Below are 114,326 nucleotides of genomic sequence, written 5' to 3'. Positions count from 1 at the left end.
GACGCCCCGTTCGCGGACTTCCCGGGCCTGGGCGACTCGGAGGCGTGGCGCGCCGCCAAGGAGGAGATGCGCCGCGCCAAGCAGGAGTGGCGGGAGCAGGCCCGCCGGGCCAAGGACGAGAGCCGCCGCGCCCGGGAGGAGGCCCAGCGGGCCCGGCGCCAGGCGAAGGAGGCGCAGGACCGTGCCAGGGAGCAGGCCCAGGAAGAGGTGCAGCGCATCGCGCGCCGCGTCCAGGAGCAGGTGCAGGGTCACTTCTCCCGGGGCGACTGGCCGACGGGGCTGCGTGAGGGCCTGACCGAGCTGGCCAAGGAGATGGGCGACCTCGGCAAGGACCTCGGCAGGGATCTGGGCAAGGACTTCGGGTTCGGCAAGGAGAGCGACGTTCCGCCGGCGGACCGGCCGGCGTACTCCGACACCCCGGAGGACTTCCCCGCCACCTACACCCCGCCGTGGGTCCACGAGGGGGCGACGGAGACCACCGGTGATCCCGGCCGGGACCTGGACCGGCTGCTGGACCGCTTCCGGGACGACATCCGCGACGCGGCCCGCGACCACGGGATCACCGAGGACCAGCTCCGGGACACCCGCCGCCACCTCTCGACGGCAGCGGCCCACATCGGGGCCCTGCTGCGCAGCCCCCGGAGCTGACGGGACGGCAGCGGCCCGGCCCGCCGGGGCCGGGCGCCCGCCTCGGCCCGCCCCGGCCCGGATCAGCAGGTGTCAGTCCGTGTCCGTCAGCCCGTGTCCGTCGGTCCGCCTCAGCCCGCTTTGGCCTCGCCGCCCCCGTACAGCACCCGGGTCAGGGACGCGTAGGTCACCCCGTGGTCGGCGAGCACCTCGGCGGGCACGCCGGGGCGCGCGGTCAGCGCGAGGAGCAGGTGCTCGTCGCCGATGGCGCGGTCGCGGTGGGCGGTGGCGGCTCGCAGCGCACCCGTGAGGGCCTCCTTGGCGTCCCGGGCGAAGGGCCGGTGCCCCGACCGCCGCCCACGGCCCCGCCGGTCACCGGACATCGCCCCGACGCCGTGCGCGTCCTCCACCCGGGCCACGATCTCCGACACGTCGATCCCCAGCCCGGCGAGGGCTTCCGTCTCGGCCTGGGTGAGCCCCGCCCGGCGTCGCGCCTCCTCCAGCGCCGCCCGCACCGACTCCCTGCTCGCCGCCGGCGCGAGAGCGCTCAGCGCGAAGGAACCCCGGCTGCCCTCCCGCTCCAGCAGGGCGAGCAGGAGGTGCTCGGCGGTGACGGCCGACGCCCCCGCCTCCTCGCTCTGCCGGACCGCCTCCTTGACCACGGCGCGGGCATCCTTCGTGAACCGTTCGAACATCAATGCCTCCCGTATTTCTTGTGCACGGCCTGCCTGCTGACGCCGAGCTCGCCGGCGATCTCCTGCCACGACCAGCCCTGGTTGCGGGCGTTGCGCACCTGGACGGCCTCCAGTTGCTCCAGCAGGCGACGCAGCGCGGCGACGGCCCGCAGCCCCACCCTCGGATCGCGGTCACCGGCCCGCGCGGCCAGATCGGTTGCCTCACTCATACTGTCAACTTACGTTGACACCTCAGCCATGTCAACCGAAGTTGACAGCCGGGGAGGCATCCCACCACGCCGATGCGGAGAACGCCGACGGCCGGCCCGGAGGAGCCGGGCCGGCCGTGACGAGCGGTAGTGCGGCACCGGGGCGGCTCCGTGCGGGGATCAGGGGGCGGTGAGCACGATCTTCCCGAACTGGTCGCCGGACGCCATGCGTTCGAAGCCCTCCCGGGCCCGGTCCATGGGCAGGACCTCGTCGATCACCGGACGCACCCCCGTGGCGGCGCAGAACGCGAGCAGGTCCTCCAACTCGTCCTTGGTGCCCATGGTGGACCCGACGACCTTGAGCTCCAGGAAGAAGATCCGGGTCAGTTCGGCGTGGGAGGGCCGGTCACCACTGGTGGCACCGGAGATCACCAGGGTGCCGCCGGGCCGCAGCGACTTCACCGAGTGGGACCAGGTCGCGGCACCCACGGTCTCGATGACGGCGTCCACCCGCTGCGGGAGCCGCGCACCGGACTCCAGCGCCTCCACCGCACCCAGTTCCACCGCCCGCTTGCGCTTGGCCTCGTCCCGGCTGGTGGCGAAGACCCGCAGCCCGGCGGCCTTGCCGAGCACGATCGCGGCCGTGGCGACTCCCCCGCCCGCGCCCTGCACCAGCACCGAATCACCGGGCCGGACCCCGGCGTTGGTGAACAGCATCCGGTACGCGGTCAGCCAGGCGGTGGGCAGACAGGCGGCCTCCTCGAAGGAGAGCTCCTTGGGCTTGGGCAGCACGTTCCAGGTGGGCACGGCGACCTGCTCGGCAAAGGTTCCCTGGTAGCGCTCGGTCAGGATCGACCGGGGCTCCTTCGGGCCCACCCCGTGACCGGTCTGCCCGATCACCGAGTGCAGGACGACCTCGTTGCCGTCCTCGTCGATCCCGGCGGCGTCGCAGCCGAGGATCATCGGCAGCTTGTCGTCGGTGAGACCGACGCCGCGCAGGGACCACAGGTCGTGATGGTTGAGGGAGGCGGCCTTGACCGTGACGGTGCTCCAGCCTGGACGGGCCTCGGGAGCCGGGCGCTCTCCCGACTCCAGACCGGAGAGCGGCTGGTCGCGGTCGATTCGGGCGGCGTAGACAGCGAACATGACCTTGACCCTAGGGTCCGCGGGGCACTGAAGGAACAGCCCCGCGTTGTGAGACACGCCCTGTTGCGCCGACAGGGGCGGCCGGGTGTGCGGTGCGTGTGCCCTGCCGGGCGTGCGGTCCGTGTGCCCCGCCGGGCGGTGCGCCCGGCGCCCGCCCCGGCCGCCGTCCGGGCCGGCGCCCCGGCCGGCGCCCCGGTCGGCGCCACAGCCGCCCCCGGCCCGCCGCGCGCGACCCGGGACCACCCGGTCGGCCCAGCCGCCGACCGGAGAGACGGCACCCGCCCGGAGCACCCGTCCGGAGCACCCGCCGGAGACGGCGATCGGCCCCGTCCACCCGGGACGGGGCCGATCTCGCTCTCTCGACCGTGCACGCCGGGGCGCGTCAGCGGCGGGCCACTCCCTCGGCCCGCGCGGCCGCCGCCACCGCCGCCGTCACGGCGGGCGCGACCCGCTCGTCGAACGGCGACGGGATGACGTAGTCGGCGGCGAGGTCGTCACCGACCACCGACGCCAGCGCCTCGGCGGCCGCGAGCTTCATGCCCTCGGTGATGCGCGAGGCGCGCACCTGCAGGGCCCCGGCGAAGATGCCCGGGAACGCCAGCACGTTGTTGATCTGGTTCGGGAAGTCCGAGCGCCCGGTGGCCACCACGGCCGCGTACTTGTGCGCGACCTCCGGGTGGACCTCCGGGTTGGGGTTGGCCATGGCGAAGACGAACGCGCCCTGCGCCATCGACGCCACCGCGGGCTCCGCCACCGTGCCGCCGGACACGCCGATGAACACGTCGGCGCCCTCCAGGGCGTCCTCCAGCGTGCCGGAGATGCCGGCCTTGTTGGTGAACGAGGCCACCTCCGCCTTGATCGGCGTGAGGTCGTCCCGGTCCCGGGAGACGACGCCCTTGCGGTCGGCGACCGCGACGTCCCCGATGCCGGCCTCGATCAGCATCTTCGCGATCGCGACACCCGCCGCGCCGGCGCCCGAGATGACGGCCCGCAGGTCGCCGAGGGGGCGCCCGCTGAGCCGCGCGGCGTTGCGCAGGGCCGCCAGCGTCACGACGGCCGTGCCGTGCTGGTCGTCGTGGAAGATCGGGATGTCCAGGCGCTCCTGCAGCCGGCGCTCGATCTCGAAGCACCGGGGCGCCGAGATGTCCTCCAGGTTGACCCCGCCGAAGGAGGGGGCCATCCGGACCACGGTCTCGACGATCTCGTCGACGTCGGTGCAGTTCAGTGCGATGGGAACGGCGTCCACACCGCCGAACTGCTTGAACAGGATCGCCTTGCCCTCCATCACCGGGAGGGAGGCCTCGGGACCGATGTCGCCGAGCCCGAGCACGGCCGTCCCGTCGGTCACGACGGCGACGACGGACGACTTCCAGGTGTAGTCGTGGACGAGGTCCGGCTGCTCGGCGATCGCGCTGCACACCTTCGCGACGCCGGGCGTGTACGCCAGGGACAGATCGTCCTTGTCGCGGATCGGCACGGTGGCCTGCACAGCCATCTTGCCGCCGCGGTGCAGCGCGAACGCCGGGTCGAAGGACTCCAGGGGCTCCGCCCCTGAACCCTCCTCGTTCTGCCCGTCCCGGCTTTCGCTGTCGCTGCGAGGATTGACAATCTCCGCTGCCACTAGGTTTTACCCCTTAATTGTTCATGGTTTGAGGGTTTGCCACTCCTGGTGAGGGGTGGGCAGGGCCGCGCAAGGCCCGATGGTGGATACGTACGGGCCGGGCGCGACGGGCGCGCCGCACACGCGCCCTGAGCCCCGGATGAGGGGTGTAAAGAACCTTCTTACCGGACGGACGCCACCGAGGACGAGTCCATAACGCGAAGGTCACAGACCGGCGCCGGGATTCATCGACTGATTTCAGGACAAGACCTGGACAAACAAGCGGCAACCGGTCGCGGGGCGCCAAACGAGGCGGGGCCCGCCTCCCGATCTCCCGTTGCACCGAAGATCTTCCGGCCGGAATGAAAGATTCCCGCAGACTGTCCGGCCGTGTTGTACCGGAGTGGTGCGGTTCGAGTGTGACCCGTTATCCGATTTTGACATGGCTGGCCCCCTGAATGGCCCAGTCCGAATGGCAAGATGCCGTAATCACACGGGGTCGCGACACTCGAAGACGTGTGTTGTTCTCGACCTGCGGCGTCGTCGATGCCCATCGGCGACGGCCTCGACCCCATCGGCACTCCACCCATCCGCCGGAGGAACCACCATGACCGCAAGCACCACCCGTCGTACCACCGCCGCGCGCTCCCGGACTGCCGCGGTCGGCGCGATCGCGGTCGCAGGCGCACTGCTTCTCACCGGCTGCGGTGACCAGACCAAGGACAACGGCTCCAGCAGCGGCGACACCAAGACCAGCACCGCCCCGCTGGCCGACGAGCTGCCCCAGTCGATCCGCGACAAGGGCGTCATCAAGGTCGGGTCGGACATCGCCTACGCTCCGGTCGAGTTCAAGGACAGCTCCGGCAAGGTCGTCGGCATCGACCCCGACATCGCCGCGGCCATGGGCAAGCAGCTCGGTGTGACGTTCGAGTTCGAGAACGGCACCTTCGACACCCTGATCACGGGTCTGCGCTCCAAGCGCTACGACATCGCCATGTCCGCGATGACGGACAACGCGGACCGTCAGAACGGTGTCGACCCCGCGACCGGCAAGAAGGTCGGTGAGGGCGTCGACTTCGTCGACTACTTCACGGCCGGCGTGTCGATCTACACCAAGAAGGGCGACGACCAGGGCATCAAGGACTGGTCCGACCTGTGCGGCAAGAAGATCGTGCTGCAGCGCGGCACCGTCTCCGAGGACCTCGCCAAGGCCGAGGCGAAGAAGTGCCCCGCCGACAAGAAGCTCACCATCGAGCGCTTCGACAACGACCAGCAGGCCCAGACCCGCCTGCGCGCGGGCGGCGCGGACGCCGGTTCCTCCGACTTCCCGGTGGCGGCCTACGCCGTGAAGACCTCCGGCGGCGGCAACGACTTCCAGATCGTCGGCGAGCAGGTCGAGGCGGCGCCGTACGGCATCGCGGTCGCCAAGAACAACACCGAACTGCGGGACGCCCTCAAGGCCGCGCTGGACGCCATCATCGAGAACGGCGAGTACCAGAAGATCCTGGAGAAGTGGGGCGTCACGGACGGCGCGATCAAGGAAGCCACCATCAACGGTGGCAAGTGACCGCGAGCGAGCGGCACTGAAAGGCACTACCCGTGACTGTTGACATCGACAAGACGACGGGACCGGACGGGAAGCCCCCGGCCGGTCCGGAGGCCATCAAGGCCATTCCGGTCCGGCACTACGGGCGGTACGTCACCGCCGTCATCGCCCTGGTCCTGCTGGGCAGCATCGTCTACGCGTTCTCCCAGGGCAAGATCAACTGGGGCGCCATCCCGGACTACTTCTTCAACGACCGCATCATCGCCGGTGTCGGCAACACCCTGTTGCTGACCGTGCTGGCCATGGCGATCGGCATCGTCGGCGGCGTGATCCTGGCCGTCATGCGGCTGTCGAGGAACCCGGTGACGTCGGCGATCGCCTGGTTCTACATCTGGTTCTTCCGCGGTACGCCGGTCCTGGTGCAGCTGATCGTCTGGTTCAACCTGGGGCTGGTGTTCGAGTACATCAACCTCGGGCCGTTCTACCGGGACGAGTGGTCGGACTTCATGACCCCGCTCCTGACGGCGCTGCTGGGCCTCGGCCTCAACGAGGCCGCGTACATGGCGGAGATCTGCCGTGCGGGTCTGCTCTCGGTGGACGAGGGCCAGACCGAGGCGTCGCACGCGCTGGGCATGAGCCACGCGAAGACCCTGCGCCGGATCGTCATCCCGCAGGCCATGCGCGTGATCGTGCCGCCCACCGGCAACGAGGTCATCAACATGCTGAAGACGACCTCGCTGGTGTCCGTGGTGCAGTTCTCCGAACTGCTCCGCGTGGCGCAGGACATCGGCCAGACCTCCGGTTCCCCGGCCGAGATGCTGTTCCTAGCCGCTGCCTGGTACCTGCTGCTGACGTCGGTCTTCAGCGTCGGCCAGTACTACCTGGAGCGCCACTACGCCCGCGGTTCCACCCGGCAGCTGCCGCCCACGCCCCTGCAGAAGGTCAAGGCGAACCTGCTGTCCCTCGGCCGCCCGAACGGAGGCCAGGCATGATCCAGAAGAAGCAGTCGTCCGCGCCGACGCCCCAGCGGGACCCGAGTGTCCCGATGGTCAAGGCGGAGGGCGTCCACAAGTCCTTCGGCGCCGTCGAGGTCCTCAAGGGGATCGATCTGGAGGTCAAGTGCGGTGAGGTGTTCTGCCTCATCGGACCCTCCGGCTCCGGCAAGTCGACCTTCCTGCGGTGCATCAACCACCTGGAGAAGATCAACGCCGGCCGCCTCTACGTCGACGGCGAGCTGGTCGGCTACCGCCAGAAGGGCGACAAGCTCTACGAGCTCAAGGACAGCGAGGTCGCGCTCAACCGCCGGGACATCGGCATGGTGTTCCAGCGCTTCAACCTGTTCCCGCACATGACCGCGCTGGAGAACGTCATCGAGGCGCCGGTGCAGGTCAGGGGCGCCAACAAGGCGGAGGCCAAGGAGCGCGCGATGCAGCTCCTGGAGCGCGTGGGGCTCGGCGACAAGGCCAGGAACTACCCCTCGCAGCTCTCCGGCGGCCAGCAGCAGCGGGTGGCCATCGCCCGGGCGCTGGCCATGGAGCCCAAGCTGATGCTGTTCGACGAGCCGACGTCGGCGCTCGACCCGGAGCTGGTGGGTGACGTCCTCGACGTCATGCGCGACCTCGCCGAGTCGGGCATGACCATGGTCGTGGTCACCCACGAGATGGGCTTCGCCCGCGAGGTGGGCGACAGCCTGGTCTTCATGGACGGCGGCGTGGTCGTCGAGTCCGGCAACCCGCGGGACGTGCTGACCGACCCGCAGCACGAGCGCACGAAGTCGTTCCTGTCCAAGGTCTTCTAGGACCGACCGCGAACGGACGGACGCGCACGACCCGCGGCGCCGCACGGCAAGCGCGGACCCGCACGGCGAGCGCAGACCCGCACAGCAGATGCGGAGCCCGCGACGGCGAGGCCGGTCGCGCACGGCGCGAGGGGCGGTACGGATCTCCGTACCGCCCCTTCCGCGTTCACCGGCCGGCCCGGCCGCTCACTTCAGCGCGAGCAGCAGGGTGTCCGAGGGCGAGCACCACACCGGGCGGGTCTCGGTGAAGCCCTTGTCCCGCAGGGTGCGCGCGTGCCACTCGGCCGAGGGCGTGTCCCCCTCGGCGTGCTCCCCGTAGATCTCGAAGCGGCGGGCGGTGGGACCGGCGAGGACCGGGTCCTTCGCGGCGAGCTGCCACCATTCGGCCCAGTCCAGGGCGCCGTCCCGCCTGGCCTGATCCATGCGCGCGTGCCGCAGGGCACGTTCGGCCGCGTTGATCCGGGGCGTCGTCTCGTCGATCATGTGGTCGGCGTTCATGAAGACGCCGCCGTCGCGCACCAGGTCCGCGAGGTGTCCGTAGAGGTCGGCGAGGGGTTCCCGGTGGAGCCAGTGGAGGGCGGTCGCGGTGAGGACGGCGTCGTAGGTGTCGTGCGGCAGTCCGGCCGGCCAGTCGGGGTCCTTGAGGTCGGCCGTGACGAAGGTGACCCGGTCGTCGCCTGCGAAGGTGCCCTCGGCGATCGCCAGCAGCGCGGGGTCGAGGTCGACGCCGGTGCTGGTGGCTCCGGGGAACCGGTCGAGCAGCCGGGCGGTGATGCTGCCGGTGCCGCACGCCAGGTCCAGGACGCGCGGCGAGGTGCCGACGAGGGCCTCCACCATGTCGAGCATGACCCGGAACCGCTCCTCACGGTCGGGCATGTACCACTCCTGCTGCCGGTCCCAGCTCTCCTGCCAGGCCCGCCAGTCGGTGGCGGCGGTGGGTGTGTCCGTCATCGAGCCCCTCCTCGCATCCGTCACGTAATACCCTGAAGGCACGATCGTCCGTTACCTGACCGCAGGCACGACCCTAGAGCTCCGCCGTAAGGACTACAAGTGGAACTGGCCTATTACTCGGATTTCGCCGTCCGGCTCGTCAACACCGAGGAGCCGGCCCGGGGGAAGGACACGCTGACCTCCGTCGACGCGATCCGGGGCCTGTTCGGGACCAACCAGTCCGCGGCCCGCCGCGCGACCGAGGCCGACCTGACCCGCTTCCGCTCCGTCCGTGGGCGGCTCCGCTCGGTCTTCGAGGCGGCGGACGACGGCGACGAGACCCTCGCCGTGGACCTGCTGAACTCGCTGCTGCTGGAGTTCCCGGTCAGCCCGCAGATCTCCGGACACGACGTGCGGGACGACGACGGACGCCCGCTGTGGCACATGCACCTGGCCGACCACCCGTCCAACGCGACCGCCGGGTATGCCGCCATCGCCGCGATGGGCCTGGCCTTCCACCTCACGGAGTACGGAGTGGACCGGCTCGGCCTGTGCGAGGCTCCGCCGTGCCGCAACGCCTACCTGGACACCTCCACCAACCGCTCCCGCCGCTACTGCTCCGACCGCTGCGCGACGCGCGCCAACGTGGCCGCCTACCGCGCCCGCAAGCGCCTGGAGGGCACGCGGGCGGACAGCACGGGCCGGGCCGCCGAGAGCGCCCAGCCCGCGAGCGCCAGCGGCGAGCGCTGACCGGTCCCGCGCGGCCGGTACCGCAGGCGCACCCTGCCGAGCACCAGCTCGTCGGGCACCGTCCCGTAGTCGGTGCTGTCGCCGCCCGCGTAGGTGTTGTCCCCGCGCACCCACCAGCCGCCCTCGCGCCGTTCGACGGCCCGCTTGACGACCAGCAGGTCCTGCTGGAACGGGTGGCGCAGCACCACCACGTCACCCGGCCGGACCCGCGCCCCGTAGTGGACCAGGAGCCGGTCCCCGTGGTGCAGCGTGGGGACCATGGACGGCCCCGTCACCTCGGCCACCCCGAAGGGCAGCGGCGCCCCCGACCGCTCGGCGTCCCGCAACGGCTCCGGCATCCTCCGGCACCTCCCCGGTCTCTTCCTCCATCACTCCCAGTCTCACCCCGGACTTTTGTCCTAAGCCCGCGGGGGCACCCGCCAAAAGCCCTCGGCCACGGAGTAATGTCCAGTGTGAGAAGACGATCACGAGGAAGGAATGCTCCATGCTTTCCCGCCTGTTTGCCCCCAAGGTCAAGGTCAGCGCCCACTGCGACCTGCCCTGCGGCGTGTACGACCCTGCCCAGGCCCGCATCGAGGCGGAGTCCGTGAAGGCCGTCCAGGAGAAGATGGCCGGCAACGACGACCCGCACTTCCAGGCGCGCGCCACCGTCATCAAGGAGCAGCGTGCCGAGCTGGCCAAGCACCACGTCTCCGTGCTGTGGAGCGACTACTTCAAGCCCCCGCACTTCGAGAAGTACCCGGAGCTGCACCAGCTCGTCAACGACACCCTGAAGGCGCTGTCCGCCGCCAAGGCGTCCACCGACCCGGCGACCGGCCAGAAGGCCCTCGACTACATCGCCCAGATCGACAAGATCTTCTGGGAGACCAAGAAGGCCTGATCTCGGGTCATACCCCCTGACCTGCGCTTCCTTCGGTCGCCTGGTCACCCTGTCCGCACCCGGTCCGCGGGCCGCCCACCACGGCGTCCCTGACGGTCCGGGTGCGGTCTTCTTCGCCCTGCCACCGGTGGGCGCGGGTCCGCGGTGTGATGACGGCGTTCCCGTGGCCGAGGGCGACCCCGAGAGCGACGGTCGCGACCCCGAGACCGGCGGTCGCGGGCCTGAGAGCGACGGTCGCGGGCCTGAGAGCGACGGTCGCGGTCCTGAGAGCGGCGGTCGCGGGCTCGATCAGGTGGACACCCCGGGCCGCACGCCAGCCCGCGACGCCTTCTCCGTGAAGATCGCCAACCGGCAGAGGGGCAGCAGCCGTGGCGCTCCTGGCTGAACACGGAGCCGAGGAGGGCCTGATCCGGCCGTCGGTCGTGACCCCGTCCGGCCGGTGGGGCCTCGTGGGTCTCGGGTTCACGAAGGGGTCCGTCCGCCGATGCGGGCGGGCCCCTTCGCGCCGTCCGGAAGCAGTGCGCCGCGACGGACGGCGGTGCCCGCACCGCAGGCGGGACGGGCGGTGCCCGCACGGCAGGCGGGACGGCGGGCCGTACGGGAGGGCTCCGCGCCGTCAGCCGCTGCCGCTGCCACTGCCACTGCCACTGCCGCCCGGGCCTTCCCGGCTGCCGCCGTCCCGGACGTGACGGACGGCGGACGTCAGGAGGAGGGTGACGATCAGAGCCGGGACCGCGGTCGCCGTCACCGGCCACCACGTGCCGCCGTCCGGCCCCGTCGGCAGGGTGGCCGACAGGCCGACGGCCACCACCGTACCCGCGGTGAGCAGGGCCGTCGCGACGAGGGCGGCGACGACCGCGCGGGACGTCCGCCGGCGCGCGGGCGGAAGGGGGCCCTGGCCCAGCCGCGCCCACTGGCCCGCCGCCTCCCGCGCCTCACCCGCCCGGCGCACTGCCGCGCACAGCCGCAGCGCGCCGGTGGCCACGACCCCGGTGGCGGTCACCGTGGCCGCCGGCCACCATGCCGTGGCCGTCAGGAGCAGCAGGGCGGCGCCGCCGAGCGTGGCCCACCCGGTCAGGGTGGCGAGGGCGGCGGTCCGGCGGGAGGGCGGCCGGTCGGGGCCGGCGCGCAGGTCGACGAGGGCCGGCAGGTACCAGACGCAGCCGGATGCGGTCACCACGGCACAGCCCAGGGCGAGAACGGAGTGCGCCACGGCTCACCTCGCCGTCGCCGCCGCGGTGACCTCCGGGTGGTGGAGGTCGAACGCCGGGGATTCGCTGCGGATCTGCGGGAGCGAGGTGAAGTTGTGCCGCGGAGGCGGGCACGAGGTGGCCCACTCCAGCGACCGGCCCCAGCCCCACGGGTCGTCGACGCCGACCGGCTTGCCGTACTTGGCGGTCTTCCACACGTTGTAGAAGAACGGCAGCAGCGACAGGCCGAGCAGGAACGACCCGATGGTGGACAGGGTGTTCAGGGCGGTGAAGCCGTCGGCGGCGAGGTAGTCCGAGTAGCGGCGCGGCATCCCCTCCGCGCCCAGCCAGTGCTGGACCAGGAAGGTCAGGTGGAAGCCCACGGTCAGGGTCCAGAAGGAGATCTTGCCGAGCCGCTCGTCGAGCATCTTCCCGGTGAACTTGGGCCACCAGAAGTGGAATCCGGCGAACATCGCGAAGACCACCGTGCCGAACACCGTGTAGTGGAAGTGCGCGACGACGAAGTAGGAGTCGGTCAGGTGGAAGTCCATGGGCGGTGAGGCCAGGATGACGCCGGTCAGGCCGCCGAACACGAAGGTCGTCAGGAAGCCCAGGGTCCACAGCATCGGGGTCTCGAACGACAGGCTGCCCTTCCAGAGGGTGCCGATCCAGTTGAAGAACTTCACGCCGGTCGGCACCGCGATCAGGAACGTCATGAACGAGAAGAAGGGCAGCAACACCCCACCCGTGGTGTACATGTGGTGCGCCCACACGGTCACCGAGAGGCCGGCGATGGCGATCGTCGCCCCGATCAGGCCCATGTAGCCGAACATCGGCTTGCGGGCGAACACCGGGATCACCTCGGAGACGATGCCGAAGAACGGCAACGCGAGGATGTACACCTCGGGGTGGCCGAAGAACCAGAACAGGTGCTGCCACAGCAGGGCCCCGCCGTTCGCCGCGTCGAAGACGTGGCTGCCGAACCGGCGGTCGCACTCGAGCGCGAACAGGGCCGCCGCGAGGACCGGGAACACCATCAGCACCAGCAGGGCCGTCAGCAGCACGTTCCAGGTGAAGATCGGCATGCGGAACATCGTCAGGCCGGGGGCGCGCATGCAGATGATCGTGGTGATGAAGTTGACCGCGCCCAGGATCGAACCGAACCCGGACAGGGCCACCCCCATGATCCACAGGTCGGCGCCGATGCCGGGCGAGTAGACCTCGTTGGAGAGCGGCGCGTAGAGGAACCACCCGAAACTGGCGGCCCCGTCCGGCGTCAGGAACGCGGAGGCGGCGATCAGCGAGCCGAACAGGAACAGCCAGAAGGCGAGCATGTTCAGCCGGGGGAACGCCACGTCCGGGGCGCCGATCTGCAGCGGCATGATCCAGTTGGCGAAGCCGGTGAACAGCGGCATGGCGAACATCAGCAGCATGATCGAGCCGTGCATGGTGAACGCCTGGTTGAACTGCTCGTTGGAGAGGATCTGCAGGCCGGGCCGGGCCAGTTCGGCGCGCATGAACAGGGCCAGCACCCCGCCGAGGACGAAGAAGCCGAGCGCGCTGACCAGGTACAGCGTGCCGATCCTCTTGTGGTCGGTGGTCGTCAGCCAGTCCACCCACGAGGCCCTGCGCTCGGTCCCCGGAGCGCCGTCCACCCCCGGTGCCTCCCCCTGAGGCACCGGGCGGGGCCGCTCGTCCACCGCGCTCGTCGCCTGCGTCGTTCGTATCTCGTCCACCGGACGTCGTCCTCCCCATCGGATTCGGGCGGACTCATGATCGACGGGGCGCCGGAAGCAGCGGATGAGCCGAACAGTCCCTCCCTACGGCTCAGGCGGGGCCCAAAGGTCCCTGGGTGAGGTGACGGCAGGCGGGGGCGGCGGGCCGGAAGGACGGCGGGCGGGGCCGGGACCGCCGGGCCGGTGCCGGGCCGACCGGGGTCGCCGGGCCGGGCTCCCGGGCCGCGCCCCGGGGCCACACCACCTCGACGGGTACGCCCCGGCCACGGGCGTAGGCCACCAGATGGGCGGTCGCGTCCCGTCCGTCGGAGCAGGAGCCGTCCCACACCGCGAGGAGCAGGTGGCTGTCCGCCACCAGGCGTTCGTCGGCGCACACACAGGCGTCCCGGTCGGCCGGGTCGTAGTCCAGGAGCCGCACCCGGTCGGCCAGAGTGAGCAGTTCACCGGTGGCCGTCCGGTCGCGCGGGGGCGGCATGGCGGGGACACCGCCGCGGCTGGGGATCGCCACGACCAGGCGGCGCCCCGCGGCTCGCGCCGCCCGGCCGAACGCCAGGGCGGCCCCGGCACCGGACCGCACCACCGCCGGTCCCCGTACGAGGCGTTCGAGGCGGCTGCCCAGGGCGGACTCCACCAGGGTCAGGGTGCCCGGTGTCAGGTCGGCGTGCCCGACCGCCGTGATCCGCACGTCCGCCGCCGCGTCGTCCCGCACCGCGTCGCTCATCCCGCCCCTTGTCGTTTCCTCGCCGGTGTCCGCCGGGGCCTCGGGCCGCCGACGAACGGTGCTGCCGGGACCAGTGAAGCGGCGGCGCACGGTCGGCTGCCAGGGCCGAACGTCCCCGACCACGGGCGCCCTCGGGTGCGGAGGTCCCGAACCGCGAAGGGCACGGGAGGCCGTCGGACGGCGGGTGGTGGGTGGTGGATGGTGGATGCCGCATGGCGCGGGTAGTGGATGGTGAGTGACGCATGGCGGGTGACTCGCGGCACCGGGGAGCGGCCGGCCCACGCCCATGCGATCCACGGAAGCCGGTGCCGGCCGGAACGCCGAACGGCCTGACACGCCGGTGCCGCGCGGGGGGAGGACGGCCCACGCCGGCATGCCGGTACCGCGCGACGGAGGAACGGCCCGCGTGGATACGCCGGTACCGCAGGCGAAGCCGGACGCGCACGTGGATGCGCCGGAACCGCCGGTGAAGCCGGACGCGCACGTGGCTACGCAGGTACCGCCGAGGAAGGCCGGACCGCCTACGCGGGCAGGCCGGTTCGCGGTTCGCGCCACATGGGCCACATGTACGGGCCGTCGGGGAGGGAGAGGGGTTCCCCCAGCGGCTCGAAGCCCAGGCGCTCGTAGAGCCGGCGGCTGCGGGCGCTGCTCGCCTCCAGGTAGGCCGGCCGGCCGGTGCGGTCACAGTGGTCGAGGGCCGCCGCCATCAGCGCCGTGCCGAGGCCCTCGCCCTGCCGGTCAGGCGCCACACCGATCATCCACAGGTACGCGTGGTCCCGTCCGCCGGGGTGGATGCCCGCCGTCAGCCGCCCGATCAGCTCGACCCGCTCGTTGTCCGGGTCGACGGCCTCACGCACCGACGCCGGTCCGTCGTCCTCCTCGGCCGGGCCGTCCCCGGGGTCGTCCGCGGGGACGGGCAGCCACAGGGCGCACGCCGAGCCGTCCTCGGTGAGGTCTATCCGGCCGTCGGCCATCACGATGTCGGTGAAGGCGGCCATCAGACGGTGGTGCGTCGTCCGGCGGTACTCCTCATCGGGGAACACCCAACTGCTCACCGGGTCGTCCTGGAACGCCGCGTCCAGCAGCCGGACCACCCGTTGCCGGTCCTGCTCCCTCGCCGTCCGGATCGCCACGCCCATGCCCACCCCTTCGCGTCAACACTCGTGACCTGTAAGGGGGTTGAGCGTAACGCCCGGAGTGGCCCGTGGGGCCGAAGGTCATGCAGGGGGCCGGAAATCGGCGCGGGCCCCGCACATCGTGGGGAAGTGCGGGACCCGCCTGACCCGGGCCGCGGCGGCCGTGCGGGTCAGGGTCCGCACGCCCCCGGGCTCCGGGGCTCGGTACGACGGCCGCCCGGGACACCCGGGGCGCCGCACGCGCCCGGGGTGTCCCGGGGGATCCGTCAGGTGGTGCGCCGCGTCACGAACTCGGCCAGGGCCAGCAGTCCGCCCGCGGCCTCCGGATCCGGTACCGCCCGGGCCAGTTCCTGCATCGCCCGGGCCATCCGGTCGGCCGCCTGGGCCTGCGCCCAGTCCCGGCCGCCCGCCCGTTCCACGGTCAGGGTGATCCGTTCCAGGTCCTCCTCCGCGTGCGGGGCCGCGTACAGCGCGGCGAGTTCGCCGGCGGCGGAGCCGCCCGAGGTCAGCGCGGCGACCACGGGCAGCGACTTCTTGCGGGCCGCGAGATCCGCCCCGGCCGGCTTGCCGGTCCGCCGCGGATCGCCCCATATCCCGATCACGTCGTCGATGAGCTGGAAGGCGAGCCCGGCCTCCCGGCCGAACGCGTCCAGCGCACGGACGTCGGCGTCCGGCGCTCCGGCGTACAACGCGCCCACGGCACAGGCGCAGCCCAGCAGCGCCCCCGTCTTGGCCTCGGCCATGCGGAGCGTCTCGTCGAGCGTGACGTCCTCCGGGGCGCGCCCTTCCAGTGCCGTGTCCGCGTGCTGGCCGTCGCACAGTTCGATGACGCACTGGGCGAGCCGGGCCGCCGCCGCCGGAGCCGCCGGATGCGCGTCCTCGGCCAGCAGCCGGAGGGCGAGCGCCTGGAGGGCGTCCCCGGCGAGAATCGCGGCGGAGTCACCGAACACCGTCCAGGCGGTCGGCCGGTGGCGGCGGGTGGCGTCCCGGTCCATCACGTCGTCGTGGAGCAACGTGAAGTTGTGGACCAGTTCCACCGCCGCCGCGGCCCGGACCGCGGCCGCCCGCGCGCCGGGCCCGCCGAGGGCCGAGGCCCCGGCGAGCACCAGTGCGGGGCGGATCGCCTTGCCGGCCCCGCCGGCCGCCGGTGAACCGTCCGCGTGCTCCCAGCCGAAGTGGTAGCGCGCGATGCGGCGCATCGAGCCGGGGAGGCTGCCGACCGCGGCCCGCAGCACCGGGTCGACCTCCCCCCGTGCGCGGTCCAGCAGCATCATCGCCTCGTGCCCGTCGGCGGGACGGTACTCCGTCTCCGTCCTGAGCTCCGTCATGGACGCACCCCTGGTCTCGGCGGATCAGCGAAGGGTGGTGCAGGTACCGCGGTCGGGTTCCCGCTCCCACGGTGTACCCGTCCGGAGGGGCGGGAACACGGGTGGCGGGCCGGGCGTTGCGGTGCGGTCACCGCCAACGGCCGATCTCGACGTTCTCCAGGACCCCGAGCGCGTCCGGTACCAGCACCGCGGCCGAGTGGTAGGCCGTGACCAGGTACTTGATGATGGCTTGTTCGTTGATGCCCATGTAGCGCACGGACAGCCCCGGCTCGATCTCGTCGGGCAGTCCGGCGGCCCGCAGCCCGATGACGCCCTGGTCCTCCTCGCCCGTTCGCAGGGCGATGATCGAGGTGGTGCGGGCCTCCGTCACCGGGATCTTGTTGCACGGGTAGATGGGGACGCCGCGCCAGGTCGGGATGCGGTTGCCGCCGAGGTCGACGGTCTCGGGCACCAGGCCCCGCTTGTTCAGCTCGCGTCCGAACGCGGCGATCGCCCGCGGATGGGCGAGCAGCATCTTGGTACCGCGCCGGCGGCTGAGCAGTTCGTCCATGTCGTCCGGGCCGGGCACACCGTCGTGGGGCTGGATCCGCTGGTCGTACTCGCAGTTGTGGAGCAGACCGAAGTCGCGGTTGTTGATCAGTTCGTGTTCCTGACGCTCCTTCAGCGCCTCGACGGTCAGCCGGATCTGCTGTTCCGTCTGGTTCATCGGCTGGTTGTAGAGGTCGGCCACGCGGGTGTGGATGCGCAGCACCGTCTGGGCCACGCTGAGTTCGTACTCGCGGGGGCTGGCCTCGTAGTCGACGAAGGTGTGCGGGATGTCGGGCTCGCCGGTGTGGCCGGCGGCCAGTTCGATCGCCTTCTCGCCGTACTTGTTGGTGCGCTGGCCGGGGATGGAACGGAGCCCCTGGAGGTGCTCGCGCAGGGCCTCGGACCGCTCGGCGACCTGGTCGAACGCCTCGCGCGGCAGCACCAGGACCGTGCACGCGGTGAGGGTGCGGGCCGTGTACTCCCAGATGGCGTCGTCGTCGAGCAGGGCCTGCTCGCCGAAGTAGGCGCCGTCGGCGAGGATGCCGAGCGACTCGTCGCTTCCGTAGGGCCCGGTGCCGATCTTCTCGACCCGGCCGTGGGCCAGCAGGTAGACCTCGTCCGCCGGGCTGCCGAACGAGGCGACGACCTGGCCCGGCTCGATCTCCCGCTGCCGGCAGCGGGACGCCAGCTCGGACAGCACCTCCTGCTCCTCGAACGACCGCAGCGCGGGCAGCTCGCCCAGCTCCGCGGGGATGATCTCGACGCGGTCGCCGGTCTTGACGAACGTCAGCCGGCCGTCCCCCACGGCGTATGTCAGACGCCGGTTGACCCGGTACGTGCCGCCCTGTACGTCCACCCACGGCAGCATGCGGAGCAGCCAGCGCGAGCTGATCTCCTGCATCTGCGGCACGGACTTGGTCGTGGTGGCCAGGTTCCGCGCGGCCGCCGTACCGAGGCTCTGCTGCGGCCTGCTCTGCTCCGTGCGGACCTCTTCGCCTACCGACATAGAGAATTGCCCTCCCAGTTGTGATCCACGCCCATCGGTGCCGGGCGTCGATCTGCGCGTCCAAGATTTCCTCACGTAACGTGCCCGCGCCATTACCCGAATGAGCGGGAATGGATCACCGCGCGGCTGGGCATCCATGGGCATTCCGTTTGTGGGCGCCGTCGTGGCGATGCCCTGTCCGGATCGGCTCGCACACCGACCGAACAAACGGTTCCGCTTCCTCCGTACAGGTAAAGCACACGTACGAGGCGGTCGCGAAGGGCGGCCGTCGCGCAGCACTAAGGAGGGCGGTCATGGCCCCACCCATGTCCGCGAGCGCGTTCCTGCGCGCTCTCGAGGCGGAGGGTCTGACGGTCGTCGAGGTCGGCGACTGGCGCGATCACCACCGCAACCACAAGGGCCCCTGGGGGCCGGTGCACGGCGTGATGATCCATCACACGGTCACCAAGGGCAGTGCGAGAACGGTCGAGTTGTGCCGCAAGGGGTACGCGGGCCTGCCGGGGCCCCTGTGCCACGGGGTCATCACCAAGGACGGACGGGTGCACCTGGTCGGCTACGGCAGGGCCAACCACGCCGGTCTGGGCGACGACGACGTCCTGCGCGCGGTGATCGCGGAGAAGAAGACCCTGCCGCCCGACAACGAGCGGAACACCGACGGCAACCGGCACTTCTACGGCTTCGAGTGCGAGAACCTCGGCGACGGCGAGGACCCGTGGCCGGCGGCGCAGTTGGAGGCCATCGAGAGAGCCGCCGCGGCGGTGTGCCGGCACCACGGCTGGAACGAGCGGTCGGTGATCGGGCACCTGGAATGGCAGCCGGGGAAGGTGGATCCGCGCGGGTTCACCATGGCGTCGATGCGGAAACGGATCGGCGACCGCCTGAAGTGACGGGCGAGAAGGCCGGGAACCGGCCCCCCGGCCCGGCGGGCCCGGGCGGCCCGGTGCCCTCCGGGCGGGCCCGGGGGCCCGGTGCCTTCCGGGCGGGTCGGGGCGCCGGGCAGGTCCGGGCACCCGGTGCCTCCCGTGCGGGTCCGGGCGTCCGGTGCCTCCCGCGTGCGGGTTCGGGCGCGCGTCGCCTCCATGGGCGGCGGGTGCCCGCACCTCACCCTGCGCCCCCGGTGGTCCCGCGCCGGCCGGGGGCCCGCGGGGCCGGCGGGATCGGAAAGCCCGGCGTGGGGCTACTCCCGGCCGGCGCGGGCGGCGGCGGCTCACCGGGTCTCCCGGAACTCCTCGTCTCCCGGAACTCCTCCGCCCAGGGACCGTCCCGTGGGACCCCGGTCCTGGCACCCAGGCGCCCGCGTCGGCGGTGCCGAGCAGACGGCCGGTAGCGGCCTAGACGACCTGGACCGGCCGCCCGCCCGCTCCGCGGATGCCGGTCCCTGAAACCCGGTCCTCACACCCAGCCCTGGAATCCGGTCCTCGCACCCGGTCCTCGCATCCGGTCGGGAACCCCGGCCGTCGCCCGCTCGCAGGGTCCCCGGGCGGCGCCCCGTCCGCTCTTCCGCTCTTCGGCCGCTCCCCCACCGCCCCACCTGGCCACCCCCTCACCCACCGGGGGAGAATGCCGCCGTGACCAGCGCGGACCTGCCCGGAGCCGTCGGCCCCGCCGCCCCGGCCGGGCCGGACGGCCTGCGGCCGCGGCTGCCCTCGCCCGTGCAGGAGGTCGTGGACGAGCGGTTCGAGCGGCACGGCGTGCGGCTGCTGCTGAAGCGGGACGACCTGATCCACCCGGACCTGATCGGCAACAAGTGGCGCAAGCTGGCCCCCAACCTCGCGACGGCGGCCGGGCGGACCGTGGTCACCTTCGGCGGCGCGTACTCCAACCACCTGCGGGCCACCGCCGCCGCCGGGCGCCTGCTCGGACTGCGCACCGTCGGCGTGGTCCGCGGCCAGGAACTGGCCGACCGCCCGCTCAACCCCTCGCTGGCCCGGTGCGCGGCGGACGGCATGCGGCTGCACTTCGTCGACCGGTCTGCCTACCGCCGCAAGGCCGAGCCGGACACCCTGGCCGACGTGCTCCGGGCCGTGGGCGTCGAGGACGCCCTGGTGGTGCCGGAGGGCGGCAGCAACGCGGCGGCCGTGCGCGGCTGCGCGGTGCTCGGCGAGGAGCTCGCCGGCCGCGCGGACGTGGCCGCCGTGGCCTGCGGCACCGGCGGCACCCTGGCCGGGCTGGCCGCCGGACTGGGCCCGGGGCAACGCGCGCTGGGGGTCCCCGTCCTGCGGGGCGGCTTCCTGGCCGGGGAGGTGCGGGCGTTGCAGACCGCGGCGTTCGGGGGGCCGCGCGGGGTCTGGAGCCTCGACGAGCGCTTCCACTTCGGGGGCTACGCCCGGACCACACCGGCGCTCGACGCGTTCGCACAGGACTTCGAGCAGCGCCACGGACTGCCCGTGGAACGTCTCTATGTCGCCAAGTTGCTTCATGGACTGGCCGTCCTGGCGGCGGAGCGCGCCTTTCCGCGCGGGAGCACGGTCGCCGCCGTGATCACCGGCCGCCCCTTCCCCTGAACGGCCACACCGTCCCCGGCCCGGTCCCGGTTCCCGGGAGCCGGAAGTCCGGAAGCCCAGCCCAGGAGTCCGGAAGCCCGGGAACCCCGAAGCCGCCCGGAAGCGCGGGATCCCGGAAGCTACGGGGCACTCGACCCCCCGGGGCGCTGCGCGGCCCGCCCTACGCCATCTCCCGGTAGGCCGCCGCCTCCTCCAGATCCAGGCGGCGCAGCAGCGTACGGAGCATCTCGTCGTCGATGTACCGCGCGTCGCGGAGCCGGACGAACACCTCGCGTTCCGTCTCGATCACGTCGCGCGACAGCCGCCGGTAGGTGTCGTCCACGGACTCCCCGGTCACGGGATGGGTCTGCCCCAGGCGTTCCCAGACGGAGTCGCGCCGGCGCTCCAGCACCGCGCGCAGCCGCTCGGCCAGCGGGGCCGGCAGTGCGTTGCAATCGTCGGCGAGGAGCTCGTCGAGGCGCTGCTCGGCGGCCCGGGACGCCTGCGCCTGCGCGTTGGCCTCGGCCAGGGTCGCCGCCCGCTCGTCCCGCCGGGGGAAGCGCAGCAGCCGGATGACCAGGGGCAGGGTGACCCCCTGGACCACCAGGGTGCCGATGACGGTGCTGAAGGTCAGGAAGAGCAGCAGGTCGCGCTGGGGGAACTCGCCGCCGTCGACGGTGTGCGGGATGGAGAAGGCGATGGCGAGGGAGACGACGCCGCGCATCCCGGCCCAGGAGATGACGAAGGGCACGCGCCAGCCGGGACTCCCCTCCCGGGCCCTGATGCGCGCCGACACCAGCGGGGGAAGGCAGAGCGCGGGGTACACCCACACGAACCGGGCCGCCACGACGACGGCGAAGACCGCCAGCGCGTACCAGAGGGCGTCGCCGCCGTGGTAGGCGTGGATGCCCCGGAGCACGACCGGCAGTTGCAGGCCGATGAGGGCGAAGACCGCGGACTCCAGGACGAACGCGACCATCTTCCACACGGCCGCCTCCTGGAGGCGGGTCGCGAAGTCGACCTCCCACGACCGGTGTCCCAGGAAGAGGGCCACGACCACGACGGCGATCACCCCGGAGGCGTGGACCTGCTCGGCGGCGGCGTAGGCGAAGAACGGGATGAGCAGGGAGAACGTGTTCTGCAGCAGCGCCTCCCTGACCCGGACGCGCAGCCAGTGCAGCGGCACCATCAGCACCAGCCCGACGGTGAGGCCGCCGAGCGCCGCCAGCAGGAACTCGCCGACGCCGCCGGCCCAGGTGGCGCCCTCCCCGGCCGCCGCCGCCACGGCCACCCGGAACGCGGTGATGGCGGTGGCGTCGTTGAGCAGGGACTCGCCCTGGAGGATCGTGGTGACCCGGGACGGCAGCCCGACCCTGCGGGCCACCGCCGTGGCCGCGACCGCGTCCGGCGGGGCCACCACCGCGCCGAAGACCAGGGCCGCGGTCAGCGACAGGCCCGGTACCAGCTCGTACAGGGCCCAGCCGACGACGAGGGTCGCGAAGAGCACGTAGCCGACCGACAGCAGCGCCACCGGCCGCAGCTGCGCCCGCAGGTCCAGGTAGGAGCTCTCGGTGGCCGCCGTGTGCAGCAGCGGGGGCAGGACGAGCGGCAGCACGACGTGCGGGTCGAGCGTGTAGTCGGGCACGCCGGGCACGAAGCTCACCGCGAGGCCGGCCGCGACCAGCAGCAGCGGAGCCGGTACGGGCAGGCGCCGGGCGGCCGCGGCGATTGCGGCACTGCCGGCCACCAGCAACAGCAGCGGCATCACGTCCATGTCCGGCCACCCCCGGTGTCCCACGCGGCGTTCCGCGCACCCGTCGTAATCTGGCCATCATGAGACAGTGCACGCACGTCGACGCGCTGCCGCACCCGGAGCCGGTTCCGGTCAGCGGGACATGCCCCGACTGCCTGCGGGAGGGCACGGACCCGGTCCAGCTGCGCCTGTGCCTCAGCTGCGGTCACGTCGGCTGCTGCGACTCCTCACCGCACCGGCACGCGACCCGCCACCATCTGGAGACCGGTCACCCCGTGATGCGGTCGCACGAACCCGACGAGGACTGGCGGTGGTGCTTCGTGGATCACGTCCTGGTGTGACCGGCCGGGTCCCGTCGCCGGACGGTTCGACCGTCTGACGTCTGGGTACGTCAATGCGGCGCGCGCTCTTCCCATTTGGGGCCGCAGACCCCTAGCCACGGAGCGTATTCGTAGTTTTACTATGAGTGACAGCAAGGGTCGGGGTCCCGGGGACAGGACCGACGAGAGCGCGATAGCGTCACGCTGAACCACGTAGCGCGTTACCCGGGGGTGTCCCCTGGGCCCTGAAACGCTTGTACCACCTTGGAGGTGAGGGTGTCCCAGATCGCAGGCGAGCCCGCGACCCAGGACTTCGTGGAAGTCCGGCTGCCGGCCGCGGGGGCCTACCTGTCGGTGCTGCGTACGGCCACGGCCGGCCTCGCGGCCCGTTTGGACTTCACCCTCGACGAGATCGAGGACCTGCGGATCGCGGTCGACGAGGCCTGCGCGATCCTGCTGCAGCAGGCCGTGCCGGGCTCGGTGCTGAGTTGCGTCTTCCGGCTGGTCGACGACTCGCTCGAGGTGACCGTGTCGGCGCCGACCACGGACGGACACGCCCCCTCGCGGGACACCTTCGCCTGGACCGTGCTGTCCGCCCTGGCGGGCAAGGTCTCCTCGGCCGTCGACGAGGACAGAACCGTTTCGATCAGCCTCTACAAACAACGCGGCGCGGGACCCGGGCCGGCGTGAGGAACGAGGACGGGCCGGTGCGGGACGAAGAACGCGGCACACGGGAGCTGCCCGCCGAACGCATGCCCGCGGGCATCGACGGCATCCCCGAGCAGGCCCGGCCGCATCCGGAGGACGACGGCACGGACACCGGCACCCCGGACCAGGGGCGGCCGGACGGTGCCGCACGGGGAACGCCCGCGGCCGGGCGGACCGGGGACGCCCCCGCCCGCGCGAGGCCGGAGACGGGGGACGAGGCGAGCGCTCGGGGAAGGGCGACGGGCGGGACGATGAACGAGCACGAGCGACATGCCGAGGGCGAGACCCGGCAGACGCCGGCCGCACCGGCCGCGCACGGGGTGCCGCGCGCTCCGGGCGCACGGAGCGGGGCCCAGCACCATCCGCTGGACCGCAGCGGGGCGCGCGCGATGTTCCTCGAACTGCGCGGGCTGGAGGACGGCAGCCCCGAGTACGCGGAGCTGCGCAACCAGCTGGTGCGGATGCACCTGCCGCTCGTCGAGCACCTCGCACGCCGTTTCCGCAACCGCGGGGAGCCGCTGGACGACCTGACGCAGGTCGCCACCATCGGTCTGATCAAGTCGGTCGACCGGTTCGACCCGGACCGCGGGGTGGAGTTCTCCACGTATGCGACCCCGACGGTCGTCGGTGAGATCAAGCGGCACTTCCGGGACAAGGGCTGGGCGGTGCGCGTGCCGCGCCGGCTCCAGGAGCTGCGGCTGTCGCTCACCACGGCCACGGCCGAGCTGTCACAGCTGCACGGCCGCTCCCCCACGGTGCACGAACTGGCCGAGAAGCTGGCCATCTCGGAGGAGGAGGTCCTGGAGGGCCTGGAGTCGGCCAACGCCTACTCCACGCTGTCCCTGGACGTCCCCGACACCGACGACGAGTCCCCCGCGGTCGCCGACACCCTGGGCGCCGAGGACGAGGCGCTGGAGGGCGTCGAGTACCGGGAGTCACTGAAACCGCTGCTGGAGGACCTGCCGCCGCGGGAGAAGCGGATCCTGCTGCTGCGCTTCTTCGGGAACATGACCCAGTCGCAGATCGCGCAGGAGGTCGGCATCTCGCAGATGCACGTCTCCCGGCTGCTGGCGCGGACGCTGGCCCAACTGCGGGAGAAGCTGCTCGTCGAGGAGTGAGCGCCCCCGGGTCCCTGACCCCGGGCGGTCCTGGCGGTAGTGGGCGGCGACCGGGCCCCGGGCGACGGACGGCCACCGAGTGCTACGCGCCGCCGGGACCCCCGACGGCCACCGAGGGGTACGCGCCGCCGGGGCCCCCGCCGGCACCGGGGAGTACGCGCCGCCGGGACCCGGACCGGAACGGGCGGTGCTCCCTGACCTGCCGACCGGCCGGCCGGCCCGGGCGGCTATGTTCCGGCGTTCCCCGGCCCCCGGATGTCCAGCGCCCGGGTCGTCTCGGGGTGGATCAGCAGCACCAGGGCGGCGACGGCGACGACGGCCAGCGCGATGCCCGCCGGGATGGCCACGCTGTCGGCCTGGAGCAGGTTGTAGGCCACCGGCAGGGCCAGCAGCTGGGTGATGACGGCCGGGCCGCGGCTCCAGCTGCGGCGGGCGAAGAGCCCGCGGGCCGCGAGCAGCGGCACCAGCGCGAGCACGACGAGCGTCACGCCGCCGGTGACGGCCTGCTGCCGGTCGTCCGGTTCGCCGGTGACGGCGAGCACGGCCATCCAGATCCCGCCCGCCAGCAGTCCGAAGCCCTCCAGGGCGGCGAGCACGGCGGCGAGGGTCAGACGGCGCGGACGCGGTCCGGCGGCGTCCGGGACGGCGGGGGCGGCGGGGGTCTGGTCACTGCTCACCCCAGAAGGGTAGCCCGCACGCCCGGGCCCCCGTCCGGCCCCGCCCGGCCCGGTCGGCCCCCGTCCGGCTCCCTGCCCGCACCCGCTCCCGGGCCCGCCGTGAACACGGCTCCCCGGTTGTCCGGCTCCGGACTCCCGTCCGATTTCCGCCTCGGCCTGGGCCGAGTACCACCCAGTAGGTACGCTGCAACCCATGCGTGCACTTCTCGTGGTCAACCCGGCGGCAACCACCACGAGTGCGCGTACGCGCGATGTGCTGATCCACGCGCTCGCGAGCGAGATGAAGCTGGACGCCGTCACCACCGAGTACCGCGGCCACGCCCGCGACCTGGGCCGGCAGGCCGCCGAGAGCGGCGAGACCGACCTGGTGGTGGCCCTCGGCGGGGACGGCACGGTCAACGAGGTCGTCAACGGTCTGCTGCACGCGGGTCCCGATCCAGAGCACCTGCCGGGCCTGGCGGTCGTCCCCGGCGGCTCCACGAACGTCTTCGCCCGCGCCCTCGGACTGCCCAACCAGCCAGTCGAGGCGACCGGGGCCCTGCTGGACGCGCTGCGCGAGGGCCGGGAACGCACCGTGGGGCTGGGGCTGACCTCCGGGACGCCCGGCTCGGACGACGAGGGCGTGCCCTCCCGCTGGTTCACCTTCAACGCGGGACTCGGCTTCGACGCCGGGGTCGTGGGCCGGGTGGAACAGCACCGGGAACGCGGCCGCAAGTCCACCCACGCCCTCTACATGCGCCAGGTCGTGCGCGCGCTGTTCGGGGAACCGCACCGGCGGCACGGGGTGATCACCCTGGAGGAACCCGGTGAGGAGCCGGTGACCGACCTGGTGCTCTCCATAGTCTCGAACACCTCCCCGTGGACGTTTCTCGGCAATCGCCCGATCTACGCGTCGCCTAAGGCCTCGTTCGATACCGGCCTCGACCTCTTCGGCCTGCACCGCCTGTCATCGGCCGCGGTTGCCCGGTATGGCACCCAGTTGCTCACTTCGTCCCCGGAGCGCGGACCCCGGGGCCGGCACGCCGTCTCCCGGCACGACCTGACACGCTTCACCTTGCATTCGAAGGTGCCACTGCCCCTCCAGATGGATGGTGACCACCTCGGACTGCGAACCAGCGTGACGTTCACAGGCGTTCGCCGTGCACTGCGTGTGATTGTGTGAGCAGAAAAGGCTAAAGTCCTTTCACTCGAACGTTTAGGCCAGGGTCCACCCCATGGAAGTACGGCTGTGACCTAGTCGACACCGAAGAATCAAAAAAAACTTTCCGGAAGGGGTTGTATCCGCCGCCGAGGTTTGCGAGTCTCTACTTGGCGATCGGGACGGCCCGCAAGACCGGCCTCCACAGATCACCGGAACCCCTCTCCAAAACCAAGGACCTACGCCAGGGAACCTGGCGGTCGGCCCTTCCCTTGTTGAGGGATTCGTGAAAGCGTTCACATTCACAAGCAACCCGCAGTAATACCAAGGAGAGGTAGCAGCCATGGACTGGCGTCACAACGCCGTTTGCCGCGAAGAAGACCCCGAGCTCTTCTTCCCCATCGGCAACACCGGTCCTGCGCTGCTGCAGATCGAGGAAGCCAAGGCCGTCTGCCGCCGCTGCCCGGTGATCGAGCAGTGCCTGCAGTGGGCGCTCGAGTCCGGTCAGGACTCCGGCGTCTGGGGTGGACTCAGCGAGGACGAGCGCCGCGCAATGAAGCGCCGCGCCGCCCGCAACCGGGCCCGTCAGGCTTCCGCCTGACATCCCACCCCTGCTGACAGCCTGAGCTTGGCGGCGCGTACGGCGCGTACGCAACTCCCGCCCCCGAGCCGCAGCGCGCAGTTGAGCACTGGCCTCGGACCGTACCCCGGTCCGAGGCTTTTTGCTGTGCTCCCGGGGACGGATCCCGCCCTCTCCGTCGTGCCGACGCTCCTCATGCCATCGCCACGACACAACAGAGCGTGACGACCCGACCCCGGCCCACGACGAGAGGGCGAGGCCGACCCCGGCCCACGACGGGAGGGCGAGCCCGGCCCCGGTCGCGGGGCAGGCGGGGCAGGCGGGGCAGGCGGGGCGGACGCTCCCAGTGAAGAGGTGTGGGCGGCGGACGCCGGCGGGGCGGACAGGGCGAACGGCCGGGACGACCGGGCGGACACGGCGAACGGCCCAGGCTGCGAGGCAGCAGGCAGCAGGCAGCAGGCAGCAGGCAGCAGGCAGGGCGAACGGCCCCGCCCCCGGGGTCACTTGTCCGCGCGCACCGGGATGTCGAGGATCACCCGGGTCCCCCGCTCCGGCGCCGGGACCATGTCGAAGGTGCCGCCCAACTCGCCCTCCACCAGGGTCCGTACGATCTGCAGCCCCAGATTGCCGGCGGTGTGCGGATCGAAGTCCTCGGGCAGGCCGACCCCGTCGTCCTGGACCGTGACCAGCAGGCGCGACTCCTTGGTGGTGCCGCCGCGCACCGCGGACACCTCCACCGTCCCGGTCTCCCCCTCCCGGAAGCCGTGCTCGAGGGCGTTCTGCAGGACCTCGGTGAGCACCATCGACAGCGGGGTGGCGACCTCGGCGTCGAGTATCCCGAACCGGCCGGAGCGCCGGCCGGCCACCTTGCCCGGGGAGATCTCGGCGACCATCGCCAGCACCCGGTCGGCGATCTCGTCGAACTCCACCCGCTCGTCCAGGTTCTGGGACAGCGTCTCGTGCACGATGGCGATCGAACCGACCCGGCGGACCGCCTCCTCCAGGGCCGCCCGCCCGCGCTCGGAACCGATCCGGCGGGCCTGGAGCCGCAGCAGCGCGGCCACCGTCTGGAGGTTGTTCTTCACCCGGTGGTGGATCTCCCGGATGGTGGCGTCCTTGGTGATCAGTTCCCGTTCACGGCGGCGAAGTTCGGTGACGTCGCGGAGCAGCACCAGGGAACCGATGCGGGTGCCCTTGGGCTTGAGCGGGATGGCCCGGAACTGGATGACCCCGTTCGCCTCGATCTCGAACTCGCGGGGCGCCCAGCCGCTGGCCACCTTGGACAGCGCCTCGTCCACCGGTTCGCGGGAGGGGGCCAGCTCGGCGGTGGTGTGTCCGAGGTGGTGGCCGACGAGGTCGGCGGCCAGGCCCAGCCGGTGGTAGGCGGAGAGGGCGTTCGGGGAGGCGTACTGGACGATGCCGTCGGCGTCGAGCCGGATCAGCCCGTCGCCCACCCGGGGGGAGGCGTCCATGTCGACCTGCTGGTTCGCGAACGGGAAGGCACCGGCCGCGATCATCTGGGCGAGGTCGGAGGCGCTCTGGAGATAGGTGAGCTCCAGCCGGCTCGGGGTGCGCACGGTCAGCAGGTTGGTGTTGCGGGCGATGACCCCGAGCACCCGGCCCTCGCGCCGCACCGGGATCGACTCCACGCGCACCGGGACCTCCTCGCGCCACTCCGGGTCGCCCTCGCGCACGATCCGTCCCTCGTCGAGGGCCGCGTCGAGCATGGGGCGGCGCCCCCGGGGCACGAGGTGGCCGACCATGTCGTCCTGGTAGGAGGTGGGCCCGGTGTTGGGCCGCATCTGCGCCACCGAGACGTAGCGGGTGCCGTCGCGCGTGGGGACCCACAGGACCAGGTCCGCGAAGGAGAGGTCGGAGAGCAGCTGCCACTCCGACACCAGCAGGTGGAGCCACTCGAGGTCGGTGTCGTCGAGGTCGGTGTGCTGGCGTACGAGTTCGTTCATGGAGGGCACCCGGCGAGCGTACCCGGGGGCGCGGGAGGGCCCCGGAAACACCCGCGGGCCGCGGCGCCTGGGAGGGACCCTCAACCCTCCCGGCACCGCAGCCCGGAGCACTGCCGGCCGGCGGGGTGTGCGGTCCCGGTCGGCCGTGGGAGGAGCCGGGGCAGTCAGGGCAGAGAGCTCCGGATCCTCGATCCGCCCTCCTGTGCGGGGAGGGCGAGTCCGTGTGGTGTTCTGCATCGTCCCGGCGGTCGGGCGTTCTGACAAGAGATCGTCCGCCAGGCGATCGCTGTGATCGATCATCCCATTGTGGACTAGACCACTCGCCATGTCCATGCGCGGGAGACTGTTTGTTCGATCGCCGTGTCCGGTCGTCGCGACGGCCGCGCACCACCCGCGGGCGTCCACCGTGCAGCCTAACCCGTACCGCCCCGCCGCCGGACCGGCCGGCCGGTGGGAGTCCGTGGCATGGCGGGTCCGCGGGGACGCCGGGCGTGCAGTGCGCCTCGCACGCCCGGGGCGCGGGACGCGGGAAGAGCCGGGACGCGACGCGGGAGCGGCGGGTTTCCGGCCCCTGGACCGGTTCGCGCGGGAGGAGGTCACGTCGTACCCTGGTAAGTTCCAATTGGTCTAAACCACCAGGGATCCCCGGCGGTCCCGTCCCAGTCGAGTCCTTCTCTCAGATCGGCAGGCCCAGCGTGGAAGTTGTCATCGTTCCGGACGCCAAGGCCGGCGGCGAACTCATCGCCGACGCCATGGCACAGCTCCTTCGGCGCAAGCCGGACGCCCTGCTCGGCGTGGCCACCGGTTCGACGCCGTTGCCCGTCTACCAGGCGCTCGCGGCCCAGGTGCGCTCCGGCGCGGTGGACACCTCCCGGGCCCGCGTCGCCCAGCTGGACGAGTACGTGGGGCTGCCCGCCGACCACCCGGAGTCCTACCGCTCGGTGCTGCGGCGCGAGGTCCTGGAGCCGCTCGGCATCGACCCCGCCTCGTTCATGGGGCCCGACGGCACCGCCGAGGACGTGCAGGCCGCGTGCGACGCCTACGACCGGCAGCTGGGCGAGGCCGGCGGCGTCGACCTGCAGCTGCTCGGGATCGGGACGGACGGGCACATCGGCTTCAACGAGCCCTGCTCCTCGCTCGTCTCGCGCACCCGGATCAAGACGCTGACCGAGCAGACCCGCAAGGACAACGCGCGCTTCTTCGACGGGGACGTCGAGCAGGTGCCCCACCACGTCATCACCCAGGGCATCGGCACCATCCTGGAAGCCCGCCACCTGGTCCTGCTCGCCACCGGCGCGGGCAAGGCGGACGCGGTCGCGGCGACCGTGGAGGGCCCGGTCGCGGCGGTCTGCCCGGCCTCCGCGCTGCAGATGCACCCGCACGCCACGGTGGTCGTCGACGAGGCGGCGGCGGCCAGGCTGGAGCACGCCGACTACTTCCGGCACACCTTCGCCCACAAGCCGGACTGGCAGGGCATCTGATCCGGCCCCGAGCCACCGTCCCGGCCCGGGCGGGCGTCACCGCGCTCCCCGGGCCGGGCACCGGTTCCCCACCCCGGTGGCACCGGGCCACGCGCCGGTGGTTCCGAGCCACCGGCCGGTGGTACCGCTCCCCCGGCGCTGCCGTGGTGGCCTGGACCAGCATCCGGTCCCGGCGGTATACAGAGGGGATCACGGACCGTGCGGGCACATCCCCGCCCCGAGCCGTGCCACGATGTGAGCCGCGGCCGATGGGATGTCGGTCGCTTCGGCACCGGTAGCCGGGAAGGCAGAGCATGAGCACCGACGTCAGCAGTGCGGAGAACGAGGGTGGGACTGCGGTCCGTACGGCGCGGGTGCCCAAGTACTACCGGCTGAAGAAGCATCTGCTCGACATGACCGAGACGGCGCCGCCCGGCACCGCGGTCCCGCCCGAGCGCACCCTGGCCGCGGAGTTCGACACCTCGCGCACCACCGTGCGCCAGGCGCTCCAGGAGCTGGTGGTCGAGGGCCGTCTGGAGCGCATCCAGGGCAAGGGCACCTTCGTCGCCAAGCCCAAGGTCTCGCAGGCGCTGCAGCTCACCTCCTACACGGAGGACATGCGCGCGCAGGGCCTGGAGCCGACCTCGCAGCTGCTGGACATCGGCTACATCACGGCCGACGACCGGCTCGCGGGCCTGCTGGACATCGCGCCCGGCGGGCGGGTGCTGCGCATCGAGCGGCTGCGCATGGCCAACGGTGAGCCGATGGCCATCGAGACCACCCACCTGTCCGCCAAGCGCTTCCCCGCGCTGCGCCGCAGCCTGGCCAAGTACACGTCCCTCTACACCGCCCTGGCGGAGGTGTACGACGTCCACCTCGCGGAGGCCGAGGAGACCATCGAGACCTCGCTCGCCACGCCGCGCGAGGCCGGTCTGCTCGGCACCGACGTGGGCCTGCCGATGCTGATGCTCTCGCGGCACTCGCGGGACCGGGACGGGCAGCCGGTGGAGTGGGTGCGGTCGGTGTACCGGGGCGACCGGTACAAGTTCGTCGCCCGCCTCAAGCGCCCCCAGGAGTGAACCCCGCCGGGTCCGGCGGTCCCTCGTCGGGGTCACGGACAGACCCGTCAGAACCGGGTGGTTGACAGGATTTCCGTTGCTGTTGCCTTGCGGTTGGGCGGCGTTGGGATACCGCTGTCCGCGACGGGGGTTACGGCTCCGTTATCTCCGCCCCTAGATTCCTGCGCACCGACGCCGGAGATCAGTGAGGGGACGGAACAGCCCGATGTCGAAAGCCCCGGAAGAACCATCCGCAGTCCCGGAAGCACCCCCCGCGGAGCCCGTGGTGACGCCCGCACGCGTCGTCATCGCCCTCTGCCTCAGCGCACCGTTCGTGGCGATGCTGTGGGTCGGCTCGTACGCCAGGACCGAGCCCGTCCTCATCGGCATCCCGTTCTTCTACTGGTACCAGATGCTGTGGGTCCTGCTGTCCACGGCGCTGACGATGGTCGCGTACCAGCTGTGGAAGCGTGACCAGCGCGCCCGCCGCGCCCGGAAGGGCGGTGCCGGTCGGTGAACGACGGCGTGAACGGCGTGGCACTCGCCGTCTTCCTCTTCTTCTTCGTCCTGGTCACGGCCATGGGCTTCCTGGCCGCCCGCTGGCGCAAGGCCGAGAACGAACACAGCCTCGACGAATGGGGCCTGGGCGGCCGGTCGTTCGGGACCTGGGTGACCTGGTTCCTGCTCGGCGGGGACCTGTACACCGCGTACACCTTCGTGGCCGTACCGGCGGCGATCTACGCGGCGGGCGCGGCCGGCTTCTTCGCGGTGCCGTACACGATCCTGGTGTACCCGCTGATCTTCACCTTCCTGCCCCGCCTCTGGTCGGTGTCGCACAAGCACGGCTACGTGACGACCTCGGACTTCGTGCGCGGCCGGTTCGGCTCCAAGGGGCTGTCGCTGGCGGTCGCCCTGACCGGCATCCTGGCGACCATGCCGTACATCGCGCTCCAACTGGTCGGCATCCAGGCCGTGCTGGACGTGATGGGCATCGGCGGCGGCGAGCACACCAACTGGTTCGTCAAGGACCTGCCGCTGCTGATCGCGTTCGGCGTCCTGGCGGCGTACACGTACTCGTCCGGCCTGCGGGCGCCCGCGCTGATCGCGTTCGTGAAGGACACGCTGATCTACCTCGTCATCGCGGTGGCGATCATCTACATCCCGATCAAGCTGGGCGGCTTCGACGAGATCTTCGCCAAGGCGGGCGCGGCCTTCGACGAGACCAACCCGGCGACGGGGGCCCCGCGCGGGGCGCTGGTGCCCGGGGACGCGGGCCAGTGGACGTACGCGACGCTGGCGCTGGGGTCGGCGCTCGCGCTGTTCATGTACCCGCATTCGATCACCGCGACGCTGTCCTCGCGCAGCCGCGAGGTGATCCGCCGCAACACCACGATCCTGCCGCTGTACTCGCTCATGCTGGGCATGCTGGCGCTGCTGGGCTTCATGGCGATCGCGGCGGGCGTGTCCGTGCAGAACGGCCAGCTGGCGATCCCGCAGCTGTTCGAGGACATGTTCCCGGCCTGGTTCGCGGGCGTGGCCTTCGCGGCCATCGGCATCGGCGCGCTGGTACCGGCGGCGATCATGTCGATCGCGGCGGCGAACCTGTTCACCCGCAACATCTACAAGGACTTCATCCGGCCGGACGCGACCCCCGCGCAGGAGACCAAGGTCTCCAAGATCGTGTCGCTGCTGGTGAAGGTGGGTGCGCTGGCCTTCGTGCTGACCATGGACAAGACGGTGGCGATCAACTTCCAGCTGCTGGGCGGCATCTGGATCCTGCAGACCTTCCCGGCGCTGGTGGGCGGCCTGTTCACCCGCTGGTTCCACCGCTGGGCGCTGCTCGGCGGCTGGGCGGTCGGCATGGTCTACGGCACGGTGGCCGCGTACGGGGTGGCGTCGCCGACGCAGAAGCACTTCGGAGGTTCGGCGAAGGAGATCCCGGGCATCGGCGAGATCGGCTACATCGGCCTCACCGCGTTCGTGATCAACGTGGTGGTGACGGTGGTGCTGACGTTCGTCCTGCGGGCGTTCAAGGCGCCCGAGGGGATCGACGAGACGCGGCCGCAGGACTACACGGCGGACGCGGGCGACCCGGGCGTGCAGGTGGAGCTCCCGCCGGCGACGGCGGGCAGCGCGCACTGACGCCCCCGAGGGGCGAGGGGCGGCGGGCCGACGGCGGAAAACCGGCGGCCCGCCGCCCCGTGCCGGGGGCAGACTCGTCCCCATGGACATCACCATCCGCCCCGCCCTGCCCGCCGAGTACGCGACGCTCGGCGCGCTCACCGCCCGCGCCTATCTCGACGACGGGCTCCTCGACTTCGGGGAGAGCGACGCGTACCTGGGCGAACTGAGGGACGTCGCGAAGCGGGCCGCGGCGGCCGAGGTGCTGGTCGCCGTGGAGGGCGATCCGCCGTCCGGCGGCCGGCTGCTGGGCGGGGTGACGTTCGTGCCGTACGGCGGGCCGATGGCGGACCTGGCCGGGGCCGGCGAGGCGGAGATCAGGATGCTGGCGGTCGACCGGGCCGCCCGGGGGCGGGGCGCCGGGGAGGCCCTGGTGCGGGCGTGCGTGGACCGGGCGCGGGCCCTGGAGGGCTGCGTGCGGGTCGTGCTGTCGAGCCAGAGCAGCATGCGGGCGGCGCACCGGATCTACGAGCGACTGGGCTTCGTCCGCGCCCCGCACCGGGACTGGAACCCGCTCCCGCACGTGGACGACATCATGCTGCTGTCCTACGAGCTGACGCTCTGACACGGGCGCTCCGGCACCTGGCGCGCCACAAGATATGGGGCTGTCCGCAACGCCCGGCACAAGATGTATGCTCATGCTCGCTGTCGCCGCAGGGGAATCCGGTGCGAATCCGGAACTGTCCCGCAACGGTGTACTTGTGCGTGTTCGCGTCCCCACGCGTTCCCGCACGGGCTTCAGTCCGAGGACCTGCCGACAGTGCGCCCGGCCGTCCGGCCCGGGTGCTCCGACGTCCGGGCCTCGCGGAATGGGCCGGTGGACGCACGACGCCGTGCGCGTCCCGTGCTGCCCCCTGCCCTCGACGAGGCCCCGTGCCGAGCGAGGGAGAGCCCCACGTGACCATCGCGCCAGCGGATCCGGTCTCAGCCAGCGACGTACCCCCGGAGGGCGACGGCCCGGGTGCCGCGCTGCTGCGGACCCTGACCGGTCTGACCGCCGACCTCCCGGACGCCGACCCCGGCCGGGTGGCCGCCGCCGCCCTGCGCGGCCGGTCCGCCCGGGCGGACGAGGCGGAACTGCGGGAGCTGGCCACCGAGGCCGCCGCCGGGCTCATCTCCGAGGACCCCGCCTACTCCCGCCTCGCCGCCCGGCTGCTGACCCTCGCCATCCGCGAGGAGGCCGCCTCGCAGGGCGTCACCTCGTTCTCCTCCTCCGTCGCGACCGGGCACCGCGAGGGGCTGGTCGCCGACCGGACGGCCGGCTTCGTCCGGCGGCACGCCGAGCGGCTGGACGCGCTGGTCGACACCGGCGCGGACGACCGCTTCGGGTACTTCGGCCTGCGCACCCTGCACAGCCGCTACCTGCTGCGGCACCCGATCACCCGCAAGGTCGTCGAGACCCCGCAGCACTTCCTGCTGCGCGTCGCCTCCGGGCTCGCCGAGGACGACAGCGCCCGCTCGGTGGACGACGTGGGCGCGCTGTACGGGCTGATGAGCCGCCTGGACTACCTGCCCTCCTCCCCCACCCTGTTCAACTCCGGTACGCGGCACCCGCAGATGTCGTCCTGCTACCTGCTGGACTCCCCGCGGGACGAGCTGGACTCGATCTACGACCGCTACCACCAGGTGGCCCGCCTCTCCAAGCACGCGGGCGGCATCGGCCTGGCCTACTCCCGCATCCGCGCCCGGGGTTCGCTGATCCGCGGCACCAACGGGCACTCCAACGGCATCGTGCCGTTCCTGAAGACGCTGGACGCCTCGGTCGCCGCCGTCAACCAGGGCGGGCGGCGCAAGGGCGCGGCGGCGGTCTACCTGGAGACCTGGCACGCGGACATCGAGGAGTTCCTGGAGCTGCGCGACAACACCGGTGAGGACGCCCGCCGGACGCACAACCTGAACCTGGCGCACTGGGTGCCGGACGAGTTCATGCGCCGGGTGGACGCCGACGCCCCGTGGTCGCTGTTCTCCCCGGTGGACGTGCCGGAGCTGGTGGACCTGTGGGGCGAGGAGTTCGACGCCGCCTACCGCGCCGCCGAGGCGAAGGGCCTGGCCCGCCGGACGCTGCCCGCCCGGGAGCTGTACGGCCGGATGATGCGCACCCTGGCGCAGACCGGCAACGGCTGGATGACCTTCAAGGACGCCGCCAACCGCACCGCCAACCAGACGGTCACGCCCGGACACGTCGTCCACTCCTCCAACCTGTGCACGGAGATCCTGGAGGTCACCGACGACGGGGAGACGGCGGTCTGCAACCTGGGGTCGGTCAACCTGGGCGCGTTCGTCGACCCGGAGGCGGGCGACCTGGACTGGGAGCGGCTGGACGCGACCGTGCGCACGGCCGTCACGTTCCTGGACCGGGTGGTGGACATCAACTTCTACCCGACCGAGCAGGCGGAGCGCTCCAACGCCCGCTGGCGCCCGGTGGGACTGGGGGCCATGGGCCTCCAGGACGTGTTCTTCCGGCTCCGGCTGCCCTTCGACTCCCTCGAGGCGCGGGCGCTCTCCACGCGGATCGCCGAGCGGATCATGCTGGCCGCCTACGAGACGTCCGCGGACCTCGCGGAGCGCAACGGCCCGCTGCCGGCCTGGGAGCACACCCGGACCGCCCGCGGCGTGCTGCACCCCGACCACTACGCGACCGACCTGGCCTGGCCCGAGCGGTGGGCGGCGCTGCGCGAGCGGATCGCGCGGACCGGGATGCGCAACGCGCTGCTGCTGGCGATCGCGCCGACGGCCACCATCGCCTCGATCGCGGGCGTCTACGAGTGCATCGAGCCGCAGGTGTCCAACCTGTTCAAGCGCGAGACGCTGTCGGGCGAGTTCCTCCAGGTCAACTCCTACCTGGTGGACGACCTGAAGCGGCTCGGCGTGTGGGACGCGCGCACGCGGGAGGCGCTGCGCGAGGCGGGCGGCTCGGTGCAGGGCTTCGCCTGGATCCCGGAGGAGGTGCGCCGGCTCTACCGCACGGCGTGGGAGATCCCGCAGCGCGCGCTGATCGACATGGCCGCCGCCCGCACCCCGTTCCTGGACCAGTCGCAGTCGCTGAACCTGTTCCTGGAGACGCCGACCATCGGGAAGCTGTCCTCGATGTACGCGTACGCCTGGAAGCAGGGGCTGAAGACCACGTACTACCTGCGGTCGCGTCCGGCGACCCGCATCGCCCGCGCCGCCCGGGCCCAGACCCCGGCGGCCGTGCCCGTCCCGCAGGCGGCGCCCGACGACGCCGTCGCCTGCTCCCTGGAAAACCCCGAGTCCTGCGAGGCCTGCCAGTGATGACCAGCCCCACCCGTACCCAGAACCTGCTCGACCCGGGCTTCGAACTGACCCTGCGCCCCATGCGCTACCCCGACTTCTACGAGCGCTACCGGGACGCCATCAAGAACACCTGGCACGTGGAGGAGGTCGACCTCCACTCCGACGTGGCCGACCTGGCGAAGCTCAGCCCGTCCGAGCAGCACCTCATCGGACGGCTGGTGGCGTTCTTCGCCACCGGTGACTCGATCGTCGCGAACAACCTGGTGCTGACGCTCTACAAGCACATCAACTCCCCCGAGGCCCGGCTGTACCTGTCCCGGCAGCTGTTCGAGGAGGCGGTGCACGTCCAGTTCTATCTGACCCTCCTGGACACGTACCTGCCCGACCCGGACGACCGGGCGGCGGCCTTCGCCGCGGTGGAGAACATCCCGTCCATCCGGGAGAAGGCCGAGTTCTGCTTCCGGTGGATGGACTCGGTGGAGAAGCTGGAGCGGCTGGAGACCCGCGCGGACCGCCGGCGGTTCCTGCTGAACCTGATCTGCTTCGCAGCCTGCATCGAGGGCCTGTTCTTCTACGGCGCCTTCGCCTACGTGTACTGGTTCCGCAGCCGCGGCCTGCTGCACGGTCTGGCGACCGGGACCAACTGGGTGTTCCGCGACGAGACGATGCACATGTCCTTCGCCTTCGACGTGGTGGACACCGTCCGCAAGGAGGAGCCCGACCTGTTCGACGAGGAGCTGGGGCAGCAGGTCACCGACATGCTCCGCGAGGCGGTGGAGGCGGAGCTGCAGTTCGCGCGGGACCTGTGCGGGGACGGGCTGCCGGGGATGAACACCGAGTCGATGCGGCAGTACCTGGAGTGCGTCGCCGACCAGCGGCTGACCCGGCTGGGCTTCGCGCCGGTGTACGGCTCGGAGAACCCGTTCTCGTTCATGGAGCTGCAGGGCGTCCAGGAGCTGACCAACTTCTTCGAGCGGCGGCCGTCCGCCTACCAGGTCGCGGTGGAGGGCACGGTCGACCTGGACGAGGACTTCTAGTCCCCCGGCCGGCACCGGTGTCGTCCGGTCCGCGCCGGGCCGGGCGGCCGGGCCGGCAGGTCCGGCGAGTCCGGCGCGGACCGGACGACGGGTTCCCGGGGCCCGCCGGGCCGTACCCGGCGGGCCGTACGGCCCCGCTCAGGCGGGGTGCCGCCGCGGGTCACGCCGCTCGCGTGGTGTGGTGCGGGGAGGTGCTCCGCGCCGGGGCGGACCGGTCCGCCGGCACGGACCGCAGTGCGGGGGTGCGGCGGGGCAGGGGTGCGGTCTCGGCCTGCCGGATCTGGCGGTCGATCCGCCGGTCGCGCACGATGCCGAACACGGCGGGCAGGATCATCAGCGCGAACAGTCCGAGTACGAAGAGCATTCCGATCAGTGCTTGCGTCTGTGTCGTATCCATAGACATCAGTCTCGCCGGTTACGGTCCTTACCAACAGTGGCAGGGCTGCCGCACACCCTCGATTTACTGCCACTCGCGGGGCAGACTGGTGCCATGCTCCGGAATGTGGCCGTCGTCCTCCTCGACGGCGTGAACCCCTTCGAACTCGGCGTGGTCTGCGAGGTCTTCGGCACCGACCGCACCGACGAGGGCCTGCCCGCCTACGACTTCGCGGTCGCCTCCGCCGAAGGCCCGGTGCTGCGCACCGAAGCGGGCTTCGCGATCCGGGTCGACCACGGCCTGGAACGCCTGGAGAGCGCCGACCTCATCGCGGTCCCCGCGGGACGCGGTTTCGACGCCCGGTCCTTCCCGCCCGCACTGCTCGACGCGCTGCGCCGCGGGGTGGAACGCGGCGCCCGGGTGGCCAGCGTCTGCTCGGGGGTGTTCGTCCTCGCCGCGGCAGGACTGCTCGACGGACGCCGCGCCACGGTGCACTGGCGGCACGCCGACGAGCTGAAGCGGCAGTACCCGCACCTGACGGTGGAACCGGACGTGCTCTACGTCGACGAGGGTCCGGTGATCACCTCCGCCGGGACGGCCGCCGGGATCGACGCCTGCCTGCACCTGGTGCGCAAGGAGCACGGCTCGGAGGTCGCCAACCGGATCGCCCGGCGCATGGTGGTGCCGCCGCACCGCGACGGCGGCCAGGCCCAGTACATCGAGCGCCCCGTGCCGCCCGCCGGCGGTGACACCGTCTCGGACGTGCTGGTGTGGCTGCAGGAACACCTCGACGAGGAGGTCACCGTCGAGCAGCTGGCGGCCCGCGCGCTGATGTCGCCGCGGACCTTCGCCCGCCGGTTCCAGCAGGAGACCGGCACCACGCCCTACCGCTGGGTCCTGGGCCAGCGGGTGCTGCTCGCGCAGCGACTGCTGGAGAGGACCGACGACACGGTGGACGCGATCGCCGGGCGCACCGGCTTCGGCACCGCCGCCGCGCTGCGCCACCACTTCGTGCGGGCCGTGGGCACCACGCCGCACGCCTACCGGCGGACGTTCCGCGGCCCCGAGGCCGCCTGAACGCCCGCCGGACGGTGCCTCAGCGCTCGACCGGCCGCAGCAGCAGGCGGTTCGGGCGCAGCGTGATCCCGACCCGGGTGGCGGGGTCGGACGCCTCCGTCTGCTCGAAGCGGAACCGGGTGGCCACCGCCGCCGTGATCAGCGTCAGCATGGCCATGGAGAAGTGGTCGCTCGGGCATTTGCGGTTGCCCAGGCTGAAGGGTCGCATGGCGTATTTCGGAACGTCCTTCGAACGTTCGGGCAGCCAGCGGTCGGGGTCGAACTCCAGGTGACGCTCGTACGATTTCGGATCGCGCTGGATCGCGTACGGACTGTAGATGATGTCGGCCCCGGCCGGAATGTGATAGCCGCCGAGTTCGGTGTCGGTGACCGCGCGCCGGGTCAGAATCCAGACGGCCGGGCGCAAACGCATCGCCTCGACGACGACATTGGCCGTGTACGTGAGCCCGCGTACGTCCGCGAATGCGACCGGTCGCCCCTCGGTGACGGAGAGCACTTCGTCGCGCACCTTGTCCCCGTGCTCCGGGTGGTCGGCGAGCAACTCCAGCAGCCACATGATCGTCGAGGCGATCGTTTCACTGCCGGGGGTGAGTATCGCGACGACTTGGTCGTGGATCTCCTGTTCCCCGATGGGGTCGCCATTGTCGTCCTTCGCCTCCAGCAATGCCGTCAGCAAATCGTCCGGCTTTTGACCGGATGCACGGCGTTCGGCGACGATCTCGTCGACCAGGAGATGCAGATCGGCCAGCGCCCGGTTGAATTCGCGGTTGGCCGGCAGCGGCAGCCGGTAGAGCGGGCCGAGCGGGACGACCATCCGCCGGTACATGCCGCGGAAGACGGTCGCCAGGGCGATGCACAGCCGTTCCGCCCGCTCGTCCATGAACCGGCCGCGCAGCAGGCAGCGGGCCGCGACGCGCACGGCGACGCGGAAGGACTCGGAGGTGGCGTCGATCGTGGCGCCCGACGCCCACCGTTCGGCCAGCGCGTGCGCCTCCTCCTCCATGATCGGCCCGTAGGCGGGGATGGCGTCCAGCTTGAAGGCGGGCTGGATGGTGCGCCGCTGGCGGCGGTGGAGCGGACCGTTGGCGGTGGCCACGCCCTCCTTGCCGAGCAGGCCCTCCAGGGACTCCCAGAGCGGCCCGGAGATGATGTAGTCGGGGCTGAGGGCGAGCGCTCCGGTGAGCGCGGGCGTGGTGACGGCGTAGACGGTCTTGGGCCCCAGTTTGAGGCGCACGACGTCACCGTGGTCGCGCAGTTGGGCCATGAAGGCCAGGGGATCCCGGACCATTTTCCAGCCGTGGCCGAGTCCCGGGATGCCGCCGCCCGCCACGGGGGGCACCCGCAGACCGGCCGGGGTCGTTGTTTCGGGTTTCACCGACTCGACGGTCATTTCTCACCTGCCGCTTCGTTGTTGACGTACGGGGGCGTCGACCGGTCGTCCCAGCTGTCGACGCGGTACCGGCCGGACTCGTGGTGGAACCAGTAGACGGAACTGAACCAGTTCCGCATGTTTCCCAGGCAGGCGCGCACGGCGGCGCTCATTTCCTTTCCGCCCACGGTGCCGTCGTCGAGACCGTCGGCGAACCGTAATGCCGCTTCCTCCGCCCGCAGGAATCCGTCGATGCATTCCAGGATGCGGCGCCTGAGATCGGCTATCGCTTCTTCGAGCGTCATTCCCCGGTGCGTGACGAGGCTGATGCCGAGATTGTGCACCTCATTCCCTGCGAGTTCCTTGGGGAGGGAACAGAGGTCGTTGTACCAGGCGGCGAATTCCTGACTGAGCAGCGCCGCCTTCCGGTAGGCCGGGTTCTTCCGTACGGAATCCGGGAGTTCGAGGCCCGCACTGGGTTCCAGGAGATCGGTCCAGATCCAGTGCGCGAAGGTGAGGCGGCGCAGTTCCAGGTACTCCTCGACACCCGGGACGACGCCTTTCCTCCGGTTCTCGAATTCGCGGTCGTAGGCCTCGATGACGGTGTGGAAGTGCCGGGTGAACCGGGCGTTCCACGACGCGGGCAGGAAGGAGAACAGCCTCCCCACGCTGTCCGCGAGCCCCGCCACCAGGGGATCGTGGTGCCCCAGGTGGTCCCCGGGGCGGTCGAGGGCGGTGTGCAGCCGCTCCTTGAGCCGGCGCCAGGCGTCGGGGCGGTCGTGGACGATGTCGCGGTCGTGCCGGTCGTCCCAGACGAAGAACCACGCGCTGTAGTCCGCTATCGCCTGCATGACCTCGTCGGGGGCGCCGAGGTAGTAGCCGGCCATGAGGTCCGTGTAGCACAGACCGTCGGCATATTCCGCCACCTTGTCCGGGGGCATGAGCCGCTTTTCGAGCAGCCACGCCCGGGTGTTCTCCTGGAGCTTCGGCCAATACGGGTGGAGTTGCCGGGGAAACGACGCCTCGATCACCGGGAGGGAGAGCGCCGGTGGAACCGCTACGGTCGTCGGTGTCGATGTGGTGCCGTGTGACAAAGCATGCACGAACAATCCCCTCTCAGCCGCCGGTTGCGTACGCCCGTCCTCCGCCGGGTGTGCGCCGGTGCATATCCCCGTTCCTCTATTCAGCACCACAACTGACCGTTCTGGGAACGGATTTGCCTCATTCACCACCCCAGGGTGCCGAGAACCTCCTCTTGCGTGTCTTGATCTGGTTCAGGAGGGACCGCTGGGGAGCGAACGGGTGCCGGGGACGAGAACGGCGCCCGGTCCCGGAGTGAACCGGGTCCGGGCGCCGTGCGCGCGGGGCAGGAGGGGTCGCGGACCGGTCGGGCCCGCGCGGGTCAGTCGTTGGCGACCACGGGGTAACGGGGCTCGTTCTCGGCCATCTGCCGCAGCGCGTCCTTGCGTTCCCGCTTGGACAGCCGGTCGATGTAGAGGTAGCCGTAGAGGTGGTCGGTCTCGTGCTGCAGGCAGCGCGCGAAGTAGCCCGTGCCCCGCACCCTGATCGGGTTGCCGTACTCGTCCTGGCCGGTCACCTCGGCGTAGTCGGGGCGGGCCAGCGGCGCGTAGGCGGTGGGCACCGACAGGCAGCCCTCGTTGCTGTCGTCCAGCCGCCGCCGCTCGGCGGGGAGTTCGACCAGCTTCGGGTTGCAGACCACACCGACGTGGCGGGTGCCCTCGTCGTCCGGGCAGTCGTAGACGAAGACCTTCAGGTCGACGCCGATCTGGTTGGCGGCCAGGCCCACGCCCTCGGCGGTGCGCTGGCTGGCGAACATGTCGTCGACCAGCTGCCGCAGGGCGTCGTCGAACTCCGTGACGTCCCGGCACTCCTTGTGCAGCACCGGGTTGCCGACCACGGTGATCGGACGCGAGGTGCCGCGCTCGCGGTGGGCGGCCTCGCGCTCCTCGCAGTCCTCCGTGTCGATGACGAACCCCTCGTCGTCCACGGGGAGCACGCCCGCGTGCTGCTGATCGGTGTCCTGCTGAGCCATGACCGACGTGTGCCTTCCTGGAAAAACCGGGCTGGGATGCTGCTACAGGGTACGGGGAGCGCGCCTGCCGGGGGCGCGGGGAACCCCCGGGTCCGCCCCACCGGGGGCGGGCGTGCGCTCAGCAGACCTCTTCGAGGTCCCGCCAGTCACGGGAGTCCGGGCTGTCCGCGACCCACCCGTCCAGCAGCCCGCGCACCAGGGCCGCCGGCGCGGCCACGCCGCACTCCCGCTCGGGCACCCACAACTGCCCGTCGGTGCGGTGCCCCAGGGGGCCGGGGTGTCCCGGCTCGCTGTGGTCGTGCGGGTCCAGGTGCTCGCCCTCGCCCTCGTCGGAGGGCATCCGGGACTCGGAACACATCCGGCACAGCAGCCGCACCGACGAGGACCAGTCCTCGGCGGCGAACCCGGCGTCCGCGGCCAGCGCCTCCAGGGCGTCCCGGTCGGCCTCCGTCTCGGCCTCCAGCAGCACCACCCAGGTCGGCACCGGCGAGGGCGCCCACAACTCGATCTCGTCGAACACCGGGTAGGTGTGCCCGGCGGCCGTGCTGCGCTCGCCGTGCGGCACGCCGTCGTGCAGGACGACCTCGCCCCAGCGGCGGCCGGAGGACGGCAGCGGGATGGACAGCACCTCGATGCGGGCCGGGTCGAGCCTGCGCCCCCACACCACCTCGGCCTCCCCTTCCGGGGACAGCCGCACCGCGGCGCTGCCGAGGTCCATGCCGAGCGGCTCGCCGGAGTCGGTGGGCGAGCCGGGCATCCTCAGCCCGTAGGCCTGCCAGGCACGGCGGGCCAGCGGCCAGTCCTGCAGGGCGGTGGCGGCGATACCGACGTTCCACCAGTCGGGAGCCCCGGTGTCCCGGTCGAGCAGGGCCACGGCCCGCAGCCCGGCGGCCCGCGCCTGCTCCCAGTCGTGCCGGAACTTGTGCAGCAGCGCGAGGTTGAACCAGGACTCCGACAGCCAGGGTTCCAGGTCGGCGGCACGGGTCAGCAGTGCGCCGGCGTCCTCGTACCGGCCGTCGCCGATGAGGGTGAACGCCCGGTCCGTGGCCTGCCGCCAGGAGGCGGAGGGCCGGTTCCGTCCCTTGCCGAAGATCCTCACGATTCCCGCCTGCCAGTTCCGTGCGGTGGGCCGGCTGTGCCTTTCCGCGCCCCCTGACCCTCTCCTCTTCGCATCCAACCACGTACGGCCGGAAGGGCGCTCATTACCCATGGGTTACCCAGCCTCGTACCGGGTCAGACAGTCCCGTCCGTGGCCCTCACCACGCTCCGTCCCCGTGTTCACGCCCCACCTCCGTGTTCCGCGCCAGCACCCGGGCCAGGGCGGCGACGACCTCCGGTGCGTACTCTCCCGCGGCACCGAACCTCAGCTCCTCCAGTGCCGTCAGCGGCCCGCCGGGGCCTCCTGCCCGGGACTTCTCCTCGTACGCGTTCACCACCCGGACGATTCGCGCGGCGAGCGGCTGTTCCGGGTGCGGGTCGCACTGCTGTTCCACGATCCGGGCGACCTGGGGGTCCACCCCGGTCCGGCGCACGACGGCACCGCCGAGCAGGGCGATCCGGCGCTGCTCGGTGACCGGCAGCGCGGAGGTCGCGCCGGCCGGGACCGGGTCGACGAGGCTCAGCTGGCCGATGTCGTGCATCAGCGCCGCGTACTCCAGCAGGGTCAGTTCGGGTGCGGTCAGGCCGAGGTCCCGGCCCACCGCGCGGCTGAGCGCGGCCACCCGGCGGGCGTGCCCCGCCGGGGTGCAGCCCGCGATCTCGGTGGCCCGGGCCAGGGAGGCGATGGTCTGCCGGTAGGTGGCCCGGACGGCGGCGTAGCGCCGGTGCGACAGCTGGGCGAGCAGCAGGGGGACCGAGAAGACGGGCAGCGCCCACAGGCCCACCACGGCGACCGCGAGCGCCATCACCGCGCCCGTCGCGATCACGGCGGCCTCGATGCCGGGGACGGCCCGCAGCTCGTCCCGCAGCAGCGGCCAGAAGGGCCACCCGGTCCGGGACCGGGCCAGCGCCGCCGCCAGCACGGCGTCGCCGAGCGTGGCCAGACAGGGCAGCGCGAGCAGCACCAGCGCCTGGGCGGGCCCCTGCCAGTCGTCGAACGCGCCCCGGCCGTACAGGGGCTGGAAGCACACCGCGACGAAGCCGACCGCGAGCACCCGGCGAGCCAGCCGGTCGGCGCCGGGCCCGTGCCCCCGGGCGACGTTCGGCACGCTGCCCAGCAGGGAGGCGGCGAGCACCACGGTGACGACCTGGGCGGCGTCGTGCCCGCCGGGCCGCCCGCCGGCGTCGCCGAGCAGCGCGTAGGCCATGGACCCGGCGGCGGCGAGCGGCGCGGACTGCCGGATCCGGGGCGCGCCCCGGCGGGTGAGCTCGCCGACGGCGATGAGCACCGTGAAGGAGAGGAGGGCGTCCCGGTCCTCGACGCCGTGCCAGAGGACGGAGCCGAAGCAGCCCGCGGCCAGGAGTCCGGCGCACAGGTGCACGAAGGGGGGCAGGAGGGGACGGCGGGTGACGGGCGTGCCCGTGCGGGCCGCGGGCGGCGCCGTCACCGCGGCGCCCCGGTCCGGCCGGTGACCGGGGCGGCGGGCGCGGGCACGGTGGGGGCGCCGTGGTCGTCGGCGGTCACCGCGGGGTGCCAGCCGTCCCGGCCGATCACCCGGACGAGGGCGGCCACCATGCGCGGGTCGAAGTGGGAGCCCGCGCACCGCTCGAGTTCCGCCAGGGCCACGGGCACGGGCCGGGCCCTGCTGTAGGAGCGGGTGGAGGTCATCGCGTCGAAGGCGTCGGCGACCGCGACCACCCGGGCGGACTCCGGGATCTGAGTGGCCGTCAGGCCGTAGGGGTAGCCGGTGCCGTCCATCCGCTCGTGGTGGTGCAGCACCGCCTCCCGGGCCTCCCCGAGGAAGGAGATGCCGCGCACCATCTCGTGGCCGTACTCGGGGTGCAGCTCGATCACCCGGCGTTCCTCGGGGGTGAGCGGCCCGTCCTTGGTGAGCAGCCGGGTGGGGACACCCAGTTTGCCGACGTCGTGCAGGATGCCGGCGAAGCGCAGCACCTCGACCCGCTCGTCGTCCATGCCGAGTTCCCGCGCGATCATCATGGAGGCGTGGCCGACGCGTTCGCTGTGCCCGCGCGTGTAGCCGTCCTTGATGTCGACGGCCTGGACCAGGGCGCGGATGGTCGCCTGGTGGGCCGCGCGTTCCCGGTGGTACTGGGCGAACGCCCACCACGAGACACCCATCGGCAGGAGCACCAGGAGGGCGGCCACGGGCCCGTAGGGGCTGCGCCAGAGCAGGGCCATCATCAGTCCGGCCAGCCCGTGCACGGTGACGGGCACCAGCAGCGGCCAGCACAGCCGCCACCATGTGGCGGGCCCCCGGGGCCCTCCCGGGTGCCCGGGGGGACCGCCCGCCGTCAGCGCCCGCAGGCCGCCGTCCAGCAGGGTGAGCACGAGACAGAAGGCGAGGACGGCGGCGCCCGCCGCGCCCAGGGCCCGGGGGACGTCGCAGCCGGCGACCGCGGTCGGCCCGCCGGCTGCGTGGTGGCCCAGGCCCGCGGCCAGGACGGCGAGCACCAGTTGGGCGGCCCGCCAGATCCGCCGGAGCGGGTCCGGTGGCCGGGGTACGGGCATGAGCAGGGCGCCGGGCAGCGCGACCAGGGCCGCGGCGCTCGGCGTCAGGAGGAAGGCCCCGGCGAGCAGCACGGGGTAGCAGGTGCCGCCCGGGCTGGGGGCGCCGAGGCAGCGCGAGCGGGCGAGGTGTTCACAGCCGGCGTAGAGCGCGGCGAGCAGGGCGACCGCCGGCCAGGCGGCCCCGGGGCCCGGCAGGAGGCAGAGCACGGCGAGCAGGGCCACCGCCACGACGTACGCGCGGGCCCGTGCCGGTAACGCTTCCATGAGCCCCTCCCCCACCGTGCCGCCGCACCCGGCCCGCCGCCGTCGGCCTTCGGAGCCTAGGGCGGCGAGAGGTGCCCCCGCGGGCCGATAACCCGCGGATTAGCACGTACGGGTGACGACGCCACCCCTTACGGGGTGCGGTGCCGTCAGGAGGGGGACGACAGCGGACTGCGGCGGATCAGGACTCCTGGGGCCTGACCGGGGAGGAGGCGGTGACGTCCTGGTCGGGCACGGCCTGTCCGGAACGGATCAGCTCGATCCGCCCCATGACCTTGGACCGCAGGTCGCCCGGCACCTCGTCGTGCCCGCAGCACCGTTTGACCAGCTTCTTGACGGCCTGCTCCAGCCCGTACTTCTCCAGGCAGGGCGAGCACTCCTCGAAGTGGTGCTCGAACTTCACGCAGTCCGCGTCCGGCATCTCACGGTCGAGGAACTCGTAGAGATGATCGAGGATTTCGCTGCAATCCGTCTCGTGCGGCTCTCCGCAGCTCATGACCCCGAGCCTTTCGCTTCGTTCGACTTTCCGGCGCCGGCCGGGACCAACCCCCGCTCGCGGGCGTAGTCCTCGAGCATGCCGCGCAGCTGGCGGCGGCCACGGTGCAGGCGGGACATCACCGTACCGATGGGGGTGCCCATGATGTCGGCGATCTCCTTGTAGGCAAAGCCCTCGACGTCCGCGAGGTAGACCGCGATGCGGAACTCCTCGGGGATCGCCTGCAGCGCCTCCTTCACGTCCGAGTCCGGCAGGTGGTCCAGCGCCTGCGACTCGGCGGAGCGCAGCCCCGTGGACATGTGCGACTCGGCGCGCGCGAGCTGCCAGTCCTCGATCTCCTCGGCACCGCTGCGCTGCGGCTCGCGCTGCTTCTTGCGGTACGAGTTGATGAAGGTGTTGGTGAGGATCCGGTACAGCCACGCCTTGAGATTGGTGCCTTCGCGGAACTGGTGGAAGGACGCGTACGCCTTGGCGTACGTCTCCTGGACCAGGTCCTCCGCGTCCGCGGGGTTGCGCGTCATGCGCAGCGCGGCGGAGTACATCTGGTCGAGGAACTCGAGCGCGTCCCGCTCGAAGCGCGCGCTGCGCTCCGCGGTCGTCTCAACGCCCGTACCACCCCGGCCCTCGGGCTGCTCCTGGCCGTGTTCGGTCCCTGCGTCGGTACCGGGAACCGGACCCACCTCCTCGAGTGTCGTCGTGGGACCGGGACCGGTCCCACCCGAATCGGAGGATAGACGACGATCCGGTCCGCCCGCCGCCCGAATCGGGGCGGTCCGCGCCGCGGGCAGCACCGTCCAGTCCAGGTCGGCGCGTGCACTGCGGTTCGGGCAGAGCGTGGAACCCATGCGGCGGACTTCCTCTCCTACGACGGCGATGCCGATGACCGGCACGTATGTCCGTCCCAACAGCCGCGCGGGCCCGGACATTCCCGCGGCGGGGTCACAGACCCCCGGCCCACCGCGCGACGGCGTCCGTGACGACCGCCACCGCCTCGTCCTGGGTGAGGTCCGCCCGCTTGGGGACGGCGAAGCCGTGGTCGCCGTGCGGCACCTCCACCAGCTCGTGGGGTCCTTCGGGGAACTCGGCGGGCCGGCCGAAGGGGTCGTTGCCGCCCTGCACGACGAGCGTGGGCACCCCGGCGCCGAGCAGTTCGGCGGCGCGGGACTTCTCCGGCCGCCCCGGCGGGTGCAGGGGGAAGCTCAGGGCGAGGACGGCGCGCGCGCCCAGTTCGGCGGCGGTGCGGCAGGCCACCCGGGCGCCGGCGCTCCGCCCCCCGGAGACGACCGGCAGGCCCGGCTCCGTCAGCGCGGGCCAGACGCCGCGCCAGCCGGTGTCCAGGGTCCTCGGCGCGGGGGCCACCTTCTTCCCGGCCACCCGCCAGGGCTGCTCGACGAGGGCCACGGTGATGCCGTGCGCGGGCAGGGCGGCGGCCAGCGCCCGCAGGTCCCGGGCCTCGATGCCGCCGCCGGCGCCGTGGCCGAGGGCGAGGACGAGCCGGGCGGTGCCCCGGGCGGGGTGCCAGGTGATCCGGGCGTCCCCGGCGTCGGTGGGGACGGTCCGGGCGACGGTGGCCGCGGACGGCTCCGGGGTACGGGGGGCGGGCGGGTTCTGGGGGGTCACGTCAGAAGAGTGTGCCCTCTTCCGGTGCCTCCAGCTCCTTCAGCAGCTCCGGGCCGTTGTTGCGGACGTTGCTGACGGCCGTGGGCACCGGGTAGGCGCGCATCAGGCCGGGGGGCGGCGGGGCGAGCAGCGCGCGCAGGTCCTCGACGTCGGTGCGGGCCGGGTCCAGCCAGGCGTCCCAGCGGTCCGGGGTGAGCATCAGCGGCATCCTGGGGTGGATGTCGGCCAGGGAGCGCGGGCCGTCCGCGGGCGCCACGGCGAGCGGGGCGGTCTCCGCCTCGGTGGTGATCACGGAGCAGGTCACCCACCAGGCCCGCGGGTGGTCGTCCGGCAGCGTCCGGTCCCGCCAGAACTCGTAGAGGCCGGCCATCGCGAACACCGAACCGTCGGCCGGGGTGACGAAGTAGGGCTGCTTGCGGGGACGCTTCTTCTTCCCCTCGACCTCCAGCTCCCGCTCCTGCGTGCCGGTGACCCACTCGTAGTAGCCGTCGGCGGGCAGGATGCAGCGCCGGGTGCTGAACGCGCGGCGGTAGGACGGCTTCTCGTGGACGGTCTCCGCGCGGGCGTTGATCATCCGGGCGCCGCCCTCGGGCGTCTTGGACCAGGAGGGCACCAGGCCCCACTTCAGCGTGCGGAGCTGGCGAACCGGGCGGTCGTCGTCCGCGTCCTTCAGGGCACGGTCGAGAACGGCATGGACCTCCTTGGTGGGCGCCACGTTGTAATCGGGCTCCAGGGACTCCTGAGGTTCCCACTTCTCGATCTCGAAGATGCCCGCGAGGTCCTCGGGGCCGCGACTCGCCGCATACCGTCCGCACATACGTGCAACACTGCCAGACTCCGCACGCGCAGAGGGAGCCTTCACCGACACATGGACAGCACGGTCAGCACGCTCAGCACGGTCAGCACCGCGGCAGCCTCGTTCACCTCCCTCTGGGACGAGGTGTCCGGCACCCAGCCCGACCCCGACCTGTGGGTGGTGCTCGCCACCCTGGGCGCCGCACTGGTCGTGGTGGTGCCGCACGCCCTGTGGCGGCTGTCCCGCAACGCCATCACCATCGCCCACGAGGGCGGGCACGGCCTGGTCGCCCTGCTCACCGGCCGCACGCTCACCGGGATACGCCTGCACTCGGACACCAGCGGCCTGACCGTCAGCCGCGGCAAGCCGCACGGCATCGGCATGATCCTCACCGCCGCCGCCGGGTACACCGCTCCCCCGCTCCTGGGGCTCGGCGGCGCGGCCCTGCTCGGTGCCGGGCGCATCACCCTGCTGCTGTGGCTGGCCACCGCCCTGCTGCTGGCCATGCTGGTGATGATCCGCAACGCCTACGGCGCGCTGAGCCTGCTCGTCACGGGCGGCACCTTCGTCCTGGTGTCCTGGCTGGCGGGACCGCAGGTGCAGGCGGCCTTCGCCTACGCGGTGGTGTGGTTCCTGCTGCTGGGCGGGGTACGTCCGGCCTTCGAGCTCCAGGCCAAGCGGGCCCGGGGCGGCGCGGGCGACTCGGACGCCGACCAGCTGTCGCGGCTGACCCACGTGCCGGCCGGACTGTGGTTCTTCCTCTTCCACGCGGTGTCGCTGTGCTCGCTGCTCGGTGGGGGGCGCTGGCTGCTGGGGTGGTGAGCCGCTGCGCGCGCGACGCGTGGGCGTCGCCGGCACGCGCTCCGCCGGGCGGGGACCACCCCCCGGACAGCGGCGTACCGGGATCCGGGCCTCCTTATAGGGTGGGCGGCATGGTCCCCAATCCCGCCCACACCGCCCTCTGGCCCGCCCCGCACGCGAGCGGGGCCGTCGACGCGACGGTCCACGTGCCCGGGTCCAAGTCGGTCACCAACCGCGCCCTCGTCCTCGCCGCCCTCGCCTCCGAGCCGGGCTGGCTGCGCCGTCCCCTGCGCTCCCGCGACACGCTGCTGATGGCCGAGGCGCTGCGCGCGATGGGTGTGGAGATCGAGGAGGGCGTGGGCCCCGACGGCACCGGTGAGGCGTGGCGGGTGGTCCCCACCGGCCTGCGCGGCCCGGCCACCGTCGACGTCGGCAACGCGGGCACCGTGATGCGGTTCCTGCCGCCCGTGGCCACGCTCGCCGACGGTCCCGTCCGCTTCGACGGCGACCCCCGCTCCTACGAGCGGCCCCTGACCGGTGTCATCGACGCGCTGCGACACCTCGGGGCCCGGATCGACGACGACGGCCGCGGCGCGCTCCCGCTGACCGTGCACGGCGGCGGCGCCCTCGACGGCGGCACGGTGCCGGTGGACGCCTCGTCGTCCTCCCAGTTCGTCAGCGCGCTGCTGCTGTCCGCGCCGCGCTTCAACCAGGGCGTGGAGGTGCGCCACACCGGGGCCACGCTGCCGTCGCTGCCGCACATCCGGATGACGGTCGACATGCTGCGCGCGGTCGGCGCCCAGGTGGACACCCCGGAGGCGGGCGGCGAGCCCAACGTGTGGCGGGTCACCCCGGGTGCGCTGCTCGGCCGGGACCTGACCGTCGAGCCGGACCTGTCCAACGCCCAGCCGTTCCTGGCGGCGGCGCTGGTGACCGGCGGGCGGGTCGTCGTCCCGGACTGGCCGGCGCACACCACCCAGCCCGGCGACCGGCTGCGGGAGATCTTCACGGAGATGGGCGGCTCCTGCGAGCTGACCGGACAGGGGCTGGTGTTCACCGGGTCCGGCCGCGTCCACGGCATCGACGTGGACCTGAGCGAGGTGGGCGAGCTGACGCCGGGCATCGCCGCGGTGGCCGCCCTCGCGGACTCGCCGTCCACCCTGCGCGGCGTGGCCCACCTGCGGCTGCACGAGACGGACCGGCTGGCCGCCCTCACCAAGGAGATCAACGAGCTCGGCGGCGACGTCACGGAGACCGCCGACGGCCTGCACATCCGCCCCCGGCGACTGCACGGCGGTGTCTTCCACACCTACGAGGACCACCGCATGGCCACCGCCGGTTCGGTCATCGGCCTGGCGGTCGAGGGCGTGCAGATCGAGAACGTGGCGACCACCGCGAAGACCCTGCCGGACTTCCCGGAGCTGTGGACCGGGATGCTCGGGGCGTAGGGACTCCAGGACCATGCGGCGCTACGGCAAGCACACCGACGAGGACGACATCCGCTCCCGCCCGAACCGCAAGGGCAACCGGCCGCGCACCCACATCCGGCCCAAGCACGAGGATGCCGCCGAGGGGCTGGTCCTGACCGTCGACCGGGGCCGGCTGACCTGCCTGGTCGACGGCCGGGTCGTGATGGCGATGAAGGCCCGCGAGCTGGGGCGCAAAGCGGCCGTGGTCGGTGACCGGGTGGCGATCGTCGGTGACCTGTCGGGCCGCAAGGACACCCTGGCGCGGATCGTGCGCATCGAGAAGCGCACCTCGGTGCTGCGGCGCACCGCGGACGACGACGACCCCTACGAGCGGGTCGTCGTCGCCAACGCCGACCAGCTGGCCGTCGTCACCGCCCTCGCCGACCCCGAGCCCCGGCCGCGCCTGATCGACCGCTGTCTCGTCGCGGCGTACGACGGCGGCCTGTCGCCGCTGCTGGTGCTGACCAAGTCCGACCTGGCCCCGCCCGACCAGCTGCTGGAGCTGTACGGCGACCTGGACATCCCCTACGTGGTCACCAGCCGGGCGGAACTGGAGAGCGGGGCGGCCGTGGACCGGGTCCGGGAGCAGCTGGAGGGCCGGATCACGGCGTTCGTCGGGCACTCCGGGGTCGGCAAGACCACGCTGGTCAATGCCCTGGTGCCGGAGGAGCGGCGGCGGATCACGGGTCACGTCAACGCGGTGACCGGGCGCGGCCGGCACACCACGACGTCCGCGCTGGCGCTGCCGCTGGCGGGAGCGGAGGGGTGGGTGGTCGACACCCCCGGGGTCCGGTCCTTCGGGCTGGCGCACGTCGATCCGTCCCGCGTCATCCACGCCTTCCCGGATCTGGAGCCGGGCACCGAGGGCTGCCCCCGCGCGTGCAGTCACGACGAGCCGGACTGCGCGCTGGACGCCTGGGTCGCCGAGGGGCACGCGGACCCGGCCCGGCTGTACTCGCTGCGCCGGCTGCTGGCGTCCCGGGAACGCACGGACGGCGACTGATCTTCGCGTTGTGCGACCCGCCCGCCACCCGGCACGTGCATAATCACACCGAGTCGGGGCGAGCCGGACGAGCGGGATCGAACCCGCCCACCCGGTGCAGCGGTCCCTGGGCACGGACCAACGGGAGGACGACACATGGCGTGGCTGCTGGTCGTGGTGGCGGGGCTGCTGGAGACCGGTTTCGCCGTGTGCCTGAAGCTGTCCCACGGGTTCACCCGGCTGTGGCCGACGATCGCGTTCGCCGTGTTCGCACTGGGCAGTTTCGGACTGCTCACCCTCGCACTGAAGAAGCTCGACGTCGGCCCGGCGTACGCGGTGTGGACGGGCATCGGCGCGGCGGGCACGGCCATCTACGGCATGGTGTTCCTGGGTGATCTGGTCTCGACCCTGAAGATCGTGTCGATCAGCCTGGTGATCCTGGGTGTGATCGGACTGCAGCTGTCCGGTTCGGCGCACTGAGCGTTCCGCGTCGAATCGGAGTGCAGTCGTCCGGATCGGCGCACCGAGCGTCCCGCCCTGCCTTCCGGCCCGCGGCGCGACGGCCGGCCACCCGACCGGGCGACCGCCTCGACCGCCTCGACCGCCGTGCCGTCCTCGCCGGGTCAGGGCGGCGGCCGGCGGTGCAGGGCGCCGCGCACCAGGTCGGCGACGCCGCCGTTGCCCGGCGGGGCGGTGACACAGGACAGGGCGAGGCGGACGACCAGTTCGCAGGACCGCGCCAGGTCGGCCGTGTCGACGTGCCCGGCACCCGGTCCGGCCAGGGCGTGGACGGCCCGGTCGCGCACCAGGGCGACGACGTCACCGGGCGAGGGCAGCGGCCCGTCGGCACGGCGCTGGGCCGGGACGGACGAGGTGGACGGCCCGGAGGTCCTGGCGGGCGCGGGCAGTCGCTCTCCCCAGCAGCCGGTGAGCACGGCGCGGACCAGGGGGTTCTCCCGGGCCGCGGCGACCGTCCACTCGGCGGCGGCCGTCAGGCGTTCCCGGGGGTCACCGTGAGCGGTGAGGGCGCGGTCCACCCCGGCGAGATAGGCGTCGGCCTCCCGGCGGGCCAGGGCCCGCGCCAGGCCGTTCTTGCTGCCGAACTCGTTGTAGAGCGTCTGCCGGGAGACCCCGGCAGCGGCGGCCACGTCGACCATCCGCACCCCCGACCAGGGCCGATGCGCGAGCGCGGCGTACGCGGCATCCAGCAGAGACTCGCGCGCTGCGGGCATCAGCGCCTCCCTCGGTGCGAGCGGGCGACCCTGCGGTTCAGGTTTGACGCGGCCGACGGCACTGTCAAGGGTCCGCGCGCGGAGCCCGGCCGGGCGGTGCGCGCGCCGGGACCCGGGCGCCGCGCGGGCCGGGCGTGCGGCCCGCGCCCGGCCCGCGCGCCGCCTCCGTCCCCGCCCCGGCAGCACCTCGTCCCCTCCTCCCCCGGGGGCCGGTGGCCCCACCCGCTCCTCGGCCGATACCGTTCGTTGCATGCCCGACTACCTCGACGATCTGCGTCTCGCCCATGTCCTCGCGGATGCCGCCGACGCCGCGACGATGGACCGGTTCAAGGCCCTCGACCTCAAGGTCGAGACCAAACCGGACATGACGCCGGTGAGCGAGGCGGACAAGGCGGCGGAAGAACTCATCCGCGGCCACCTCGCCCGCGCGCGCCCGAGGGACGCGGTCCTCGGCGAGGAGTACGGCGTCGAGGGAACCGGCCCCCGGCGCTGGGTGATCGACCCGATCGACGGCACCAAGAACTACGTGCGCGGCGTCCCCGTCTGGGCCACGCTGATCGCCCTGATGGAAGCCGGGGAGGGCGGGTTCCAGCCGGTCGTCGGCCTGGTCTCGGCACCCGCGCTGGGGCGCCGCTGGTGGGCCGCCCGGGGCCACGGCGCCTTCACCGGTCGCAGCCTGACCTCGGCCTCCCGGCTCCGCGTCTCCCAGGTCGCCCGACTCACCGACGCCTCGTTCGCGTACTCCTCGCTCAGCGGCTGGGAGGAACAGGGGCGCCTGGACGGCTTCCTCGACCTCACCCGCGAGGTGTGGCGCACGCGGGCGTACGGCGACTTCTGGCCGTACATGATGGTCGCCGAGGGGGCGGTCGACCTGTGCGCGGAGCCCGAGCTGTCCCTCTGGGACATGGCCGCCACCTCGATCGTCGTGACGGAGGCGGGCGGCAGCTTCACCGGGCTCGACGGCCGGCCCGGCCCGCACAGCGGCAACGCGGCCGCGTCGAACGGCCTGCTGCACGACGAGCTGCTGGGGTATCTCAACCAGCGCTACTGAGCCGCCGGGGTCGGCGTGCGCGCCCCCGCCGGGCCGCACGCGCCCTCTTGTTGACCACCTCTTTGCCTGCCACTCTGAGAGTCCACCCACTTGTGAACTTGTGAAACCGTGCACGAGCGGACCCGACGTCCGTCCGGCACCGCGGTTTCCGGTAGGAGGTGGCTCCACCCCATGCTCGTCCGCGACGCCATGAGCACCGTGGTCCTCACCATCGGTCCCGCCCACACCCTCCGACAGGCCGCCGCCCTGATGGCCGCCCGCCGCATCGGAGCGGCCGTGGTGCTCGACCCCGACGGAACCGGCATCGGCATCCTCACCGAACGCGACATCCTCAACTCCGTGGGCCGCGGCGAGGACCCCGACGCCGAGCGCGCCCACGCCCACACCACCACCGACGTCGTCTTCGCGGCCACGACCTGGACCCTGGACGACGCCGCGCACGCCATGTCCGCCGGCGGCTTCCGCCACCTGATCGTCCTGGAACGGGACGAACCCGTCGGCATCGTCTCGGTGCGCGACATCATCCGCTGCTGGGCACCCCTGCGACAGCAGCGCACCGCCGGCACCCAGGTGCCCGCCTGATCAGCGCGACCGCCCGAGCGGCCGGCACCCCGGCGCGGCCACCCCCCGCCGGCCCACGAAAAACGGGCCGGACCCCCATACGGGGAGTCCGGCCCGCCCCGGCAAGCGGTCCAGCGCTGGAGATCGACCGCGAAGGGCCTGGGACCGCGGCCTCCAGCCACTCGCCGAAGCATGCGCCCGCCCGCCGACACCGCCGACGGGGAGACCGACCGCGCCCCGCCACCGGGAGAACGCTGCAGGGAAGTTTGCGGACCCCGAGGTGTGGAACGCGGATACGACTCGACCTTACAATAGACATTGTCTAGGTCAAGCTAGGTTCCAAAGTCACACCCGTTCGGGGTGTGATGTCCCCTGCTGTTAGGCTGGTGCGCATGAGCGACCTTCTGGAACGACTGCGCGGACGCGGCTGGCGGATGACCGCGCAGCGCCGCGTCGTGGCGGAGGTCCTCGACGGTGAGCACGTCCATCTGACGGCCGACGAGGTCCACGCCAGGGCTGTCGCCAAGCTGCCCGAGATCTCCCGGGCGACCGTCTACAACACCCTCGGCGAGCTGGTCTCGCTGGGCGAGGTGCTCGAGGTCGCCACGGACAAGCGCGCCAAGCGGTACGACCCGAACGCCCACCGGCCGCACCACCACCTGGTGTGCGCGCAGTGCGGCGCGATCCGTGACGTGCATCCGACCGGCAATCCGCTCTCGGACCTGCCCGACTCGGAGCGGTTCGGTTTCACCGTCTCCGACGTCGAGGTGACCTACCGGGGCGTCTGCCCCAACTGCGCGGCGGCCTGACCCCTGTCGCCGCCGCGCTCCGCGCGTGACGCAGTCAAAGCCCGGCACCGGGAACGGTGCCGGGCTTCGTCGTAGCAGCACACGGGAGAGAGCCGCACAGCGAGGCCACCTGCACAACGCGGAGAGACGGCGGAGAGACGGGGGTGTGGCGGGACCGGTGCGGCGGGATCAACGGGCCGCCGTCTCCGCGAACTGATCGAGGGCCGGAATCCTGTCAGATTCCGGCCCTCGATCATCAGTAGCGGGGACAGGATTTGAACCTGCGACCTCTGGGTTATGAGCCCAGCGAGCTACCGAGCTGCTCCACCCCGCGGCGATGAATGCAACGTTACGTCAAGGAAGCCGACGGAGGCAAATCCCTTCCGTCGGCCGCCCGGCCGGTGCGGTGGCGGCCCGACCAGCGCGGATCCGCCGGCACCCGTCCGGCCGCCCCGCGGCTCCGCACCGCGACTCCGCCCCGCGACTCCGCACCGCCGGAACCGCTCACGCCGACACCCATCCGCTGCGACACCGTCCGCACCGGTCCGTCCGGCCGCCCCACGGCTCCGCATCCTCGGCACCGCCCGGCCGGTCACACCGAACCGTCACGCCGACCCGTCACGCGGACAGTTCCTGTCCCAGGGCATCGCGCAGCCGGGTCGCGCGTTCCGTGACCGCCTCCGGGCCCAGTGCCGCCGCGCGGTCCGCCCACCGCTGGCCCTCGGCGAGCTCGCCGCGCCGGGCGTGGACCAGGGCGAGCCGCAGCGCCGCGCGCCCGTGGCCGGCGTCCGCCGCACGGGTCCACCAGACCACCGCCTCCGGCTCGCTGCCCTCCCGGGCCAGCAGCAGGCCCAGGTTGAAGGCCCCGTTGCGGGAACCGGCCTCGGCCGCCGCCCGGTACCAGCGAGCCGCCTCGACGACGTCGCCGCGGGCCGCGGCCAGCATGCCGACCCGGACCTGGGCCCGCCGGTGCCCCTGGGAGGCCGCGCGCTCGTACCACTCCTCGCACTCACTGCGCCGGTGCACCGGTTCCCCCAGCTCGTGCGCGGGCTCCGGCGGACGGCGCGCGTCCAGCAGGGTGGCGAGCCGGTAGGCGGCCTCCGCGCTGCCGCCCCCCGCGGCGCAGCGCAGGAACCGCTCGGCCTCGCCCTCGTCACCGTCCCGCAGCCGTGCCATGCCGACCTGGAGGGCCGCCTCGGTGTGCCCGGCCGCCGCCGCCCGCTCGTACCAGCGCAGCGCGGCGCGCTCCTCGCCGCGGCCCGCGTGCAGGATGCCGAGGTTGAAGGCGGCGTCGACGCTCCCGGCCTCCGCCGCCTTGGAGAACCACGGCTCCGCGCCGGCCTCGTCACCGGCGCGCAGCAGCAGGATGGCCAGCGCGTTCGCGGCCTCCCGGTGCCCGGCGTAGGCGGCCCGGCGGTACCACTGCTCGGCCTGCGGGGTGCGGCCCTGCTCGGCGCAGAGCAGCCCGAGGTTGTAGGCACCGTTGTCGTCACCGGCGTCCATGGCCGCCCGGTACCAGCGCTCGGCGGTCTGGGTCTCGCCCCGTTCGGCGTGCAGGGCGCCCAGGGCGTTGGCGGCGTTGCCGTCGCCCTCCTGGGCGGCCCGCAGCCACCACACGGCGGCGTTCTCGGTGTCTCCGGCGTCCCGCAGCAGGAAGCCGAGGGCGCAGGCGGCCCGGACCTCGCCGTCCTTGGCGGACGTGAGGTACCAGCGGCCGGCCTCCTTGAGGTCGCCGCGGCGTTCCAGGATCGTCCCGAGGTGCAGGGCGGCCCGGCGGTGACCGCGCGCCGCGGCCTGCCGGTACCACTGCTCGGCCTCACCGCCGTCCACGGCGCCGTGCTCCTCGTCGCCCTCCCGCGTGCCCGAGCGGTCCAGGGAACGCGCGAGCCGGTAGGCGGCCTCCCGGTGTCCCCGTTCGGCGGCGGCCCGCATCCACTCTTCGGCGCCGACCGCGTCACCGCGGTGCTCCAGGAGGTCGGCGAGGGCGTAGGCGCCCAGGGCGTGGCCCTGTTCGGCGGACTGGCGGAGCCAGTACTCGGCGGCGGGCTCGTCCCCGCGCTCCCGGTGGTGACGGCCGAGGGCGTGCGCGGCGGGGGCGGAGCCGGCGACGGCGGCGATCCGCCACCACCCGGCGGCCTCGTCGGGGTAGCCCCGCTGGTGGAGCAGGACTCCCAGGTTGTTGGCGGCGGCGCGGTCACCCGCGGCGGTGGCGGCCCGCAGGTGGGGTTCGGCGCCGTCGAGGTCGCCGCGGCGCAGCAGCACGGCGCCGAGCACGCTCATCGCCTCGACGTCGCCCGCCTCGGCGGCCAGTCTGTGGCGCAGCTCCTCGGCGGCATCGTCGGTGGCCTCCCCTGCGTCGCCGTGCGGCTCCTCGCGAGGGGAGGGCTGCGCAAATCGCCCTGTCTCGAACAGAGTTGCCTTGTCCCCCATAACGTTCATCGTCGCACCACCTGCAACCTGGGTACACCTGGTATACCGCAGCCAGTGAGGTCACTTCAGCGTTTTGTCGACATGCCCACAGAGAGACAAGTCAAACACAGACGGCCTCAACTCCCGCCGCAGACGCGGCTGTCGGGCGGGTCGGTACATGCGTTCGCACACCACGAAGGCCCGGATTCCCTGAGGAATCCGGGCCTTCGGTGTCGCCGACTTCGCGACGTCAGTAGCGGGGACAGGATTTGAACCTGCGACCTCTGGGTTATGAGCCCAGCGAGCTACCGAGCTGCTCCACCCCGCGCCGTTGTGAAAGAACCGTACCACGGCGCGGGGTAGGCCCTTGACCGGCGTGATCACCGGTCGAGGGGTGCCGCTAGCCGCTGGGGCTGGCGTCGGGGGCCGGAGTGCTGTCCCCGCCGCCGCCTCCCCCTTCGGCGGACTGGGCCTCCTCGGCCCGGCGCAGGGCGTCCTCGAGTTCCTTCTGCGCCTTGCCGTAGGCCTCCCAGTCGTTCTTCTTCAGGGCTTCCTGGCCGGCCTCGAACGCCTCCTGGGCGTCGTTGAGCGCCGCCTGGACCGTCGGGTCCTCGGACGCGGGCGGCGGCTTCGTGCCCTCGTCCTCACCAGTACCCTCGCCCTCACCGGCGCCCTCGTCCTCGCCCGGTGGCTGGCTGGCGTCGCCTTCGGTACCGAAGACCTTGTCGAGGGCCTGTTCCAGGGTGTCCTCGAAGGCGGTCTGGCCTCCGTAGGTCACCAGGACCTTGCGCAGCAGCGGGTACTTCAGTCCGCCACCGCGGACGTAGACCGGCTCCACGTAGAGCAGTCCGCCGTCGAGCGGCACGGCCAGCAGGTTGCCGTACTCCACCTCGGAGTCGCCGCCCCTGAGCAGCCTGATGGACTCGGCGATCTCCTGCTGCGAGTTGAACTGGCTCTGGACCTGCTTGGGTCCGGCGGCCGTCGTACTCGCCGGCAGCTTCAGGATTCTGATCTTGCCGTAGTCCTCGGTGCCCGCTTCCGCGTCGACCGCCATGAACCCGCTGAGGTTGTCACGGCCGTTCGGCGTGAACGTGGTGGTGAGCGAGAAGACCTGTTCCTTCTGGTCCGGCATCTTCATGCTCAGGTAGTACGGCGGAACCGTCTCGCCCGTCTTGTTGGTCGGGTCGTCCGGCACCTGCCACACCTCGCTGCCGGAGAGGAACGTCGTGGCGTCCTTCACGTGGTAGCGGGTGAGCAGTTCGCGCTGCACCTTGAACAGGTCCTGCGGGTACCGCAGGTGGGCCATCAGTGCCTCGGAGATCTCGCCCTTCGGCTCCACGGTGTCCGGGAACGCCTTCATCCACGTCTTCAGGACGGGATCCTCGGTGTCCCACTGGTAGAGCTTGACCTCGCCGCTGTAGGCGTCGACGGTCGCCTTCACCGAGTTCCGGATGTAGTTGACCTGGTTCTGCTGGGCCACCACCGCGCGGTTGTCGTTGGTGGCGGTCAGCGAGTCGGCCGTGGTGTCGCCGAGCGTCGTCCGCGACGAGTACGGGTAGCCGTTGCTCGTCGTGTAGGCGTCGACGATCCACTGGATCCGGCCGTCGACGACCGCCGGGTAGGCGTCGCCGTCGATGGTCAGCCACGGCGCGATCGCCTCGACGCGCTCCTTGGGCGTGCGGTTGTACAGGATCCGCGACCCGTCGCCGATGGCGCCGGAGTAGAGGATCTGCGGCTCGCTGAACGCGACCGCGTACGCCGCCCGGTTGACCGGGTTGGCGAGGTTGACGCCGCTGTCGCCCTGGTAGCTGTAGGTCTTCTCACCGGTGTCGTCGGAGTAGTCGATCTCCTTCTGGGGACCGCCGACGATGGAGTACGTCGTGGTGCGCTCGCCGTAGTAGACGCGCTGCTCGTACGTCCCCAGGTCGCCCTTGGACGGCAGGTCGGACTCGGTGAAGACCGGGCGGCCGCCGGCGTCCGCGCTGGTGCCCTCGGCGGCGACGACGCCGTAGCCGTGGGTGTAGCGGAAGTGGTCGTTGATCCAGTTCCGCTTCGGGATGCCGTTGTAGTTCAGCTCGCGCAGACCGATGACGGTGTCCTGGTCCTTGCCGTCCTTGGAGTACCGGTCGACGTCCAGGTTGGTCGGGAACGCGTAGTAGTTCCTGATCTGCTGGAGCTGCTGGAACGTCGGCGAGACGATGTTCGGGTCCATGATGCGGATGCTCGCCGTGTCGGTGACGGCGTCCCGCAGCTTGGTCTTGTCCTCCGTCTGGCTGGTGCCCGGGTAGTCGGTGACCTGGGTGCCGTCGATGCCGTAGGCCTCACGCGTGGCCTTGAGGTTCTTCTCGACGTACGGCGCTTCCTTGGCCTGCTCGTTCGGCTGGACCTGGAACTTCTGCACGATCGCCGGGTACAGGCCGCCGATCAGGATCGCCGACAGCACCATCAGGCCGAAGCCGATCACCGGCAGCTGCCAGGTGCGCCGCCACAGCGTGCCGAAGAACAGCAGCGCGCAGATGACGGCGATGCAGAACAGGATCGTCTTGGCCGGCAGGTACGCGTTGGCGTCCACGTACCGCAGGCCGGTCCAGCTGTCGGTGGCCTTGAAGTCGCTGGACTTCACCGCCAGCCCGTACCGGTCGAGCCAGTAGGCGACCGCCTTCAGGGCCACGAAGATGCCGATCAGCACGGACAGGTGGCCGGTGGCCGCGGCCGTGGCGCGGGCCCCGGGGCTGGTGAGGCGCAGCCCGCCGTAGAGGTAGTGGGTGAGCGCCGCCGCGATCACCGACAGGATGACCGTGGCGAAGCCGAAACCGAGCAGGAAGCGGTACCAGGGCAGGTCGAAGGCGTAGAACGACACGTCCAGCTTGAACTGGGGGTCCTTCTCACCGAACGGCACACCGTTGATCCACATCAGCCAGGTGCGCCACTGACCGGACGCCGAGGCACCGGCGATCAGACCGACCAGCGCGGTGATCCCCAGCAGCAGCCACTTCTTGTACGGGGCGATGCCCATCCGGTACCGGTCGAGGTTCTGCTGCTCCATCGACATGGCGCTGAGCGGCGGCCGCAGCCGGTGCGCCAGCCAGATGTTGAGCCCGACCGACACGGCCATCAGCAGGCCGAAGACGAAGAAGAGGCCGATCTTGGTCCACAGGGTGGTCGTGAAGACCGACGAGTAGTCGACCGAGCGGTACCACAGCCAGTCGGTCCAGAACCCCGCGAACATGGTGAACACCATGGCGAGGACGGCCAGGACGCCCAGTGTCATCAGCAGGGTCCGGACCCGCCGGGACGGACGGCCCACTCTCATCCGTGGCCCCGTCGGGCCTCCGCCGCGGTCCGGCATCTGGAAAGCCAAGGTAGGCACCTCAAGGTTCGCTGTCGATTGGTCTGGCCCGCGTGTCCGTGGACCCTGTATGGAACCCGCTGCACGTGGGCCCCACCTATGCAACTTACTAACCCTTTACTCGGTTCCCGATTCCGGCCCTGAACGAGAGAAGATTGTGACCATGTCCAACACACCCATGGCGGCGCACCCGCTCACCCGGGCCGTACTCGAGATCGACGAGTACGTGTCCGGCCTCGGCTGGGACCAGCCCGCCCGCCTGTTCGCCCTCGTCGACACCGCCCGGCTGCGGGCCGAACAGCCCTCGCTCGCGGACCGGCTCGGCCTGGACGACGAGCCGGAGCCGACCGCCCTCACCCCGATCGAGCAGGACGAGCTGCCCGCGGGCAAGCCCCTCGACGAGTTCCTCGGCACCATCGCCTGGCCGGACGCGGTGACCGGCTGCGCCCTGACCGTGGAGCGCCTGATCCTTCCGCCGTCCGCGGAGGCACAGGTCCCGCAGGACCTGGACGAGGCCGCGCTGACGGACTGGGTGGCGGGGCACCCGGAGCGCCAGGAGGTGCGGATGACGGTGGCGGTGCTGCGCGACGGCACGCGCGAGTCGGCGCTGCGGCTGCGCGAGAAGGACTCCCCCACGGAGGTCCTGACCGGCGCGGACCTGGTGCCCGGGCTGGCGCAGGCCCTGTCGGCGACCTTCGAGGAGTAACCGGCGCCACGGCCGCCACCCGCCCCGCCGGGTCCTCGGGCCCGGCGACCACGGTGGCCGGGGGCGGTCCTGGCCCGGGGCCGCGAGGCCGGGGTCACAGACCCGGGGTCAGGAGGCCGGGGTCAGGACTCAGCGTCCGGGAGTGCCGTCGTCAGGAGGCCTTGCAGGTCGGCAGGCCGGCGGTGTCGCCGGCGCGGATGTCCTCCAGGGCGCCGAGGGCGTCGTCGATCGTCTTCACCTCGACCAGGGTGAGGCCGCCCGGGACGTCCTTGACGGCCGTCGCGCAGTTGTCGGCGGGGGTGAGGAAGAACTCGGCGCCCTTCTCGCGCGCGCCGACGGTCTTCATCTGGATGCCGCCGATCGGGCCGACCCTGCCGTTGTCGTCGATCGTGCCCGTGCCGGCGACGAAGCGGCCCCCGGTGAGGCTGCCCGGGGTGAGCTTGTCGTAGATGCCGAGCGCGAACATGAGACCGGCGCTCGGTCCGCCCACGTCGGCCAGCTTGATGTCGATGGAGAACGGGAAGGTGTGGTCGGTCCCGGCGGAGATGCCGACGATGGCGCGCTTCTCGCCGCCGTCGTCCGAGGTCGCCGTGGTGATCGTGACCTTCTCGGTCTTCTTCGGCGTCCGCTTCTCCTTCTCGGCGGCGGCCTGTTCCGCGGCGGGCACGATCGTGAAGACGACCTTCTCCCCCGGCTTGTGCTCGGTCACCAGCTCCGCGACGTCGGCCGGCTCCCCGACCGGCTTGCCGTCGACCGCCTTGATCACGTCACCGGCGTGCAGCCGGCCCTCGGCGGGGGACCCCTTGACGACCGTGGACACGATCACCCAGGACTTCACCGGGATGTCCAGCGCCTTCAGGGCCGCGACCTTGGCGCTCTCCTGGGACTGGCTGAACTCCTCGGCGTTCTCCTGGGTGGACTCCTCCTCCGTCTTGCCGTCCGGGTAGAGGGTGTCGTGCGGCACGACCTTGTTGTCGTGCGCCAGCCATCCGTAAACGGCCTCGACCAGGTTCATCCGGTAGTCGGCGCTGGTGACCCGCACCGTGGTCATGTTGAGGTGACCGTCGGTCGGGTAGGTCTTCCGCCCGGCGATCTGCAGCACCGGTTCACCGTCGTGCTCGCCGAGGGTGTTCACCGTCGGCCCCGGCGACATCTCCGCGTACGGCACGGGGATGAAGACTCCCGCGCACAGGAGCGCGATCAGCATCAGGGTGGAGGCGAGCATCGTCGCGGTGCGGCGTGGCATGGGTCGACAGTACGGGACGTGCCTGTCGGCGCACCGTCAGGGCCGCCCGGACGGGCGGCCCTGTGGTGTCATCGCCGGGACCTGCGCCTTCCCGTGTCTCAGCCGCCCGTCCGGGACTTCTCCATCGCCTCGCGGAAGCGGGCGTACCCGATGAGTTCCGGCCCGTCGCTGCGCGCCTTGCGCGTCCGGCCGGCCCAGCTGCCCCACAATCCGGCACCGATCGCGGCCACCAGCGGAATCAGCAACCAGGCGAGCACCGCCATGCCGACCTCCCAACCCCATGAGCGTCCGCAACACCAACTGATCAGCAGATTAACCATCCGCAGTGACAACGCTCACGTCAGGGGTCCGGTTACGCAACCGGAGGTGCCTGCGGCAAACGGAGGCCCGCGCCAGGTCGACGAGCGGGCTCGGCCGACGGGGGAAGGGAGACGGGGGGACGACGGGGAGCGCCCGACGCGGAAGGGCCGGGAACGGTTGACGCGCAAGGGCCGGGGCCGGCCGACGGGGACCCGCTGTCCGATGTGCAAGGGCCGGGACCGGCTGACGCGGATGGGCGGTGGCGGGTCGGTTGCCCGGGGGACCCGGCGGCAGGAAGGGGACGTTCCGGCGACGGGACGCGCGGCGGCCGACGGAGACGCGACGGATGGGACCGCACGGGCCGGACGGACCGCACGGGCCGCGCGGGCCGCACCGGCCGGACGGGCGACCGGAAGCCGGGAAGGGGGCAGGGGGACCGGGGCGGGCGGTCAGCAGGCCCCGACCCACTCCTCCGTGCCGTCCGAGAACCGCTGGTGCTTCCAGATCGGCACCTCGTGCTTGAGGTCGTCGATGAGCCTTCGGCACGCCTCGAACGCCTCGCCCCGGTGCGGGCACGACACGCCGACGACGACGGCGAGGTCCCCGATCGCGAGATCACCCACCCGGTGGACGGCCGCCACCGCCCGAACGGGGTAATCGGCGGCGACCTTTTCCGCGATCCGCCGCATCTCCGCCTCGGCGCTCGGGTGGCACGAGTAGCTCAGCTCGGCGACGTCCGCTCCGCCGTCGTGGTTGCGCACCGTCCCGACGAACAGGGCCGTGCCGCCCGCGGCGTCGTCTCCGACGGCCCGCAGGACCTCGTCGACCGAGAGCGGAGTGTCCCGGATGCCGATCAGCTGGACCGGGTCCTGTGCAGCCCGTTCACCCGGATGGTCGTGCGTGGATGCCATGTGCCCCATCGTGCCGCACGCCCGCCGCGGCACGGAAGTGCGTTCTCCTCCGGCAGCCGCGCGCGTCGTTTGGAGCCTCCTACAGACGGGGTGTCCGTACGACCGGGCCCGCGCGGGGCGGCGCCACGGCATCGCACGCGGAACACGGGCGAGCGGACCGTCACGGCACCGCGGGCCGAGTCGATGTGCCCGAGAGGTGGGCGGCGGCTCCCCTCTGCCCGGCGGGCGACCCCCCGCAGGTCGCAGGCGGCGCCCGAGGCGCGGGGCGGGGCCGTCCGCCGCGCCCGGGACGCCGCGATCAGATGCGGCGCCGTGCCTTGCGGGCGCGGCGCACCACCGCGGCGGCGCCCAGCAGGGCCACCGTGGCGCCCGCGGCGCCTGCCGCCGTGGCGTCCTTGCGGCCCAGCCGCCGTCCGGCCACCGTGTGCCGGCCGGAGACCTCCCCGAGCAGTTCCTCCAGCACCTCCTCGTTGGTGTACGAGGGGCGCCAGCCCGCCGCGTGCAGGCGGCTGCCGCTCACCACCCACGGGTACATCGTGTAGGCCAGGTCCCCGGCCGGGGACGGGGTGAGGCCGATGCGGTGCAGCCGGGCCGCGGCGCCGAGCGCGACCGCGGACGGCAGTTCCATCCGGCGGATCCCGCTGAGCTCCTCGACCTCCTCCTGCTCCAGCCAGCCGTCGCACCCGACGGCGAGTTCCCCCTCGGCCTTCTCCACGACCGCGTACTCCAGCGCGCTGCACAGGTCCTCGACGTGGCAGAACTGCCACGCGGGCCGGGACCCGGCGACCACCAGCAGCCGGGGCGACTCGAAGTACCGGGTCAGCGCGGTGTCGGTGCCCCCGCCGACCAGCACGGCGGGGCGGACCACGGTGACGTTGAGCCCGGGGTGGGCGCGGGGGGCCCGGCGCGCCAGCCGCTCGATCTCCAGCAGGTCGCCCACGCCGGTGGCCTCGGCGGTGGCCTTCAGTTCGGCGTCCTCCGACAGGGGCAGCTCGTTGTCCGGCAGCGCGCCGTAGACCATCGCGGAGGTGCACAGCACCACGCGCCGCACCCCGCTGGCCGCGGCGGCGGTCAGGACCGTCTGGGTGCCCCGGACGTTGTAGGCCGTCCGGGCGGCCGCGTCGGTCTCCAGGTCCAGGTCGAGGGCCAGGTGGACCACCACGTCGGCGCCGCGCAGCTTCTCGGCGATGGCCGGGTCCCGCACGTCGAGGATGTGCCACTGCGCGTCCTCGCACGCGCCGCGCCGCTCGTCGATGGCGAGGACCTGCTTGATGTCCTCGGAGGCGGCCAGCCGCTCGGTGAGCAGCGCGCCGACCCCGGACGCGGCACCGGTGACGGCGACCACGGGCCCCCGGGCGGGACGGTCGGACCGGTTTCGCGCTGCGCGAACCTGCGGATCTGGGGAACTCACCAGGCGTCTCCAGCGGTTGTCTTCAGTACGGGCGCCAGTGATGCGTACGTACCAGGTGGCTCCATCCTGCCGCAGGCGGTCTGTCGGCGAAGCACCGAGGCCCGATCCGCCTCGGGTGTCTACGCTGGGTGGTGTTGTCGGGCAGCCGTGCCGCCGGAAAGAACCGGCGGCCCTACCAGCCGAGGAATCCCGTGAGTGACACCCCATTCGGATTCGGCCTTCCGCCGGAGGAGCCGGACGACGGCGACGAGGGCAAGAAGAAGGACCCGCAGAGCGGCGGTGGTCAGGGCCCGGCCAACCCGTTCGGCTTCGGCATGCCCGGAGCAGGCGGTTTTGGCGGCCCCGGGGCGGACAATCCGTTCGCCGCGATGTTCGGTTCGCTGAACCCCACCGACCTGGGCGCCGCCTTCCAGCAGCTCGGCCAGATGCTCTCCTACGAGGGCGGCCCGGTGAACTGGGACATGGCCAAGCAGATCGCCCGCCAGACCGTCGCGCAGGGCACGTCGGACGGCACGAAGGACGCCAGCGTCGGGCCGGCCGAGCGGAAGGCCGTCGACGACGCGCTGCGCCTGGCCGACCTCTGGCTCGACGACGCCACGTCGCTGCCGTCGGGCGCGGCCTCCGCGGTGGCGTGGAGCCGCGCAGAGTGGGTCGAGGCGACCCTGCCCGCGTGGCGCGAGCTGGTGGACCCGGTCGCCGAGCGCGTCGGGAACGCCATGGGCGACGTCCTGCCGGAGGAGATGCAGGCCATGGCTGGCCCGCTGATCGGCATGATGCGCTCGATGGGCGGCGCCATGTTCGGCACGCAGATCGGGCAGGCCGTCGGTGTGCTGGCCGGTGAGGTGGTCGGCTCGTCCGACATCGGGCTGCCGCTCGGCCCGGCCGGCAAGGCCGCGCTGCTGCCGCTGAACATCGCCGGCTTCGGCAAGGACCTCGGCGTGGCCGAGGACGAGGTGCGGCTGTACCTCGCGCTGCGCGAGGCCGCCCACCAGCGCCTGTTCGCGCACGTGCCGTGGCTGCGTTCGCACCTGTTCGGCGCGGTCGACGGCTACGCGCGCGGCATCAAGGTCGACACCGGCAAGCTGGAGGACGTGGTCGGCCAGTTCGACCCGGAGAACCCCGAGCAGCTGCAGGAGGCCCTCCAGCAGGGCATGTTCCAGCCCGAGGACACGCCCGAGCAGAAGGCCGCCCTGGCCCGGCTGGAGACGGCGCTGGCCCTCGTCGAGGGCTGGGTGGACGCGGTGGTGCACGCGGCGGCGAAGCCCCGGCTGTCGTCGGCCGACGCGCTGCGCGAGACGCTGCGCCGCCGGCGCGCCTCCGGTGGTCCCGCGGAACAGACCTTCGCCACGCTGATCGGTCTGGAGCTGCGTCCGCGCCGCCTGCGGGACGCCTCGCGCCTGTGGGCGTCGCTCACGGACGCGCGCGGGGTCGACGGCCGGGACGCACTGTGGGCCCACCCGGACATGCTGCCGACGGCGACGGACCTGGACGACCCGGACGGCTTCGTGCACCGCGAGCACATCGACTTCTCCGAGCTCGACAAGATGCTCGGCGAGGCGGCCGGCAAGCCCGACCTGCGCAAGAAGGACGGCGGCGCCGGGGAGGCCGAGGGCACGGACCGGACCGACGGCGAGGACGGGCGCAAGGGCGACGGCGGCGAGTGACCCTCCACGACGACGCGGTCCTCGTGCTCAAGGACTACGAGGACCAGACGGAACTGCGCGACGCCTACCTCGACCACCTCGCCGCCCACCCGGACGGCATGTGGAAGGCGTGCCGGGACGGCCATGTGACGGCGAGCGCCCTGGTGATCGACCCGGAGCGGGGGAGGGTGCTGCTGACTCTGCACCGGAAGCTGCGGATGTGGCTGCAGATGGGCGGCCACTGCGAGCCCGAGGACACCACGCTGGCCGCCGCCGCGCTGCGGGAGGGCACCGAGGAGTCCGGCATCACGGGGCTGACCCTGCTGCCCGGCGGTCCCGTGCGGCTGGACCGCCACGAGACGCCCTGCGCCTGGCACCTCGACGTCCAGTACGCGGCCCTGCCGCCGTCCGGCGCGGTCGAGGCGATCAGCGACGAGTCGCTGGACCTGCGCTGGTTCCCCTACGACGCGGTGGCGGAGGTGGCCGACGCCTCCGTCGTCCGTCTGGTCGGGGCGGCCCGTGCGCGGCTCGGCGTCTGAGCGCCGACCGCACGGATGAGGGGGCGACCGCCCGGGCGGTCGCCCCCTCTTCCGTGGTGCCGTTGCCGCGGCGCGGTGCCCGGTCCGTCAGCTCCAGACGTTGCCCTGGTTGTGCCCGCGGGCGCCCTGCTGGCCCATGCCGTACTGGGCGGCGAGGCCCGAGCCGATCCGGGCGTTCTGCGGCGGCAGCAGTTCGCTGGGCTGGACGAGGACGAAGCCGCTGCCCATGAAGCTGAGTTCCCAGCCCTCACCGGTGCTGCCCCGGCGCCGCCAGACCCCGGACGAGTGCGTCTGGGCCTGCATCTGCACGCGCAGGGCGGTGGACCAGGCCACGATCGCGTCGGCGTCGCAGTTGACGTACTTGTCGGGTGTCACCTGCATCACCAGCGGCATGCCGGAGGTCATCAGGGCGACCCGGCCCCGGCCGGTGATGTTGAGCTGGTACTTGCCGGAGCCGGAGATGCCGTACTGGCTGTCGACCGCGATCACCTCGTGGTGCAGCGCGGAGTCCATCGCCAGCACGTAGCTGCTGTCGACCGTCAGTCCCTCCTGGTCCACGTCCATGACATGGATGTGCTGGGCGAGGTTGGCGAGGTAGACGGTGCCCTGACCGTGACAGCGCATCAGGTCGAGGCCCTCACCGGTGTGGGCGCGGGACCGGGCCTGACCGCGGCTCTGGTACTCGGCGTCGAACTCGATCAGGCCCTGGTAGGCGACCATGGAGCCCTTGCGGGCGAGCACGTCGTCGTGGCCCTCCAGGGCGACCCGCAGCATGTGCTTGTTCTGCAGGCTCCAGCGGTCCTGGGTCGGTTGGTCGTTGTAGGCGAAAAGCGGGCTCTGCATGGTGTGGTTGCTCCCCCTCAGCCCCGGACCCGGAGACGGTCGGTGCTGTCCTCACTGGGCTGGACGACGACGATGCCCTGACCGGAGAAGGCCATCTGGTAGGCCTCGCCGCTGCCGCGGCCGATCAACGACTGGGCGCGGAAGCTGCGCTTGCCCTTCACCTTGAGGTTCGGGGACCAGGCGACCAGGGCGTCCGGGTCGACGTACGTCTCGTCCTCCCCGCCGCCGCAGTCGACGACGATCGGCTTGCCGCGGGAGGTCAGGGCGACCCAGCCCTGCCCGGAGATCTTGGTGTTCCACAGGCCCTGGCCGGCGAACTTCGCCAGGCCCTTGACCCGTTCCACGCCCCAGGCGAGGTGCGCGTCGAAGGCGAGCAGGTTGGTCGCGTTGACCGAGATGCCGTCTCCGTTGAGGTTGATCACGACGACGTCGGCGCCGTAGTCGGCCAGGTAGAGCAGTCCGTCACCGGAGCACTTCATCAGGGGGGCGCCCTCCCCGGTCAGCCAGTCCTTGGCGATCTGGCGGACGGCCGGCGGGTTGGGCTCGTACTGGACGAAACCCTCGTAGGCGACCATGGAGCCCACGCGGGCGAAGAGGTCGTGGCCGGACTGCATGGCGACCTTCAGCATGTGGTTGCCGTGGTTCTCCATGCGGGCGCCGACGGGCGCGGGGGCGAAGCCCGCGGGTGGCTGGTTCATGACGGGCTCCTTAGATCTCGTACGGCTGGACGACGATGAAGTTGCCGGGAGCGCCCCGGAACTGGAGGTTGACGCTCTCCCCCGTGTCCCCGGGGTAGGAGTTGCGGCGCATCCTCACCTGGCTGGAGACGACCACCTGGGAGGCGGCCGACCAGGCGACCACGGCGTTGCAGTCGGCGAACGTGGTGGGCGTGACCGGCAGGACCACGGGCACGCCGTGCGTCTTGACGACGAGGGTGCCGGTGCCCTGGAACTGCATGGTGAACAGGGCGCCGCCCGGGATGCCGTGCCCCTCGATGCGGCGGACCTCGTACTGGAGGCCCTCGTCGAAGGCGAGGACGTTCTCCGCGGAGACGCATACGGCATCGCCCTGGAGCTCGATCGGGTGCAGCATCGTGGCGTCCTCGGCGAAGAACACCTGGCCCTGGCCGGTGCAGCGCATCAGCTGCATCTCCTGGCCGGTGGCGTTGCCGACGACGCGTCCGGTGAAGCCGGCGCCCTTGTAGCTGAAGTCGACCTTGCCCTGGTACAGCACCATGCTGCCCTGGCGGGCCAGCACGGGCTGGCCGCCCATGCCGAGGTCGACGCGGATGAGCTTCTTGTTCTGCGGGGTCCACCGCTGTCCGGTGGGGGTCTCCTTGAACAGCTGCAGCGCGCCGAGCACACCCGGGGTCTGCGGGGCGCCCGCGGGAGCCTGCTGGGTACCGAAGGGGGGCTGCTGACCCGGCACCTGACCGGGCGGCGGTTGCTGGCCGTAGCCCGGCGGGGGCGTGGGCTGCCCGTAGCCGGGCGGCGGGGCGGGCGCCTGCGGGGCCTGCGGCGGGGCGGCGTACCCCGGGGGGAGCGGCGCGGCCTGGCCGGGACCGGGCTGACCGAACGGCTGCTGCGGTGCGGGCGCCGGGGGCGGGGGCGGCGGCACCTGCGACCCGCCGGGCGGGGTGTGCAGCGGGGCGACGATCGTCGGCGCGGCGTGCACCGAGGGCGGTGGCCCGGCGGGCGCGGGGGCCGGCGGCGGGGTGGCACCGGGCGGCGGCGCGAAGCCCTGCGCGGGCTGCGGGGCCGGGGCTGCCGGGGCCGGGCCGCCGGCGGGGACGCCGAAGGCGGGCGGGGCGGCGGCCTGCGCGGGCGGGGCGAAGCCGGGTGCGCCCCCGGCCTGCGGCTCGGGCTGCGGTGCGGCGGCGGGCTCCTCCTCGGCGACCTCGCCGCCGAAGTTCTTCAGCAGGGCGTCGAGACCGCCGTCGAAGCCCTGGCCGACGGCGGCGAACCGCCAGACGTCCTTGAAGTAGAAGTCACCGAGCATCACGGCCCGCTCGGTGGAGAACTCCGACCCGCTGAACGGATAGCGGGCCACTTCCTCGCCGCCCGCCACGATCCGGATGTATCCCGGGCCGACCTGCGACATCTGGCCGGCGCCGTCGAGGGTCGCCGTGAAGGACAGCTTCCTGATCTGCTGCGGGATCCGGTCGAGGGTGACCCGGAAGGACTCCGTGTCGCCCGCCTGCGCACCGAGCAGCTGGATGGACTCCTCGGGGGACTTCGGCTGGTTGTAGAAGATGAAGTACCGGTCGTCCGACAGCCGCTCCTCGGCGTCCAGACCGAAGCAGCTGATGTCGAAGGTCAGCCCGGGGCCGGAGATCTGCACGCCTACGTACAGATCCGTGCCCGCCGTGAGGTCACTGATCCTGGCCTTGTGGCCGCGTTGGAATTCCCTGGCCATGCGTACGACCGTCCCCCATCCCGAGTGTGAGTGCGTCGCGCCAGGCTAACGGCAATCGCCGACATCGGACGATGTCGGTACAGACCCGGTACACAACGCACGCGGACGCCCGCCGGGGGCGCTCACGCGGGGTGCGTCCTTACTCGCCCTGCGCGTCCGACACGTGGGGCAGGCGTTCGGCGGCGGCCACGCCCTCGAGGTAGCCCCGGGCCCGCTCGGTCCTCGGATACGCCTCCAGCAGCCGCCAGAACCTCGGGCCGTGCCCGGGCACGAGCAGGTGCGCCAGCTCGTGGCACAGCACGTAGTCGATGACGTACTCGGGCATGCCCTGCAGGCGGTGCGACAGCCGGATGCTGCCCTCGGCCGGGGTGCACGAACCCCAGCGGGTGTTCTGGTTGGTGACCCAGCGCACGCTCGCGGGCCGGGCCCGGCCGTCGAAGTACTGCGCCGACAGCCGCTCGGCGCGCTCGGCCAGCTCGGCGTCGCCGAGCGTGCGCCGGCTCTCCTGGGCGGCCAGCTTGTCGAGCATGACGTTCACCCAGCGCTTCTCCTCGGCCTCGGACATCCGGGCGGGGATGAGCACGACGGTGCGATCGCCCTCGCGGTACGCGGAGACGGTTCTGCGTCGGCGGGCGCTCCTGCGGACCTCGATCGCGCTCGCCCCTGAGCCGTTCGTCGGCTGGCTCTTCGTGCTGCGCTGTGGCGTTCCGGCGCGTTGCAGTGGGTCGGCGGGCACGCCCCGACGTTACCCGCTGCACCCGGGGAAGTCCCGGCTCCGGGAGGCGTCAATGTCGCTCACCCCGCCAAGCGCGCGATTAGTACGACGATTTCCGCAGCCTGTGGACAACTTTCGGCACCACCCGGCCCCCGCCGGGCATGCTGGCACCGCCTGCCGGACCACCCACGGATCCGGCGACACCCAGAACCGCTCACGGGGGGCCAGCGATGCATCCGATGGTGAAGCCCGCGCTCAGGCGCGGCTGGCGTGACCTCGACACCGTGCAGTTCGGCATGACGCCGACGCACGCGCTGACGCTCGGTCCGGTCGACACGGCGACGGGCGGCTTCCTGGAGCTGCTCAACGGCACCCGCGGCCTGGAGCTGCTGCGCGAGGAGGGGCGGCGCATGGATCTGCCCGACGGCCACGCGGACCGACTGGTGCGCAGACTCTCCCGGGCCGGCCTGCTCGACGACGCCACGGGCGGCGGTGCGGGCGCCGAGGCGCTGCGCGGCAAGCCGGAGGTCCTGGACCGGCTCCGCCCCGACCTGGCCGCCCTCACGGTCACCACCTCCGCCCCCGGGGACGCGCTGCGGGTCCTCGCCGCCCGCCGGGAGACGCGGGTGCAGGTGCGGGGCGCGGGCCGGGTGGGCGCCGTCCTGGCGTCGTTGCTGTCGGCGGCCGGTGTCGGCGAGGTGGACGTGCGCGACGCCGGACGCGTCGAACCGTGGGACGTCGCCCCCGGCGGGCTGCCCGCCGAGGCCGTCGGGGACCGCCGGGACGAGGCCGCCCGCCGTGCGGCCCGGCGGGCGGCACCCGAGCGCTCCCCGCGGCGCCCCGCCCGTGCCCGGACCGGGCCGGACGGTCCCGGCTTCGGCCTGGTCGTGCTCGCCCCGCGCGACGACGTCGCCGTGCACGCCCCGCACCCGTCGACCGCCGAACCCCTGCTGGCCTCCGGTACTCCCCATCTGTACGCCGGGGTGGTGGAGGGCACCGGGGTGGTCGGGCCCCTGGTGCTGCCCGGCGACACGGGCTGCGCGGGGTGCCTCCAGCAGGACCGCGTCGACCGCGACCCGGCCTGGCCGCGCCTGGCCGCCCAGTGGCGGTCGGGCGGCCGGCGCCGTGCCGGGGCCTGCGACCTGGCCCTGGCGGTCACGGTGGCCGGGCTGGCCGCGGCCCACGCGCTGGCCTTCCTCGACGGCCGGATCCCGACGAGTGCGGGCGCCCGGTGGGAGGTGACCGCACCGGCGCTGCACTGGCAGCACCGCCCGGTCCGGGCCCACGCCGCGTGTCCGTGCGGAGCCGCGGCGAAAGGTGAGCGGGAACACCCCTCCGGCAAGGGTCGGGCACGCGCAACAATGGGCAGGCAAGGACCGTCCGAGGAGCCACGCCGCCAGGTGGGCGCCCAGCGGTCGGCAGGGACTTGGAGGGCGCATGTCTGAACTTCCCCGGAAGGCGGTCACCCGGACCGCCAAGCTGGCCGCGCTCCCGCTCGGCATCGCCGGACGGGCGACCTGGGGGCTCGGCAAGCGGATCGTGGGCGAGTCCGCGGAGCTCGTCGGCCGGGAACTCCAGCAGCGCACCGCCGACCAGCTGTTCAAGGTCCTCGGCGAACTCAAGGGCGGGGCGATGAAGTTCGGCCAGGCCCTCTCGGTCTTCGAGTCCGCGCTGCCCGAGGAGGTGGCGGGACCCTACCGGGCCGCGCTCACCAAGCTGCAGGAAGCGGCGCCCCCGATGCCGACCCGTACCGTGCACGCGGTGCTGGAGGAGCGGCTCGGCGAGGGCTGGCGCGAGCTGTTCCTGGAGTTCGAGGACAAGCCGTCCGCCGCCGCGTCGATCGGCCAGGTCCACCGGGGCGTGTGGCACGACGGCCGCGAGGTCGCGGTCAAGGTGCAGTACCCGGGCGCCGGCGAGGCCCTGCTGTCCGACCTCAACCAGTTGAGCCGTTTCGCGCGGCTGCTGGGCCCCCTGGTCCCGGGCATGGACGTCAAGCCCCTGATCACGGAACTCAAGGACCGGGTCTCGGAGGAGCTGGACTACGGCCTGGAGGCCCAGGCGCAGCGGGCCCACGCCGAGGAGTTCACCGACGACCCCGACGTCGTCGTCCCGAACGTGGTGCACCAGGGCGAGCAGGTGCTGGTCACCGAGTGGATGGACGGCATCCCGCTGTCGGAGGTCATCTCGGACGGGACCGAGGAGCAGCGCGACCGCGCCGGCCAACTCCTGGCCCGCTTCCTGTTCTCCGGTCCGGCGCGCACCGGTCTGCTGCACGCCGATCCGCACCCGGGCAACTTCCGTCTGCTGCCCGGCGGCCCCGAGGGCGAGGACGACTGGCGGCTGGGGGTACTGGACTTCGGCACCGTCGACCGCCTGCCCGGCGGGCTGCCCCCCATCATCGGCGAGGCGCTGCGCATGACGCTGGACGGCGAGGCCGAGGCCGTCTACACGATGCTGTGCGCCGAGGGCTTCGTGAAGGAGTCCATCGAGCTGGACCCGGACGCGGTCCTGGACTACCTGCTCCCGATCATCGAACCGGCGCAGGCCGACGCGTTCGCCTTCACCCGCGGCTGGATGCGCACCCAGGCCGCCCGCATCGCCGACCCCCGCTCCCCCGCCCACCAGCTGGCCAGCAGGCTGAACCTGCCCCCGGCGTACCTGCTGATCCACCGGGTGACGCTGAGCACGATCGGGGTGCTGTGCCAGCTCGGCGCGACGGTGCGGCTGCGGGACGAACTGGAGGAGTGGCTGCCGGGGTTCCTCCCCGAGGACCCGGTGCCGGAGGCGCCGGCCGTCGAGGCGTGAGAGGCGGCCCGCGTCACGCCGAGGGTGGGGGCGGAACAACAGGCGCCCCACCCGAGGCACCCCGTCTCACCACCACTCCGCGTCCAGGCGCCCCTCGATCGCCCTGAGGTTCTCCCGTGCGCAGGCCTCGCAGTAGTGCCGCCGGGCGCCGGCCTCCACGGACAGCGTCCAGGTCGCCGACGGCGTCTCGGCGACGGTCCCACAGCGGGAGCACACCAGAGCCTTCGACGGGTCCGCCGCGGAGCCGTCGTCCGCGGTGCCCTCGGGACGACTCGTCATCCGTCGACCGTAACCCGCGCCTCACCGTCCGCCCGGCACACGGCGGGACGCGGCCACGCACCGGGCGGGCACGACGCGGCGCGGGGGCCGGTCCGTTCGGTACGGACCGGCCCCCGCGGAAGAGGGTGGGTCTCCCGGTGGCGGGAGACCCGGCTCACGAGGCGTCGGTCACTGCATGACCGCCATGGCGAGCGCCCGGCGGGCGCGCCGGGAGGCGCGCTCGGCACGGCGCTGCATGCGGCGCGCGGCCACCAGGCGTACGGCCTGGCGCTCGCGCTGCGCCTCGTCGAGCCGCTCGCGCATATGGGCACGAGCCATGGCTTCGGGGATGAGTTGCATCTCTCGGGTCCTGTTCTGGCGCGAGTCGTTCGCGCCCCTGGTGGTGAAGTCTTCGGTCGCGGAGCCGGAGGGCTCGTGAGCGGACGGGATCATCGGGGCCTGCTTCTGGGGGTCGTGCGTGAGGGGGCGGTCGATCGTTCCCGGGGTGTTCATGCCGTGACCGGGTTCTTGCGCGGACGGCCACGCGGCCGCTTCCGGGCGACGACGACGCCCTGGACGAACAGCTCGCCACCCCAGACGCCCCACGGCTCACGCCGCTCCTTGGCGCCGGCGAGGCACGCCTCGACCAGCGGGCAGGTACGGCAGAGGGACTTGGCGTACTCGACGTCCGCGGGGGACTCGGCGAAGAAGACCTCCGGGTCGTAGGAACGGCACGGGACGGGCACGCCGAGGTTCTCGATGGCGTCGTCGAGCGCGGTGAGCGCGGTGAGCGGAGTCAAGGTCGGGTCCTCCGTGGAGCCAGGCTTGGGGATCGTGTCGGACGGCGGTACGGACGGGGCGTGCGCTTCGAGTTGCACGGTTCGTTGTCCTCGTCTGGTCGTTTCCGGCCGGTCGGCCGGTAGGGCGGCTGGTACCGGGTGGTGCTCTCTGCCCCGAGGCGCCTTCAGCGGTGTCGTCCACGTTCGTGGACAAACAGAAGGGCCGCGGATCCCGGGTGGGGTTCCGCGGCCCTGAAGGCGCCGGCCTGATACATCAGGCTGGATCACTCCAGGGTTCTGGCCCACGGAAGGCCCACATCAGGTGGTGCTGCGTCGTCTGCTTCCGGAATCCGGCACCGGCTGCCGCAAAGGCATAGGCCTCGGCCTGTGCCACTACTGCTTCCAGTGCCTCGGTCGGTCGCACGTCGCGCTCACGGACGGCAAGGCCCGCGGGAGCGATGGAGGACGCCGGGCGTGCGGCGGCGAGGCCGGACACACCGGTGCCCTGGATCGAGGCGCCGAGCATGCACACGGAGACGGCCGGACGATCGGTCAGTTTGACGACGGAGCTGCTGTTGATGCTGATCACTGGGCTCGCCTCCTCTCGGCGCGTCGGGGACCGGGGTGAGCCGGTCCTTCAGATGGACAAGTAGAGCACGGGATGAGGGCCTCCGAGAAGGCCTCCGTTCCCGTGCCTAAGAACCTAGGGGGATTCCCGGGGCATGCGCAAACTATTTTTTCGACGAGTTGGGATCAGTCCTGATCTTTGCCCCCGGCGACCTCGCGGCCTGCGCAGATGGCCAGTACGTCGGCGCCGTAGCGGCCCAGCTTGCGCATGCCGACGCCCGGGATGCGGGCCAGCTCGTGCTCGTCCGCGGGATCGGACTCGGCGATCGCCATCAGCGTCTTGTCCGTGAAGACGCAGAAGGCGGGCTGCCCGCTGCGCCGCGCCTGCTCCGCGCGCCACTCCCGCAGGCGCTCGTAGAGTCCCTCGTCCATGTCCGAGGGGCACTCCTCGCACCGCAGCAGCTTCAGCTCGCCCCCGTCGGTGAGGGTGCGTCCGCAGACCCGGCAGCGCGCGGGGCTGCGCTGCCTGCGTCCCCGCGCCGGCTGTGCGGCACCCGCCGGCCCGGCACCCGGCCTCGAGCCCGGGAAGCCGCGCTCCACGCCGCCCGCGCCGGCCGTGCCCGCACGGCCGGGGCCGGTGCCCGATCCGGGACGCAGCCCGTCCAGGAAGCGGCTGGGCCGCCGGTTGGGGCGTCCGCCCGGGGAACGGGAGAGCGACCAGGACAGGTGGAGGCGCTCCCGGGCGCGGGTGACACCGACGTAGAGGAGCCGGCGTTCCTCCTCGACCTGCTCGTCCGTCCTCGCGTAGGTGATCGGCATCATGCCCTCGGCCACGCCGACGAGGAACACCGCGTCCCACTCCAGGCCCTTGGCCGCGTGCAGGGAGGCCAGGGTGACGCCCTGCACGGTCGGGGCGTGCTGCGCGCCGGCCCGTTCGTCCAGCTCGGTGATCAGGTCGGCGAGGGTGGCGCCGCTCCGCGCGGCCAGAAAGTCCTGGGCGAGGTGCACCAGCGCGGCCAGCGACTCCCAGCGCTCCCGCACCGCTCCCGAACCGGCCGGCGGCTGCGCCGTCCAGCCCTCCCCCGACAGCACGGCGCGCACCTGGGACGGCAGGTCGGGCGCGTCGTCGAGCAGGGCGTCGTTCCCCCCGAAGCGGGCGGCGGCGCGCAGGGCGGCGATCGCCCGGCGCACCTCGGGGCGGTCGAAGAACCGCTCGGCGCCGCGCAGCTGATACGGCACCCCGGCGTCGGCGAGGGCCTGCTCGTACGTCTCGGACTGGGCGTTGGTGCGGAAGAGTACGGCGATCTCGCTCGCCGGGACCCCCGCGTCGATCAGCTCGCGGACCCGGCGCGCGGTCCCCTCGGCCTCGGCGGGCTCGTCCCCGTACTCGGTGAAGACCGGCTCGGGTCCGCCCGCCCGCTGGGAGACGAGTTCCAGCCGGTGGTCGGCGGCTCGGCCGCTCGCCTGGGCGAGCAGACCGTTGGCGAGCCGGACGACCTGCGGGGTGGAGCGGTAGTCGCGGACCAGCTTGACCACGGTCGCGCCGGGGTGCCGGGTACGGAAGTCGAGGAGGTGGTCCGGCGTCGCACCCGTGAACGAGTAGATCGTCTGGCTGGCGTCGCCGACCACGCACAGGCTGTCCCGGTCGCCGAGCCACAGTTCCAGCAGCCGCTGCTGGAGCGGGCTGACGTCCTGGTACTCGTCGACGACGAAGTGCTGGTACTGGGCGCGCACCTGTTCGGCCACGTCCTGCCGGTCCTGGAGCACGGCGACGGTGAGCAGCAGCACGTCCTCGAAGTCGATGACGACGCGCTCCCGCTTGAGCTCCTCGTAGGCGGCGTACAGCTGGGCGATCTCCGCCGGGTCGCGCGGCGCGTCCCGCGAGACCTTCGCGACAGCGAGCGGATAGTCAGCGGGGACGGTCTGGGTGACCTTCGCCCACTCGATCTCGGCGGTGACGTCCCGCAGTTCCCCCCGGTCGAGCCGGATGCGGCAGGCGGCGGCCGCGTCGGCGACCAGTTGGACCTTGCGGTCGACGAGCCGGGGCAGCGAACCGCCGATCGCTTTCGGCCAGAAGTACTGGAGCTGCCTCAGTGCCGCCGAGTGGAAGGTGCGGGCCTGGACGCCGACCGCGCCGAGCTGCCGGAGCCGGCCGCGCATCTCCCCCGCGGCACGGTTGGTGAAGGTGACGGCCAGCACGCTGGACGGCTGGAGGATCCCGGCGCGCACCCCGTAGGCGATCCGGTGGGTGATCGCCCGGGTCTTGCCGGTGCCCGCGCCCGCCAGCACGCACACCGGGCCGTGCAGCGAGGTGGCCACCTCGCGCTGCTCGGGGTCGAGCCCTTCGAGCACCGCGTCGGCCGTGTCCGGTACCTGCGGGAAGAGGGGGGAGTGCGTTGCTGCTGTCACACAGCCATGCTGCCAGGTCACCGGAGACGGGTGAGCAGGTTGTCCACAGGCACCCCCTTGCAGTCGTACTAATGCGGCCGGTGCCACGGGGGCTCCCGCGGCCGGCGCCGCTGGGGACCCTGCGGTCGGCGCGACTCCGGATCATGCGACCGTCACTGCGGCTCGGGCGGCCGGTGCCGCCCCGGCTCGCGCGGTCGGCGTCCCTCGGGCTCGTGTGGTCGGGCCCCTCGGGCCTGTGTGGTCGAGGTCGCTCGAACTGTGTGGATCGGGGTCGCTCCGTGGACCGGCGGGCGTCTCCGGCCCCGTCTCGGGGTTGACCGGGGCCCCGCCCGCCGGGAATGGCCGCGCACCGGCGTACGTTCCCCGGTGGACAGGCACTTACCCGAGCCGCCGAAGGAGAACGAACGACATGCCGGGCACTGTGACGATGTACAGCACCACGTGGTGCGGCTACTGCCGCCGGCTGAAGGGCCAGATGGACCGCGAGGGCATCGCGTACACCGAGATCAACATCGAGCAGGACCCGGAGTCGGCCGCGTTCGTCGAGAAGGCGAACGGCGGCAACCAGACGGTTCCGACGGTGCGGGTGGTGCCGTCGGGCGGCGGCGAGGAGGTCGTGATGACGAACCCGAGCCTGGCCCAGGTCAAGCAGGCCCTCGCGGTCTGACACTCCTCAAGGACTGAGCTCCCTCCGGTCAGGGCGACCGGGGGGAGCTCAGTGCTGCCGGGACGGGCAGGGGGCGTGGAAGCCGCCCCGGGGCCAGGCCGGCCGGGCCACCGGTGCGTTGTCAGTGCCCGTGCGTAGGCTGCGGGGTGTCGGGTCGGTTGCTGCCACCGTACGGGGGCAGCGCGGCCAAGGGGGGTGGCTCCCAAGAGGTCCCCGAGCCACCTCGGTCCGGGACTTCGTGCAGCCTCGACGCCACCCCCCTCCCCCGGACCGCCTGCGCGCGTTCGGTGCCCGACGTCAGAAGAAGGTGCGGGTGGGGAGGGGCTTGCCGTACCAGCGTTCGATCAGGCGGGCCGCGATGGAGATGCCGTAGGGCGGCAGGACCTCTCCGGAGGTGAACGCGGCGTCGAGTTCGTCACGGGAGAACCAGCGGGCCTCGTGGATCTCGTCGCCGTCCACCTCGATGCGGGTGGTGGTGGCGCGGGCGACGAAGCCGAGCATCAGGCTGGACGGGAAGGGCCAAGGCTGGCTGGCGAGGTACTCGACCTCGCCGATGTCGATGCCGACCTCCTCGTGGACCTCGCGCCGCACCGACTGCTCGATGGACTCGCCCGGTTCCACGAACCCGGCCAGGGTCGAGAAGCGGCCTTCCGGCCAGTGGACCTGGCGGCCGAGGAGGATGCGGTCGTCCCGGTCGATCACGGCCATGATCACGGCCGGGTCGGTGCGCGGGTAGTGCTCGGCGCCGCAGGCGGGGCAGCGGCGGATGTGGCCGGCTGCGGCGATGACGGTGCGTTCGCCGCAGCGGGAGCAGAACCGGTGCAGGCGTTGCCAGTTCTCCAGTGCGACGGCGTGCACCATCAGTCCGGCGTCGCGCGGGGACAGCAGCAGCCCCGCCTCGCGCAGACCCGCCGGGCGGGCGGAGTCGTCCATGCGGCCGGGCAGGGAGTCCTTCTGCAGGGCGAAGTAGCTGACGCCGTCCTGGTCGATGCCCAGGAAGTAGCGGTGTGCCTCCGTGAGCGGTGCCTCGAAGGAGGGAGTCATGACGAGTTCGGTCCGCCCGTCGGGCGTCTCGTCGATGAGGACCTGGCCGCCGGAGACCACGAAGCAGCGCGTCGACGGGTGGCTCCACGCCGCCGCGAGCCACGCCTCGTCGAGGCGGTGGTGGGCGGCGCGGTCGATGCCGCTGGGGGCCGTGAGGGAGACGGGGCGGTCGGCGGTGTGGTCGGTCCAGGTGGTCACGGGTGCTTCCAACTCCCCCGGTGGAACGGATCGGGTCGCGGGCGGTCGTGCGGGCGTGCGGCGGGCGGGGGCCGGTCCGGCGGCACGCGGCAACGGGGTCCTTCCAGTGTGCCCCGCGCGGGCGGCCGGACCGGACGGCACGGTCGGGTCAGGGATCGTGCCGCCAGTGCTCGGCCAGGTCGCCCCACAGGTACGCGGTGGTCTCGACGCCCTTGAGGAGCAGATCGAGTTCGACCTTCTCGTTGGGTGCGTGCCAGCCGTCGGACGGCACGGAGATGCCGAGGAAGAGCACCGGCGCGCCGAGGACGTCCTGGAGGTCGGCGGCGGGGCCGGAACCGCCCTCGCGGGTGAAGCGCACCGGGCGGTCGAAGGCCCGCCCCATGGAACGGACGACGGACCGGAGGGCGGGGTGGTCGAGCGGGGTCAGACAGGGGCGGGTCGCGGGGCGGAACACCACGTCGCCGCGGATGCCGTCGGGCACCTGGCCGGCCACCCACGCGCGGACGGCCTTCTCGACGTGGTCGGGGTCCTGCCCGGCGACGAGGCGGAACGACAGCTTGACCATGGCCGACGACGGGATGATCGTCTTGCTGCCGTCGCCCTGGTAGCCGCCGCCGATGCCGTTGACCTCGGCGGTGGGGCGGGCCCAGACGCGTTCCAGGGTGGTGTAGCCGGCCTCGCCGTGGGTGGCGCGGGACCTGGCGGTGGCCAGCCACTGGCGTTCGTCGAAGGGCAGCTCGGCGAAGAGCTCCCGCTCGCGGTCGGTGAGGTCGACGATGCCGTCGTAGAAGCCGGGGACCGCGACGCGCCCCCGGTCGTCGTGCAGGGCGGCCACCAGCCGGGCCACGGCGGTGGCCGGGTTGGGGACGGCGCCGCCGAAGGAGCCGGAATGGATGTCCTGGTCGGGGCCGTGCAGACGGATCTCGCACTCGGCGAGGCCCCGCATCCCCGTGCACACGGTGGGGGTGTCCTCGGACCACATGCCGGTGTCGGAGACGACGACGGCGTCCGCGGCGAGGCGGTCGGCGTGCTCCTCGACGAGGGCCCGGAAGTGCGGGGAGCCGGACTCCTCCTCGCCCTCGACGAGCAGCTTGAGGTGGACGGCGGGGCTGGTGCGGCCCGTGGTCGCGAGGTGGGCCCGCACGCCGAGGGTGTGGAAGAAGACCTGGCCCTTGTCGTCGGCGGCTCCGCGCGCGTACAGGCGGTTGCCGCGGACGACGGGCTCGAACGGTTCGCTGTCCCAGCCGTCCTCCCGGGCGGCGGGCTGCACGTCGTGGTGGCCGTAGACCAGGACCGTGGGGGCGGCGGGGTCGTCGGACGGCCACTCGGCGTAGACGGCCGGGGCGCCGGGGGTCTGCCACACCTCGGTGACCGGGAAGCCGGTCCGCCGGAGGGCGTCGGCGAGCCAGGCGGCGCTGCGATGCACGTCCGGCGCGTGGTCGGGCTGGGCCGACACCGAGGGGATGCGCAGCCACTCGACGAGGTCGTCGAGGAAGGCGGCGCGGTGGTCCTCGATGTAGGTACGGACGGCGTCGACGGCACTGTCAACGGGCTGGCTCATGGTCACGAGCCTAACGGCCCGCGCCGGCGTCCTCGGAGTGCGGTATCTCACCGGACGGGTCCGCGCCGAGGAGCCGTTCCAGTGCGGCACGGCCGGGGAGGGGGTCGGGGCGGACGACCTCGCCGGTGCGGACGTACAGGAACGCGGCGGTGACGGACTCCGGGGGGACTCCCTGCTGCTCGGCCCAGGCGAGGCGGTACACGGCGAGCTGGAGCGGGTCGGCGTCGCGGCCACGGCCGGTCTTCCAGTCGACGATCTCGTACGTCACCCGCTCGCCGTCGTCCTCCCGGTAGACGGCGTCGATGCGGCCGCGGACGACCCGCCCGGCGAGCGTCAGCTGGAAGGGCGCCTCGACGCGGTACGGCGTGCGGTGGGCGTACTCGGTGCGCTCGAAGGCGTCCTTGAGGGCCTGCAGGTCCTGTTCGTCGGCGATGTCGGTGTCGTCGGCGCCCGGCAGGTCGTCGGGGTCGAGCAGGGGCAGGGTGAGGGCCTCGAAGCGTGCTTCGACCCAGGCGTGGAAGCGGGTGCCCCGGCGGGCGGCGGGCTGCGGCGGGCGGGGCATGGGCCGGGCGAGCTCGCGGGCGAAGCCGTCCGGGTCGGCCGCCAGGCGCTGCACCTCGGAAGCGGTGAGCGAGGGGGGCAGGACCACCTCGGTGACCCGGTCGCGGGCGCGCAGCAGCTCCCCGGTGAGGGCGTCGAGGTCACGGTCCCATGAGGCCACCGTGCGGGCTTCCTCGGGGGTGAGGCGAGGCGCCCGGCGGGGGTCGCCCGGGCCGTCGGTGCGGGGGCCGGTGCTGCGGGGGCCGGTCGCCTGGTGGGGAAGGGTCGGGCGGGCGGCGGGGCCGTCGGCCGGGGCGGGGCTCCCGTCGGGGAGGGGGGCGTGGCCGGCCGCCGGGCTGCCGGAGCCCTCGGCGGCGTGGCGACCGCTCCCGCCGGAGGCCGGGGCGTCCGGGGCGGGGGCGTCCGGGGCGGGGCCGTCCGGGTGAGGGTCGTCCCGGAGGGGGTCATCGTCGGAGAACGGGTCGCCGAGGAAGGGGTCGTCCTCGAGGAAAGCGTCCGGGTCCTCAGGGAAGGCGTCCGCGTGGAAGGGGTCTTCCGGGAAGGCGTCCTCGGGGAAGGGGCCCCCGGGGCCCTCGTCGTCCGGAAGGAGTTCCTCCTCGGCGGGTGGTGACGGCCAGTCGGGGTCGTCGTACGCATCGGTCGGGCCGGGGACGTCCGGGGTGTCGCCGTCCTCGTCGGCGGCGAGTGCCTGGAGGTGGGCGAGGACGGTGTCGGCGGCGGCGCGGCGCCGGGAGAGGGCGGCGCTGTCGAGGGGCAGGGGCCAGATCTGGTCGTCGTCGGGCCGCTGGAGGGCCGGGTTCTCCTCGTCCTCGGCCGGCTCCTCCGCCCACGCCTCGATCTCGCCGTGGCCGGCGACGCAGTGTTCGTACAGGGCGAGCAGGAACTCGGAGGGGCCGCGTGGCCGCTTCTGGCTGGGCCCCCACCAGTGCCCGGAGCCGAGGAGCAGCGAGCGGGGGCGGGTCAGGGTGACGTAGCCGAGGCGCAGTTCCTCGGTGTGCTGGTGGTCCTTCATGGCCTCGTGAAAGGCCTTCAGGCCCCGCGCGTTGAAGGACGGGACGTCGGGCAGGGTGTCGGCGTCGCCGCGCAGCGCGTGCGGGAGCACCTTGCCCTGGGCGGTCCACTTCTCGCGGCCCCGGCTGCTGGGGAAGGTGCCCCGGACGAGGCCGGGCACCGCCACCACGTCCCACTCCAGGCCCTTGGACTTGTGGGCGGTGAGCACCTTCACGGTGTTCTCGCCGCCGGGCAGGGCGTTGTCCAGGCCCTTCTCGTACTGCGCGGCGGTGCGCAGGAAGCCCAGGAAGGCGAGCAGGGTGGCCTCGCCGTCGCCGGCGGCGAAGGAGGCGGCGATGTCGAGGAAGTTGGAGAGGGTCTCGCGGCGGCGGGCGGCGAGGGCGTGCGGGGAGGCCGACAGTTCGACCTCCAGACCGGTGACGGCGAGGACGCGGTGCAGGACGTCCATCAGGGGGTCGGCCAGCGAACGGCGCAGGTCGCGCAGTTCGGTGGCCAGGCGGGCGAAGCGCACGCGGGCGTCGGCGGAGAAGGGCAGACCGTCGTCGTCGCCGTGGCCGTCCATCGGGGTTTCGAGGAACGTGTCGAGGGCGTCGGCGAGAGAGATCACCTCGGACGGGTCGACGCCCTCGACCGCCTCCGCGAGCCGGCGGTCGGGGTCGTCGTCGCTCGCGCGCGCGTGGGTGACCAGGTGCCGGGCGCGGCGGCCGAGCAGGGCGAGGTCGCGCGGGCCGATGCGCCAGCGCGGACCGGTGAGCAGCCGCACGAGGGAGGCGTTGGCCCCGGGGTCCTGGAGTACCTCGCAGACGGCGACCAGGTCGGCGATCTCGGGGAGGTGCAGCAGGCCGGACAGGCCGACGACCTCGACGGGGACGTCCCGGGCGACGAGGGCGCCCTGGATCTCGGCGAAGTCGGCCGCGGTGCGGCACAGCACGGCGATCTCCCCGGGCGCCGTGCCGGTGCGCACGAGGTGGGCCAGGGAGTCGGCGATCCAGTCGATCTCCTCGGCGTGGGTGGGCAGCAGCGCGCAGCGCACGGTGCCGTCGCGTTCGGCGCCGGGGGCGGGGCGGAGGGCTTCGACGCCCGCGTGCATCGCGCGCAGCGGCGCGGCCAGTCCGTTGGCCAGGTCCAGCAGGCGGCCGCCGCTGCGGCGGTTCTCGCTGAGCGACTGCCGGGTGGCGGGACGGCCGTCGGGGCGGGCGAAGTGCTCGGGGAAGTCGTCGAGGTTGGCGACGGAGGCGCCGCGCCAGCCGTAGATGGCCTGGCAGGGGTCGCCGACGGCGGTCACCGGGTGTCCGGTCCCCCCGCCGAAGAGGCCCGCCAGCAGGACACGCTGGGCGACGGAGGTGTCCTGGTACTCGTCGAGGAGGACGACCCGGAACTCCTCGCGCAGGGCGCGGCCCACGTCGGGGACCGTCGCGAGCCGGGCGGACAGCGCGATCTGGTCGCCGAAGTCGAGCAGGTCGCGTTCGCGCTTGGCGGCCCGGTAGCGCTGGACGAGGTCGGCCAGTTCGCGGCGGGCGGCGGCGGCCTCGGGGACCTTGCGCAGGTCGTCGTTGCTGAGCCGGGCGCCCTCCAGGGTGCGCAGCAGGTCCGTGTCGTGGGCCCGCAGGTCCTCGGGACGCACGAGGTGCTCGGAGAGCTCTCCGTCGAGGGTGAGGAGGTCGGCGACCAGGTCGGCGAAGGAGCGGGTGAGCGCGGGGTAGGGGCCGGGGGCCTCCCGCAGGACGCGGGCGGCGAGCTGGTAGCGGGTGGCGTCGGCGAGGAGGCGGGAGGTCGGTTCGAGGCCGATGCGCAGGCCGTGGTCGGTCAGCAGCCGTCCGGCGAAGGCGTGATAGGTGGAGATCACCGGTTCGCCGGGCGGGTCGTCCGGGTCGATCCGGTCGGGATCGGTGACCCCGGCCTTGATCAGCGCCTTGCGCACGCGTTCGGCGAGCTCGCCGGCCGCCTTGTTGGTGAAGGTGAGGCCGAGCACCTGCTCGGGGGCGACCTGGCCGGTGCCGACCAGCCAGACGACGCGGGCCGCCATCACCGTCGTCTTGCCCGACCCGGCTCCGGCCACGATCACCTGCGGGGCGGGCGGCGCGGTGATGCAGGCCGTCTGCTCCGGCGTGAACGGGATGCCGAGGAGCTCCTTGAGCTGTTCGGGATCGGTGATGCGAGCGGGCACACGCGAAGGCTAACGGCGGGCACCGACAGCGACGCCCCCTCCACCTCCGCGCCTCGGCGAAACCGCAGGTCGGGGCGGGTGGTGCGAAGCGTCACACGAACGCGTGGCGCCACACCGGCCGCACACACCGCCGTACGACGCCCCACCGGCGACCCGCCAGGAATGGCCCCTGCGCGGGCCTCTCGGGGCCACACCGGCCGCCCGCACCACCGCACACCGCCCCACCGGCGACACCCCACGCGGCCGCTTCGGGGGCGCATCGCTCGCCGGGACGCGTCACCCGGCCTCACTCCACCACGTGCCGCCCTTCGGGGCGGGCGCTGCACGACGCCCGGAAGGCGCAGTGGGTGCAGTGCTGGCCGGTGGTGGGGGCGAACCTCTCGTCGAGGACCTTGCCGGCGGCGGTGGCCAGCAGTTCGCCGACCCACTCGCCGGTCAGCGGCTCCTGTGCCTGCACCTTGGGAAGGGTCTCGCCGCCGTCCTTGCGGGCCGCGCCCTGTCGGAGGTGGACCAGTTCGGCGCCGCCCGGCTCGGGGCGCGTACCGTCGAAGAGCTCGTCGACGGCGCCCTCACGGACGGCGAGCTGGTACACGGCGAGCTGGGGGTGGCGCTCCACCTCCTTGCCGCTGGGTGCCTGCTTGCCGGTCTTGAAGTCGACGACGTAGGCGCGGCCCTCCCCATCGGCCTCGACCCGGTCCATCTGGCCCCGGATACGGACCTGGTGGTCGCCGGCTTCGAGGGTGACGTCGAAGTCGTGCTCGCTGGCCACCGGGGTGCGGCCGGTGCGGTCCATCACGTGCCACCGCAGGAAGCGTTCCAGCGCGGCGCGCGCGTTCTCCTTCTCCTGGGCCGACTTCCACGGCGCGTCGAAGGCCAGCGCGTTCCACACGGAGTCCAGGCGCTCCATGAGCACGGCCAGGTCGGCGGGGGTGTGCCCGGACGCCACCTCGTCGGCCAGGACGTGCACCACGTTGCCGAAGCCCTGCGCGACGGTGGCGGGGGCGTCGGCCTTGACCTCACGGCCGAGGAACCACTGCAGGGTGCAGGTGTGGGCGAGCTGGTCGAGGGCGCTGCCGGAGAGCACGACGGGCTGGTCGCGCCGACGCAGCGGCACCTTGGACTCGGTGGGGTCGAACATGCCCCACCAGCGGTAGGGGTGCGCGGACGGCACCAGGGGCCGTCCGTCCTCGTCGGCGAGGGCGGCGAGCCGGGCCAGGCGGTGTGCGGCGGCTTCGCGCAGGCCGTCGGAGACCCGGGGGTCGACGGTGGTGGCGCGCAGCTCCGCGACGAGCGCCGCCACGGACAGGGGGCGTCGCGGGCGCCCGGTGACGTCCTTGGGTTCGACGCCGAGTTCGGTCAGGAAGCGGGAGGGCTGGTCGCCGTCGTCCGCGGGGGCCTTGACGGCGGTGACGACGAGCCGTTCCCGCGCGCGGGTGGCGGCCACGTAGAACAGCCGGCGCTCCTCGGTGAGCAGGGCGCCCGGCGTGAGGGGTTCGGCGAGTCCGTCGCGGCCGATGCGGTCGGCCTCCAGGAGGGAGCCCCGGCGGCGCAGGTCGGGCCACAGGCCCTCCTGGACGCCGGCCAGCACGACCAGGCGCCATTCCAGGCCCTTGGAACGGTGCGCGGTCATCAGCCGTACGGCGTCGGGGCGCACGGCGCGGCGGGTGAGGGTGTCGGCGGCGATGTCCTCGGCCTCGAGTTCCTCCAGGAAGTTCAGGGCGCCCCGGCCGCCGGTGCGTTCCTCCGCGCGGGCGGCGGTCGCGAACAGGGCGCACACGGCGTCGAGGTCCCGGTCCGCGTTCCGTCCGGCCGCGCCGCCGCGCCGGGCGGCGCGCTCCAGCCGCTGCGGCCACGGGGTGCCGTCCCAGAGATCCCACAGGGTCTCCTCGGCGGTGCCCCCGCGCGCCAGCCGTTCGCGGGCGGTGCGCAGCAGCGCGCCGAGCCGCTGGGCGCCGCGGGCGTACAGCGGGTCGTGGACGGCCAGGCGTTCCGGTTCGGCGAGCGCTCGGGTGAGGAGGACGTCGGACGGCGGCGGCAGGGGGTTGCCCGCCGCCCGCTCCTCCTCGCGCAGGGCCCGGCCGAGGCGCCGCAGGTCGGCGGCGTCCATGCCGGCGAGGGGGGAGGCGAGCAGGGTGAGCGCCGTCTCGGTGTCGAGCCAGCAGGCGTCGGCGCCTCCGGTCACCGTGCCGGACACGGCGTCGACGGTGCCCGCCTCGGGGTCTGCCCCTTGGTCCGCCTCGGGGTCTGCCCCCGGGCTCCCCTCGGGGGCCGCCTCGGGGTCGGCCCCATGGTCCGCGCCCGCCTCGGGGGCCGCCCCGTGGCCGCCCCCCTGGTCCGTCTCGGGGTCTGTGCGGTGACCCGCCTCCGGGACCGCCCCAGCCCCCGCCTCTGCCGTCGCCACCGCGCGCAGGGCCGTCAGCAGGGGGGCCACCGCGGGCTCGTGGCGCAGCGGTACGTCGTTGCCGTCGACGTCCACGGGCACGCCGGCCGAGGTGAGGGCGCGGCGGACCGCCGGGATGGTGCGGGCTCCGGCGCGCACCAGGACGGCCATCTCGGCCCAGGGGACGCCGTCCTCCAGGTGGGCCCGGCGCAGGATGTCGGCGATGTTGTCCAGCTCCGTGCCGGACGTCGGGTAGGTGTACACCTCCACCCGGCCGCCCTCCCGCACGGGGGTCAGTTCCCGGTGGGCACGGACCTTCTCGGCGGGCAGGCGGGGCAGCGGCATCCGCCGGGTCACCAGCCGGGTGGCGGCGAGCAGGGCCGCTCCGGAACGGCGGGAGGTGCCCAGCACCTCGACCGGGGCGGGGCGGCCGTCGGCACGGGGGAAGGCGTGGGGGAACTCCAGGATGCCGTTCACGTCCGCGCCCCGGAAGGCGTAGATCGACTGGTCGGGGTCACCGAGCGCGACGAGGGTGCGGCCGTCGCCGGCGAGGGCGCGCAGCAGCCGTACCTGGGCGGGGTCGGTGTCCTGGTACTCGTCGACGTACACAGCGTCGTACTGCGCGGCGAGCCGCGCGGTCACCTCGGGGCGGCGGGCGAGCAGCACGGCGCGGTGGACCAGCTCGGCGTAGTCGAGTACTCCCTGGAGGTCGAGGACGTCCAGGTACTCGGCGAGGAAGGCGGAGGCGGCGCGCCAGTCGGGGCGGCCGATGCGGCGGGCGAAGGCGTCCAGGGCGTCGGGGCCGAGGCCGAGTTCCCGGCTGCGGGCGAGCACCGCGCGGACCTCGTCGGCGAAGCCCCGTGTGGTCAGGCAGGCGCGCAGTTCGTCCGGCCAGCGCACGTGGGAGAGGCCGAGCCGTTCGAGGTCGACCTGGCCGGCGAGCAGTTCACGGACGGTGACGTCCTGCTCGGGGCCGGAAAGCAGGCGCAGCGGTTCGACGAACAGGTCGTGGTCCTGGTGGGCGCGGACCAGGGCGTAGCAGTAGGAGTGGAAGGTGGTCGCCTGCGGGGCGTTCGCGGCGCCCATGCGCAGGGCCATGCGGTCGCGGAGTTCGACGGCCGCCTTGCGGCTGAACGTCAGCACGAGGATGCGCTCGGGGTCCCCGCCCCGGGCGACGCGCTCGGCCACGGACTCGACGAGCGTGGTGGTCTTCCCGGTGCCGGGACCTGCGAGAACGAGCAGCGGTCCGGTGCTGTGCTCAACCACGGAGCGCTGGGCGGCGTCCAGTCGAGGGGGGTGGGAGCGGGGCGGCGGGGTACGGAGCAGTCGATAGGCGCCACGGTTCCCCCGGCGCACCCGGGGGTGCGACAGGCCGCTGGTGGAGGAAGAGGAGCTCACGTGGTTCGCCGGTCCTGGTGGGTGTTCTGGTGGGCGGTCCGCCGCGCGGGGAGGGCGGTGGTCGCGGGGTGAGGGGGACGGGTGCAGCCGACGCTACGCCGACGAGACGTCCGGAAGCAGAGCTTCCGGTTGTTCCCTCCCGGCACCGCCGTCCCGTGGGCCCCTCAGATCTCGAACGTACGTCATGCCACGGGCGTGCCCCTCTTCCCCCGTACGGATCACCTGCCCCACCGCGGGCCGCCGCATGGCCGAAGCTGTCAGGTGTGACCCTCCGCACGGCCGCCCCCGTCCCACCGCGCGCGCCGCATGTCGATACGCGGCAGGTGGTCCTCCGCGGCCCGGCCCGCCTCCTTGAGGGGGGTGCCCTCCTCGCGGTAGTGGTCGAGGGCGCGCAGCGCGTGACCGGGCAGGAGGACCCCGTCGGCCCGCACCACCCGCCACCACGGGACGGCTCCTCCGTAGAGGGACATCACCCGGCCGACCTGCCGCGGGCCGCCCTCCCCCAGCCATTCGGCCACGTCCCCGTACGTCATCACCCGCCCCGGGGGAATGAGATCCGCCACGTCGAGCACCCGCTCGGCGTACTCCGGCAGGGCACCGGCGGTCTCCGGGCCGGCACCGGACGGAAGGCTCTGCTCACTCATCCCGCCCATCCTGCACCACCCCACCGACAACGGAAGGGGTCCCCGAGGGTGCCCACACCTCGCCCGGAGAATCCCTTTCGGGCAGACTGTGCGACCCCGCACATGGACCCTGATTGCCCCTTGTGCCGGTTCGGCATGCCACCATCGTGCGGGCGGTGACTGGTGATACGAGACCAAGAAGAGACGATGAAGCAGCAGGGTGCGCACCCCGGGGACGCGGAAGGCACCCCTGGCGCTTCGTCGCGCCCGGACAGCACGGACGGCCGGAGGGGCCCGGACAGCACGGACGGCCCGAGCGGCCCGGACAGCGCCGACGGCCCGGATCGCCCTGACGGCCCGGACGGCTCGGACGGCTCGGACGCCCGCGGGCGGGGGACCCCGGACCGCCAGGACAACGGCACCCGGACCCGTAGGACCCCGGCCGCCCAGGACGGGGCCGACGGCGACGGGGCCGACGTGCCCGGCCCCGCCTCCCCGCACGGAGCCACCGAACCCGACGCACCCGATGTATCCGGCGTATCCGATGCGCCCGACGTACCCGATGCGCCCGGCACCACGGGCGCGCCCGGCCCGGCCCCCCGCACGGCCGCGGACCGCCCGTCCCCCCGCCGTACGGGGTCCGTCGACGACCCCGCCTCCGACACGGTGCACGTGGACGAGGTGGAGGGCGACGAGCCCCTGCTGCCCGCGCGCGTGCACCGCCCGTCGGACCTCATGCGGCTGCTGGTGGGCGTGCTCGCCGTGGTGGTGCTGCTGGCGATCGCCGCGTTCGCCCACGGCACCACCTCGGGCCTGGAACAGGACATCAACAAGGGCACCGGACAGGCGCCCGACCTGCTCATCAAGGTCGCGGGCCTGGCCTCCAGCATCGCCATCCTGCTGGTTCCGGTGGCCTTCGCCATCGAACGGCTGATCAAACGCGACGGGCTGCGCATCGCCGACGGCGTGCTCGCCGCCGTGCTCGCGCACGGGGTGACCCTCGCGACCGACCTGTGGGTCGCCCAGGCGGCGCCCGCCTCGATCCAGGAGGCACTCACCCAGCCCTCCCCCGGCGACATCCACGCGCTGACCGATCCGGTGCACGGCTACCTCGCCCCGGTGATCGCGTACATGACGGCCGTGGGCATGTCCCGCAGACCCCGCTGGCGCGCGGTGCTCTGGGTCGTGCTGCTGCTCGATGCGTTCTCCATGCTCGTCACCGGCTACACCACACCGTTCTCGATCATCCTGACCGTCCTGATCGGGTGGAGCGTCGCCTACGGCACCCTCTACGCGGTCGGCTCGCCGAACGTCCGCCCCACCGGGCGGAACCTCATGGCGGGCCTGCGGACCGTCGGGTTCCGCCCGGTGACCGCGTCCCGCGTGGAGGCGCCCGACGCCGCCGAGACCGGTGACCGTGGCCGCAGGTACTTCGTCACCCTGGAGGACGGTCCACCGCTGGACGTGACGGTCGTGGACCGCGAACAGCAGGCCCAGGGCTTCTTCTACCGGGCGTGGCGCAACCTGACGCTGCGCGGCTTCGCCACCCGCCGGAGCCTGCAGTCGCTACGCCAGGCCCTGGAACAGGAGGCGCTGCTCGCGTACGCGGCCATCGCCGCCGGCGCCAACGCCCCCAAGCTGATCGCGACCTCCGAGCTGGGCCCCGACGCGGTCATGCTCGTCTACGAGCACAGCGGCGGACGCACCCTGGACTCGCTGGCCGACGAGGAGATCACCGACGCGCTGCTGCGCGACACCTGGCACCAGGTGCGGGCGCTGCAGTCCCGCCGCATCGCCCACCGCCGCCTGGTGGGGGACGCGATCCTGGTGGATCGTTCCGGCACCGTCATCCTCACCGACATGCGGGCCGGTGAGATCGCCGCCGGTGACCTGCTGCTGCGCATGGACACCTCCCAGCTCCTGGTGACGCTCGGCCTGCGGGTGGGCGCGGAACGGGCGGTGGCCTCCGCGGTGAGCGTGCTCGGGCCCGACGCGGTGGCCGACTGCCTGCCGATGCTGCAGCCCATCGCGCTGAGCCGCTCCACCCGGGCCACCCTGCGCCGCCTGGCCCGGGAGCGGGCGGAACGCGAGCGTGAGGCCGTCCTGGAGGCCTCCCGGCAGGCCAAGCTGCTCCGCGCGGAGCAGGCCGGGGCCACCGACGCCCCGGACGCCGCCGAACGCCCGGACCGGACGGAGCGGCTGGACAAGAAGGCCGTGCGGGCGGAGCAGCGGGCCGAGAAGCGGGCCATCGACGACGCCCTGGAAGAGGCGCGCGAGGAGGACCTGCTCACCCAGATCCGGCACGAGGTGCTGCGGATCAGGCCGCAGGCGCCGGTGGAGCCGGCCCGCCTGGAGCGGGTCCGCCCGCGCACGCTGATCAGCTTCATCGCCGGGGCGATCGGCGCGTACTTCCTGCTGACGCAGCTCACCCACATCGAGTTCGGTCCGTTGATCTCCAACGCGCAGTGGGGCTGGGTGGCCGCGGCGGTGCTGTTCTCGGCGGCCAGCTACTTCGCCGCCGCCCTGGCGCTGCTGGGGTTCGTGCCAGAGCGGGTGCCCTTCCTGCGGACGGTGGCGGCCCAGGTCGCCGGGTCCTTCGTGAAGATCGTCGCCCCGGCGGCGGTGGGCGGGGTCGCGCTGAACACCCGGTTCCTTCAGCGCGCGGGCGTGCGGCCGGGGCTCGCGGTGGCGAGTGTCGGGGCGTCCCAGCTGTTCGGACTCGGCTGCCACATTTTGATGCTGCTCGCCTTCGGCTATCTGACGGGTACCGAGAAGACGCCGTCCCTCTCGCCGTCCCGCACGGTGATCGCCGGTCTGCTGACGGTCGCGGTGCTGGTGCTGGTCGTGACGTCGGTGCCGTTCCTGCGGAAGTTCGTGCTCACCCGGGTCCGGTCGCTGTTCGCGGGGGTCGTCCCGCGCATGCTGGACGTGCTGCAGCGCCCGCAGAAGCTGGTCACCGGCATCGGCGGCATGCTCCTGCTGACCGGCTGCTTCGTGATGTGCCTGGACGCCTCCATCCGCGCGTTCGGCGACGAGACGACGTCGATCAGCATCGCGGGCGTGGCCGTGGTGTTCCTGGCCGGCAACGCACTGGGCTCGGCGGCCCCGACACCGGGCGGTGTGGGCGCCGTCGAGGCGACCCTCACGGTCGGCCTCATCGCGATCGGGCTGCCCAAGGAGGTCGCCGCGCCGGCGGTGCTGCTGTACCGGCTGCTCACCCTGTGGCTGCCCGTCCTGCCCGGCTGGCTGGCCTTCAACCACCTCACCCGCAAGGAAGCGCTGTAGCGGCCGGCCCTGCCTGGGGCGGGCCGGGCGGCACGGCCAGGGTCGGCACGGCCAAGGTCGGCACGTCGTGAGCGGCCCCGCGCGGTCGGCACGGCCGGGTCGGCACGGCGCGGTGGGAACGGCTCGGTGGACACCCCTCGGTGGGCACAGCGCGGTGGAAACGGCTCGGTGGGCACGGCACCGCCCGCGGCCGGCCGGGCCGTCCGGCTCCCTCGTACGGCACCCGCCCTCGCGCGGCCCGTCGCGCGCGACCGCAGGATGGAGGCATGCCCAAGCCCTTCCGCCTGCGTGCAGCCGCCCTGTCCGTCTCCGTCGTGCTGCTGCCCGCCCTGCTGGCGGGCTGCGGTGACGACGCCGAGAAGGAGGACCTGACGGAGCAGGAACTCGGCTGGAAGGACTGCCCGGCCCCCTCCGAGGCCCAGGGCGGCGGCCCGGCCCCCTCTCCCCTGCCGAACGGCGGAACCTGGCAGTGCGCCACCATGAAGGCACCGCTGGACTGGGGCGACCCCGACGGCGACACCATCGGCATCGAGCTGATCCGCGCCCGCGCCGACGGCCCGGAGAACGAGCGGATCGGTTCGCTGATCTTCAACTTCGGCGGTCCGGGCGGCTCCGGCGTCACCGCCCTGCCCTCCTTCGGTCCGGACTACGCGACCCTGCGCACCCGCTACGACCTCGTCAGCTTCGACCCCCGGGGGGTCGGCCGCAGCGCACCGGTCCGCTGTGAGGACGACGAACAGCTCGACGCCCACTTCGAGCAGGACGCGACCCCCGACGACCAGCGGGAACGCACCGAACTTCTGAACGGCACCAAGGAGTTCAACGCCGCCTGCGAGAAGAACTCCGAGCGGATCCTGCCCCACGTGCGCACCACCCAGACCGCCCGCGATCTCGACCTGATGCGCCAGGTCCTCGGCGACGACAAGCTCCACTACTTCGGCATCTCCTACGGCACCGAACTGGGCGGCGTGTACGCCCACCTGTTCCCGAAGCGGGTGGGACGTGCCGTGTTCGACGCGGTCGTCGACCCCACGCAGGACCCGGAACAGGGCTCGCTCGGCCAGGCCCGGGGCTTCCAACGGGCGCTGGACAACTACGCCGAGAACTGCGTCTCGCAGACCGAGGAGTGCCCCGTCGGCGACAGCGCGCAGGACGTGAAGGACCGCATCGCCCGGTTCCTGGCGCAGTTGGACCGCAGGCCGATCCCGGGCGTCTTCCCGCGCGAGCTGACCCAGTCGATGGCGACCGGCGGCATCCTGCAGGCCCTGTACTCGCGGGACTTCTGGGAGTTCCTGACGGACGGCCTGGAGCAGGCCTACGACGGTGACGGAACGATTCTGATGCTGCTCGCCGACTCGATGAACGGCCGCAACGAGAACGGCGAGTACAGCAACCTCGTCGCGGCCAACGTCTCCATCAATTGCGCCGACGACAAGCCCCGGTACGACACCGCGGACGTGGAGCGCAGCCTGCCCGAGTTCCGCAGGGCCTCGCCGCTGTTCGGCGAAACCCTGGCCTGGGGGATGCTGAGCTGCACCGACTGGGCGGTGCCCGGTGCGGCCGACCATCCCGACGTGAGCGCGCCCGGCTCCGCGCCGATCCTGGTCATCGGCAACACCGGCGACCCGGCCACGCCCTACGAGGGCGCCCGCAGGATGGCGCAGGCCCTGGGCGACGGGGTGGGCGTGGAGCTGACCTACCGGGGGGAGGGGCACGGTGCGTACAACAGCAAGAACAGGTGCGTCCGGGCGGCGGTGGACGGCTATCTCCTCTCGGGGAAGGTGCCGGACAGCGGAACGGTCTGCTCCTGATCTCCTGGAGCCCCACGTTCCTTCCGGTGCAACCACCCCGCACGAAGAAGAAGGAAGAGGAAGAGGAGAAGGAGAAAGGGGACTCGGGACGGGGGACGGGGGACGGGGGGCGGGGGGCGGGGACAGGGGACAGGGACGGACACGGGGACGGAGACGGAGAAGAAGACCGAGAAAGCGCAGGTCACAAGGTTTTCCACAGGGTCGGCGGCGCAGGGTCCGTTCCGCCTACGATGGCCTGACCGCCATCCGCGGGACGGTGCGGACGGCCGATGAGGGGGGATGTGTCCGATGACGCGCTTCGTACGGTGGACGGCCCTGGTGGTCGCCGCCGGGCTCCTGACCGCGGGCTGCACCGGCAGCGACTCCGGTGACCGCGGCGCCGAGGACGACGGCCGGGGCGCGTCGGCGCTGGACTGGGGAGCCTGCAAGGCGTCCGGAGACGAACCGGCTCCCGGCAAGGAGTGGCAGTGCGCGACCCTGAAGGTCCCCCTGGACTGGTCGGAACCCGACGGCGGGACGATCGGGCTGGCACTGATCCGTGCCAGGGCCACCGGTGACGACCGCCTCGGATCGCTGCTGTTCAACTTCGGTGGCCCCGGCGGGTCGGGCGTGTCGATGCTGCCGTCCTACGCCGGCGCCGCCGCCAAGCTCCGCGAACGCTACGACCTGGTCAGCTGGGATCCCCGCGGGGTGGCCGCCAGCCAGGGCGTCCGCTGCCGCAGCGACCAGGACATCCAGGCCGCCGAGGCGAAGGTGGACACCACCCCGGACACCACGGCCGAGGAGAGGACGTTCCTCACCGACGCCGCGGACTTCGGCCAGGGCTGCGAGAAGTCGGCCGGCAAGCTGCTGTCCCACGTCTCGACCACCGACACCGCCCGCGACCTGGACCGCATCCGCCAGGCCCTCGGCGACGAGAAGCTCAACTACCTGGGCATCTCCTACGGCACCCAACTCGGCGGCGTGTACGCCCACTTGTTCCCGCAGAAGGTGGGCCGCCTGACGCTGGACGCGGTGGTCGACCCGACGGCCGACGCCGTCGGCCACGCGAAGAACCAGACCCTCGGCTTCCAGCGCGCCCTCGGCAACTACCTGAAGTCCACCGGCAAGGACCCCGAGCAGGGCTCCCGCGAGATAGCCGACCTGCTGGAGCGGCTCGACGCCGAGCCGCTCCCGACGACGTCGGGCAACCGGAAGCTGACCGAGTCCCTCGCGCTGACCGGCATCGTGCTGCCGCTCTACACCAAGGAGGGCTGGCCGACGCTGACCCTCGCCCTCGAGGCCGCCCGGAAGGGGGACGGCACCGCACTGCTCGCGCTGGCCGACGGTTACAACGAGCGGGACCCGTCGGGCCGGTACGGCACCATGACCCACTCGCAGCGGGTCATCCAGTGCCTGGACAGCAAGCAGCGGCCGTCCGCGTCGGAGGTGAAGGCGCTGCTGCCGGAGTTCGAGGAGATATCTCCCGTGTTCGGCCCGCGACTGGGCTGGGACGTGGCCGCCTGGTGCCACGAGTGGCCGGTCCCCGGTCAGTCCGACACCCCGGAGGTCAGCGCTCCCGGCGCGGATCCGATCCTGGTCATCGGCAACACGGGTGACCCCGCCACCCCGTACGAGGGCGCCCGCAGGATGGCCGACGAACTCGGCAAGGACGTCGGCGTCCTCCTCACCTGGAAGGGCGAGGGCCACGGCGCCTACGGCAGCGGCAGCGCGTGCGTGGACTCCGCGGTCGACACCTTCTTCCTGGAGGGCAAGACCCCCGAGGACGGCAAGGTCTGCTCCTGACGGGGCGGCAGCGTCGGAGGGGCCATAAACGGCGCACCACGGCGCACCACGCCGCTGGACGTGGTCCCACGGGCGGTCGGAGCGAGACGGTCACCCGCGAAACCCTGCGGGCCTCGCCCGCCCGACTGGAACCGCCCCCGCACGACGCCGGCAGACGCGACGACAGAAACCCACGGCCCCGAGCGGGTCGGAGCCGTGGGCTTCTTCAGTCGCGCTGGTCGGCCGGACCGGTGATCAGTAGACCGGCTTCTCCGGTTCGATCTGGTTGACCCAGCCGATGACGCCGCCGCCGACGTGGACCGCGTCGGCGAAGCCCGCGGACTTGAGGACCGCGAGGACTTCCGCACTGCGGACGCCCGTCTTGCAGTTCAAGACGATCTTCTTGTCCTGCGGGAGGCTCTCCAGGGCGTTGCCCATGAGGAACTCGTTCTTCGGGATCAGGCGGGCGCCCGGGATGGAGACGATCTCGAACTCGTTCGGCTCGCGGACGTCGATCAGTTCGAGCTTCTCGCCGTCGTCGATCCACTCCTTGAGCTGCTTGGGAGTGATGGTGGAGTCGGCCGCTGCCGCCTGGGCCTCCTCGGAGACGACGCCGCAGAAGGCCTCGTAGTCGATGAGTTCCGTGACGGTGGGGTTGTCGCCGCAGATCGCGCAGTCGGGGTCCTTGCGGACCTTGACCTGGCGGTACTGCATCTCCAGGGCGTCGTAGATCATCAGGCGGCCGACCAGCGGCTCACCGATGCCGGCGAGGAGCTTGATGGCCTCGTTGGCCTGGATGGAGCCGATCGACGCGCAGAGCACGCCGAGCACGCCGCCCTCGGCGCAGGACGGGACCATGCCGGGGGGCGGGGGCTCCGGGTAGAGGCAGCGGTAGCAGGGACCGTGCTCGGACCAGAAGACGGAGGCCTGCCCGTCGAAACGGTAGATCGAGCCCCAGACGTACGGCTTGTTCAGCAGTACGCAGGCGTCGTTGACCAGGTAACGGGTCGCGAAGTTGTCCGTGCCGTCGACGATGAGGTCGTACTGGCTGAAGATGTCCTTCACGTTGTCGGACTCGAGCCGCTCCTGGTGGAGCACCACGTTCACGTAGGGGTTGATGCCCTTGATCGAGTCGCGGGCGGACTCCGCCTTGGGGCGGCCGATGTCGGCCTGGCTGTGGATCACCTGGCGCTGCAGGTTCGACTCGTCGACCTCGTCGAACTCCACGATGCCGAGCGTTCCGACGCCCGCGGCGGCCAGGTACATCAGCCCCGGCGAGCCCAGCCCGCCGGCGCCCACGAAGAGCACCTTGCTGTTCTTGAGCCGCTTCTGCCCGTCCATCCCCACGTCGGGGATGATCAGGTGGCGGGAGTACCTGCGGACCTCGTCTACGGTGAGCTCGGGGGCCGGCTCGACCAGGGGTGGCAGCGACACGGGGACTCCGTTGGTCGGTCTATCACTACGGTTGTTCTCCTCGTAACAGTGCCACGCCCTTTTTCATTCCGAGACACCCGTCCCGACCCGCGAGACGAGATCGTCCCAGTAGCCGGGCAGACACGCCCAGGGGTCGCCGTGGGCGTCGCGCTCCACCCGGTCGGTGAAGTAGATGGTGGCCGCGCCCTGCCAACGGGCGATCCGCAGCGCCTCCTCCAGGTGCGGGCGGGGCACGCCGTGCACGAAGTGGCAGAACCGCTCGGGCGGGTACACGGCGGTCCACTCCGCCACCTGGGACCAGCGGTAGTCGCTCCACGGGCCGGAGAAGGTGACCAGCTGGTCGGCGCAGTCCGCGTATCCCGGGTGGGGATGGATGCCGTGCCCCAGGACGATGTGAGCCTCGTCACGGACGGCCCGGAGCGCGGTGACCGTCCGCCGCACCGCGGGGAGGGCGAAGTGGTCGGCCGGGCAGCGGTCCAGGAGGAAGCCGTCGACCCGGTACCAGTCGGCGAAGCGGTGGGCGTCCGCGAGCACCTCACGCAGACCGCGGGAGCCGTGGGCCGTGTCCAGGTGACCGAGGACGCGCACCCCGCTGTTGCGCAGGCGGCCGACGGCCTCCAGGCAGCTCGGGTCGGGCTGCACGCCGGGCCCGTCGGCCACGTCGAGGACGACCCAGTGGAGCGGGGTGCCGGGCCGGGCCACATGGGCCCACTCGGCGGAGGCGAGGAGGGGGTGGGCCAGCCCGGGGACGCCGAAGCCGTCGCCCACGTCCGTCCGGGCGGGCTCCGACCGGGGCCGGGTCAGATACGGCATGCCGCCTCCATCCAGATGTCGGCCAGGGACTCCTCGAGGTTGATGCGGGGCCGCCAGCCGAGCCGGTCCCGTGCGGTGCGCACGTCGGCCTGCTGCCAGCTGCCGCAGCCGTCCGGGTACGGGGCGGCCACCGGGGGCACGTGGGGGTGGTCGGTCTCGGCGCGGGGGTGGCCGATGGCGGGCCGCAGGTGCGGGGTGTGGGATCCGTCGAGTTCGTGCAGCGCGCCGCCGTAGCCGGCGACCCGGGCCAGCACGGCGGCGGCGTCGCGCAGCCGGACCGCACGGCCGGAGCCGATGTTGATGACGCCCTGGGCCGCGGACAGCGAGGCGGCGTGCACGGCCCGGGCCACGTCGCGGACGTCGACGAAGTCGCGCTGGGCGGCCAGGCCCCCGAGTTTCAGCTCGCCGTCACCGGACTGCATGGCGCGGCGCATGGCTTCGGCGAGGCGGCCGAGCGGGGACCCGGCGGGGGTGCCGGGCCCGGCGGGTGAGAAGACCCGGAGCACCACCGCGTCCAGGCCGGAACCGAGGACGAGTTCGGTGGCGGCCAGTTTGCTCACGCCGTAGGGGCCCCCGGGGCGCGGGACGGCGTCCTCCGCGGTGGAGGAGCCGGGCTGGCTGGGACCGTACTCCGCGCTGCAGCCGATCTGGACGAGCCGGGCGCCGCAGCCGCTGCGCCGCAGGGCCTCGCAGACGGTGGCGACGGCGACGGTGTTGTGCCGGGTGAGTTCGCGGGCGCCGCCACGGGTGGCGCCCGCGCAGTTGATGACGACACCGGGGTGGACGGCGTCGAGGAACCGGGTGAGGGCGCCGGGGCTTCCGGTGGCGAGGTCGAAGCGGACGTCGGCGTCGTCACCGCGGCCCAGGGCGGTGAGCTGCACGGCCGGGTCGGCGAGCAGGCGGTCGGCGACGAAGCGGCCGAGGTAACCGTTGGCTCCGATCAGCAGGACTCTCATCGGGCGGCTCCCTCGACGACCGAGGCTGCTGGGCGGGTGATCATGTGGGTTCTCCTTCGAGGATGCGGGACGACCGCGGTGGGGTCGTGCCCGGCCGGGCTGAGGGCCGTCCGTGGTGGGGGCGGGACGGGGAGGGGGGTGACGGTCGTGAGGCGGGCGCGCCGCGGCGGCACGGCCCGGACGCCCACCGGGCGGGAGCGACCGGGCGCCGGGGCGCACCGGGTCGAGCCGCGCGCCCCGTGGCCGCGCGGCCGGCCGCGGACGGCGACGTGCCCGCCCGCTCGGCGGCCCGGCGGTCGGGTGACGGGGTCCGGCCGGTCATCGCGCGTGCTCCGTACGGCAGTGGGCGGACGCCCGGGTGAGCCGGCGGGCCGCGTGGGTCAGCAGCACCAGGGCCGCGACACCGCAGCTGAGGGTGGGGACGGCGGGGTGCCACGTCGCGACCAGGGTCTCCACGGGAGCGGACAGCGCGGTCAGGCCGGGGAGGCGGGCGGCGAAGACGGTCGTGAGGGCGAGGGCCTGGGCGGTGGCCGCGCAGGCGAGCAGCGTCCTCGGGCCACGGGTGAAGCCGTGGACGGCGAGGAGGCGGGCCAGCTGGAGGAGGGCGCCCGTGGCGAGGGCCCCGGGGAGCGCGAGCGGCTCGTCCAGCGCGAGGGCGCAGAGGACGAGGAGGGCGGCCAGGGAGCACAGGAACAGGGCGACGGTGCCGAACAGCAGGGGGCGCACGGAAGTGGCGAAGTCCTCCAGTCCGCGGCTCGCGGTGAGTTTGCGCCGGGCCCCGCGGGTGAAGAGGTGGGCGGTCCAGGCGGCGGGGGCACAGGCCAGGGCGAGGGCCAGCACGGGAGCGGCGGTCAGCGGCCAGTCGCCGCCGGGTGCGGGCGGGCCGTCGGGGCCTCCCGTGATGGCGACCTGGAGCAGCCCGTCGCCCAGCAGCGCGTAGCCGATGAGCCAGTAGGTCCAGCCGGTCAGGCCGGTGGCCGGGGTGCGCACGGGCCTGCTCAGGGGGCCGCGGCGCAGGGCGGCCCGGACGGCCGCGGCGACGGCGAGGGCGCCGGCCGCGGCCACGAGCAGGCCGGTCCGGCCGTCGGTGTGGTGCAGGGCGAGCAGGGTCGCGATGCAGAGGAGGCCGGGCAGGAGGGCCCGGACGATCCAGTCGGCCCGGGCCGGCGGGGGCGGGGGCGCGGCCGGGCGCGCGGTGTCGCCGTCCCGGGGGACGCGGGCGAACAGTTCCTCGGCGAGGGAGAAGACGTCCCGGTGCCGGAAACGGGCGGCGGTCCGGTCGGTGATGCCGTGCGCCTCCAGGCCGGCGGCGATCTCCAGCGGGTCGACGGCGCGTTCGCACAGTTCGCGGTGGCGGTGCAGGAGTGCCTTGACCGGGTCGGCGCCGCCCCGCTGTCCCGCTCCGGGCCTCCGCCGGGCCGTGCGCTCGCCGGACGGCACGCCGGGAACACCGTCCGGGCGCGGGGAGGCACCGCGGCGGGGGGACGCGTCGGAACCGTGGGCGGTGACGGGGCCGCTTGCGGCGTCCGAGCCGTCGGCGGCGTCGAAGCGGTAAGCGGTGTCGAGGCCGTGGGCGCGGGCGGCGGCGGCGTCGTCGGCTGCTTCCCGCCGTTCGCCGGAGTCTCCGAGTTCCCTGAGATCGGGCAGGCCGGTCATCGGGCACCCTCCGTCGCGGTCGCCCCGGCCGACGCGGTGGGACGTGCCCACGTGGGCGTGGCGCGGGTGGTCGTCCAGTGGCCGGGGACGTGCGCCTCGGCCGGGACGGCGAACGGCTGGAGGTCGCCGGTGCCGTCGAGACGGGCCCTGCGCAGGGGCGTGCGGGCGACGGTCTCCAGATACAGCCCGTGGAAGGCGGCGATGTTCTGCTCGACGGTGAACAACTCCAGTGCACGGGCGCGGGCGGCGGCTCCGAGGCGCAGGCGGCGCGCGGGGTCGCGCAGCAGGGAGACGCACGCCTCGGCGAGCGCTCTCGGGTTGCGCGGCGGTACGACGAGGCCGGTGCCGCCGATCACCTCGACGACCGCGCCGACGTCCGTGGAGACCGTCGCCCGCCCGCAGAGCATGGCCTCGACGAGGCCGGCCGGGAAGCCCTCGACGACGCTGGACAGCACGGTGACGGCGCCGGCGGCGTAGGCGTCGGCCGCGGTGGGCAGATCGGGGCCGCCGATCTCCTCGAAGGACACCGGGTTGTCCCCCACGGCGTGCGGTCCGTCGGCCTCGTCGGGGAACAGGTGGGCGGCCAGGGCCCCGCAGTGGGCGAGGTAGGCCGTGCCCTCCTTGCCCTGCGGGGCACCGATGATCCGCAGCCGGGTCCCGGGCCGCTGCCTGCGCACCTCGGCGAAGGCGTGCAGCAGGGAGACGAGGTCCTTGGCCGGTTCGATGCGTCCGGTCCAGACCAGGGTGTGCGGGTCGGCGCACTCGGGGGACTCCCCCGCCTCGGCGAAGGGCGCCGCGTCCATGCCCGGGTACACGGTGCGCAGCTTGGCCCGGTCGGCCCCGCAGCGCTCCTGCCAGCGGCGGGCGTGGGTGTTGCCGGGGGTGACGAACGTGGCGCACCGGTAGGTCTCGGCCGCGAGCCGCCCGTGGAAGGCGGCCAGCAGCGACCGCACCGCCGGGGAGGCCTCCGGGAGGGTCAGGTAGTGCGTCCGCAGCCGTACGCCGTACTCGGTGACCAGCAGCGGGACGCCGAAGAGGTGGTGGGCGAGGAGCCCGGGCAGCGCGGCCGGGCCGCCGGAGGTCGCGTGGCACAGGTCGACGGCGCCGAGGCCGTCCGTGCCGTACCAGTCGAGCGAGAGGGGGCGCAGGGCGCGTTCCAGGTGGGCGGCGACCGCGAGCAGGTCCGGCACGCGGGCCTCGCGCGCGGCCTGCCCCGCGCCCGGCGCGCGACAGGCGCGCTCCAGGGCGCGCACGGCCGGCTCGGACCGCAGGGCGGAGACCAGTCCGCCTTCCTCACGGGCGAGTGAGGCGAGGCCGTACAGCGCGTTGGCGAAACGGTCCGCCTCCGGTGCGGCAAGGGGTCCGCCCGGTGTCGTCGGGGCCGCGTCCGAGCTCGTGCCACCGTGACCGTCACCGGGCCGAGGGAATCCGTCCCCGGCGGCGCGCGCGACGGCGCGTGCCGGGGCGGGCGCCGCGGTGTGCGCGTCGCGGGGGGCGCGGTCCGGGGCGCACAGGACGGCGGCCAGCTCGCCGTAGTGCTCCAGGAAGCGCCGGCGTGCACGGCGTCCGTACACCACCCCGTCACTCTCGGCCGCCCACAGCGGCGCCGTCCGTACCCGCGCGACCTGCGGCGGCAGAGGAGCCCAGCCCGCGTCCTCCTGGGCCTCAGTGCGGCTGAACGCGTAGACGTCGAACTCGTGGTGCGCGAGTCCGCGCACCAGGCGGTCGCACCAGAGCCCGGCGTCACCGCCCAGATACGGAAAGCCACCTTCCGTCAGCAGTCCGATGCGCACGAGTGCACCCCCGATCTCCCGTGTAGGGAGCCGCCGTTGACCCGACGGCTCGCAGCGGGACGAACGTATGCGGACCAGGCGGTGGTGCGATGGACGGTTGTCCGTCGCACCATCAGAAGGGGTGAACGGTCGTAACTTTCCGGTGCGCGAGACGTTTGGTCGCGCTAAGAGATCAGCCGAACACCGGTCGTCACATGATCGGCCCACGGCATCGCGAGCGGCGCCCCGTCACATCACCCGCGGGGCCCCACACCGGACGGGGCGGTGCGCATCGAACGGAGCGATGCACGCCGGCGGGGTGGTGCGCGCGCCGGTCCCGGCCCCGCACGGCCCCGCACGGCCCCGCCCGGCGACGCCCGACGGGCCGTCAGCTGTTGGGGTAGGGCCAGGGGTTGGGCCGGCAGTCGATCCCGTCGGGGTCGACGAACTTCGTCTGCTGCTGCATGACGGGAGCCAGGTCCCCGTCCTTGTCGCAGGTGACGTGCCCGTATCCGAGCCGGTGGCCGATCTCGTGGTTTATGAGCATCTGCCGGTAGGCGTGGATCTTGTCGCCGTACGGCTCCGCGCCCTGGGCCCACCGGTAGGCGTTGATCATGACCCGTTCGGTGGCCGCCGAGTCGCAGGAGACGTTGTCGACGGTGGTGTCCAGGCCCGACTTGGCGCACCATTCGGCGGTCGTGCCGGGACTGGCGAGGGTGATCACGAAGTCCGGGCGGCCCGAGTGGATCCGTTCGAAGGTGCGGGCGCCGTTGTGGGCCCAGCTGCGGTCGTCGTTCAGCGTCTTCTGCACCGCTTCGGCGAACAGGTCGCCGTCGAGCCCGAGCCCCTGCTCCACGTCCACCCGGTAGGTGATCCGCTGCCCCTTGCCCGTCCCCTTGGCGATGCCGGGGATCGCGTCGAACTTCCCGGAGCCGTCGAGGTCGGCCTTGAGCGGGTAGGTGACGCCCATCTTCTCCTCGTAGGTCGCCGGACGGGGGTCGGGCGACGCGGCGTCGGCCGGGGTCTCCCGGTCGTCACCGCGCGAGGCGGGTTCCCTGATGTCGCGCTGCTCGTCGGTGGCGGCCCGGGCCTGCACTCCGGAGGCGTCGCCGCCCTCGGCGACCTGCCCGGCCACGACGACGGCGAGCACGGTGGTGACGGCCGCCGCGGCGATCCCGGTGAACGCCCGCCCCTTGGAGCCCTTGGCCTGTGCGGACTCGTCCGGGAGCGGACCGCTGCCGGCGTCGTCCGGGGCGCCGGCGACCTCCGGAGCACCGGGGTCCCCGGGCCACTCCGTGACCGAGGCGTACGGGTCCGAGGGGCGCGGCGGCGCGGGCGGCGCCGTGGCGGGAGCGGCTGCGGCGGGCGGTGTGCGCGGGGTGAAGAGGTCGCCGTCGCCGTCGAAGGCGTCGAGGTAGTCCTGGCGGGGGCCCCGCCCGGGGGGCGCCTGGCGTGGCCGCGGCAGAGGGGCGGCCGTCCCGGCTCCCGTGCCGTGGCCGGTCGTGGTCGGCGCGGCAGCCGCGGTGCTCCCCCACTGGCCCCAGCCGCCCCCGGTCTCCCGCTGCTCGGGATGTCCGCCCCGGGCCCGGGGGACACCGTGTGCCGGGGTCCCGTCCGGCAGCCGGGGGAAGCCGTGCGCCGGAGTGCCGTCCGGGAGGTGTGGAACGCCGTGCGCCGGGGTCCCGTCCGGGAGGTGCGGAACGCCGTGCGCCGGGGTCCCGTCCGGGAGGTGCGGAACGCCGTGCGCCGGTGTCCCGTCGGGCATTCGGGGCGTCCCTTGCGCGGGGGGCCCGTCCGGGTACGTCCGCACGCCCGGCGGCGGGGTGCCCCGGTCGGGGAACCCCTGCGGCCGGGCGCCGTACGGCGGGGTCGTGTGCCTGCCCGGCATGCCGTGCGCCGGGGGCGGTCCGTGCCCCTGCGGATATCCCGGGGCACGGTGCTGCCCCTGGTCCGGCACGGGGCCCGACGTCCGGTGCGGGTACGCGGGGACGCCGTGGACCGGGGTGCCGTACGGGACGCCCTGCCCGGGCGTTCCGCCCGACGGCCGTCCCGGACGAAGCTGTCCTTCCGGCCCCGACCACTCCCGTTCCTGTCCTGCCGGCCCCGACCACTCCGGCGACTGCGGCAGGGACGGCGGCTGCGGCCGGCGGCTGCGGTCGGCCCCCGGTGTGCCGCCCGGCGAAGGCCGTCCGTCCCGCGCGGACGCGGCGGTGCCGGCCTGCGGAGTGGCGGCCTCGGGTGCGGTGTTCTTGGGTGCGGTGGCCTTGGGTGCGGGTCCACGACGGCTGTGGCGTCCCACGTCGCGCCTCAGCCCCTCAGGTTCTCGGCGGTCGCCCCGCCTTCGGCGGACTCGTCCGCGCGGGAGCCGGCGGCCGAGCCCGGGGCGCGCTTCGCGCCCGGCTGCACAGTATGCCCCTCGGCCGCCGAATCCGTTGCATCCGCGAGGAGTTCACGGAACGCCGCGGCCACTGTCGTGGGGTATTCCATCATCGCCACGTGCCCCGCGTCCGGGAGCGTCACCAGCCGGGAGCCCCGGAAGGCGCGGGTCGCCCGGCGGGCCATGCGGAAGCCGACGAGCTGGTCCCGGCCGCCGTAGACCAGGAGCGTCGGCGCGAGCACCCGCTCGGCCTGGCGCCACAGTCCGTGCTGGCCACCGAGGGTGTAGGCGTTGACGAGGCCCCGCGCGGAGCGCGCCATGGCGTCCCAGAAGTACGGCAGTTCCTGCCGCCGCTCCATCTCCTGTACCGCGTGCCGGAAACCCTCGGGCGAGACGCGTCCGGGGTCGCCGTAGCAGAGGGCCATCACGCCGCGCACCCGTTGTTCGGCGGTCCACTCACGGGTGAGGCGGGTGAACAGCTGCGCGACGCCGGGCACGGCGAGCAGGCCGGTCGGCACGGCGGTGCGCTGCACGCGGAGCTCCGGCAGGGCCGGGGACACCAGGGTGAGCGTGCGGACCAGGTCGGGGCGGGCGGCGGCGACGCGGGTGGCGACCGCACCGCCGAGCGAGTTGCCGAAGAGGTGCACCGCACCGCGGCCGGAGCTGTCGAGGTAGCGGATCACCGCGCGTGCGTGCGCGGTGATGGAGTAGTTGCCGTCGTCCGGGGGCGGGGAGTGTCCGAAGCCGGGGAGGTCGACGGCCTCGCCGGCGACCACGTCGTCGAGCAGGGGCATCAGCGCCGACCAGTTCTGCGAGGAGCCGCCGAGCCCGTGCACGTACAGAGCGGGCGGCAGGTCCGCGCGTGCGGTGGCGCGGGACCGGACGGAGAGGGTGATGCCGGGCAGTTCGACGGACCTGAGGTGCTCGCCTTCGGCGACCCTGACGGCGGCCGCGTCGGACAGCACGTCGGCGGGTGGCACGGAGGGCAGCTCGGGCGAAGACATGCGGCAATGTTACGAGACGATCACACGGCAGATCATGTGTTCGCCCTCACAGCGGGCGGGCCGCCGCACCGGCGCCTGCTCCTCCCGCACCGACGGCCGGTCCCCGACCGGCATCGGCGTGGGGCCCGTCACGACCCCTCCCGCACCGTACGCCCTCTCCCGCACCGTGCGCGCTGTGTCACCTCACGATCGCGGACCGCATGGCAGGGGAATCGGGAGTCTCCTACGCTCGTAGAGAGGGCACCCGCATGTGGCCCCCTGTTCTATCCCCAGGGACATGCGCAGGACCAGCAGCAGGAGGAAGGGAGCCCAGCCATGGCCATTGATCCCACCGATCCCGAGACCTTCGTCGAGGACGAGACGGAGACCGTGCCCGACGACGAGGAACTGGGGGTCGAGGCCCCCCGCGCCGACGTGGCGGACCAGCTGACGGAGATCCACACGGACGAGGACGACCCGCTCGCCGAGGTCGACCGCAGCCGCGCCAACGAGGCGGATCTCGTGGAGCAGGCCAGGGTCGTCGCCCTGGACGAGGACGACTACCGGTGACAGGGTCTCGGAGGAGGATGCCGTCGAACGGTGGGTCCCGCCGACGGGGCAGGTACGGAAATGAAGGCGTATCCTGCCCGCTCCGGCGTGCTCCGAAACCGTCCGCGGCCCTTTCACCGCCGTCCGGTCCGTGAAATTCTGCACGCTCACCGCGCACACCACGGTTACCGAAAAGTACGATGGCGGCGCGGCTCACACCGCATGTGGACGACAATGGGAGGCGGCGTGACAGCCATCGAGCAGACAGAGGCGGTACGCCCGAGGGGCACCCGCCTGCCGCGCCGGGCCCGACGGAACCAGTTGCTGGGCGCCGCCCAGGAGGTTTTCGTCGCACAGGGCTACCACGCGGCCGCGATGGACGACATCGCCGAGCGGGCCGGGGTCAGCAAGCCGGTGCTCTACCAGCACTTCCCGGGCAAGCTGGACCTGTATCTGGCCCTGCTGGACCAGCACTGCGAGGCGCTGATCCAGTCCGTACGGGGCGCTCTCGCCTCGACGACCGACAACAAGCAGCGCGTACGGGCGACCATGGACGCCTACTTCGCGTACGTGGAGGACGACGGCGGCGCGTTCCGCCTGGTCTTCGAGTCGGATCTGACGAACGAGCCCGCCGTGCGCGAGCGGGTCGACAAGGTGACCAACGAGTGCGCCGAGGCGATCTGCGAGGTCATCGCCGAGGACACCGGGCTGTCGCGGGACGAGTCGATGCTGCTCGCCTCGGGGCTCGGCGGTCTCGCCCAGGTGGTGGCGCGCTCCTGGCTGCACAGCGACCGCAGCGTGCCGCGCGACCAGGCGGTGCAGCTGCTGGCCTCGCTGGCCTGGCGGGGGATCGCGGGATTCCCGCTGCACGGCAGCGAGCAGCAGTAGGGGGTCGCGACGCTCCGGGCGCGGCGGGCGTGTGTTCCCCTCCGGTGTTCGCTCCTGGCGTGGCCGGGCGCGGCATGGGCGTCCCCTCACCGGGCTAATGTGTGCAGGTACGGCGCGGAAGGTCGCGCACTCACCGACCGTCGGAGGGACATAGCCGTGGAGGTCAAGATCGGCGTGCAGCACGCGCCCCGCGAGATCGTTCTGGAGAGCGGTCAGAGCGCCGAGGAGGTCGAGCGCGTGGTGGCCGATGCGCTGGCCGGGAAGTCCCAGCTGCTCAGCCTGACGGACGAGCACGGCCGCAAGCTGCTCGTCCCGGCGGACCGCCTCGCCTATGTCGAGATCGGCGAGCCGGCCCCGCGCAAGGTGGGCTTCGGCGCGCTGTAGCCGAGGAGCGGCCGGTTCGTCCGGCCGCGCACCGGAGGCAACGCACCGCGAGAGGGCCCGGAGGTTCCGTACCTCCGGGCCCTCTCGTGCGTTCCGGGGGCGGCGCCCGCGGTGGCGGGCGGCATCGGCTGTGCCGTGGACCCGCTGCCGTGGTGATCCGGCGACGCGGCTGTGCCGGGGACGCCTTGCCGTGGTGATCCGGCAACGCGGCTGCGTCGTGGACCCGCTGCCGCTGTGGTCGGCCGTGTCGGCCGGGCGGGGCCTTCGCCGACGCGGCTCCGCAGCCGAGGCCGGGGCAGCCGCCGGGACCGGGCCAGTCGGCGGGATCGGGGCAGCCGCCGGGACCGGGCCAGCCGCCGGGTCTGGCTCAACCGCCGACGCCGGGCCAGCCCTCGAGGCACGGGCCGCGGTGCGCCGTTCGGGCGCTTTCGCCTCACCCGGCCTTTGGCCGTTCCCGGCTGGGGTAACGCGCTCTCCGGAGGCGGGGCAGGGCCCGGAGCCTCCGCTTCCACCGCCCCGCCGCTCCCACCGCCCCGGCCACCCAAGATCCTCCCGCACGGCCGTTCGACGTGTCGCCCGCACGGTGACGGGGTCCGGACGGTGCCCGGCACAGGATTGGATTTCGCAGGTCAGGGGTAAGACGGGAGACGACCGACGTGCACGGGCCGGCCATGTGGGAGGGACCCCCGACATGCTCTTGGAAGCGATCAGCTCCGCGATCCTCGGCCTGGCTCTGGCCTGGGCGGCCACCCGCCGTCTGCCGCACCGTCTGCCCTCCCCCGCGATGGTTCTGCCCACGGGCGTGGCCGGCGCCCTGTTCGGCGCCTTCGTGACGCACAGTGCGCTGGACGCGGGAGGCCTGCCGGCGATCCTGCTCGGGGCAGTGATCGTCTCCGTGGCCTCCCTGTCGCTGCTGCTCCGTCCCGCGGGCGGGCTCGGGCGCCGCTCCGCGACCGCCTGACCGGAAGGCACTGCCCGCCCCGGAGACACTGCCCGACCGGGAGACACCGTCGGACCCGGAAGCACCACCTGACCCGACAGGCACCACCCGACCCGACAGGCACTGCTTGACCCGGCAGGCACCGCAGGACCGCGTGCGGGGCCGCCGTCGTACCGCCCGCTGCCGAAGCCCGGCCGGTCAGGCCGCCAGGCCCAGCGCCGCCATCCGTTTGGTGTGGGCCTCGGTGATCCGGGAGAACATCTTGCCGACCTCGGCGAGGTCGAAGCCGTCCGCGACGCCGCCCACCAGCATCGTCGACAGGGCGTCCCGGTCGGCCACCACGCGCTGCGACTGCGACAGGGCCTCGCCCATCAGCCGACGGGCCCACAGGGCCAGCCGCCCACCCACCCGCGGGTCGGCGTCGATCGCGGCGCGCACCTTCTCCACAGCGAACCCGCCGTGCCCGGTGTCGTCCAGCACGGCCAGCACCAGGGCGCGGGTGTCGGAGTCGAGACGGGCGGCGACCTCGCGGTAGAAGTCACTGGCGATGGAATCGCCGACGTAGGCCTTGACCAGACCTTCCAGCCAGTCGGAGGGCGCGGTCTGCTTGTGGAAGCCGTCGTAGGCGGCGACGAAGGGCTCCATGGCGAGGGTCGGGTCCTCACCGATCTCGGCGAGCCGGTCCCGCAGCCGCTCGAAGTGGTGGAACTCTGCCGACGCCATCTTCGCCAGCTCCGCCTTGTCGTCCAGGGTGGGCGCCAGGTGGGCGTCCTCCGCGAGCCGCTCGAACGCCGCGAGCTCCCCGTACGCCAGCGCACCGAGCAGGTCCACGACGGCGGCGCGGTACTGCGGTTCGGCGGACGCGGCAGCCCAGTCGAGAGCGGCGACCCCGGTGTGGGCGGGGGCGGTGTCCGAGGCGTTGTCAGGCTTGTCAGGGCTCGTCATGAAGCGCACAATAACCCGCTCGACGTGCCCGGGAGAGGCCCGGTCGATCAGTGTGACGACGACTACGTGACCAAATCGGCCATGGCGTGTGCGCGATTCCGGGGTATGGTGGTAATGCGCCTGCTGAGGACTTCGACGTGCTCTCCAGGCCGCATGTATGAGGATGCCCGGTCGGTGGCCCGATCGGCTCCGACCCGACAGGCCTCCCTGACCGTACGGCACGTTGCGTACGACGATCGGAGGGAACCCTCAGCGGTTCGAGCGCTAGAGCGTTGGCAGTGGTCCCGTGTCCACGGCATCAGCCGTATGGCCGCCGACGTCCCCGCACGGTCCCTTCGCGACCCCCGCGCTCGCCTCGCACCGCGTACACAGAAGAGGCAGCACCCTGACTACGACGTTCCGAGAGCTCGGGATCCTTTCCGAGACCGCCGAGGCCCTTGAGGCCGTCGGCATCATCACCCCCTTCCCCATCCAGGAGATGACGCTCCCCGTCGCCCTTTCGGGCACCGACGTCATCGGCCAGGCGAAGACCGGCACCGGCAAGACGCTCGGCTTCGGCCTCCCGCTCCTCGAGCGGGTCACCGTCCCCGCCGACGTGGAGGCGGGCCGCGCGAAGCCCGAGGACCTCACCGACGCGCCGCAGGCCCTCGTCGTCGTCCCGACGCGCGAGCTGTGCACCCAGGTGACCAACGACCTGCTGACCGCCGGCAAGGTGCGCAACGTGCGCGTCACCGCGATCTACGGCGGTCGCGCCTACGAGCCCCAGGTGGAGGCCCTCAAGCAGGGCGTCGACGTGGTCGTCGGCACCCCGGGACGGCTGCTCGACCTCGCCGGGCAGAAGAAGCTGAACCTGAAGCACGTCCGGGCCCTCGTGCTCGACGAGGCCGACGAGATGCTCGACCTGGGCTTCCTGCCCGACGTCGAGAAGATCATCAACCTGCTGCCGGTCCGGCGCCAGACGATGCTGTTCTCGGCCACCATGCCGGGCGCGGTCATCGGCCTGGCCCGCCGCTACATGTCGCAGCCCACGCACATCCGTGCCACCGCGCCGGACGACGAGGGCGCGACGGTCGCGAACACCAAGCAGTTCGTGTACCGGGCGCACAACATGGACAAGCCCGAGATGGTCGCGCGGATACTGCAGGCCGAGGGCCGTGGCCTGGTCATGGTCTTCTGCCGCACCAAGCGGACCGCCGCCGACCTCGCCGACCAGCTCAAGCAGCGCGGCTTCGCCTCCGGCGCGGTCCACGGCGACCTCGGCCAGGGCGCGCGCGAGCAGGCGCTGCGCGCGTTCCGCAACGGCAAGGTGGACGTGCTCGTCTGCACCGACGTCGCCGCCCGCGGCATCGACGTCGAGGGCGTGACGCACGTCATCAACTACCAGACGCCCGAGGACGAGAAGACGTACCTGCACCGCATCGGCCGTACCGGCCGGGCGGGCGCGAAGGGTACGGCGATCACCCTCGTCGACTGGGACGACATCCCCCGCTGGCAGCTGATCAACAAGGCGCTGGACCTGGGACTCGGTGATCCCCAGGAGACGTACTCCACCTCCCCCCACCTGTACACGGACCTCGGCATCCCCGAGGGGACCAAGGGCATACTGCCGCGTTCGGAGCGCACCCGCGCCGGGCTCGACGCGGAGGAGCTGGAGGACCTGGGCGAGCCGGGCGGCCGTGGGCCGCGCGGTCGCGGTGGCCGGGGCGAGCGCGGTGACCGGGGTGGTTCCCGGTCCGCCGAGCAGGAGCGCCCGGCCCGCACGCCGCGCCGCCGTCGCCGTACGCGTGGCGGTGCACCGCTGGACGAGTCGGCACCGCAGCCCGCGACCGCACCGTCCGCCGAGGAAACCGGTGAGGCGGAGACCGCCCCGCGCACGCCCCGGCGCCGTCGCCGTACGCGCGGCGGTGTGACCTCGGACGCGGCCCCGGCCACGACGGCTGCCACCGCATCCGTCCCCGTCGAGGGTCCCGAGGACGCCGCGCAGGGCGCGGTCGCCACGGCGGAGGGCGCGGCCCCCGCCGACGAGGCCGCCGAGGCACCCGCGAAGCCGCGCCGCCGCCGGACCCGCAGGTCCGCCGAGACGGCCGCCACCGAGCAGGCGGCCCCCACGGCCGACGCGCCGGTGGCCGAGCAGGCCGAGGCCGCGGTGACCCCCGTGGCCGACGAGCCGGAGGCTCCGGCCGCCGCCCCGCGCCGCACTCGTACGCGCAGGACGGCGACGGCTGATGCCGCTCGGTCCGCGCCGTCCACCGAGTCCGCCACCACCGCCGTGGACACGGCGGAGGGGACCGTCGAGGTCACCGAGCCGGCCGCGAAGCCGCGCCGCACCCGCAAGGCCGTCGCGAAGGCCGAGACCGCCACCGAGGTCCCCGAGGTGACCGACGAGGCGCAGGCGCAGGACGCCGCACCGGCCAAGCCGCGCCGGACCCGCAAGGCCGCCGCGAAGGCCGAGACGGCCGACGGCACGGCCGAGACGGAGGCCGCAGCTGAGACCAAGCCGCGTCGCACCCGCAAGGCGGCCACCGCCGCCCCGGAGACCGACGCCGCAGCCGAGACCAAGCCGCGGACCCGCCGGACCCGCAAGACCGCCGAGCCGGCCGTCGCCGACATCCCGGCGCAGTCGGCGCAGGAGCCCGAGGCCGCCGCCGAGACCAAGCCGCGCCGCACCCGGAAGGCGGCCACCGCCGCCCCCGAGGCCGACGCCACGGCGGAGACCAAGCCCCGGACCCGCCGGACCCGCAAGGCCACGGCTGCCGC

Annotated in this window: 96 protein-coding genes, 2 tRNA genes, 1 pseudogene and 1 riboswitch (2 of these 100 only partly in view); of the genes and pseudogenes, 42 read left to right on the top strand and 57 right to left on the bottom strand. The window is 73.0% G+C overall.

Translation table 11 applies throughout. The features are described 5' to 3' along the window. Positions 1–648 carry the 3' portion of a helix-turn-helix transcriptional regulator gene (locus AB0F01_RS09295; protein ID WP_362091638.1) on the top strand. Its footprint begins 414 nt before the window's first position, so only the last 648 of its 1,062 coding nucleotides appear in the window; the start codon falls outside the window, past its left edge; the stop codon is at positions 646–648. A 110-nt stretch (positions 649–758) separates the two neighbouring features. On the opposite strand, the gene AB0F01_RS09290 is transcribed toward AB0F01_RS09295, so the two are convergent. From AB0F01_RS09290 to AB0F01_RS09275, 4 genes are all read right to left on the bottom strand, one after another. Beyond that, positions 759–1,322: a Clp protease N-terminal domain-containing protein gene (locus AB0F01_RS09290; protein ID WP_362091635.1), complete on the bottom strand. Its 564-nt coding sequence runs from the start codon at positions 1,320–1,322 to the stop codon at positions 759–761. Then, positions 1,322–1,531: an HTH domain-containing protein gene (locus AB0F01_RS09285; protein WP_164336527.1), complete on the bottom strand. Its 210-nt coding sequence runs from the start codon at positions 1,529–1,531 to the stop codon at positions 1,322–1,324. The genes AB0F01_RS09290 and AB0F01_RS09285 overlap by 1 nt, the downstream gene beginning before the upstream one ends. 159 nt (positions 1,532–1,690) lie before the next feature. Continuing rightward, positions 1,691–2,656, bottom strand: a complete 966-nt coding sequence (locus tag AB0F01_RS09280) for a zinc-binding dehydrogenase (RefSeq protein WP_362091631.1) — start codon at positions 2,654–2,656, stop codon at positions 1,691–1,693. A 382-nt stretch (positions 2,657–3,038) separates the two neighbouring features. Continuing rightward, positions 3,039–4,277: an NADP-dependent malic enzyme gene (locus tag AB0F01_RS09275; RefSeq protein ID WP_362091629.1), complete on the bottom strand. Its 1,239-nt coding sequence runs from the start codon at positions 4,275–4,277 to the stop codon at positions 3,039–3,041. 586 nt (positions 4,278–4,863) lie between these two features. On the opposite strand from AB0F01_RS09275, the gene AB0F01_RS09270 reads away from it, so the two are divergent. From AB0F01_RS09270 to AB0F01_RS09260, 3 genes are read left to right on the top strand one after another with little or no spacing between them, the layout of a single operon-like run. Then, entirely contained in the window at positions 4,864–5,823 is a 960-nt protein-coding gene (locus AB0F01_RS09270) for an ABC transporter substrate-binding protein (RefSeq protein ID WP_362091626.1), read from the top strand. A 32-nt stretch (positions 5,824–5,855) separates the two neighbouring features. Next, positions 5,856–6,794, top strand: a complete 939-nt coding sequence (locus AB0F01_RS09265) for an amino acid ABC transporter permease (protein ID WP_362091623.1) — start codon at positions 5,856–5,858, stop codon at positions 6,792–6,794. A 53-nt stretch (positions 6,795–6,847) separates the two neighbouring features. Next, positions 6,848–7,600 (top strand): amino acid ABC transporter ATP-binding protein, encoded by a 753-nt coding sequence (locus tag AB0F01_RS09260; RefSeq protein WP_362092558.1) that lies wholly within the window; start codon positions 6,848–6,850, stop codon positions 7,598–7,600. A 186-nt stretch (positions 7,601–7,786) separates the two neighbouring features. Here the strand turns inward: AB0F01_RS09260 and AB0F01_RS09255 are convergent, their stop codons facing one another. Next, positions 7,787–8,551, bottom strand: coding sequence for a class I SAM-dependent methyltransferase (locus AB0F01_RS09255; RefSeq protein ID WP_362091620.1), 765 nt, complete (start codon positions 8,549–8,551; stop codon positions 7,787–7,789). A 99-nt stretch (positions 8,552–8,650) separates the two neighbouring features. Here AB0F01_RS09255 and AB0F01_RS09250 point away from each other — a divergent pair, with 99 nt between their 5' ends. Beyond that, a complete protein-coding gene (locus AB0F01_RS09250; RefSeq protein ID WP_362091617.1) occupies positions 8,651–9,280 on the top strand; it encodes a CGNR zinc finger domain-containing protein in 630 nt (209 codons plus the stop codon). Here the strand turns inward: AB0F01_RS09250 and sodX are convergent. Beyond that, entirely contained in the window at positions 9,184–9,618 is a 435-nt protein-coding gene (gene sodX, locus AB0F01_RS09245) for a nickel-type superoxide dismutase maturation protease (RefSeq protein WP_362091614.1), read from the bottom strand. The two genes, AB0F01_RS09250 and sodX, sit on opposite strands and share 97 nt — an antisense overlap. A 146-nt stretch (positions 9,619–9,764) precedes the next feature. Between sodX and sodN the strand changes: the two genes are divergently transcribed. Continuing rightward, the gene (gene sodN, locus AB0F01_RS09240) at positions 9,765–10,160 is read left to right on the top strand and encodes a superoxide dismutase, Ni (RefSeq protein WP_004983535.1); all 396 of its coding nucleotides are present in this window, start codon (positions 9,765–9,767) and stop codon (positions 10,158–10,160) included. Positions 10,161–10,776: 616 nt separating this feature from the next. On the opposite strand, the gene AB0F01_RS09235 is transcribed toward sodN, so the two are convergent. The 6 genes and pseudogenes from AB0F01_RS09235 to AB0F01_RS09210 form a co-directional block, all read right to left on the bottom strand. Beyond that, entirely contained in the window at positions 10,777–11,373 is a 597-nt protein-coding gene (locus tag AB0F01_RS09235; protein ID WP_362091611.1) for a hypothetical protein, read from the bottom strand. Between the two features lie 3 nt (positions 11,374–11,376). Then, a complete protein-coding gene (ctaD, locus tag AB0F01_RS09230) occupies positions 11,377–13,005 on the bottom strand; it encodes a cytochrome c oxidase subunit I (RefSeq protein WP_362092555.1) in 1,629 nt (542 codons plus the stop codon). A gap of 298 nt (positions 13,006–13,303) precedes the next feature. Beyond that, positions 13,304–13,807: pseudogene (locus AB0F01_RS09225) on the bottom strand (hypothetical protein); the annotation flags it as partial. Between the two features lie 521 nt (positions 13,808–14,328). Continuing rightward, the gene (locus AB0F01_RS09220) at positions 14,329–14,946 is read right to left on the bottom strand and encodes a GNAT family N-acetyltransferase (RefSeq protein ID WP_362091608.1); all 618 of its coding nucleotides are present in this window, start codon (positions 14,944–14,946) and stop codon (positions 14,329–14,331) included. Between the two features lie 263 nt (positions 14,947–15,209). Next, a complete protein-coding gene (locus AB0F01_RS09215) occupies positions 15,210–16,271 on the bottom strand; it encodes a family 2 encapsulin nanocompartment cargo protein polyprenyl transferase (protein ID WP_362091605.1) in 1,062 nt (353 codons plus the stop codon). Positions 16,272–16,398: 127 nt separating this feature from the next. Next, entirely contained in the window at positions 16,399–17,805 is a 1,407-nt protein-coding gene (locus AB0F01_RS09210; RefSeq protein ID WP_362091602.1) for a family 2B encapsulin nanocompartment shell protein, read from the bottom strand. A gap of 293 nt (positions 17,806–18,098) precedes the next feature. Between AB0F01_RS09210 and AB0F01_RS09205 the strand changes: the two genes are divergently transcribed. Next, the gene (locus tag AB0F01_RS09205; protein ID WP_362091600.1) at positions 18,099–18,692 is read left to right on the top strand and encodes an N-acetylmuramoyl-L-alanine amidase; all 594 of its coding nucleotides are present in this window, start codon (positions 18,099–18,101) and stop codon (positions 18,690–18,692) included. Positions 18,693–19,373: 681 nt separating this feature from the next. Then, on the top strand, positions 19,374–20,309 hold the full coding sequence (locus AB0F01_RS09200) for a pyridoxal-phosphate dependent enzyme (RefSeq protein ID WP_362091597.1): 936 nt from the start codon (positions 19,374–19,376) through the stop codon (positions 20,307–20,309). Between the two features lie 160 nt (positions 20,310–20,469). Here the strand turns inward: AB0F01_RS09200 and AB0F01_RS09195 are convergent, their stop codons facing one another. Then, entirely contained in the window at positions 20,470–22,062 is a 1,593-nt protein-coding gene (locus tag AB0F01_RS09195) for a Na+/H+ antiporter (RefSeq protein WP_362091594.1), read from the bottom strand. Positions 22,063–22,121: 59 nt separating this feature from the next. Between AB0F01_RS09195 and AB0F01_RS09190 the strand changes: the two genes are divergently transcribed. From AB0F01_RS09190 to AB0F01_RS09180, 3 genes are all read left to right on the top strand, one after another. Next, complete coding sequence (locus AB0F01_RS09190) at positions 22,122–22,382, top strand: UBP-type zinc finger domain-containing protein (protein ID WP_362091592.1); 261 nt, start codon at positions 22,122–22,124, stop codon at positions 22,380–22,382. Positions 22,383–22,637: 255 nt separating this feature from the next. Next, entirely contained in the window at positions 22,638–23,051 is a 414-nt protein-coding gene (locus AB0F01_RS09185; protein WP_006136266.1) for an anti-sigma factor, read from the top strand. Between the two features lie 17 nt (positions 23,052–23,068). Next, positions 23,069–24,187, top strand: coding sequence for an RNA polymerase sigma factor SigF (locus AB0F01_RS09180; protein WP_362091589.1), 1,119 nt, complete (start codon positions 23,069–23,071; stop codon positions 24,185–24,187). A 227-nt stretch (positions 24,188–24,414) separates the two neighbouring features. Here AB0F01_RS09180 and AB0F01_RS09175 read toward each other — a convergent pair whose 3' ends face one another. Beyond that, positions 24,415–24,864, bottom strand: coding sequence for a hypothetical protein (locus AB0F01_RS09175; protein WP_362091586.1), 450 nt, complete (start codon positions 24,862–24,864; stop codon positions 24,415–24,417). 193 nt (positions 24,865–25,057) lie between these two features. On the opposite strand from AB0F01_RS09175, the gene AB0F01_RS09170 reads away from it, so the two are divergent. Both AB0F01_RS09170 and AB0F01_RS09165 read left to right on the top strand, forming a co-directional pair. Beyond that, the gene (locus AB0F01_RS09170) at positions 25,058–26,026 is read left to right on the top strand and encodes a diacylglycerol kinase family protein (RefSeq protein ID WP_362091583.1); all 969 of its coding nucleotides are present in this window, start codon (positions 25,058–25,060) and stop codon (positions 26,024–26,026) included. A 319-nt stretch (positions 26,027–26,345) separates the two neighbouring features. Beyond that, positions 26,346–26,603, top strand: a complete 258-nt coding sequence (locus tag AB0F01_RS09165) for a WhiB family transcriptional regulator (protein WP_003992873.1) — start codon at positions 26,346–26,348, stop codon at positions 26,601–26,603. Between the two features lie 479 nt (positions 26,604–27,082). Here AB0F01_RS09165 and AB0F01_RS09160 read toward each other — a convergent pair whose 3' ends face one another. Then, positions 27,083–28,546: a PAS domain-containing sensor histidine kinase gene (locus AB0F01_RS09160; protein ID WP_362092552.1), complete on the bottom strand. Its 1,464-nt coding sequence runs from the start codon at positions 28,544–28,546 to the stop codon at positions 27,083–27,085. 695 nt (positions 28,547–29,241) lie between these two features. Here AB0F01_RS09160 and nagB point away from each other — a divergent pair. The 7 genes from nagB (at position 29,242) to AB0F01_RS09125 (ending at position 37,537) form a co-directional block, all read left to right on the top strand. After that, positions 29,242–30,027: a glucosamine-6-phosphate deaminase gene (gene nagB / locus AB0F01_RS09155; RefSeq protein WP_362091580.1), complete on the top strand. Its 786-nt coding sequence runs from the start codon at positions 29,242–29,244 to the stop codon at positions 30,025–30,027. Between the two features lie 293 nt (positions 30,028–30,320). Next, the gene (locus tag AB0F01_RS09150) at positions 30,321–31,085 is read left to right on the top strand and encodes a GntR family transcriptional regulator (protein WP_362091577.1); all 765 of its coding nucleotides are present in this window, start codon (positions 30,321–30,323) and stop codon (positions 31,083–31,085) included. Between the two features lie 205 nt (positions 31,086–31,290). Beyond that, positions 31,291–31,581, top strand: coding sequence for a DUF3311 domain-containing protein (locus AB0F01_RS09145; RefSeq protein ID WP_362091575.1), 291 nt, complete (start codon positions 31,291–31,293; stop codon positions 31,579–31,581). Further along, on the top strand, positions 31,578–33,206 hold the full coding sequence (mctP, locus tag AB0F01_RS09140; RefSeq protein ID WP_362091573.1) for a monocarboxylate uptake permease MctP: 1,629 nt from the start codon (positions 31,578–31,580) through the stop codon (positions 33,204–33,206). The genes AB0F01_RS09145 and mctP overlap by 4 nt, the downstream gene beginning before the upstream one ends. 82 nt (positions 33,207–33,288) lie before the next feature. Then, positions 33,289–33,810 (top strand): GNAT family N-acetyltransferase, encoded by a 522-nt coding sequence (locus AB0F01_RS09135; protein WP_362091570.1) that lies wholly within the window; start codon positions 33,289–33,291, stop codon positions 33,808–33,810. 92 nt (positions 33,811–33,902) lie between these two features. After that, positions 33,903–33,997: riboswitch (cobalamin riboswitch) on the top strand. A 145-nt stretch (positions 33,998–34,142) separates the two neighbouring features. After that, on the top strand, positions 34,143–36,518 hold the full coding sequence (locus tag AB0F01_RS09130) for a ribonucleoside-diphosphate reductase subunit alpha (protein WP_362091567.1): 2,376 nt from the start codon (positions 34,143–34,145) through the stop codon (positions 36,516–36,518). Next, entirely contained in the window at positions 36,518–37,537 is a 1,020-nt protein-coding gene (locus AB0F01_RS09125) for a ribonucleotide-diphosphate reductase subunit beta (protein ID WP_362091565.1), read from the top strand. Before AB0F01_RS09130 ends, AB0F01_RS09125 begins: the two co-directional genes overlap by 1 nt. A 160-nt stretch (positions 37,538–37,697) precedes the next feature. Here AB0F01_RS09125 and AB0F01_RS09120 read toward each other — a convergent pair whose 3' ends face one another. Further along, positions 37,698–37,934 (bottom strand): hypothetical protein, encoded by a 237-nt coding sequence (locus AB0F01_RS09120; protein ID WP_362091562.1) that lies wholly within the window; start codon positions 37,932–37,934, stop codon positions 37,698–37,700. A gap of 93 nt (positions 37,935–38,027) precedes the next feature. Between AB0F01_RS09120 and AB0F01_RS09115 the strand changes: the two genes are divergently transcribed. Further along, complete coding sequence (locus AB0F01_RS09115; RefSeq protein ID WP_362091559.1) at positions 38,028–38,990, top strand: helix-turn-helix domain-containing protein; 963 nt, start codon at positions 38,028–38,030, stop codon at positions 38,988–38,990. Positions 38,991–39,009: 19 nt separating this feature from the next. Here the strand turns inward: AB0F01_RS09115 and AB0F01_RS09110 are convergent, their stop codons facing one another. The 10 genes from AB0F01_RS09110 to AB0F01_RS09065 form a co-directional block, all read right to left on the bottom strand. After that, positions 39,010–40,380: a cytochrome P450 gene (locus AB0F01_RS09110; RefSeq protein ID WP_362091556.1), complete on the bottom strand. Its 1,371-nt coding sequence runs from the start codon at positions 40,378–40,380 to the stop codon at positions 39,010–39,012. After that, positions 40,377–41,462, bottom strand: coding sequence for an epi-isozizaene synthase (cyc1, locus tag AB0F01_RS09105; RefSeq protein WP_362091554.1), 1,086 nt, complete (start codon positions 41,460–41,462; stop codon positions 40,377–40,379). The genes AB0F01_RS09110 and cyc1 overlap by 4 nt, the downstream gene beginning before the upstream one ends. A 299-nt stretch (positions 41,463–41,761) precedes the next feature. Further along, positions 41,762–42,412 carry a peptide deformylase gene (def, locus tag AB0F01_RS09100; protein ID WP_362091551.1) on the bottom strand — a complete coding sequence of 217 codons (651 nt, stop codon included), beginning with the start codon at positions 42,410–42,412 and terminating at the stop codon, positions 41,762–41,764. A 118-nt stretch (positions 42,413–42,530) separates the two neighbouring features. Next, positions 42,531–43,511, bottom strand: coding sequence for a hypothetical protein (locus AB0F01_RS09095; RefSeq protein ID WP_362091548.1), 981 nt, complete (start codon positions 43,509–43,511; stop codon positions 42,531–42,533). 157 nt (positions 43,512–43,668) lie between these two features. Then, a complete protein-coding gene (locus tag AB0F01_RS09090; protein WP_362092550.1) occupies positions 43,669–44,904 on the bottom strand; it encodes an HD domain-containing protein in 1,236 nt (411 codons plus the stop codon). 50 nt (positions 44,905–44,954) lie between these two features. Further along, positions 44,955–46,304 (bottom strand): HD-GYP domain-containing protein, encoded by a 1,350-nt coding sequence (locus AB0F01_RS09085; RefSeq protein WP_362091545.1) that lies wholly within the window; start codon positions 46,302–46,304, stop codon positions 44,955–44,957. Positions 46,305–46,482: 178 nt separating this feature from the next. Then, on the bottom strand, positions 46,483–46,797 hold the full coding sequence (rsrA, locus tag AB0F01_RS09080; RefSeq protein WP_362091543.1) for a mycothiol system anti-sigma-R factor: 315 nt from the start codon (positions 46,795–46,797) through the stop codon (positions 46,483–46,485). Then, positions 46,794–47,477, bottom strand: coding sequence for an RNA polymerase sigma factor SigR (gene sigR / locus AB0F01_RS09075; protein WP_362091540.1), 684 nt, complete (start codon positions 47,475–47,477; stop codon positions 46,794–46,796). Before sigR ends, rsrA begins: the two co-directional genes overlap by 4 nt. A 259-nt stretch (positions 47,478–47,736) precedes the next feature. Next, entirely contained in the window at positions 47,737–48,324 is a 588-nt protein-coding gene (locus tag AB0F01_RS09070) for an alpha/beta family hydrolase (protein ID WP_362092547.1), read from the bottom strand. Positions 48,325–48,418: 94 nt separating this feature from the next. Then, positions 48,419–49,234 (bottom strand): SOS response-associated peptidase, encoded by an 816-nt coding sequence (locus AB0F01_RS09065; protein ID WP_362091537.1) that lies wholly within the window; start codon positions 49,232–49,234, stop codon positions 48,419–48,421. Positions 49,235–49,285: 51 nt separating this feature from the next. On the opposite strand from AB0F01_RS09065, the gene AB0F01_RS09060 reads away from it, so the two are divergent. From AB0F01_RS09060 to AB0F01_RS09045, 4 genes are all read left to right on the top strand, one after another. Then, entirely contained in the window at positions 49,286–50,035 is a 750-nt protein-coding gene (locus AB0F01_RS09060; protein WP_362091534.1) for a M50 family metallopeptidase, read from the top strand. 110 nt (positions 50,036–50,145) lie between these two features. Further along, a complete protein-coding gene (aroA, locus tag AB0F01_RS09055; protein WP_362091531.1) occupies positions 50,146–51,462 on the top strand; it encodes a 3-phosphoshikimate 1-carboxyvinyltransferase in 1,317 nt (438 codons plus the stop codon). A 13-nt stretch (positions 51,463–51,475) separates the two neighbouring features. Next, positions 51,476–52,486, top strand: coding sequence for a ribosome small subunit-dependent GTPase A (rsgA, locus tag AB0F01_RS09050; protein ID WP_362091528.1), 1,011 nt, complete (start codon positions 51,476–51,478; stop codon positions 52,484–52,486). 135 nt (positions 52,487–52,621) lie between these two features. Beyond that, complete coding sequence (locus AB0F01_RS09045) at positions 52,622–52,945, top strand: multidrug efflux SMR transporter (RefSeq protein WP_362091525.1); 324 nt, start codon at positions 52,622–52,624, stop codon at positions 52,943–52,945. Positions 52,946–53,088: 143 nt separating this feature from the next. Here the strand turns inward: AB0F01_RS09045 and AB0F01_RS09040 are convergent, their stop codons facing one another. After that, entirely contained in the window at positions 53,089–53,700 is a 612-nt protein-coding gene (locus AB0F01_RS09040; RefSeq protein WP_362092545.1) for a TetR/AcrR family transcriptional regulator, read from the bottom strand. A gap of 247 nt (positions 53,701–53,947) precedes the next feature. On the opposite strand from AB0F01_RS09040, the gene hisN reads away from it, so the two are divergent. The 3 genes from hisN (at position 53,948) to AB0F01_RS09025 (ending at position 56,118) form a co-directional block, all read left to right on the top strand. Then, on the top strand, positions 53,948–54,748 hold the full coding sequence (hisN, locus tag AB0F01_RS09035; protein ID WP_362091522.1) for a histidinol-phosphatase: 801 nt from the start codon (positions 53,948–53,950) through the stop codon (positions 54,746–54,748). 171 nt (positions 54,749–54,919) lie between these two features. Further along, the gene (locus tag AB0F01_RS09030) at positions 54,920–55,330 is read left to right on the top strand and encodes a CBS domain-containing protein (RefSeq protein ID WP_362091519.1); all 411 of its coding nucleotides are present in this window, start codon (positions 54,920–54,922) and stop codon (positions 55,328–55,330) included. Positions 55,331–55,701: 371 nt separating this feature from the next. After that, positions 55,702–56,118: a Fur family transcriptional regulator gene (locus tag AB0F01_RS09025; RefSeq protein ID WP_164333426.1), complete on the top strand. Its 417-nt coding sequence runs from the start codon at positions 55,702–55,704 to the stop codon at positions 56,116–56,118. 239 nt (positions 56,119–56,357) lie between these two features. Here the strand turns inward: AB0F01_RS09025 and AB0F01_RS09020 are convergent. From AB0F01_RS09020 to AB0F01_RS09005, 4 genes are all read right to left on the bottom strand, one after another. After that, a tRNA-Met gene (locus AB0F01_RS09020) sits at positions 56,358–56,431 on the bottom strand. Between the two features lie 284 nt (positions 56,432–56,715). Further along, the gene (locus tag AB0F01_RS09015; protein ID WP_362091516.1) at positions 56,716–58,536 is read right to left on the bottom strand and encodes a tetratricopeptide repeat protein; all 1,821 of its coding nucleotides are present in this window, start codon (positions 58,534–58,536) and stop codon (positions 56,716–56,718) included. Between the two features lie 224 nt (positions 58,537–58,760). After that, positions 58,761–58,834: transfer RNA gene (locus AB0F01_RS09010), tRNA-Met, on the bottom strand. Between the two features lie 72 nt (positions 58,835–58,906). After that, entirely contained in the window at positions 58,907–61,855 is a 2,949-nt protein-coding gene (locus tag AB0F01_RS09005) for a UPF0182 family protein (RefSeq protein ID WP_362092542.1), read from the bottom strand. Between the two features lie 163 nt (positions 61,856–62,018). Here AB0F01_RS09005 and AB0F01_RS09000 point away from each other — a divergent pair, with 163 nt between their 5' ends. Next, complete coding sequence (locus AB0F01_RS09000; RefSeq protein ID WP_362091513.1) at positions 62,019–62,561, top strand: PPA1309 family protein; 543 nt, start codon at positions 62,019–62,021, stop codon at positions 62,559–62,561. 151 nt (positions 62,562–62,712) lie between these two features. On the opposite strand, the gene AB0F01_RS08995 is transcribed toward AB0F01_RS09000, so the two are convergent. The 4 genes from AB0F01_RS08995 to AB0F01_RS08980 all read right to left on the bottom strand — a co-directional run bounded on the left by AB0F01_RS08995 (position 62,713) and on the right by AB0F01_RS08980 (position 66,429). Further along, complete coding sequence (locus AB0F01_RS08995; RefSeq protein WP_362091510.1) at positions 62,713–63,807, bottom strand: PDZ domain-containing protein; 1,095 nt, start codon at positions 63,805–63,807, stop codon at positions 62,713–62,715. Positions 63,808–63,905: 98 nt separating this feature from the next. Further along, entirely contained in the window at positions 63,906–64,070 is a 165-nt protein-coding gene (locus tag AB0F01_RS08990) for a hypothetical protein (RefSeq protein WP_362091507.1), read from the bottom strand. 486 nt (positions 64,071–64,556) lie between these two features. Further along, a complete protein-coding gene (locus AB0F01_RS08985; RefSeq protein WP_362091505.1) occupies positions 64,557–65,018 on the bottom strand; it encodes a molybdenum cofactor biosynthesis protein MoaE in 462 nt (153 codons plus the stop codon). Positions 65,019–65,316: 298 nt separating this feature from the next. Next, entirely contained in the window at positions 65,317–66,429 is a 1,113-nt protein-coding gene (locus AB0F01_RS08980; protein WP_362091502.1) for an SDR family oxidoreductase, read from the bottom strand. Positions 66,430–66,620: 191 nt separating this feature from the next. On the opposite strand from AB0F01_RS08980, the gene AB0F01_RS08975 reads away from it, so the two are divergent. Next, positions 66,621–68,093, top strand: a complete 1,473-nt coding sequence (locus AB0F01_RS08975) for a zinc-dependent metalloprotease (protein WP_362091500.1) — start codon at positions 66,621–66,623, stop codon at positions 68,091–68,093. Then, on the top strand, positions 68,090–68,611 hold the full coding sequence (locus tag AB0F01_RS08970) for an NUDIX hydrolase (protein ID WP_362091497.1): 522 nt from the start codon (positions 68,090–68,092) through the stop codon (positions 68,609–68,611). The genes AB0F01_RS08975 and AB0F01_RS08970 overlap by 4 nt, the downstream gene beginning before the upstream one ends. 87 nt (positions 68,612–68,698) lie before the next feature. Here AB0F01_RS08970 and AB0F01_RS08965 read toward each other — a convergent pair whose 3' ends face one another. From AB0F01_RS08965 to AB0F01_RS08950, 4 genes are all read right to left on the bottom strand, one after another. After that, a complete protein-coding gene (locus tag AB0F01_RS08965; protein ID WP_362091495.1) occupies positions 68,699–69,454 on the bottom strand; it encodes an AIM24 family protein in 756 nt (251 codons plus the stop codon). Between the two features lie 17 nt (positions 69,455–69,471). Beyond that, a complete protein-coding gene (locus tag AB0F01_RS08960) occupies positions 69,472–70,152 on the bottom strand; it encodes an AIM24 family protein (protein ID WP_362091493.1) in 681 nt (226 codons plus the stop codon). A 10-nt stretch (positions 70,153–70,162) separates the two neighbouring features. Next, the gene (locus tag AB0F01_RS08955; protein ID WP_362091490.1) at positions 70,163–71,869 is read right to left on the bottom strand and encodes a TerD family protein; all 1,707 of its coding nucleotides are present in this window, start codon (positions 71,867–71,869) and stop codon (positions 70,163–70,165) included. A gap of 139 nt (positions 71,870–72,008) precedes the next feature. Beyond that, a complete protein-coding gene (locus AB0F01_RS08950; RefSeq protein ID WP_362091487.1) occupies positions 72,009–72,605 on the bottom strand; it encodes a M48 family metallopeptidase in 597 nt (198 codons plus the stop codon). Positions 72,606–72,814: 209 nt separating this feature from the next. On the opposite strand from AB0F01_RS08950, the gene AB0F01_RS08945 reads away from it, so the two are divergent. Together AB0F01_RS08945 and AB0F01_RS08940 are read left to right on the top strand one after the other, a co-directional pair. Further along, entirely contained in the window at positions 72,815–74,029 is a 1,215-nt protein-coding gene (locus AB0F01_RS08945; protein ID WP_362091484.1) for a ThiF family adenylyltransferase, read from the top strand. Next, positions 74,022–75,389, top strand: a complete 1,368-nt coding sequence (locus AB0F01_RS08940; protein WP_362091481.1) for an AarF/ABC1/UbiB kinase family protein — start codon at positions 74,022–74,024, stop codon at positions 75,387–75,389. The genes AB0F01_RS08945 and AB0F01_RS08940 overlap by 8 nt, the downstream gene beginning before the upstream one ends. A gap of 66 nt (positions 75,390–75,455) precedes the next feature. Here AB0F01_RS08940 and AB0F01_RS08935 read toward each other — a convergent pair whose 3' ends face one another. The 5 genes from AB0F01_RS08935 to AB0F01_RS08915 all read right to left on the bottom strand — a co-directional run bounded on the left by AB0F01_RS08935 (position 75,456) and on the right by AB0F01_RS08915 (position 79,489). Continuing rightward, the gene (locus AB0F01_RS08935; protein WP_362091478.1) at positions 75,456–75,668 is read right to left on the bottom strand and encodes a hypothetical protein; all 213 of its coding nucleotides are present in this window, start codon (positions 75,666–75,668) and stop codon (positions 75,456–75,458) included. A gap of 168 nt (positions 75,669–75,836) precedes the next feature. Beyond that, entirely contained in the window at positions 75,837–76,160 is a 324-nt protein-coding gene (locus AB0F01_RS08930) for a hypothetical protein (protein WP_362091475.1), read from the bottom strand. Then, positions 76,157–76,525 (bottom strand): WhiB family transcriptional regulator, encoded by a 369-nt coding sequence (locus tag AB0F01_RS08925; RefSeq protein ID WP_004983671.1) that lies wholly within the window; start codon positions 76,523–76,525, stop codon positions 76,157–76,159. The genes AB0F01_RS08930 and AB0F01_RS08925 overlap by 4 nt, the downstream gene beginning before the upstream one ends. 175 nt (positions 76,526–76,700) lie before the next feature. Next, positions 76,701–77,015, bottom strand: a complete 315-nt coding sequence (locus tag AB0F01_RS08920; RefSeq protein ID WP_362091472.1) for a hypothetical protein — start codon at positions 77,013–77,015, stop codon at positions 76,701–76,703. A gap of 164 nt (positions 77,016–77,179) precedes the next feature. Next, positions 77,180–79,489: an ATP-dependent DNA helicase UvrD2 gene (locus AB0F01_RS08915; protein ID WP_362091469.1), complete on the bottom strand. Its 2,310-nt coding sequence runs from the start codon at positions 79,487–79,489 to the stop codon at positions 77,180–77,182. Between the two features lie 322 nt (positions 79,490–79,811). Between AB0F01_RS08915 and AB0F01_RS08910 the strand changes: the two genes are divergently transcribed. Then, the gene (locus AB0F01_RS08910; RefSeq protein ID WP_362091466.1) at positions 79,812–80,069 is read left to right on the top strand and encodes a mycoredoxin; all 258 of its coding nucleotides are present in this window, start codon (positions 79,812–79,814) and stop codon (positions 80,067–80,069) included. A gap of 297 nt (positions 80,070–80,366) precedes the next feature. On the opposite strand, the gene nudC is transcribed toward AB0F01_RS08910, so the two are convergent. The 5 genes from nudC to AB0F01_RS08885 all read right to left on the bottom strand — a co-directional run bounded on the left by nudC (position 80,367) and on the right by AB0F01_RS08885 (position 91,033). Further along, on the bottom strand, positions 80,367–81,323 hold the full coding sequence (gene nudC, locus AB0F01_RS08905) for an NAD(+) diphosphatase (RefSeq protein ID WP_362091463.1): 957 nt from the start codon (positions 81,321–81,323) through the stop codon (positions 80,367–80,369). Positions 81,324–81,459: 136 nt separating this feature from the next. Further along, a complete protein-coding gene (locus AB0F01_RS08900; protein ID WP_362091461.1) occupies positions 81,460–82,872 on the bottom strand; it encodes a dipeptidase in 1,413 nt (470 codons plus the stop codon). Between the two features lie 10 nt (positions 82,873–82,882). Continuing rightward, a complete protein-coding gene (locus AB0F01_RS08895; RefSeq protein WP_362091458.1) occupies positions 82,883–86,611 on the bottom strand; it encodes a UvrD-helicase domain-containing protein in 3,729 nt (1,242 codons plus the stop codon). 286 nt (positions 86,612–86,897) lie between these two features. Next, positions 86,898–90,389, bottom strand: coding sequence for an ATP-dependent DNA helicase (locus AB0F01_RS08890; protein ID WP_362091455.1), 3,492 nt, complete (start codon positions 90,387–90,389; stop codon positions 86,898–86,900). 257 nt (positions 90,390–90,646) lie between these two features. Continuing rightward, positions 90,647–91,033 (bottom strand): MGMT family protein, encoded by a 387-nt coding sequence (locus AB0F01_RS08885; RefSeq protein ID WP_362091452.1) that lies wholly within the window; start codon positions 91,031–91,033, stop codon positions 90,647–90,649. Between the two features lie 186 nt (positions 91,034–91,219). On the opposite strand from AB0F01_RS08885, the gene AB0F01_RS08880 reads away from it, so the two are divergent. From AB0F01_RS08880 to AB0F01_RS08870, 3 genes are all read left to right on the top strand, one after another. Beyond that, positions 91,220–94,297 carry a lysylphosphatidylglycerol synthase domain-containing protein gene (locus AB0F01_RS08880; RefSeq protein WP_362091449.1) on the top strand — a complete coding sequence of 1,026 codons (3,078 nt, stop codon included), beginning with the start codon at positions 91,220–91,222 and terminating at the stop codon, positions 94,295–94,297. A 266-nt stretch (positions 94,298–94,563) separates the two neighbouring features. Then, positions 94,564–96,108, top strand: coding sequence for an alpha/beta hydrolase (locus tag AB0F01_RS08875; RefSeq protein ID WP_362091446.1), 1,545 nt, complete (start codon positions 94,564–94,566; stop codon positions 96,106–96,108). Positions 96,109–96,396: 288 nt separating this feature from the next. After that, complete coding sequence (locus AB0F01_RS08870; protein ID WP_362091443.1) at positions 96,397–97,893, top strand: alpha/beta hydrolase; 1,497 nt, start codon at positions 96,397–96,399, stop codon at positions 97,891–97,893. Positions 97,894–98,127: 234 nt separating this feature from the next. On the opposite strand, the gene moeZ is transcribed toward AB0F01_RS08870, so the two are convergent. The 7 genes from moeZ to AB0F01_RS08835 form a co-directional block, all read right to left on the bottom strand. After that, complete coding sequence (moeZ, locus tag AB0F01_RS08865; RefSeq protein ID WP_362091441.1) at positions 98,128–99,306, bottom strand: adenylyltransferase/sulfurtransferase MoeZ; 1,179 nt, start codon at positions 99,304–99,306, stop codon at positions 98,128–98,130. Positions 99,307–99,369: 63 nt separating this feature from the next. Continuing rightward, entirely contained in the window at positions 99,370–100,119 is a 750-nt protein-coding gene (locus AB0F01_RS08860; RefSeq protein ID WP_362091438.1) for a spherulation-specific family 4 protein, read from the bottom strand. Then, positions 100,107–101,075 carry an NAD-dependent epimerase/dehydratase family protein gene (locus AB0F01_RS08855; RefSeq protein WP_362091435.1) on the bottom strand — a complete coding sequence of 323 codons (969 nt, stop codon included), beginning with the start codon at positions 101,073–101,075 and terminating at the stop codon, positions 100,107–100,109. Before AB0F01_RS08855 ends, AB0F01_RS08860 begins: the two co-directional genes overlap by 13 nt. A 318-nt stretch (positions 101,076–101,393) precedes the next feature. Then, positions 101,394–102,731 (bottom strand): hypothetical protein, encoded by a 1,338-nt coding sequence (locus tag AB0F01_RS08850; RefSeq protein ID WP_362091433.1) that lies wholly within the window; start codon positions 102,729–102,731, stop codon positions 101,394–101,396. Then, a complete protein-coding gene (locus tag AB0F01_RS08845) occupies positions 102,728–104,524 on the bottom strand; it encodes a DUF3492 domain-containing protein (RefSeq protein ID WP_362091430.1) in 1,797 nt (598 codons plus the stop codon). The genes AB0F01_RS08850 and AB0F01_RS08845 overlap by 4 nt, the downstream gene beginning before the upstream one ends. A 367-nt stretch (positions 104,525–104,891) precedes the next feature. Beyond that, entirely contained in the window at positions 104,892–106,268 is a 1,377-nt protein-coding gene (locus AB0F01_RS08840) for a DUF3152 domain-containing protein (RefSeq protein WP_362091427.1), read from the bottom strand. 542 nt (positions 106,269–106,810) lie between these two features. After that, positions 106,811–107,884, bottom strand: coding sequence for an alpha/beta hydrolase (locus AB0F01_RS08835; protein ID WP_362091424.1), 1,074 nt, complete (start codon positions 107,882–107,884; stop codon positions 106,811–106,813). Positions 107,885–108,199: 315 nt separating this feature from the next. Here AB0F01_RS08835 and AB0F01_RS08830 point away from each other — a divergent pair, with 315 nt between their 5' ends. From AB0F01_RS08830 to AB0F01_RS08815, 4 genes are all read left to right on the top strand, one after another. Next, complete coding sequence (locus AB0F01_RS08830) at positions 108,200–108,433, top strand: hypothetical protein (protein WP_362091421.1); 234 nt, start codon at positions 108,200–108,202, stop codon at positions 108,431–108,433. 225 nt (positions 108,434–108,658) lie between these two features. After that, the gene (locus tag AB0F01_RS08825) at positions 108,659–109,300 is read left to right on the top strand and encodes a TetR/AcrR family transcriptional regulator (protein WP_362091418.1); all 642 of its coding nucleotides are present in this window, start codon (positions 108,659–108,661) and stop codon (positions 109,298–109,300) included. Positions 109,301–109,456: 156 nt separating this feature from the next. Then, entirely contained in the window at positions 109,457–109,684 is a 228-nt protein-coding gene (locus AB0F01_RS08820; protein WP_362091415.1) for a DUF3107 domain-containing protein, read from the top strand. Between the two features lie 691 nt (positions 109,685–110,375). Beyond that, entirely contained in the window at positions 110,376–110,645 is a 270-nt protein-coding gene (locus AB0F01_RS08815) for a hypothetical protein (RefSeq protein ID WP_362091412.1), read from the top strand. A gap of 177 nt (positions 110,646–110,822) precedes the next feature. Here the strand turns inward: AB0F01_RS08815 and AB0F01_RS08810 are convergent, their stop codons facing one another. Next, complete coding sequence (locus AB0F01_RS08810) at positions 110,823–111,569, bottom strand: ferritin-like domain-containing protein (RefSeq protein ID WP_362091409.1); 747 nt, start codon at positions 111,567–111,569, stop codon at positions 110,823–110,825. A gap of 478 nt (positions 111,570–112,047) precedes the next feature. Here AB0F01_RS08810 and AB0F01_RS08805 point away from each other — a divergent pair, with 478 nt between their 5' ends. Further along, a protein-coding gene (locus tag AB0F01_RS08805; RefSeq protein ID WP_362091407.1) for a DEAD/DEAH box helicase crosses the window boundary here: on the top strand, positions 112,048–114,326 show its 5' portion. 19 nt of this gene lie beyond the right edge of the window; the window shows 2,279 of its 2,298 coding nt (coding positions 1–2,279); its start codon is at positions 112,048–112,050; its stop codon lies beyond the right edge, outside the window.

It is taken from the genome of Streptomyces sp. NPDC029526 (genome assembly GCF_040637405.1).
In the GTDB taxonomy this organism is placed as follows: domain Bacteria; phylum Actinomycetota; class Actinomycetes; order Streptomycetales; family Streptomycetaceae; genus Streptomyces.
This window is presented reverse-complemented; position numbering and strand designations above follow the sequence as displayed.

Bases quoted from the DNA above. Each gene is read 5' to 3' on its own strand.
- AB0F01_RS09215 (WP_362091605.1), bottom strand. From the start codon at position 16,271: ATGACGGAGCTCAGGACGGAGACGGAGTACCGTCCCGCCGACGGGCAC.
- sodX (WP_362091614.1), bottom strand. From the start codon at position 9,618: ATGCCGGAGCCGTTGCGGGACGCCGAGCGGTCGGGGGCGCCGCTGCCC.
- rsgA (WP_362091528.1), top strand. From the start codon at position 51,476: ATGCGGCGCTACGGCAAGCACACCGACGAGGACGACATCCGCTCCCGC.
- AB0F01_RS09220 (WP_362091608.1), bottom strand. From the start codon at position 14,946: ATGGGCGTGGCGATCCGGACGGCGAGGGAGCAGGACCGGCAACGGGTG.
- AB0F01_RS09065 (WP_362091537.1), bottom strand. From the start codon at position 49,234: ATGTGCGGACGGTATGCGGCGAGTCGCGGCCCCGAGGACCTCGCGGGC.
- AB0F01_RS09085 (WP_362091545.1), bottom strand. From the start codon at position 46,304: ATGGAAGCGTTACCGGCACGGGCCCGCGCGTACGTCGTGGCGGTGGCC.
- AB0F01_RS09210 (WP_362091602.1), bottom strand. From the start codon at position 17,805: ATGTCGGTAGGCGAAGAGGTCCGCACGGAGCAGAGCAGGCCGCAGCAG.
- AB0F01_RS08810 (WP_362091409.1), bottom strand. From the start codon at position 111,569: ATGACGAGCCCTGACAAGCCTGACAACGCCTCGGACACCGCCCCCGCC.
- AB0F01_RS09025 (WP_164333426.1), top strand. From the start codon at position 55,702: ATGAGCGACCTTCTGGAACGACTGCGCGGACGCGGCTGGCGGATGACC.
- sodN (WP_004983535.1), top strand. From the start codon at position 9,765: ATGCTTTCCCGCCTGTTTGCCCCCAAGGTCAAGGTCAGCGCCCACTGC.
- AB0F01_RS09165 (WP_003992873.1), top strand. From the start codon at position 26,346: ATGGACTGGCGTCACAACGCCGTTTGCCGCGAAGAAGACCCCGAGCTC.
- AB0F01_RS08990 (WP_362091507.1), bottom strand. From the start codon at position 64,070: ATGGCGGTGCTCGCCTGGTTGCTGATTCCGCTGGTGGCCGCGATCGGT.
- AB0F01_RS09260 (WP_362092558.1), top strand. From the start codon at position 6,848: ATGGTCAAGGCGGAGGGCGTCCACAAGTCCTTCGGCGCCGTCGAGGTC.
- aroA (WP_362091531.1), top strand. From the start codon at position 50,146: ATGGTCCCCAATCCCGCCCACACCGCCCTCTGGCCCGCCCCGCACGCG.
- AB0F01_RS09120 (WP_362091562.1), bottom strand. From the start codon at position 37,934: ATGGATACGACACAGACGCAAGCACTGATCGGAATGCTCTTCGTACTC.
- AB0F01_RS08840 (WP_362091427.1), bottom strand. From the start codon at position 106,268: ATGCCCGACGGGACACCGGCGCACGGCGTTCCGCACCTCCCGGACGGG.
- AB0F01_RS08860 (WP_362091438.1), bottom strand. From the start codon at position 100,119: ATGCCGTATCTGACCCGGCCCCGGTCGGAGCCCGCCCGGACGGACGTG.
- AB0F01_RS09270 (WP_362091626.1), top strand. From the start codon at position 4,864: ATGACCGCAAGCACCACCCGTCGTACCACCGCCGCGCGCTCCCGGACT.
- AB0F01_RS08870 (WP_362091443.1), top strand. From the start codon at position 96,397: ATGACGCGCTTCGTACGGTGGACGGCCCTGGTGGTCGCCGCCGGGCTC.
- hisN (WP_362091522.1), top strand. From the start codon at position 53,948: ATGCCCGACTACCTCGACGATCTGCGTCTCGCCCATGTCCTCGCGGAT.
- AB0F01_RS08910 (WP_362091466.1), top strand. From the start codon at position 79,812: ATGCCGGGCACTGTGACGATGTACAGCACCACGTGGTGCGGCTACTGC.
- AB0F01_RS09195 (WP_362091594.1), bottom strand. From the start codon at position 22,062: ATGGACGTGATGCCGCTGCTGTTGCTGGTGGCCGGCAGTGCCGCAATC.
- rsrA (WP_362091543.1), bottom strand. From the start codon at position 46,797: ATGAGCTGCGGAGAGCCGCACGAGACGGATTGCAGCGAAATCCTCGAT.
- AB0F01_RS08830 (WP_362091421.1), top strand. From the start codon at position 108,200: ATGGCCATTGATCCCACCGATCCCGAGACCTTCGTCGAGGACGAGACG.
- AB0F01_RS08850 (WP_362091433.1), bottom strand. From the start codon at position 102,731: ATGACCGGCCTGCCCGATCTCAGGGAACTCGGAGACTCCGGCGAACGG.
- AB0F01_RS08815 (WP_362091412.1), top strand. From the start codon at position 110,376: ATGCTCTTGGAAGCGATCAGCTCCGCGATCCTCGGCCTGGCTCTGGCC.
- AB0F01_RS08945 (WP_362091484.1), top strand. From the start codon at position 72,815: ATGCATCCGATGGTGAAGCCCGCGCTCAGGCGCGGCTGGCGTGACCTC.
- AB0F01_RS09145 (WP_362091575.1), top strand. From the start codon at position 31,291: ATGTCGAAAGCCCCGGAAGAACCATCCGCAGTCCCGGAAGCACCCCCC.
- AB0F01_RS08930 (WP_362091475.1), bottom strand. From the start codon at position 76,160: ATGAACACCCCGGGAACGATCGACCGCCCCCTCACGCACGACCCCCAG.
- AB0F01_RS09205 (WP_362091600.1), top strand. From the start codon at position 18,099: ATGGCCCCACCCATGTCCGCGAGCGCGTTCCTGCGCGCTCTCGAGGCG.
- AB0F01_RS08855 (WP_362091435.1), bottom strand. From the start codon at position 101,075: ATGAGAGTCCTGCTGATCGGAGCCAACGGTTACCTCGGCCGCTTCGTC.
- AB0F01_RS09060 (WP_362091534.1), top strand. From the start codon at position 49,286: ATGGACAGCACGGTCAGCACGCTCAGCACGGTCAGCACCGCGGCAGCC.
- AB0F01_RS08995 (WP_362091510.1), bottom strand. From the start codon at position 63,807: ATGCCACGCCGCACCGCGACGATGCTCGCCTCCACCCTGATGCTGATC.
- def (WP_362091551.1), bottom strand. From the start codon at position 42,412: ATGGCTCAGCAGGACACCGATCAGCAGCACGCGGGCGTGCTCCCCGTG.
- AB0F01_RS09170 (WP_362091583.1), top strand. From the start codon at position 25,058: ATGCGTGCACTTCTCGTGGTCAACCCGGCGGCAACCACCACGAGTGCG.
- AB0F01_RS09015 (WP_362091516.1), bottom strand. From the start codon at position 58,536: ATGAACGTTATGGGGGACAAGGCAACTCTGTTCGAGACAGGGCGATTT.
- AB0F01_RS09110 (WP_362091556.1), bottom strand. From the start codon at position 40,380: ATGACCGTCGAGTCGGTGAAACCCGAAACAACGACCCCGGCCGGTCTG.
- AB0F01_RS09045 (WP_362091525.1), top strand. From the start codon at position 52,622: ATGGCGTGGCTGCTGGTCGTGGTGGCGGGGCTGCTGGAGACCGGTTTC.
- AB0F01_RS08940 (WP_362091481.1), top strand. From the start codon at position 74,022: ATGTCTGAACTTCCCCGGAAGGCGGTCACCCGGACCGCCAAGCTGGCC.
- AB0F01_RS09005 (WP_362092542.1), bottom strand. From the start codon at position 61,855: ATGCCGGACCGCGGCGGAGGCCCGACGGGGCCACGGATGAGAGTGGGC.
- AB0F01_RS09290 (WP_362091635.1), bottom strand. From the start codon at position 1,322: ATGTTCGAACGGTTCACGAAGGATGCCCGCGCCGTGGTCAAGGAGGCG.
- AB0F01_RS09160 (WP_362092552.1), bottom strand. From the start codon at position 28,546: ATGAACGAACTCGTACGCCAGCACACCGACCTCGACGACACCGACCTC.
- AB0F01_RS09190 (WP_362091592.1), top strand. From the start codon at position 22,122: ATGAGACAGTGCACGCACGTCGACGCGCTGCCGCACCCGGAGCCGGTT.
- AB0F01_RS09125 (WP_362091565.1), top strand. From the start codon at position 36,518: ATGACCAGCCCCACCCGTACCCAGAACCTGCTCGACCCGGGCTTCGAA.
- AB0F01_RS09150 (WP_362091577.1), top strand. From the start codon at position 30,321: ATGAGCACCGACGTCAGCAGTGCGGAGAACGAGGGTGGGACTGCGGTC.
- AB0F01_RS09285 (WP_164336527.1), bottom strand. From the start codon at position 1,531: ATGAGTGAGGCAACCGATCTGGCCGCGCGGGCCGGTGACCGCGATCCG.
- AB0F01_RS08960 (WP_362091493.1), bottom strand. From the start codon at position 70,152: ATGAACCAGCCACCCGCGGGCTTCGCCCCCGCGCCCGTCGGCGCCCGC.
- AB0F01_RS09280 (WP_362091631.1), bottom strand. From the start codon at position 2,656: ATGTTCGCTGTCTACGCCGCCCGAATCGACCGCGACCAGCCGCTCTCC.
- AB0F01_RS08935 (WP_362091478.1), bottom strand. From the start codon at position 75,668: ATGACGAGTCGTCCCGAGGGCACCGCGGACGACGGCTCCGCGGCGGAC.
- AB0F01_RS08880 (WP_362091449.1), top strand. From the start codon at position 91,220: ATGAAGCAGCAGGGTGCGCACCCCGGGGACGCGGAAGGCACCCCTGGC.
- AB0F01_RS08875 (WP_362091446.1), top strand. From the start codon at position 94,564: ATGCCCAAGCCCTTCCGCCTGCGTGCAGCCGCCCTGTCCGTCTCCGTC.
- AB0F01_RS08955 (WP_362091490.1), bottom strand. From the start codon at position 71,869: ATGGCCAGGGAATTCCAACGCGGCCACAAGGCCAGGATCAGTGACCTC.
- AB0F01_RS08900 (WP_362091461.1), bottom strand. From the start codon at position 82,872: ATGAGCCAGCCCGTTGACAGTGCCGTCGACGCCGTCCGTACCTACATC.
- AB0F01_RS09135 (WP_362091570.1), top strand. From the start codon at position 33,289: ATGGACATCACCATCCGCCCCGCCCTGCCCGCCGAGTACGCGACGCTC.
- AB0F01_RS09255 (WP_362091620.1), bottom strand. From the start codon at position 8,551: ATGACGGACACACCCACCGCCGCCACCGACTGGCGGGCCTGGCAGGAG.
- AB0F01_RS09115 (WP_362091559.1), top strand. From the start codon at position 38,028: ATGCTCCGGAATGTGGCCGTCGTCCTCCTCGACGGCGTGAACCCCTTC.
- AB0F01_RS08985 (WP_362091505.1), bottom strand. From the start codon at position 65,018: ATGGCATCCACGCACGACCATCCGGGTGAACGGGCTGCACAGGACCCG.
- AB0F01_RS08965 (WP_362091495.1), bottom strand. From the start codon at position 69,454: ATGCAGAGCCCGCTTTTCGCCTACAACGACCAACCGACCCAGGACCGC.
- AB0F01_RS09030 (WP_362091519.1), top strand. From the start codon at position 54,920: ATGCTCGTCCGCGACGCCATGAGCACCGTGGTCCTCACCATCGGTCCC.
- AB0F01_RS08885 (WP_362091452.1), bottom strand. From the start codon at position 91,033: ATGAGTGAGCAGAGCCTTCCGTCCGGTGCCGGCCCGGAGACCGCCGGT.
- AB0F01_RS08835 (WP_362091424.1), bottom strand. From the start codon at position 107,884: ATGTCTTCGCCCGAGCTGCCCTCCGTGCCACCCGCCGACGTGCTGTCC.
- AB0F01_RS09000 (WP_362091513.1), top strand. From the start codon at position 62,019: ATGTCCAACACACCCATGGCGGCGCACCCGCTCACCCGGGCCGTACTC.